Source organism: Citrobacter sp. MGH106, from assembly GCF_001037495.1.
Taxonomy (GTDB): Bacteria; Pseudomonadota; Gammaproteobacteria; order Enterobacterales; family Enterobacteriaceae; genus Citrobacter; species Citrobacter murliniae.
The window spans coordinates 3737009-3852351 of sequence record NZ_KQ089822.1 but is presented as its reverse complement, the minus strand read 5'-3'; the positions used below and the strand labels follow the sequence as shown (position 1 = coordinate 3852351).

Below are 115343 nucleotides of genomic sequence, written 5' to 3'. Positions count from 1 at the left end.
ATGACGCCGACGGTGGAATGAAATAAGAACAGCGTTTCCGTCACTGGCGTTTCCTCTGACGATGGCCAATCAGTGCTGCACCCACGGCACCGGCAAATTGTGCGTCGGGATGGGTATGAACGGGGATGCCGAGATGCCCTTCGAGCATACGCGCGAAGGCGTTGCAGTGGCTGACGCCGCCGGTAAACAACAATGGCCCTTGTGCTGAAAGCCGCCCGATAAAGTTCGCGCTGCGTCTGGCCATCGCATTGATCACGCCTGCCAGAATCGCTTCCGGCGCAATGCCTGCTGAGCGCAGGCTGATAACTTCTGACTCGGCAAACACCGTACACATGCTGCTGATAGCATGTGGTTCTACGCCTGCGGTAATGGTATCGAGTTGCTCCACACTGGCGCCAAGTGTGCGTGAGATGACTTCCAGAAACCGTCCGGTCCCGGCCGCACATTTGTCGTTCATTAAAAAATCGCTGAGGTTGCCATCATCGTCCAGCTGTATGACTTTACTGTCCTGACCGCCGATATCAATCACCATACGGGTGTCGGGCGCCAGCAAGCGCGCCCCCAGTCCATGACAGGAAATTTCAGTGACCTGCTTATCGGCATAATCCACGAGCTGACGTCCGTAACCCGTGAGGGTTAAAAACGGTCGTACATCCAGCCCGGCTTGCAGTGTTTCCCATGCCTGCGCGATCGCTTCTGCGGGGCGAAAAGGCGTAGGGCAGAGGAAGCGGCGTTTGATAATACCTCCTTCCAGCAGAATGCCTTTGGTCGCCGTGGAGCCGGAATCGATCCCTATTGAGTATGTCATCCGTGCTCCTCACAGCATTTCAATAAACGCGGCAACGCGGGTGCTCAACTGGCCGATATCTGCGCTGGAGTAGTCAGTTTCAATGGCGATATAAGGAATATTGTGTTGCTGGCGAACGTGGCGTTTAATCGCAAGTGATTCAACGGCATAGGTATGACAGGCTTGTAGGATAACATCGACAACGCCGTCGGCTTGATACTCTTCGACCATCTGGCTGAGCATTTTCAGACGCTGATCGTTAGGTGAGATACAGGAGCAACCAATAGCGAGATATTTATCGGTCAGCGCATCATAGACGTCGCCGGTTTCTTCCACGCACTGTTCTGTGGCTTTAGCACCGGTGCAGTTTTCATAGCCCACCACCCAGCCGCCGTTATCTTCAATGGCGCGGACCACTTTTTCTGCCGCACCGCCAATAGGACAACCGGTGATCAGAATGCGGGGCCGTGATTCCAGGCGTTTGCCGTCCTGCCATTCCTGACGTACGCGCTCGGCCATGCTGTTCAGCTCGTCGATAAGCGCCTCTTTATCAAAACGGAAGGTCGCGCCGTACACCACTTTCAGGATGTCACTGCCGCTGAGCGCAGGCGGGTTGAGTTGGCCAACGCGGTAGAAATTCGCCAGCGCGCGACGTTCTCTGTTTTTGAGCATAATGGCTTCACGTAGCGCAGCTTCGGTAATAGGGGTACCAAAACGGGCTTCGATACCTTGTTGCAGACGCAGGATCTCAGCTTTCCATAGCGCACGAGAGGCCGCATCGTTGGCGCTGTTGGGCAGTTGCATCACATGTACCGCTTTAAATTCGGCCATGTACTCGTACATCTTCTTCTTGCCGTCGCAGGTGGTTTCGCCCACCACCAGGTCAGAAAAGTAGAAGTAGGGGCATTTGTCGGTTTTACCAAAGCCGTAGCTGCTTTTGATCAACGGACAGAGGTTACGCGGGAGGTCCTTTTCAGCTTCTTCAATGGTTTCGTCAGAGGTGGAACACAGCGAAACGACAACAGCGCCAGCAGCCATCGCGATCTCTTGCGGCATAAAGGTGCAATAGGTCCCAACGAGCGGAATTCCCTGCTCTTTAAGATCCATTACGGTAAGGAAGCCTTTCTGACGAGCGTCGGAGAATTGGTTGAAAATGGCGGGTAAATCAGTGATAAGCGACATGGTTTTCCTTCCCCGTAACACGGGAGACAGTGAAAAGACGCCGCATTATAACCTTATAGTTATTGTGTATTTATTGATCTCCCTCGCGATGTATACATTTGTCCATCTACAGTATGCGGTCATAGAATTTTCTTCAGATCCATTTCTTCCTGGATCCGTTCGCTCCAGGCAATATGGGTGCGGATCGCCTCTTCAATTCCCGCGTTGTAGAAAGCAGATCCCAGTTTTTCGATAATAAAATCAATAAAGAACTCGGCGTCGAATTGTTCAAGCTCAAGATCAAAGTGGTCGCTACAGTACGTTTCAAGCTCGCTACGCAGACGATCACGATCCGCCGGGGCCAGAGTGATTTCAGCCATTTTTTCTCCTTAAAAATTCGGCAGTGTCAGCAGGGAAGGAATTTGCGACAACAGATATAACACCAGTCCTATAGAACCGCCAACCAGCGTGCCGTTGACGCGAATAAACTGCAAATCTTTGCCGATGTTCAGCTCGATTTGCTGTGACATATCACGCGCATCCCAGCTTTTTACCGTGTCGCTGATATGGCGTGTCAGGAAGGTAGCGAACTCCGGTGCGATCTTACGCGCGGCCTGCTCAAGATGCCCATTCAGCGAAGCGCGCAAGGCGCTGTCGGCAACCAGCGTTTCACCGAACCACTGCCCGGCACTGGCGATACGCTGTTTCACGCGGGAATCGTCGGCGTTAATGTCGGTTTTCACCCACTGGCGCAGATCCGCCCACAACTCGCCGAGATAACGGTTAAAGGCTTCATCCTCTTTCAGATAGCTTTTGAGACTTTCCGCCCGGACAGCCATCTCCGGATCGTGTTTGAGCTTATCAATCAGTTTAAACGTGGCGCGATCGAAGGCATGGCGGATCTGATGCGTCCGATCGTGGCTGATGTCATCCAGCAGGGAGTTGACCGCATCAGACACCAGCTCGGCGCTGTGCTCGCCCAGCCATTCGGTCGGCAGGAGTTTCGCTTTTAGCGGGTGTTCTGTCTCCAGCCAGCGCACGATCTGCTGCGCAATAAACGCCCGTGAGCTGTCGCGCTGTAGCAGGGTGATCAACTGCGTAATCAGAGTGTCGAGCAGCTCCTGGTGGCGATTGTTTTTGGTCATGCTTTCCAGCATTAGCGCACTGGTACCGGAAAGATCAACCTTGTCGATAGCCTTGTGCACCGCGCGCTTGATCAGCCGCTGGATGCGGGAGTCGTCGGTCAGTTCGAGAAAACCACTCATAATTTGCAGCAGGTGCTGACCAATGCGCTGGGCGTTTTCCGGCTGGCTGAACCAGTTACCAATCAGCAAGGCCGGCTCATGGCGGCGGATCAACGCCACCAGCGACTGGGTATCGAGGAATTTTTCCTGCACGAACTGACCGAGGTTCTCGCCGATTCTGTCTTTGTTACGCGGGATGATCGCCGTGTGTTGCGAGATAAATGGAATCGGTACCCGACGAAAAAGTGCCACCACGGCGAACCAGTCCGCCAGTGCGCCAACCATCGCCGCTTCGGCTATCGCCTTGATTCCGAGTACCCAGAAGTTTGGCGGCAGAAACAGGGTGATGACGAACGTCGCAGCAGCGATCAGCAGCAGAGAGAGCGCCAGTCGCTTGGCGCGTTTGAGTTCAGTAATTTTATTCATAGGCTTAAGGATAGAGCCAGACGCTGGGATCGCGCAAAAAATGTGGCGTACCTCCCATTTTTAGGTGGAGATTTTACCCAGGGATCCAGTTGTCCCATGCGGGTAATGGACCGAGTTCCGTTACCAGAAAGTCGATAAACGATCGCACCTTCGGATTACTGTACTTGCTGGGAAAATAGAGCGCGTAAAGGGCGTGGGTTTCGCAGGTGATGGTGCCATCGAGCATCAGCGGCGTTATCTCTTCTTTTTGAATATGATCGCCAATCAGATAGGTGGGTAAATACGCCACCCCTTGATCTTCTAATACCGATTTCAGCAATACCAGACTGCTGTTGGCCTGGATTGGCATGTGCAGCTTCAACTGATGCAGACGATCCTGTTCATCTGCCACTTTTAGCACCGGCGTGAGGCCGGGGTAAACCAGACAATCATGATTCACCAGATCGCTACGGTGCTGGGGCATACCTTTTTTGGCAAGGTAGCCGGGTGATGCGCAGTACGCCCAGCGGATAGGCACCAGCTTGCGCATCGCATAGTTTTGTGGCGGTGCTGTGGAGATGCGCAGGGCGATGTCGAAATCTGTTTCGTTCAGATTGACAAAGTTATCGTTGAGATCGATATACAGATTCACATCCGGGAACTGGGAGCGATATTTATCTACCAGGTTTACCAGTCGTGAATAACCAAAAGCAATCGAACAGGTTATACGTAATTCACCCTGCGGACTGTGGTAATAGCCGGAGGTCGTGTTCAGCGTTTCATCAAACTCTTTCAATAACTTATTCGCGCGGTTAAATAAATATTGCCCTGCATCGGTCAGAGTAATACTGCGGGTGGTACGTTTAATTAATGTCGTACCCAGCGTGTCCTCCATGGCAGTCAGGCTTTTACTTACCGCTGAAGGCGATACGTTGAGTTGCGCGGCGGCTTCAGATAATCCTCCGCAGTCGACGATTTTGACAAAAAACTCCAGATGCTTGAGTGAAATCGGCGTGCTCATTGTTTCCTTAAATTCACAAGTGATTTGCATAAACGGTACGAATAGGCCGTTACATTCGCGTTTTAAACATGCAACTATTGAATCACAGGAAACAACTTGCTGGCAAAATGAAAAAATAACAACTTAAGTGAGTTGCATCACAAATATAAGGAGGCGGAGCGAAAACTCATCAAAATGTGAATTTAATCTCATTTAATATTTTATAATTTTAAAGGTACCCATTATGTGGTCACGACTCGAACCCTACAAATCGTCGATTATTTTATTAATTGCTCTGGTTATTGGTGGCTTATTAGGTATTTATGCCCCGACGTTTGCAAGTAAACTCCAACCAATAGGTCAGATATTTTTAAACCTGTTATTTATGATTATTGTGCCGCTGGTGGGTATCAGCGTCATGTCCTCCATCGCCAGTATGACCGACCTGAAAAGGCTGGGACGTATTATGGCGATTATCTTTATTGTCTCGATCGCAATGGCCTTTATTCCGGCTGCTGGAATTGTGGCGCTGGCGCTATGGTATAACCCGGCGCAGGGCGTCACTATCGATCTTTCGCAGTCTGTACAGGCGGGCAGCGGCAAGATGGATTTTGTCAGTATGATCACCACCAGTGACTTTATCGGGCTGTTCTCTAAGTCCAATATTCTGGCGCTGATCGTGATGGCGATTATCGCCGGAGTGGCGATAGGACAATCTGAACAGGCGGGTAAGCGTATTGCGTCGCTGCTGGAAGATGCCAACACCGTCATCATGAAGATCGTTTCAATCATTATGAAAGTGGCGCCGATTGGTCTTGGCTGCTATTTCGCCGCCACGATGGCCAGCCAGGACTCTGGTCTACTGTTAACCTTTGCCCGCGCCATTGGTCTGTTTATGGTTGCCACGCTGGTCTACTTCGTTTTGGGTTCTATTCTCTATTCGTATATTGGCGGCGGTATTCCGGCGGTTAAAGCCTTCTGGCGTAATGCGATTGAACCGTCAGCCACGGCGTTAGGGACGTGTTCTTCACTGGGCACACTTCCTGTGACACTACGTGCGGGTAAGGCGATGGGAATTAACCCGGAAATCGTTGATGTCTCTATTCCGCTACTGGTCAACCTGAATAAAGGCGGCGTGGCGATGATTGCCGCACTGAAAATCGTCTTTATCTATTCGGTGCTGGGCATGGAGTTCACCACTGAGACATTCTTCCTGACGATGCTGATTGCCGTTCTCTCCGCCATTATTGTCGGCGGTGTACCAGGTGGGGCGTTTTTAGGCGAGATTTTTATCGTGACGACGCTGGGCTTGCCGATGGAAGCCATCCCGATGCTGGTGGTGCTGGGCACGATTACCGATGCTCCGGCCACGCTGATTAACGTGATCCATGATTTGAATGCGGCACAGATTGTTGAGCGGTTCGCTGGAAAAAAGCAGACCAATACTGAAATAAACTCTACTGCTGCGGTGGTATAGGTTTTCACACGGATTTAGAACAGGAGAAGTTATGAAAGACGCAATCAAGCTTGAAACGCAACTGGTCGTTGCTGGTCGCGACAAACGTTACACCCAGGGAGCGGTGAATCCGGTGATCCAGCGCGCCTCTTCGCTGGTGTTCGATACCGTGAAGGACAAAAAATTTGCCACCGCCAATCGTGCGAATGGCGAACTGTTCTACGGTCGTCGCGGAACTTACACACACTTCGCATTCCAGAAGGCAATGAGCGACCTGGAAGGCGGTGCGGGTTGTGCGCTGTACCCGTGCGGTGCGGCGGCGGTCACCAATGCGATTCTGGCGTTTGTCCAAAGCGGCGATCATATCCTGATGACCGGAGCGGCCTATGAACCCACTCAGGATTTCTGTAATAAGATCCTGTGTAAATTCAATGTGGAAACCACTTATTACGATCCGCTAATTGGTGCAGGCATTGTCGATCTTCTGCGCCCTGAGACGAAAGTGGTGTTCCTGGAATCCCCCAGTTCAATCACTATGGAAGTGCAGGACGTGCCGGGAATGGTGAAGGCGATCCGCGCGGTGAACCCAGAGATCGTCATCATGATCGACAACACCTGGGCGGCGGGAGTGCTGTTTAAAGCGCTGGACTTCGGCGTGGATATTTCCATTCAGGCTGGCACGAAGTACACCATTGGCCATTCGGACGGCATGCTGGGGACGGCGGTGTCGAACGCCCGCTGTTGGGATCGTTTGCGTGAAAACTCCTATCTGATGGGGCAAACGCTGGATGCCGATACGGCTTACAACGGTAGCCGCGGATTACGTACGCTGGCTGTACGTCTTAAACAGCACCAGGAGAGCAGCATCCATATTGCGCGTTGGCTGTCGGCGAGACCTGAAGTGGCGCGGGTGAATCATCCGGCGTTACCGGAATGCCCCGGTCATGAGTATTTTCAGCGTGATTTTGCCGGTAGCTCAGGCCTGTTCTCGTTTGTCCTGAAAAAGAGACTGACCGACGAACAGATGGCGAATTTTCTCGATAATTTTTCTTTGTTCCATATGGCCTATTCGTGGGGAGGATTCGAATCACTCATTCTGGCCAACCAGCCGGAAGAGCTGAACAGCATTCGCCCAGCCGGGGATGTCGATTTCAGCGGAACGCTGGTCAGGGTGCATATCGGCCTGGAAGATGTTGGCGATCTGATTGCTGATCTGGAAGCGGGGTTTGCACGAATCGCGTAACGTAAAGTGATAAATGCAGACGCTTATCCGGCCTGCTGTGGCTACACAGGCCGGATAAAGTGCTTGTTTTGCGGGGTTGCATAGAAGTTGTGGTCGACAATACCAATCAAAATACATCATTTAAAATCAAATTAGATCATTTTTTGTCAAAATTAATCTTTGTCACAATTTCCATCATCTCATACGGGTAGCATTGATCAGGATCCTCAATGTTATTATTTTACGTAAGGGATGGTTATATTATGAATCTTAATGATTTTTTTATAAGAACAGCGCCGGAACGTCGTCATTATGGTGTCGCGTTACTGGTTGGTATCGTTTCCGGGATTCTCTCTGCATTTGTTAAGTGGGGGGCTGAAGTCCCACTTCCTCCCAGAACGTTTTCTTTGGGACGTAATGAATTTAATCCGCCGTATCTTTTCCTGAGAGACTATCTGGGGATTGATCCGACGCAGACGGTTTACACTTTTTCAGAACACGTGATTAATCCGGTGATGGTAACGCACATCATTTTTTCCTTAGTCTTTGCCGTGGGTTACTGTGTCGCTGCTGAAATTTTTCCGAAAGTAAAACTTTGGCAAGGTGTATTAGCGGGGTTGATCGTGACAGTGGCTGTTCATGGTATCTTCATCCCGGCATTTCATCTTTCACCACCGTTGTCCCAACTACCATTCGATGAATATGTTTCTGAAATAGTGGGGCACATTTTTTGGTTTTGGGTGATTGAAATGATTCGCCGTGACCTGAGAAATCGGATCACGCATGAACCGGATGCTGAAGTTCCGTTACATTTAGCCAGATGATCAAAAGTAGATGCACTATTTATGGCTTCTTATGGCTTGTTATGGCTTGCCCCCGACTTGCAAACACGAATATTAGTGTTCAGGTACCGGGGGCAGCTTATAGAAGTTTAGTTTTCGGTGACTAACGCTGTTGCCTCATGCTGACGCACTCGCTTCAATAATCCGGCCAGCGTGAACACCACGGCAATACCCGCCACGACCGCCAACAGGTGAAACGAAAGCCTGCCGCCGTTAAACCACAGCCAGCGTCCGACTTCGACCGAAACTGCCATCACTGTCAGGATCACCATGTTTAGCGATGCGGAGACCGTACCCTTCGGCAAGTTGTTAGAAAACAACGTAAAACGGAATAGCGTTGGGAAGATCATCCCGATGCCAAATGCATACAGGCTGGTCCCCAGCACCGACCACAGCCACACATGCGGCCACAGCAAATTACCGCCAATCAGTACCGCCAGTCCGCTCAGTTGAATGGGCGCAGCACGCCAGATAAAGCGCGGCTTCGTTGGATCCTTCACAAAACGCACGACCACCATATTGGCGACGATCACGGCACCAAATACCGGAGCCTGCGCCCAGGCAAACTGCGATGTGGTCATGCCGCCGGCATCAATCAGGATCACTGGCGAAACCGCTACCCAGCTCATCATCGGGATATAACTCAGCGAAAGTGTGGCTGCGCCAAAGAGGAACACCCGGTTGCGAAAAACGTCGCGGAAATCACGCAGTACGCTGCGCGCACTGAACGGCACCGAGCCGCGCTGGACAGTTTCCGGCATCGCTAACGCTAACCCAATCAGGGCGATAAGCCCCATAGCGGCGATAATGGCAAACAGGATCTTCCAGTGTACAAAGTGCATCAGCGCCGCCCCGGAGAGTGGGCCGATAACCGGCGCAACCAGCACAATGGAGGTGATTATCGCCATCAGTTTAATGGCCTTAGTTTGACCAAATGCCTCCTGCACCGTGACATAACCTACCGTGGCGATAAAGCAGATGCTGGTGCCCTGAATAAAACGCGCGATCAGAAATTGCGTCATTGAGGTGGTGAACAACGTGGCCGCACAGGCAAGAGTAAAGATTAATGCTCCTGCAATCAGTACCGGTCGGCGGCCAATTCGGTCGGAAAGCGGACCTAACAGCCACTGCAGCGCCATACCTCCCGCCAGATACAGACTGACCGCAGCCGGTGCCAGGCTGACATCGGCGTTAAAATCCCGTACTACATTAATGATGCCGGGCTGGATCAGGTCCGTCGACAAATAGGCGGCGAAGTCATATAAAATCAGCGCGATGGGGAAGAATAGCGTTGTGGCGCGTTGGGCGAAAAACGCGAAAATCCGTTGCATAAAAACAGCTCCTTGTCGGGAGAATACCCTCAACGGGAATAGCGAAATTCAATACCGTCTTTTGAGACGTCAGGCTGGTGACAGAAAAAACAGACTGCAGATGTACTGAATTTCATGTAATCAAAAACGCTGTCTGCGCGAAGCACAAACAGGACATACGCATCTCTGATGAGGTCAGAAAGCGTAACGATTACAGGTAACAATCAGCACATCACACCTCGGGAAGAGAATTAAGTTGAACGGAAAATAGTCAAACCGCAGTGTAATGCGAATTGGATGATAATTAAACGAGTTTATAGGGTTAATCTGAAGAAAATCACCATGCTTAACTGAGCGTGAGGCTGTGTAAAAACCGCAGTGCGATCGCGCTGCCGAAGATGATCAACACGCCTCCAGCGATGCGCTCGATCCACAGGATCCCTCTGGTTAACCGTTTCTGGATCTGCGGCAAACCGATGAACATCACGATCAATAGATCCCAGACCAGCACTACGCTCGTCATCCAGATACCGCTAACGGTTTGTTGTAGCAACGTCACCGACGGGCCGAGCAGGGCGGTCATCAGCGCCAGATAGAACAGCGCATTTTTGGGGTTGAGCAGTGATGAACCCAGTCCCAGCAGCAGTTGTTTGCCAAATCCAGGGCGATTGAGGCGGGCATCTGCTCCAGCCACGATTTGCGGACGACTGCGGATTAGCAGGCTACCAATCCACAATAAATAGAGCGCACCCAGTAATTCAATGGCTGTAAACAGCAGAGGGATCTGTCGCAGGATCCCCCAGCCGATAATTGCCAGCAGGATATACAACCCATTGCCGATGGCGATGCCCACACACAGCCCGGCGCTACCACGCAGCCGATAACGTACAGCGTAGGCGATCAGTAAAAAGAAATCCGGCCCGGGACTGAGCAACGCCATAAAATGCGCCAGCGCCAGTGCGGGAAAAGCGGAGGGGAAGAGTGCAGAAAGCCGTTCCATAGTGACCTCAGAATATGAATCTGCGATCACCCTACGCCTGACATAACATTAATTATTGTCTGATATTGATCGTCCCAACGCGTACTGACGCGGCGTGGCTGCGGTGTAACGGACAAAGGTGCGATGGAAATGGCTCTGGTCGGCAAACCCGCTCTGGTAGCTGACATCGGCAATATCATCCCCGGCGCGCAACCGCCCGCGGGCATAGTTAATCCGCACAATATTCAGGTAGCTTCCCGGCGTCAGCCCGGTATCTTGTTTGAAAGTACGGATCAGCGTTTCTTTACGCATGCTGCATTCATTTGCCAGTTCATCCAGCGAGGGCGGTGCCAACAGGCTGGACTGCAACCGCTCACGCAGATACTGACTGGTGACGCTTAGGTTAGTTGGTTTTCTCGACAGCAACGGCAGTGAACGCAGCAGCACAATTGCTGCATCGGTTATTTGCGCCGTCCGCTGTTGGCGCATTAACGCCACAAGATGCACATAGCACTGAAATAACGGTGGGTCATGGATCACGGGTGTGGGCGAGTAAAATTGCGGGTTACAGTTCAATGCTGAAAGATGAGAGCGACACCACTGCGCATCAAGATAGAGCATATGGTAACTGCGAAACTGCCCGCTGACAGGGTTGCAGCTGTGAGGCACCAGAGGCGGGATCACGATGAGATCGCCTACGCTCAGGCGGTATTCCTTGCCATCACATATGCAGCATGTCTCTCCTTCAAGAATCGCCCCAATCGAAAGCTGGGGATGGTGGTGACGCTTATAGGCCTGCTGACTGCACCAGGTGCTGCGCAGCTCCAGCCACGGAAGCTGTTCATCACGCCAGAATGACTGTGGAATATCGCGGGTATGCGTCACATCGTGTCCTCCATGAAAGTGATGGTTTGTTATAGCACAGGCCGCATGGTGAAAAAGTGGTGTTGTGTATCGACATGGTGCTTTTACGTAATGCATTCCAGAGAAATGCGAACGTTGCAGAGAGACGAATTTATCTCTGAAAATGCCTCGCAAAGGTAAAAAGTAGGAGGTGAGGGCGTGGTTTACCGGCGCTACAGTCACGACATCTTACTTTCAGGTGACGGATTGCTATGAATAAAGCGCCAGCCTCCACACCGCATGATGCAGTTTTTAAGACGTTTTTACGTCACCCTGAGACCGCGCGGGATTTTCTGCAGATTCATCTTCCTGCTTCGCTTCGTGAAATTTGCGATCTTCAGACGCTGAATCTCGAGTCTGACAGTTTTATTGAAGAGGATTTACGTGCGTATTATTCCGATGTGTTGTGGTCTGTGAAAACGACGGAAGGGGATGGATATATTTATGTGGTGATTGAACACCAGAGCACACCGGATGCGCATATGGCGTTCAGGTTGATGCGCTATGCGATAGCAGCCATGCAGAAACATTTAGATGCCGGACATAAGCAACTGCCTTTGGTGGTGCCGATGCTGTTTTATCACGGTGCCAAAAGCCCGTATCCCTGGTCGCTGTGCTGGCTGGATGAGTTTGCTAACCCAGGGCTGGCACGCCAGCTGTATGCTGCAGCGTTTCCGCTGGTAGATATTACGGTTATCCCTGACGATGAAATTGTGCAGCATCGACGTATGGCATTGCTCGAGCTAATCCAGAAACATATCCGTCAGCGCGATCTTATGGGATTGGTTGAACAAATTGTTTCTCTGCTCGTTACCGGGTCCACTAATGACAGCCAGATTAAGACACTGTTTAATTATATTTTGTGCACCGGCGATGCTCCTCGCTTCAATGAGTTTATCCGTGAGGTTGCCGAACGTTCACCGCAACATAAGGAGAATTTGATGACGATCGCAGAAAGGCTGCATGAAGCAGGATTACAAAAAGGCAGGCTGGAAGGTCGAGAGGAAGGGCTACAAGAAGGGCTTATCGAAGGTCAACGCGCTGAAGCACGGCGTATTGCTCGCACCATGCTGGCAGACGGTATTGAGATCAGTACGGTACAAAAAATTACCCGGCTTCCCACTGATGAACTTTATAACCTGAGCCATTAGGTATTACGGGAATGGCGTACTCTCCCGCCTGGTGAACTTACGCTACCGGGCATTCAATTTATTCTATCGCCACCTTTACCGCTTCGCCGAGCTTCTGCATCACTTCCCGATGCTTCTCGTTTGGCGGTAACGCGCAGTTAATGCGTACACAGTTGCGATACTTCCCTGAGGCAGAGAACAGCGATCCCGGTGCGACCTGTATTTTCAGCCGACAGAGTTGTTTGGCGACACAGACCATATCGACCTGCAGCGGTAACTCTACCCACAGCATAAAGCCGCCTTTGGGGCGGGTGACGCAGATCTCACAGGGGAAATATTCCCGTACCCAGCAGGTGTAGATCTCCATATTACGCTGATAGATCTGGCGCATACGCCGGACATGGCGATGATAGTGGCCGTCGCGCACAAAGGTTGCCGCTGCCAACTGCGTGGCAGGAACGTTGGTGCCGATAACGGCGTATTTTTTATGCAGAAGTTTGTCATGGTAGCGGCCAGGAACAACCCAACCCACGCGCAGGCCCGGCGCTACGGATTTGGTAAACGAACTGCACAACAGTACCCGACCGTCGATATCCCAGGAGTGGATGGTGCGCGGGCGCGGGTATTCTGTTGCCAGCTCGCCATACACATCGTCTTCAAAAATAACAATATCGTGGCGCTGAGCGAGGGCGAGGACCGCCCGCTTACGCGCATCCGGCATAATAAACCCGAGCGGATTATTGCAATTAGGGACCAGAATCACCCCTTTAATGGGCCACTGATCCAGCGCCAGTTCCAACGCCTCAACACTGATGCCGGTATCCGGATCGGTTGGGATCTCAATAACCTTAATCCCTAAACCGCGCAGTAGTTGCATCGTACCGTAGTAGGCGGGCGATTCTACGGCGACGATATCTCCTGGCTGGCAGACCGTCAGTAGCGCCAGCGACATTCCGCTCTGGCTACCGTTGGTGATGATAATGTCATCTGCATTGACGACCGAGCCGCCGTCCAGCATCAGACGGGCAATCTGATTACGCAGTTCGCGGCATCCAGCCAGTTCGTCGTAGCCCAGCACCGCTCCTAAATTGTGCTGCACTACGCGGCTTAATTCGCGCCAGAGTGGTTTCAGGCTGGGTTGATTGATATCGGGGACGCCGCTACTGAAAGGAATTATCGATTTGTCTGCATGACCTGCCAACATGTCCAGCACCTGATCCCACTGGGTTATCTCCACCGGACGCTGGACCGGGCGCGACATCAGTGGTACGGGCGGCTGCGCTTTTTGCGGCGCGACAAAGTAACCGGAACGCGGCTGCGGGGTGATCAACTGCCGCTGTTCCAGCATCTGATACGCCTGCTGGACGGTACTGATACTCACCCCGTGTTCCTGGCTCAGGCTGCGCACCGACGGCAGTTTTTCACCATGGCGATACAGCCCCAGCTCAATGCGTTCGGCCAGTAGTGTGGCCAGATGTTGGTAACGGGTCATGCTGTATCCCTCATTGTTGCCATACAGATGGATAAACCAATACAGAACGATGGAAAAAACCGTATGCAGATACTGTTTTAATCAATCTGTATGTTAAATAAAAGTACTTTTTGAATCTGTATTGTCTGGCGGTAAATCCGCGAAGATAAGCCTCTGGCAAGGCGGGGAGGCAAAGTATGGAATTTCACGAGAATAAAGCAAAACAGCCGTTTATTGGTTTGGTGCAGATCTGGCAGGCGATAAAACGCTGGCATCTGCGGGCGCAAACGCGGCGTATATTGCAGCAGATGAGCGACGAGCGGCTGCGGGATGTCGGGCTGCGACGCGATCAGGTGGAATGATTTTTCTTCCGATGACAAAGGCCGGTGGTTATCGCCCTGGCCTTTTTTATATTCACGATATTTATCAATTCATGCTTCTGGTTGGTCCGTTTCTTGATACTTACCCTGATAAGTATTATTTTCTTATCAGCGATGAGAGGAAAGTAAGATGACTGAAGATGAACTGTTTGCCTGCCGACCGATGGGGATGCGCATGGCAATGGTGGTGCGCCAGTGGCGGGCCATTATTGATGCTGCCATCACCGATACTGGCCTGACGCAGTCAAGCTGGACGGTGCTGATGCAACTGCATCAGTTGGGTGACAATGTTTCAGTCAGCGAACTGGCGGAGGTGCAGGGCATTGAACTGCCGCCGCTGATGCGCACCCTCTCGCAGCTGGAAAAGCAGGGGTATCTGCTGCGTTCCACATCGCCTTATGACAAACGCATCCGCCTGCTAACGCTGACCGAGCAAGGCCGCTTAAGGCTTGAAGAACTTAACCGGGTGATTGAGACATACCAACATCGCGTCACCTGCACCATTCCTGAAGCGGAGCTTGCCTCTTTCAGCACGACCTTAAATCAACTCGCCTGCAATTTGCGGACAATCCGCGAAGAAGACAATCAACACTAAAAAACTATGATGACCCCAGAACAAAAATTTGCCCGTTGGGTAAGGGTGAGTATTGCCGCTTTCCTGGTAGTATTCGCCTGGTTTATCGTTGCCGATATCTGGATCCCGTTGACGCCGGACTCCACGGTGATGCGCGTGGTAACGCCCATTTCCTCACGCGTATCCGGATACGTCTCGCAGGTGCATGTACACAATAATAGCCAGGTGAAGAAGGGCGATTTGCTGTACGAACTGGATCCGACGCCGTTTTTCAATAAGGTCGAGGCCGCGCAAATCGCCCTTGAGCAGGCGAAGCTGAGCAACCAACAGCTGGATGCGCAGATCTCCTCTGCCCGTGCCAACCTGCGCACCGCGCAATTCAACGCCCGCAACGATAAGACCACCTTTGACCGCTATCAGCGCCTGAGTGCCATGCAGAACGTGTCGCAATCCGATCTCGACAAGGTGCGCACCGCCTGGCAAACCAGCGAGCAGTCGGTGGCGGCACTTAATGCCAGTATTCAGAACCTGCTGATTCAGCGCGGTGAGCGCGATGATAAGCGTAACGTGACGTTGCAAAAATACCGTAACGCGCTGGAAGAGGCGCAACTGAACCTCGGCTGGAGCAAAGTGTATGCAGAGACCAACGGCACGGTGAGCAATCTTCAGCTTAGCCCCGGACTTTACGCGACCGCCGCCACGCCGCTGCTGGCGCTGGTCAGCCATCAGACCGATATCGTGGCTGATTTTCGCGAGAAAAGCCTGCGCCACACCCGGGTGGATACCGATGCCGCCGTGGTGTTCGACGCCATGCCGGGCAAGGTTTTCTCTGCCCGTGTCACCAGCAGTGATGCCGGTATTCTGGCGGGTCAGGAGCAGGTTAACGGCCAGTTGTCGCAACCGGAACAGTCTACCCGTTGGGTGCGCGATGCCCAGCGTATGCGCATTCACGTAGCGCTGAACGAACCGCTCGACACGCCGTTACCGACCGGGGCGCGCGCCACGGTACAGCTGTATAACAGCGAGGGGATGTTCGCCCGCACCTTTGCCGGGGCGCAGATCCATCTCGTTAGCTGGCTGCATTATGTCTATTAACACTCTGGCCCACGTCTTTACGCCGCACGGGAACATTGTCTACACCGCCAATGATTTTCGCCAGACCCTGCGTATCTCCGTTGCCGGGACAATCGCGCTAAGTATCTCGACCTTCTACAACGTGCAGTACGGCGTGTTTTTTGTGGTTTATCCGCTGATGCTGTTGTCGCTGGTGCCGGTGTTCAACCGCCATGTGGCAAAACAGTTCGTGTTCAGCGCAGCGGTGAACTGTGTTGAAATGGTGCTAATCGTCGGCTATCTCTCACAGTGGCCGCTGATTATGACGCTGGTGGTGTTCGGCTTGTACGTGATGCGTTTTCGCTTTATGAGCAAAGGGCCGCTGTTTCTGCTCGGCTCGATGGGCGTGGTGTGTCAGAGCACGATGCTCAACTTTATGAGCTATCCCACCACCAACTGGCATACGCTGATGTTCTCCAATATGGAGGCCTGCGTAATGGCGGTGGCGCTGAGCGCGCTGCTGAATTATCTGATCCCGGATGTGGAGGCGCGCCAGCCGCCGCCGCGCATTGAGAAGGATGCCGCCCGGGTTCGCCATGAGTCGCTGCTTTCCGGTACGGTGGCGACGATGATTTTTGTGGTCTTCCAGATCTGTGATTTGAGTGATTCGCTGTCGGCACTGATGGCGGGCATTTTGATCCTGTTTCCGATGCACTACCGCGGCGCGGTGATCAGTTCTCTCTGGCGCGTGGTCGGTGTAGTGCTGGCCTGCCTGTATATTCTGCTGGTGCAGCTGCTTATCTATGATTTCAGCAACCATATGGTGTTGATGATGCCGCTGATTGGCCTCGGGCTGGCGTTCAGCGCCCGCCTGCACGTAATGGAAAAAGTCGGCGCAGGCGTGGGTTTTGCCAGTATCACCACCATCGGCATTATGTTTGGCCAGAATCTGCACCCGGATCAGGACCTGGTATTCAGCGATCTGTACCGCATCACCTCCGTCACCGTCGCGCTGGTGGCAACGCTGACGATGGTATTTCTGGTGCACCGGGTTTTGAACTGCTTTGCCGCGACGCGGTTTGTGATTACCGAGTGAGTGGGGAGTGAGTGCCGGATGGCGGCTGCGCCTTATCCGGCCTACGGGAAAGTGCTATTTGTAGGCCCGGTAAGCGTAGCGCCACCGGGCAAATCAGCAGGGAGTTACTTCTTCAACCCCGCAAACGCTGCTCTGATCTCGTCTTCCGGCAGGTTAATGCCAATAAACACCAGTGTGCTGTGCGGTTGTTCGTCGCCCCATGGGCGGTCCCAGTCGGCGCTGTACAGGCGTTGCACGCCCTGAAACAGCAGGCGGTTGGGTTCGCCGTCAATCCATAGCATGCCTTTGTAGCGCAGCAGTTTCTCGGCGGATTCCAGCAGCAGATTTTCCATCACTCGCGACACGTCGCTGATGTTCACCGGGTAATCCAGCTCGACGACGATCGAGGATATATCGTTTTGCTTGTCGGCGATAAAGTGGAAGCGCGGTTTGGCACTGACGATGTTCTCTTCCAGCATAAAACCATTGGTGTCGAACAGTTGCGCGAGGTCTATATCGCCGTGAGTCACGGTATATACCGGTGCGCGTGCATTGATGCGCGCCAGGCGCTCGCGCAATTTTTCACTGTTGCCGGCGACGTCAGTTTTAGTCAGCAGAATGCGATCCGCATAGCCTACTTGCGACTGGGCGATGGTGAACTGATTCATTTGTTCGTCGGCATGTACCGCATCAACCAGCGCAATCACGCCGTCCAGCAGGTAGCGTTCGCAAATCACTTCATGGGAGAAAAAGGTCTGAATAATCGGGCCGGGATCGGCCATGCCGGTGCACTCAATCACAAGACGGTCAAAATTGATGGCACCTTTGTCGAGGTTATCGAGCAGGTCTAACAATGCGTCTTCCAGCTCGCTCGAACGGGTGCAGCAGATACAGCCGTTGGTCAGGGTTTTGATCTGCGTGGCACGGTCGCCAATCAGTTGATCGTCCACCGAGACTTCGCCGAATTCGTTTTCGATGACGGCAATTTTGTAACCGTGCTGCTCGTTGAGAATATGGCGCAGCAGGGTCGTTTTACCTGCGCCAAGAAAACCGGTGAGTAGGGTAACTGCAATCGGGGTCATTCATTTCTCCTTCTAACAGCAACTGCTTCCGCCGCTACCGTAGCGGGCTTCCTGGCGCTCGCGGAAGAATTCTTCGTAGGTCATGTACGGCTTATCGGGGTGGTTGGTCTTCATGTGCTCGACGTAGTTGTCGTAGTCCGGAATACCAATCAACATCTTTGCCGCCTGACCGAGATATTTTTTTGCCTGACCTAAAGTACCAAACATAAACAATCCTGATAAGCGAAAAGCCCCGCCGGAGCGGGGCTGAATACATCTTAGTGGTGTGAAGAGGTCTTCACGCCGCCTTCCGGCACTGGTACATACGGCGTCTCTTTATCAGAGCGACCGTTGATGGCGCGGGCCTTCTGCCAGGTACGGAACCCGTAGAAAATGATGCTGTACACCACCACCAGGAACAGAATACTCAGGCCGGCGTTGGTGTAGTTGTTGATGACGATATGGTTCATGTTGGCAATCTGCTGTGCGGTCAGCTCACCGCCGTTGGCAATCTTCTCTTTGTACTGATTTGCCATGAAGAAGAAGCCTTCCATCTGCGGGTTGGTGCTGAACAGTTTCAGACCCAGCGCCCAGGTGGTGCAGATAAGCAGCCATACTGCCGGGATAACAGTAACCCAGATGTATTTGGTACGCTGCATTTTAACCAGAACCACGGTACCCAGAACCAGTGCCACGGCTGCCAGCATCTGGTTAGAGATACCGAACAGCGGCCACAGGCTCTTAACGCCGCCCAGCGGATCAACCACGCCCTGATACAGCAGGTAGCCCCACAGACCTACGCAGCCCGCAGTACCGACAACACCCGCAACCAGAGAGTCAGTTTTCTTCAGGAACGGTACGAAGTTACCCAGTAAATCCTGCAGCATGAAGCGGCCAGAACGGGTACCGGCATCCAGTGCGGTCAGGATGAACAGTGCTTCAAACAGAATACCGAAGTGGTACCAGAAGCCCATGTCAGCCATCGGCAGTACTTTATGGAACACGTGAGCGATACCAACAGCCAGCGTTGGTGCGCCACCAGCGCGGTTCAGTACGGACGGTTCGCCGATATCTTTCGCAGTTTGCAGGATCTGCTCAGGCGAAATCACGAAGCCCCAAGAGCTGACGGTTGCCGCTGCGTGTGCGGTAACGTCTTTCAGCTGCGCCATAATCAACGGCGCGTTCTCGCCACCCATTTCATGCAGGTTCGGCATGGTGATGCCAAGGCCCGCAGGCGGGGTGTTCATTGCGAAGTACAGACCTGGCTCGATGATGGATGCTGCAACCAGCGCCATAATCGCCACGAAGGATTCCATCAGCATCGCGCCATAACCAATGAAACGCGCGTCGGTTTCACAGGCCAGCAGTTTCGGCGTGGTACCAGAGGCGATCAGCGCATGGAAACCAGATACCGCACCACAGGCGATGGTGATAAACAGGAATGGGAACAGAGCACCTTTCCACAGCGGACCCGTACCATCAACGTACTGTGTCATCGCCGGCATTTTCAGTTCCGGGTTGAGGATAACAATCCCCACAGCCAGACCGACGATAACGCCGATTTTCAGGAAGGTAGCCAGATAGTCACGCGGAGCGAGGATCAGCCATACCGGCAGCAGCGCAGAGATAAACGCGTAGCCAATAAGCGTAAAGGTAATGGTGGTGTCTTTAAAGGTCAGTGCCGGGCCCCAGTACGGGTCGTGGGCAATCACGCCGCCGAAGTAGATGGAGGCAACCAGCAGCACAATACCAATCACCGACACTTCACCCACACGTCCTGGTCGCAGGAAGCGCATGTAGATACCCATGAACAACGCGATTGGTACGGTTGAGCAGACGGTGAATACACCCCACGGGCTCTCAGCCAGTGCTTTCACCACGATCAGCGCCAGTACCGCGAGGATGATGATCATGATTAAGAAGCAGCCGAACAGCGCAATAGTTCCCGGTACCGGGCCCATCTCTTCTTTGATCATCTCACCGAGAGACGCACCGTTACGGCGGGAAGAGATAAACAGCACCATGAAGTCCTGCACAGCACCCGCCAGCACAACGCCGGCCAGCAGCCACAGCGTACCAGGCAGATAGCCCATCTGTGCGGCCAGTACCGGCCCAACCAGCGGACCTGCACCGGCGATAGCGGCAAAGTGGTGACCGAATAATACGTTACGGTTGGTCGGTACGTAGTTCAGACCGTCATTGTTGATGACCGCCGGCGTGGCACGCGTCGGGTCAAGTTTCATCACCTTCTGGGCGATGTACAGGCTGTAGTAGCGATAAGCCACCAGATAAACAGAGACAGAGGCGACCACAATCCACAGGGCGCTGATGTGTTCACCCCGACGTAAGGCCACTACCGAGAGGCAGAAAGCACCGATGATTCCGAGAATCACCCAGGGTATGTGCTTGAATATCTTTTTCGTATCCATAGTAAAACCTGGTATTAGATTAATAATTGGCCGAAGCCGCTTGGGTTTGATCTTGTGTTTGAGGAGGTAAATTGACTGCTATGCTGCAGAGGATCTTGCCAGAGAATTACGCGCGTAAAGTAAGGTAAATAAGTGAGTGGTTGTATGTCAGCTTAAGCGGTCCCAAGTGTCAGTGAGCGGTTTTCATTCGGCGTAACAGCATGAAATTATGTGATTTTCATCACATAATTTCATGGGGCGATTATGAACTGTCGACAGTAGTCACACTGGCTTTGCAATGAGGTAGAGGTAATAGAGGGTTATGAGAATAACAACGGTATAAAATATGTACTTCTCTGCTTTATCGACTTCGTTTCTACTCAGGTGGTTAAGGAAGTCGAATACCCTCCATATCACGAGCAGCATCGCCGAAAAATAAATACCGATTCCAGCCATGCGAAATTCGCCATAGGGCAGCATTGCCAGCGTGAGACCGAGCAGTGTGCCAACAGTGGCCGCCGTGATGGATTTCCCTAGTTCATTGAATTTAAATGAAAATTTTTCATAGAAAAAAGCAGCTAATTTTTTGTCCGGATCAAACCTGCCACTGAATCTCAGTAAAATGACGGTGAGTAACGCATTCAAAATTATCAGGAACATGATGCTTTTGGGCGCGACATTCTCCAGTAAAATATCTGAAATCTCCGGAATAAATAGCTTTGGCACGACCGGGGTCATCGCCCCTAAAAAGAGTCCCAATACCATGAAGGGAAACGCGTTAGAAAGTAAGTCGAGATAATTATTTTTCACAGAAGGACTTCCTTGTTATAGCCGATGATAAAACAGACCCACTATTGGTAGCCGAAGCTTACGGCAATGAAAAGCCCTCTTAAAAGGTGGGGAAAGGAGTCATGGCGCTAGTTTGCGTTATGTATACGAGTGGTATTTACTGCTTTTTTCTGCGCCAGATGTCGCCAGAACATCTGCTTTTTGAACGATATTCGTAAAGTTTTCGCTTTCCAGGCCGAAAATTCTGACATCTGTCTAGCGGAAAGAGAAAACATGTTAAAACGAATGAAGATTGTTACCAGCCTATTGCTGGTACTGGCGCTGTTTGGCCTTTTACAGCTTGCCTCAGGGGGTTTGTTCTTTAACTCATTAAAGAATGACAAAGAGAACTTTACCGTTCTGCAAACTATTCGCCAGCAGCAGTCTGCGCTGAATGCGACCTGGGTTGAATTGCTGCAAACGCGAAATACCCTTAACCGGGCAGGCATTCGCTACATGATGGATCAGAGCAATATTGGCAGCGGTGCGACCGTTGCAGAACTGATGCAGGTAGCCAGCACCGCGCTGAAACTGACGGAAAAAAACTGGGCGATTTATGAATCGCTCCCACGCGATCCGCGTCAAAGCGAAGCCGCTTTCCAGGAGATCAACCGCACGTATGATATCTACCACGGTGCGCTGGCGGAGCTGATCCAGTTGCTGGGTGATGGGAAGATCAATGCGTTCTTTGATCAACCGACTCAAAGCTATCAGGATGGTTTTGAGAAGCAGTATATGAGCTACATGCAGCAGAACGATCGCCTGTATGACATCGCGGTTGAGGACAACAACAGTTCCTACAGCCAGGCGCTGTGGGTGCTGGTATGTGTATTGATTACCGTACTGGCAGCAATTATCGCTGTCTGGTTTGGTATTAAGCTTTCGCTTATTGCCCCGATGAATCGACTGATCGATAGCATTCGTCATATTGCCAGCGGCGATTTGGTGAAACGTATTGATGTGGAAGGTTCCAACGAGATTGGTCAACTGGCAGAAAGTTTGCGTCACATGCAGGGTGAGTTGATGAGCACCGTCGGCGATGTGCGTAACGGCGCCAACGCCATTTACAGCGGTGCCAGCGAGATTGCGATGGGCAATAACGATCTCTCTTCACGTACTGAGCAGCAGGCGGCCTCTCTGGAAGAAACCGCGGCCAGCATGGAAGAGTTGACGGCGACTGTGAAGCAGAACGCGGAAAACGCGCGCCAGGCCAGCCATCTGGCGCTGAGTGCCTCAGAAACCGCGCAAAAAGGCGGGAAAGTGGTGGATAACGTGGTGCAAACCATGCGTGACATCGCTTCCAGTTCGCAGAAAATCGCCGACATTATTAGTGTTATCGATGGTATTGCCTTCCAGACTAACATCCTGGCTCTCAACGCGGCGGTAGAAGCGGCACGTGCGGGTGAACAGGGACGTGGGTTTGCGGTAGTCGCAGGTGAAGTCCGTAACCTGGCACAGCGTAGTGCTCAGGCCGCGCGCGAGATCAAGAGTCTGATTGAAGACTCGGTCAGCCGTGTGGATGTCGGCTCAACGCTGGTTGAAAGCGCCGGTGAAACCATGGATGAGATCGTGAATGCGGTAACCCGTGTGACCGATATTATGGGTGAGATCGCCTCTGCATCTGACGAGCAGAGCCGTGGTATCGACCAGGTTGGTCTGGCCGTTGCTGAAATGGATCGCGTGACGCAACAGAACGCCTCGCTGGTGGAAGAATCCGCCGCTGCCGCTGCCGCACTGGAAGAACAGGCCAGCCGTCTGACTCAGGCTGTTGCTGTATTCCGTATCCAGCACGATCAACAGCGTGCGCGTGATGTTACTGCAGCAAAACCGGTATCAACCACCGCTCAACCGCGTAAAGCTGCGGTAACGGATGCCGGAGAGAACTGGGAAACGTTTTAACTAAAAGTAGCTGGATGTCACTTTTCCGGTTACCGGGCAGCTAACTCAGCTTCAGGCGCATGGCGCAGCGTGATTCATACACCTGACCATGCGCCACTTCCTCTTCTCTTTTCTGGTGTAGCATCGCTGGAAGGGCATTGTCGGCCAGCATCTCAAACCCCAGTCGGGCATAGAATGGTGCATTCCATGGAACATCGCGGAAGGTAGTCAGCGTTAGCGATGTATAACCTTTCTCACGCGCCTGGTTCGCGACATAGTGAATCAATCCGCTACCAATACCCTTTCCCTGCCATTCCAGATGCAGAGAGACTTCGGCAATGAAAAGCGAGGACTCTTGCGCTTCTGTCAGTAAAAATCCAACGGGGTGATTATCCGCAAGCGCCAGCCAGCTCATCTGTTGTAAGACGTATTGCCGATGTTGCTCGAGCGAAATGATGTGATCGCCTGCGATCCACGCAAGCGAGGGTATGTGTAGAAAACGCTGTCCTGCTGAGCGTTCAATGCCGGGCAGAGTTGCGATATCAGTGAGGGTGGTATCACGGAAAAGTATATTCATGCGGGAAAGTATAACAGGGGGGGATTACGATCCGGTAACGCGCTGTTACCGGATCATTGGGGTAATTACTCCTGACGTGGATCGCTAATTGGCTGGCGGACCAGGAAGATGTAAGCGAGCGCGCCTACCATGGTAACGCAACCGCAGATAATCAGCGCCAGACGGAAAGAGTTCGTTGTATCAACAATAAATCCGGTGACGATCGGCGCGAACGATGCACAAATAAAGCTGGCAAAGTTCTGGATGCTGCCCACTGAGGCGGTCATGCGTGAAGCCACCGCAACGTGGATTAGTCCCCAGCAGGATGTTCCGGCGAAGTGGATGCAGAACAGCGCCATCCCGATCAGTAAAACTGCAGCCATGGACGTTGTTGCCTGCGGCACTACGAAGGTGAATGCAGCCGAGCAGAACATTCCGGCAATGATACAAATCTTACGGCTCTTAATGGGAGCCATACCCCCTTTTACCAGCCAGTCGGTGACAAAGCCATTAATCAGCATCCCGGCTGCACCAAACAGGAATGGGATTGCCGCCATTAATCCGGTGCTTTTTAAATCAAGGTTATAAGAAGTTTGCAGGTAACCCGGCAGCCAGGCCAGATACAACCATGCCGTATAGTTAATACCGCTAAAGCCCAGCATCATGCCCCACATAGTGCGGTTACGGAACAGGCTGCGCCATTCGGCAAAACTCAGTGGATCGCGACGAGCATTGACGCTCCCCGCATTCAGATACGCTTGTTCAGTGGCGCTCAGTTCAATTTGTTCGCGGTTGCGGTAAAGCATATACCAGCCAATGGCGAGGAAAATGCCCAGCACACCGATGGTAATGAACATCCAGCGCCAGCCCATGACCAGCATCATCGCAGCCAAGATCGGCGGACTAATGGCGACACCGATCGTGGAGGCAGCGTTGAACAATCCCATCGGGCGGCCACGCTCTTTGATGTTAAACCAGTCGTTGATTACCTTCACACCGCATGGGTTCATTGGCGCTTCGCCAATCCCCATCCCGATACGTACCAGTACAAACTGGGTGAAGGTGTGTACCATACCGGACATCGCCTGAAACAGCGACCAGAAGAACATACCCAGTCCCAACATAATGCGTGGACCTTTACGATCCAGCAGCGGGCCGCAGGGAAGTTGCGCAATACCATAAGCGAGAGAGAACACGGACAACAGGATGCCGATTTGCGTTGCACTGAGTCCCAGTTCTTCACGAATAGTTAAGTTCGCTACCGACAACGAACTGCGGTCGAGATAATTAATAACCGCAGCAAAAAATAATAAAATCATTGCTGTGGTCTGAATACGTTTTATTCGACTACTGCGTTGAACCATGCCCTCAGGCGGAACATTAATATCCGCAGATGAGGGCGTGTCAAACGAAGAACTTGGGTCGAGTGTAATATTATTTTTTTCCACGCCGGACTCCTGAACCTCAATAAATTATTTGTTACACAACGTGCAGTTGCGCAGTATTGAAAAAATACCAGTGACAAATCAATTTGTTCATCACCGCTCACAAAAGTTTTTAATGCAGTCGACTTAGCGTGAGCATAGGCAAGAGGTATTTTCTGGCGTTTTTATTTTTATAGAATCGTGCTCCCGGTAATGATTTCCTGTTTTTTATCTGTTCTTAATGAGCGTTGTGGCTACTTTGGTTGATGGAGCGAATCATCGATTGTTTGGCTGAATTCAAATGGTTGCAGAGTGCCAGGGTAGCATCCAGGTCGCTGCGGCAAATCAGCGCGCTGAGGATGGTCATATGCTCATCAATGGCAATGATGTTGCGTTGCTTGAGGTCGCTTTCATCCCACTGATAGTGGAAATGGAAAATCACAGAGATAATTTCAAGTGATTGATTAAAAAATATATTATCAGCGGCGGATAGCAGCAAAGCATGGAACTCACGATCTAACTGCGAGAACATACGAAAGCTACTGCCGATGCTGTCGCGCAGTATGCGATGGCGCTCAAGCAGTGTTTTTGCCTGTAACCAACGCGGGTCATCGTCGGGCAGATTCAGGAAATGTTGCAGGGAATGTGTTTCCAGCATTTCTCGCAATTCGAACAGTTGTTCGGCGTAGGCCTGATCGAACTGCTTCATGCTCCACTGACCGCGCTTCTCATTCTTTATCAGATTGTAACGTTCGAATTTTAAAAGATATTCCCGTACAACTACCGGGCTGACGCCGGCGGCTCTGGCAAGCTGCAACTCGGAAAAACTTTCACCTGCGCGCAATTGGCGCTGGTTGATCATGGTGAAAAATGCCTGCTCAAAAATTCGATTTTGCTCGGTCATGGAGGCTGTGGTACACGAAAAACCATCCTCATGGTTGGGTTTGCGTACGATAACGTAGTGGCTTCCTACCTGCGTTAATACGCCGCATTCGCCTAAATGGCTCAGCATGTGGCGTACGGTGGTACGACTAATGTTGTACATTTCAGCCAGTGCGCTTTGCGAAGGCAGCGGGGAAGGGATATGACCGCGTGCCATATCATCGATTATCTGGTTAATCACATTGTGGCGTAAGTTCTGTGAACGGCTCATGGCATCTCCTTTTTGCCTATTAAAACCCGATTTAAAACATTTTTATGCGCTGGGATTCACAGATTATGTTTCTGGTTTCTCCTGCATTTTTAATTTCGTTGATATCTGAGGCAACAAAAAAACAGGAGAGCCGAATCATGTCTACGATGAATACTTTGATTTGCCAGGAACCCAAAAAATTAGTCTGGAAAGAGCGTGAAATACCTATTCCAGGTGAAAGTGAAGCATTAATAAAAATTAAATCTGTCGGGATCTGTGGGACTGATATTCATGCCTGGGGAGGCAACCAACCATTTTTTAGTTATCCACGCGTATTAGGTCATGAAATATGCGGGGAGATTGTTGGGCTGGGTAAGAATATACAAAACCTGAAAACGGGCCAGCAGGTGGCAGTTATTCCTTACGTCGCGTGTCAGCAGTGTCCGGCGTGCCAGAGCGGGCGTACCAACTGCTGTGAGAAGATTTCAGTGATTGGCGTACATCAGGATGGTGGATTCAGTGAGTATTTGTCCGTTCCGGTGACGAACCTGCTGGATGCGCAGGGAATTGACCCACATGCCGCTGCACTGATTGAACCGTATGCTATCAGCGCACATGCGGTGCGCCGGGCGGCGGTGATGCCGGGTGAGCAGGTTCTTGTCGTGGGGGCCGGGCCGATAGGTCTTGGGGCGGCAGCAATTGCCAAAGCCGATGGCGCACAGGTAGTGGTGGCAGATACCAGCCCCGCGCGCAGGGAACATGTTGTCTCCCGATTGGGACTTCCGGTTCTCGATCCCGCTGCCGAAGATTTCGATGCGCAGCTACGTGCCCAGTTTGGTGGTTCACTGGCGCAAAAAGTCATTGATGCGACGGGTAATCAGCATGCGATGAACAATACGGTGAATTTGATTCGCCACGGCGGCAGCATCGTCTTTGTTGGGCTGTTCAAAGGTGATTTGCAGTTCTCTGACCCTGAGTTCCATAAGAAAGAAACCACCATGATGGGCAGTCGTAACGCCACGCCGGAAGATTTCGCCAAAGTGGGGCGGCTGATGTCTGAAGGCAAACTGACCGCTGACATGATGCTCACACACCGTTACGCGTTTGCCACGCTTGCGGAAATCTACGAGCGGGATGTGATTAACAACCGCGAATTAATCAAAGGTGTGATCACGTTCTGAGAAGGGTTTTGTGATGAAGACATTGAATCGACAAGATTTCCCTGGGGCAAGGTATCCGACGCGGGTGATCCAGTTTGGTGAAGGTAACTTCCTGCGCGCGTTTGTCGACTGGCAACTGGATATCCTGAATGAGAAGACAGATCTCCGGGCCGGAGTGACAATTGTTCGTCCGATTAATACGGATTTTCCACCTTCGCTGAATACCCAGGACGGGTTATATACCACGCTCATTCGCGGATTGAATGAGCAGGGCGATGCGGTGAGTGAGGCACGGCTAATCCGCTCGGTGAATAACGAGATCAACCCGTATCTGGATTTTACGGCGTATCTGGCGTTGGCTCACAATCCGGACATCCGCTTTGTATTTTCAAACACGACGGAGGCGGGGATTAGTTATCACGCCGGTGATAGCGTCGATGATGCGCCGCCAGTGAGTTTTCCGGCCAAACTGACGCGTCTGCTGCTGGAGCGCTTTAACCATTTCGACGGGGCGGCAGATAAGGGCTGGGTGATTATTCCTTGTGAGCTTATCGACTATAACGGTGATGCGCTTAAAACCCTGGTATTGCAGTACGCGCGAGACTGGCAGCTTTCTCCGGCGTTTACTGACTGGGTGGAAACCGCGAATACCTTCTGTTCTACACTGGTGGACCGGATTGTTACAGGCTATCCACGTGAAGAAGCTGCGCCACTGGAACAAACGCTGGGTTATCACGATGCATTTCTGGATACAGCTGAGCATTTTTACCTGTTCGTCATTCAGGGGCCTTTATGGCTGGCTGAAGAGTTGAAACTGGCGGAGTGCCCGTTAAATATCCGCGTGGTGAGCGATATTAAACCGTACAAGGAACGTAAGGTTGCCATTCTTAACGGCGCTCATACCGCACTGGTGCCTGTGGCCTGGCTGTGTGGGCTGGAGACCGTTGGTGAGGCGATGCAGGATGCTGATATACGCCACTTTGTTGAGCAGGCAATTGACAGGGAGGTCATCCCTGTTTTGGATCTTCCGGCCGATGAGTTGCGTGAATTTGCTGGTGCGGTTAGTGGACGTTTTCAGAACCCTTATATTCGTCATCAGCTCCTCTCCATTGCGCTTAATGGGATGACAAAATTTCGCACACGTATTTTGCCGCAGTTGCTGGCAGGGCAGCAAGATGCACGCTGGCCGGTGCGGTTGACGTTTGCACTGGCTGCGTTAATCGCGTTTTATCGCGGGGAACGGGCGGGAGAGAATTATCCATTACAGGATGATGAGCAGTGGATCCGCCGCTATGCCGATCTCTGGCCGAGGGTTGGTAATGACCTGACGCTGCGTGAGCTGGTGATGGTTGTGCTCGGTGATGCCACTCACTGGGGGCAAGATCTTACATTGCTGCCAGGGCTTGTCGAACAGGTGACGGCAAACCTGGAGTTAATACTGGTGCAGGGAATGCGCCACGCAGTACAAAGTCTGGATTAAGGTTGCCATGCAGCGCCCGGAGTGGTGTTGGGCGCTGTTTTTTTTACCCTTGTAAATCCACAACTTTAATTTCAACCATCCCGATCCCCAGCTTACGCGGCGAGTGGCCCAGAATGTTCCCCTCGTTGGTGGCGACGGGGTCGGGCGGGACAATCACCAGCGTATTGGCATCTGCCGGGTTATCAAAATGCAGCGTGGTGGTGCTGATATCATGGCTTAGCACCAGCGTTTGCTCCTCGTTGCCCACGCGTACGGGAATAGGACGGTTGGCGTTGTCGCCGAAAGCTTTCGCGGTGATGATCAGATCAAATTTCTTCGGCAACGGAGCCTTGTATTCGATTTTTACCTCTTCGCTCAGTTGCGCATTGGACCAGCGTCCCCAGGATTCGGGGCGTGAAATCCCACTAAACTGTTTCACCTCTTCCGGCGCACCTGCCACGTTAAAGACAAAACTGTCGGCTTTGTAACGAATATCGTTATCGACAATTTTCAGCGTATCGACGTTACCTTTGTAACGCTCCATGTCGATAACTGTATCTTTAAACGCAGTCTTACCTTTCCATTTCGCTTTATCGACGTGCTGTACAATTTGCTGGCCGCCTAACTGGCCCTGCGATACGCACCAGTCGGTAGAGAGTGCCAGCTCTGGTGCCCATAACTGCGCCATTTTGTAGCAGCGGTCTACCCACACAAAGTTATCGCGTGGGGCGAAATCAGCAAGCTGGAAGCGCAGTGGGGCAGAGTATTCACTTTCCGGCAGCGGCTCAACGCGTTTGTCTGATACGCGCAGCAGCAGCGGCAGGCGGAAATGGCTCCCCGAGAAGGCGATCATGTTTTTGTCCTGATCGACGGTAAACTTTTTCATCTCTTTGGGAAATTTCCACAGACGAATGATATCGGGCTTCCACGCCAGCATTTTTTCTTTGATATTCAGGAAGACTTCCGATACGGATTCGCTCGACAAACTGCTACGTCCGAGGCCGATAAAGTTATCGCCGCCCAGAATATCCAGCACCGTTGCGCCGTTATCCATGGTGTTACGTTTCACGGCCAGCGTCTCCTGCTGAGGCTTGTCACCACGCAGAACGAAGAACAGATTGTTGCGATCTTGCTTATTCAGATACTTCCATGCGGTGTTGTTCATCGCCAGGTGATCGGAAGAGACCACGATAACGGTATCTTTAAACCACGGTGAGGCTTTGATCTTATTGATAAATTCAGCAATATTTTCCTGGCTACAACTGACTGCGCTAAAGGATTGGTTCGCCTTACCATCGATATCATAGCGTTTGCGGTTACAGGTACGGGAGATGAAACCATCCGGATGATGGGTATCTACCGTCAGTGTGAACAGTGAAAAACGTTGGCCGGAGCGGGAAAGCTCTTCGAATTTTTTCCATGCCTCATCCAGTACGGTGTCGTCGTAAAAACCCCAGTCGTTACGGTATGCCGGGTCTGCCACCACGCTTTTTAACTCTTCCGCGCCATACAGATAATCAAAACCATGGGATTTCAGAAAGACGTCTTTTCCGGCAAAGCGCAGATTTGCACCTTGTACAAAGTAGTTGTGATAGCCGGAGTTTTTCAGGATATCACCCAGGCAGATATTTTGTGGGAAGAAACTGGAGACTGATGCTGAAGCGTTACCTTCAAACGGGGCAAACAGCGGAATACCACACTGTGAGGCCACCATTCCGGCGATGGTGTAATCCGTACCCGGTAACTGCATGGTATTGCTGAAGTCCATTCCTTCGTTTTTTAATGCACCCAGCTCCGGAGTCAGGTCCGGGAACGCATCATTATTAAAATAGGTACGCTCCAGGCTTTCGCCGTAGATATAAACCAGGTTCAGCTTCGGGTTAGGGATCGTTTTTGATGGCTCTTTGTAATACGCCGTGAAGTCCGGATCGCCATCGCGAGACTGGGATTTGACCAGTTCGGTTATCTGGTGGAATGCCGGGCTGGCATCAACGGAAGCCAGTGCCAGTATCAGGGCCAGCAGACTGTAGCCAACGTGATGAGGATGATGGCGACGGCGGCGAAGTACCCAGCCCAGGGCGCCAAATACGACAGTCAGCGCCAGTGCAATCCCTACACCCGGAAGAACATATTTGCTGACGCCCGCGCCGGTCAGGCTGTTGGTCAGCGTATAGAGCACCGCATCGTTGATGCCATCTCCGGTGAAATAGTTGCTGGCATACAGTGTGATATTTAAGACAATAAAAATTCCCAGCACCGTTAACATGGCGGCAAACCACCAGGTGTTGCGACCCGCTTTCCAGGCGTAAATCAATACCGAAGCGAGAAACAGAGCGATGGAGAATAATTCAGACAACGGACGATCCTCAGTAAGCCGGGCAATTAATTGCCTGGCAGGCTAATCATTTCTGGACTGTACAATGTAATCGCGTTGTTATATTGCTGCAATTGTAGTGACATTTAATTACGTTGTTATTCAGAATTGGTTTAGATATGCGGGGCGTTGAAGGGCATTACTGATTATTTTGGGAAATGTATGCGGGAAATAGATTGATACCGCGCAGGCTGTGAAAAAACCGTACGCGGCGCTTATCACATCAGGAAATGAAGTTCATACCCTGTTTTAATACCAGATCGCAGGCCTTGGTTTTAACTTGCTTTGCCAGCGAGCTGTTACCAATCGTGTCCAGGTTAAGCTGTTGACCATCTTTGGCGTTCAGCAGGCCCTGAATACCATCCAGGTAGTTGGTATCTTTTTTCTGTTCCGTCGTTCCCAACCCCAGCTTATCCAGAACCTGGTTTTTGACGTTTTCAGTATCTGTGACCGAGGCGAGCTTCTGTTTTGCACAATATTCCAGAATACCGGCCGCGTTATTCATACTGTTCGACGTGAGCGACTGATTACTGCTCAGCAGGCTGGTCAGGGAAGAGAGTGAGGTGCTGCTCTGTGAGCCAGTGCTTTGCTTACTCAGTTCATTGGCAGCGCTGGAGAGCGAATCTTGCCAGGAGGCGGCGAAAACGCCAGTAGAGATTAGTGTGCTGGCGGCAACCGCACAGCAAAGAAGACGTTTTGTTGCTTTCATCATTACAGGTCACTCGTGTTATGCCTTTTCAGCGCAGTATAGCGCTGGATCACTTAGGAGTGTTCCCAATACTTTAATACTCTTTACCAGTAACCCGGCTACGGTAACTTTCCCAGTTAAAAATGACCCACAGGCTGTTGCCGAGTCGCATACGATCCATCACGCGCTCACCCAGCAGTTTGTTCATCTCATCCATATTGCTGTTTGTCAGCATGCCGGTCGGGCGCTTGGAGGAAGAACGACGATCGACGATCTGATTGATGATCACTTTTTCATAGCGGGATTCGGTCTGCATACCGATTTCGTCGATCACCAGCAGATCCACGTTGCTGAGATCGTTGAGCAGCTGTTCTTCGCTGGTTTCACGGTTACTGAAGGTATCCTTCATCGCTGACATAATATCAGCCACAGTAATGATCAGTACTGACTTGCCGCGCAGCAGCAGTTCGTTGCAAATAGCTGCGGCCAGATGGTTTTTTCCGGTGCCGGGTTTGCCGGAGAAGATAAAGCTGGCAATGTTGCCATCAAACTCGTCAACGTACTGGCGGGCTTTGCTCAGGGCATTCATTTGACCTTCACACTCGACCCGGTAGTTATCGAACGAGCAGTTTTGGTGCAGGGGACGGATACCGGAACGGTTGAATGTGCGCTGCATCTTCATTGCCCGGTTCTCACGAGCCAGCGCCGCAGCCCGAATTTCACCTTGCTCTTTTTGCCATGCCAGCAACTCCTCGCCCGTTTTAAACGCGGGCTTTACATTGGGTGGCATCATTTTTTGCAGACGTTTCATCAGGTCGCCAACGTTTTTCATCGTTATCCTCTAAAACCTGGTGGAATATGGCTGTCAGGTTCGCTGACACTATTTACATCACGCTTTGGCATCCCGCCATTGCTGGCCCGGCCAATCTGTATGCTACGCGCCAGTTTTTGTTGCCACTGAATGTGATGAAAGACTTTACCTTCCGCCTGCCAGTAAGCAACAAATGAAGCCAGTTCTTCGGCGGTGACTGGCTCTCTCAACGCCACGCCCCACAGGGCGGCCTGTCGCTGAAAGTCGGCGTCTGGCTGCCAGTCAGCGTACATCGCAAATTTCCCCATTGGCACGGCAACAGGAGCGGCTTGCGGCTCTTCATAAAATTGCGCGTCCAACGTTACATCGCTACCCGGACGGGACAGTTTCTCTTCAAGCGCCAATAGCTCAGCTAGCCGCGCAGGGGTAACCGCGTAAAAGGCAGGAGCGTTATTGGCGAAAACGGCCACAGCACCCCCTACTGACTTTGCCAGCACCGCGTTGTGATCGTGTAATAAGGCGTCAATGCTGATGACGTCCGGGGTCAAAATTTTGCAGGACATAATGTTTCTCAATACCGAACAACAACCGAGAAGGGGACTGCTTTTATAGTAACACAGAGAAGAGGGAGAGCAGCAGGATGAGGGAAGGTCGCCCCCATCCGTTGGATTGTAAGAAGGTTAATCAATTATACGCGCGGGCGCTTTCTATACAGCCATAATCCCGGAACTGAAAGCCCGATAGAGAGTGCGCCCACAATAGATGAAGCTTTCAGAAAGTTGGTCAGCAGGGTGATCATCAGCGCTTCGCTGTAACCAAAATGACCGATTTTTACGGCGGATATCATGGCTGTGTAGGCCGAGATCCCGGGGAACATCGGGATCACCGCCGCGACGGTGAAGACTTTCGGGTGCGCCAGATACCAGCGAGACCACTGGATCCCAATACAACCTACGAGCAATGAAGCTAAAAAGGTTGACCATTCGATATTGAGTCCTGCGGTCATTACAGCCATTCGCGAGCCGTGCCCGAGCGCACCGAGCAAGGCGCACCACGGGAGTGCCCGATGAGGCACGTTAAACACCATGGCAAACCCCAGGGCGGGAATTGCCGACAGGACCATATCCTGCAGTAGTGCAAAAATGAAATCCATCACACCCATCCTCGTAGCCCCCATATCGTCATCGACATCACTACGCCAACGCAGGTGGCCAGTGTGAGCAGACTGGCAATAGCCCAGCGAGCAAGGCCGGTATTAATGTGTCCTTTAAACATATCTGCAACGGAGTTAATCAGTGGGAAACCCGGAACCAGCAGCAGCACGCTGGCTGCCATTGCCACGGTCGGCGTGTGATTAAAGGTGGGCAGAGTCAGCATCAGGCCAGATATCGTTGTGGCAACAAAAGCGGTGATACAAAAGTTGATCTGCGGATGTAAATGCCGGGAGGCCAGAATTTGGCGAATGTACATGGCGATCATGCTGGCAAAAAAGGTGATAACGGCACCATCCCATCCGCCCTTATTGAGCTTACAAAAGCAGGCACAGGATAACCCGACCATGAAAGCAACCAGCCATCTTGGGTAGCGCAGCGGTTTAATTTGGCTAAAGCGTTTCTCAACACCTTTGTCATCCAGTAGCTTGTGTTCTGCCAAAATAACGATGTGCTGCACTTCCGTAACGACGTGCATATTAATGCCGCGATCGTGATTTTTACGGGTCGATGTCAGGCATTGTCCGTTTTTAATCGTGGTCAGGACGATTGCGTTAGATGATATGGCGCTTTCTACGCTGTCCATTCCAAGAGCCAGCCCAAGGCGGGTGGAGAGCTCGTCAACCAGTGCGCTTTCTGCCCCATGTTGCAGTAAAAAAAGCCCGCATTGTATACATAACCGTGTAACCGTTCGTTGTGACGACTGCTCTGTTTGCATAGCTCACTCTGACTGAAAAAACGCTCTCTGAATGACGAATGTCTACTTTTATCATGAAGTATAAGCCCAATGGCTCTGGCTAAGATCAATATTTGTGTTGAAAAAAAGAGACATCGTGCTTGTCTGCTGAATGTGAAGCGACATTTAGTTTTAGCGATTGAGTGAAAATTTAAGTTGTTTGAAGCATCCTCTCACCATACTGAGCCTGCTAACTTACGATCAGAAAGCGTTATTATTTTATGGGCTGAATGCTAAATAAGTTAGAATGGCTAATGTTATAGTTTAGTTATTTTAATTGTACATTTAATGTTTTATGAGTAATTATGCGACGATGGCTCTATAGCAAAGTACTATTAGGATTATAGTGCTATTATGCGGTCTGAATTATCATGAATTAAATTAAGGATAAACAATTCACAATATCTATTATTTACTCTAACCATTCCTTATTGATTATGTTACTTACCCATTAAGAATTTATAGAGTGAATGAGATAAACGGCATATGGATGTGGAGGATATATGTTGCCAGGACGCAGCAAAAACGCAGTTGTTATTAGTACGCTGCCGATTATGCAAGCGGGATTAAAGAGTGTAATTCAAACTCATTTCTCAAATTATGAGCTCACCTGTTTCCGCAGTGCAGAAGAACTCACTTTATTGCAGCTACGACGTTCCGATTTGGTGATGATTGATTTAACTGGGGACTTTAGCCAGCCGCGTTCAGTCTGTGAACAGTATTATTCTTTATTATCTCAGTACCGTGATATCCACTGGGTCTTCCTCGTTTCTCGCAAATTTTATCCGCTAGCCGTTGAATTGTTGATGTGCCCTTGTAGTTCGTTGTTGTCTGATGCGGAGCCAATCGAAAGTTTAGTGAATGTAATTCATGTGGGAAATACTCGCGCCGAGAGAATTAGCAAAATGTTGCTCTCACCGCCCGTAACGCCTGAAATCCTGGAACATAGCGTGCAGTCGATAGTGCTTACCCTGTCAGAGAGAAAAGTGTTGCGACTGCTGGGGAAAGGTTGGGGAATTAATCAGATAGCGATGTTGCTTAAGAAAAGCAATAAAACAATCAGTGCCCAAAAAAATAGTGCGATGCGTCGTTTATCAATACATAGCAATGCAGAGATGTATGCATGGATCAATAGTTCTCAAGGATCACGAGAACTGAATTTACCTTCATTGTATGGAGAAACCACGGAATGGAAAAAAGAAGTGTCAAACGAAATGTCGCGTTGGTAGAAAAGTGTGTAATGAGCAGTGTGGGTATTAATAATTTATTTAATACCATGCCAAAAAATCAATATAAACTTCATCTCTTTTCCAGCCAGTCTGACTTTAGCCAGACAATGATAAATATGCCATTTTCAGCGGTTATTTTTTCACTTCCCGCGATAAGAACTGATCGACGAGCTGGACTGGTATATCTGACTGAATTGGCGGTGAACTTCCCTCATATTCGCCGCGTGGTTATTGCCGATGATGATGCTGAAGTGCGTTTAATTGGCTCTCTGTCGCCGTTACCACTGGATGGTGTTCTTAGCAAAGCATCCTCGTTAAGCGTTTTACAGGAGGGATTATTTGCAGCCTTGAATTTTGCTAGCAGGGAAACAGAAAGCACGAAAAACCTTTGGTATATCAACCAAAGTCGTATGCTGAGTCCAACAGAGCGTGAAATTCTACGCTTTATGTCGAATGGTTATTCGATGCCGCAAATTGCTATTCAGCTTGAGCGGAATATTAAAACCATTAGGGCGCATAAATTTAATGCAATGTCTAAACTGGGCGTTAGCTCCGATGCCGGATTATTGAACGCTGCCGATATTCTGTTATATCTGCGTGCCGGGGAGTCGACACCATTTATTCATGCAGTTTCGTAACGGTGTTATTGATCAATTAGTGCCGGGGTTAGTCACCGGCACAAAGACCTGGGTTCGTTACTGACACACGTCTACCCAGGTTGCAGCAGTCAGCTCAGCCATTCTGTCAGGTGCGATGCGAACCGCGCTGTGTGTGGCTCCCGCCGCGGGGAGTACTTCAGCATAGCGTTTCAGCGATATATCACAGTACACGGAAATTGGTGTTTCCAGGCCAAACGGACAAACCCCGCCAACGGGATGACCTGTAGCATTGACCACCTCATCGCTACTCAGCATACGAGCCTTAGCACCAAATGTATTCTTCAGCTTCTTATTGTCCAGACGAGCATCCCCTTTGGCGACCACCAGGATAATGTCGTTTTTTACTTTCAGCGAAAGTGTTTTTGCGATCTGACCTGGCTCGACGTTATGGGCTTTTGCAGCCAGATCAACCGTTGCTGTGCTTTGGTCTAATTCGATGATTTCAATATCCGGGGCATGCTCCGCCAAAAACTGCCGTACTGATTGTAAACTCATTCTTTTCTCCCAATCGCCTGTAAGCAGCCCTATATAGCAAAAAACTGCATGGCGTAATTTGTCACAGGGAAAGTATCACTGTAAATATTTTATTGTAACAACGCCGCAACATCAGATTCAGTTAACAGGGAAGGAGAATAAGCAGGCAGTTAAGAATGACGAGGGGCAGTTCTTCTTTTATTTCAACGTACAGTCACCGCACTGCTGGACATCGGGTAGACGGTAGCGCTGGCAACAGGTTCTGCGAACCAGCAGTCCTTCACGCGGAACAACAGTACGCCACAAAGGATTGTCCCGGCCACAGGATAACTGTTTCTCAAAGAAGCAGGCTTGTCGCAACATTGTCAGTAATTCATCACCGAGTAACGGTTTCATCTCCGTTAAATACCAGTGAATTAAATATCCGGTGTTGCTCCAGATAAGCTTACCGTTGATCTCACCTGTCGACTCCAGCGCCTGAACAACGGGTGTCAGTGCTGAGAGAATCAGTGTTTCCATCCGTTGTTGTGGAGTGAAGGCAGTGGCGTGTTTATCCTGATGTACATCTATCCAGAAACATGCAGCACGACCCGTTTCGTGAAACTCGACGTGCATATGTTCTGGAGCGGTATCGATGGCTTCTTTTTGTGTCAGAAGGGCTAACATCAGCGGAGGCATCATCAGCCCGATATACCATTGCGCCCACAGGGAAATCAGTGGCTTATTTTCGCGTGTTAATGTGGGTTGGTTACGATATATATGGTCAGAATAAACTGCCAGCAACGAGTTTAGCGTAGCGGGCTGGGTCCATTCATGCAGCGTCATGGCATTTTGTGGCGGTGTTTCGTCAAGACGAATGAAGTCCAGTAGATGCTCGCGGGTCTGAGCGATTGTTGCTCGCACGGAATCTGCCAGCGATGCTTTCTCGGGAGGGAGAGGGGTTCGCCAGATGACATCTTCAACGATCGGTGCGGAACGGTAAGCCATGTCTATATAGAGATGTTAATCTAAATGATAATGATTGCCAATCCTATAGGCGAGGGAAAACGATGGCAAGATTTTTGTCGCGATGTTGGACAACAGCGCACAGATAGCTCAGACCGAGGGGCTGCTTACCCGTAGTTCATCACTGACCAGAGTGTTATTACGGCCCAGGTTCTTGGCTTCGTAGAGGGCTTTGTCTGCTTTAGCGATGGCTTCGTCAATCTCCTGATCTACCAATGGTGCAATGCCGATACTGACGGTCACATTGGTCGCCACGCTTTCATTAAACATGTGAGGAATTTTAAGATCGTAGACCTTCTGGCGAATTCGCTCGGCAGCAGCCTGTGCCTGCGCTGGATCGATAGCGGTCAGCAACACCATAAACTCTTCACCACCAAAACGCGCCACTACGTCCCGCGAGCGCACTGAGTCGCGAATAGCGGCAGAAACACGAATCAGCGCCTGATCGCCCATCATATGGCCGTAATGATCGTTGTAGGCTTTGAAATGGTCGATATCCAGCAACAGGACATAGTGCCTGGAATTACTGAGGGCCAGCAGCGTATCAAGCCGGTTTTGCAGGCCCCGGCGATTATACAGACCCGTTAATGGGTCGAGCATACTAAGTCCGTTTAGTGTTTCACGCTCTTCCAGCAGCTTGTACATCAACTGCTGGGCAAAACCGTCATAGCGCTTTTGTATCACGTGTTGAATAGCGATCCCGGCCATGGGCAGCGCCATAAAATAGATAATTCGCAGACCGTGCTCGCTACCGTTAAGCCACAGACACACGGCGACTGAAGGTAATGAATGGAGGGTAAACGCAATGATATTATTGGCAAAAGCAATCGAGCCAATAAACAGCACGCTGAGAAGCGCTATCAATAGAAAATAATAATCATTATGACCTAATACAGAAGATTTCAGAACAATATGTGTCGCCCATAACAAGCCAAAAATGATTGAAATAAGGGGGAGATTAATTCTTTTATCGACATATTTCTCATGCCAGACCAACAACAGCGTACTCGCGGCGCAGATGAGTACTGCTGGTGCGGATAATGCCTTGACGGCAAAAAGCGGGAAGAAAAGCGTAAACAACGAGGAGACTGCGTTGAGAAGCAGAAACAAACGTAAAGAGAGTTGGTATTTTTTAGTGCGCAGAGCTCGCCAGGATTGTACTGTCATAGGTAAATATTGTTATTTATCTGCAAGATACGAAGATGTGTTTGTCAGGGAAAAAATAACGAGTGAAAAATCATTCACATAGGTATTTATAGTTTTTTGTTGAAAAGCTAACCGCCGTGCAATTTATCACCTTCAATTATTCATGTCATCAATCGTTAAGTAAAACTCATATAATTGATAGTCTTTCCAGGCTGACAAATGAGAAAATATATCATATGATATTGGTTATCATTATCAATGTCGTAGGTGAAACCATGTTGCAACGTGCGCTGGGCAGTGGATGGGGAGTGCTACTGCCGGGAATATTAATTGCCGGGCTGGCATTTACTGACCTGTCAGTTTACGCATGGAAAGCGGTGGTTGTATTAGGGTTACTACTGACTTCACTCATGCTGTATCACAAGCGATTACGGCATTTTGTTTTGCTACCTTCATGCGCAGCGCTAATTGGTGGCGTTGTTCTGATGATGATGAATTGGAATCAGGGGTGAGGTGAAACAGAAAAAACAGAAGGGAAAATAAGATAATTGGTGCGAGGGGGGGGACTTGAACCCCCACGTCCGTAAGGACACTAACACCTGAAGCTAGCGCGTCTACCAATTCCGCCACCTTCGCACAGTCATCTTACTTTTTGATATCGCCTCGTTGGTGCGAGGGGGGGGACTTGAACCCCCACGTCCGTAAGAACACTAACACCTGAAGCTAGCGCGTCTACCAATTCCGCCACCTTCGCCCAGAGCGAGCAATATCAACGTGGATTATGGTGCGAGGGGGGGGACTTGAACCCCCACGTCCGTAAGGACACTAACACCTGAAGCTAGCGCGTCTACCAATTCCGCCACCTTCGCATACCATCGATACTCAAAAAGTATCGTTACCACGGAGGCGCATTCTAGTGGTTTTCAGCTTTTCGTCAATAGTTAATTGTGCAGTCTGGGTTGATTGGTGCAAAAACGGCCATGTAAATGGCCGTTACATATTCCAGTTATGCTTTCTTCGCCTGACGCGTCATCACGGTACGGTACACTTTAAAACGTCCGGTCTGGGCGATGACTTCATGGAAGCCAAACATTTCATCCAGCACTTTCGGGTAAGGCAGGAATGCGTTGGCCACAATACGCAATTCACCGCCGCTGTTCAGATGACGAACCGCCCCGCGAATTAACGTTTGTGCGGCATCAAGACTGGTCTGCATACCGTCGTGGAATGGCGGGTTAGAGATGATCATATCAAAGCGCCCGGTCACATCGGAAAAGACGTTACTGGCGAGAACATCACCTTCAATACCATTTGCGGCCAGCGTTGCGCGGCTGGCTTCAACCGCAGATGCGCTGACATCGCACAGCGTTAAACGAACTTTCGGTGAATGGCTGGCTAATGCGACGGAGAGTACGCCTGCGCCACAGCCAACATCCAGAACTTTACCTTTGGTGTGCGGTGTCAACGTTGACAGCAGCAACTGGCTGCCCACATCCAGGCCATCACGGCTGAACACACCAGGTAGCGTTTTGATGGTCAAATTGTCAACGTTGTACTCATCCCAGTATTTTTCGGCGTCAAAGACTGGCTGTTTTTCCAGACGACCGTGATAGAGGCCACAGCGGCGCGCACTGTCGACTTTATTCAGCGGTGCGTATTCGGCCAGCATTTGTTCTGCGCTGCGTACGCCACTGCGGTTCTCACCGACGACAAAAATATCGCTGCCCACCGGCAGTAGCGACAGAATATTCATCAGCTGAAATTGGGCTTCCGGCTTATTTTTGGGCCAGTAGTAAATTAACGTATCGCTATCTGCGATGTCTTCGGCCTGTGCGACGAGGCTAAAGCGAACGTTGTCACCCATCTGACGGTTTAATACCTGCCAGTGGTGGAGTTGTTGGGTATGCGCCCGGCTGGCGGCGCTTTCGAAGTGGGCTGGCAGGTCATCTTGCAAATCACCGGCAAACAGAATACGGCTTTGTTCGAAATCATCACTGTGGCGCAGCAAGACTTCACTTGCCGGGGTAAAAGCAGACATGGAGTGCTCCTCAATTTATACAGGTTGCGATTATATACACAAAATCATTCAAGCTGTATCAAGGCGGCCTGCGGGATGACGTGTATCGTTGTTTGTTGGCGCTGATTCGACAGATTTGCTATATTTGCGCCCCTGATAGACAGGAGTGTTTCGCTATGACATCCCGACGAGACTGGCAGTTACAGCAACTGGGCATTACGCAGTGGTCGCTGCGTCGTCCTGGCGCACTGCAGGGCGAGATCGCGGTTTCAATTCCTGCGCATGTCCGTCTGGTAATGGTTGCCGCGGAGTTACCCGCGCTAACCGAACCGTTGATGAGCGATATTTTACACGCATTGACCGTCAGTCCGGATCAGGTTTTACAACTGACGCCTGACCGTGTCGCCATGCTACCACAAGGCAGTCGCTGTAATAGCTGGCGGCTGGGTACCGAAGAGCCTTTGCAGTTGGATGGCGCTCAGGTCGCCAGCCCGGCGTTTAATGAATTACGGGAAAACCCAGCGGCACGTGCCGCTTTATGGCAACAAATCTGCGCATATGAACACGATTTCTTCCCTCGGTCCGACTGATTTACCCACAGCATTTCAGATTGAAAAACGCGCCCATGCATTTCCATGGAGTGAAAAAACATTTGCCAGCAACCAGGGCGATCGTTACCTCAATTTTCAGCTCACAGTTGACGGAACGATGGCCGCCTTTGCAATTACGCAGGTGGTGCTGGATGAAGCTACGCTGTTCAATATTGCCGTCGACCCTAATTTTCAGCGTCGAGGTTTAGGACGCGAACTACTGGATCATTTGATCGATGAACTGGAAAAGCGGGGGATTCGGACGCTGTGGCTCGAGGTGCGCGCTTCGAATGCTGCGGCTATCGCGCTATATGAAAGCTTAGGCTTTAACGAAGCGACGATTCGTCGTAATTACTATCCGACAGCCGACGGTCACGAAGACGCCATTATAATGGCATTGCCAATCAGCATGTAAGACAAGGTGTAATGATGATGAAGTGGGACTGGATTTTCTTTGATGCCGATGAAACGTTGTTCACATTTGATGCGTTTACCGGCCTACAGCGGATGTTTCTCGACTATAGCATTACCTTTACCGCTGAAGATTTTCAGGACTATCAGGCCGTGAATAAGCCACTGTGGGTGGACTATCAAAACGGTGCGATAACGTCATTACAACTGCAGCATGCTCGTTTCCAGAGCTGGGCTGAGCGCCTGAACGTGCCGCCTGGCTCTCTGAACGACGCTTTTATTAATGCGATGGCGGAGATTTGCTCCCCGCTACCGGGCGCTGTTTCGCTCTTGAATGCGATTCGTGGCAAAACGAAAATTGGCATTATTACCAACGGCTTTACCGCATTGCAGCAAATCCGCCTTGAGCGTACGGGTCTGCGAGACTTTTTCGATCTGCTGGTCATTTCTGAACAGGTTGGTGTGGCAAAACCCGATCCGCGTATTTTTGATCATGCACTGACGCTGGCGGGCAATCCTGATCGCTCTCGAGTACTTATGGTGGGTGATACTGCGGAGTCAGATATTCTTGGCGGTATCAATTCCGGACTGTCCACCTGCTGGCTAAATGCACACCATCGTGAGCAGCCTGTGGGCATTCAGCCGACCTGGACGGTTGCGTCATTAAGCGAACTGGAGCAACTCCTGTGTAAACACTGATTGCCTCCCCCCTGTTGATGGGTAAAATAGCCGCAATTTTTCGTATTCAACATGCCCGGCCTGATGCCGTGCTTACCTAAGAAGATTTGACTATGACGTTGTCTCCTTATTTGCAGGAGGTGGCTAAACGCCGCACTTTTGCCATTATTTCTCACCCGGATGCCGGTAAAACGACTATCACCGAAAAGGTGCTGTTATTCGGACAGGCTATCCAGACCGCCGGTACGGTAAAAGGCCGTGGCTCCAGCCAGCATGCGAAATCTGACTGGATGGAGATGGAAAAGCAGCGTGGTATCTCCATTACTACCTCGGTAATGCAGTTTCCGTATCATGACTGTCTGGTGAACCTGCTGGACACCCCTGGGCACGAAGACTTCTCTGAGGATACTTACCGTACGCTGACGGCGGTGGACTGCTGCCTGATGGTCATCGACGCCGCAAAAGGTGTTGAAGACAGGACCCGTAAGTTGATGGAAGTTACGCGTCTGCGTGATACCCCGATCCTGACCTTTATGAACAAACTTGACCGTGATATCCGCGATCCGATGGAACTGCTGGATGAAGTGGAAAACGAGCTGAAAATCGGCTGTGCGCCGATTACGTGGCCGATTGGCTGCGGTAAATTGTTCAAAGGCGTGTATCACCTTTATAAAGATGAGACCTACCTGTACCAGACCGGTAAAGGCCATACCATCCAGGAAGTTCGTATTGTCAAAGGTCTGAATAACCCGGATCTCGACGCGGCAGTGGGTGAAGATCTGGCTCAGCAGTTGCGTGATGAGCTGGAGCTGGTTCAGGGGGCTTCTAACGAGTTTGACCATGAGCTGTTCCTGGCGGGTGAAATAACACCGGTTTTCTTCGGGACCGCACTGGGTAACTTCGGTGTAGACCATATGCTGGACGGTCTGGTGGAGTGGGCGCCAGCGCCAATGCCACGTAAAACCGATACCCGCGTAGTTGAAGCCTCAGAAGAGAAGTTCACTGGTTTCGTCTTTAAAATTCAGGCCAATATGGACCCGAAACATCGCGACCGCGTGGCGTTTATGCGTGTTGTTTCCGGAAAATATGAGAAAGGCATGAAAATGCGTCAGGTGCGCATTGGTAAAGATGTGGTTATTTCAGATGCGCTGACCTTTATGGCTGGAGATCGTTCTCACGTGGAAGAAGCGTATCCAGGCGATATCCTCGGTCTGCACAACCACGGCACCATTCAGATTGGTGATACCTTTACTCAGGGCGAAATGATGAAGTTCACCGGTATCCCGAACTTCGCACCGGAGCTGTTCCGTCGTATTCGCCTGAAAGATCCGTTGAAGCAAAAACAGCTGTTGAAAGGTCTGGTTCAGCTTTCTGAAGAAGGTGCGGTGCAGGTCTTCCGTCCGATTGCCAATAACGATCTGATCGTTGGTGCGGTCGGTGTGCTGCAGTTTGATGTGGTCGTTTCACGCCTGAAAAGCGAGTACAACGTTGAAGCGATTTATGAGTCGGTCAACGTGGCAACTGCGCGCTGGGTAGAATGTACAGACGTGAAAAAATTCGAAGAATTTAAGCGTAAAAACGAAGTTCAGCTGGCGCTGGATGGTGGTGATAATCTTACCTATATTGCCCCTACCATGGTTAACCTGAACCTCACCCAGGAACGTTATCCTGACGTTACGTTCCGTAAAACGCGCGAACACTAATCGACCTTCCAGGGTGCGGCTTCTGCCGTACCCTGCGACTTTCCCTGCCTTTTTAATCCCTTACGGAATGTTCTTAAATCCCGCATTTTATCTTCGTTTTGTCTGTTTTTTAATCTGTTTGGTCAGCGACTTCGAAATTGTGATCTATATTTAACAAAGTGATGACATAAGTGTCGGCTTTAAATGCCATGCAAATATATGTTTATGGTTGTTAGAACTGATATTTATTTTTATCACGATATTAATAACTGGTTCGGGTTGTCGTCGTGCAGAACATCAATGTGAGTACTGTTGATTGTGATGGCGACCATTGACTTCTGAATTGAGTGATTTTCGCCACATTCAGCAATGCAGCACATGTGCTGCCAATGCTCGAATTATGAGCAAAAAAACAGGATTAAATCGATGACAATGACAAGACTGAAGATTTCTAAAACGCTGCTGGCCGTGATGCTGACTTCTGCTGTTGCAACGGGTTCTGCTTTTGCAGAAAACGCGACAATGGACAAAGCGCAATCCGGTCTTGAAAGCGCGGGGCAGAAAGTCGATAGCTCTATGAACAAAGTCGGTAATTTCATGGATGACAGCTCCATCACTGCAAAAGTAAAAGCCGCGCTGGTGGATCACGAAAGTATTAAGAGCACCGATATCTCCGTCAAAACAGACCAAAAAGTGGTTACGTTAAGTGGGTTTGTTGAAAGCCAGGCCCAGGCTGAAGAAGCGGTGAAGGTAGCGAAAGGCGTTGAAGGGGTGACCTCCGTTAGCGACAAACTGCACGTTCGGGATAGCAAAAGTACGACTGTAAAAGGCTATGCGGGCGATACGGCAACCACCAGCGAAGTGAAAGCGAAACTGCTGGCTGATGACATAGTCCCTTCCCGTAAAGTGAAAGTAGAGACTACCGATGGTGTAGTTCAGCTTTCCGGAACCGTCGATTCACAGGCTCAAAGCGATCGTGCTGAGAGCATCGCCAAAGCCGTTGATGGCGTGAAAAGCGTCAAAAACGATCTCAAAACTCAGTAATTCGACTTAATTCGCCTTCCCGATGTTTGTCGGAAGGCGTGTTGTGCACCACACTAAAAAATATCGCAAAAGGGCGGCCTGAGCGTCCATATCAAGCGGTTGACATTAACTATGGTAAAGGAGAAGCGTATGTTTCGTTGGGGCATCATATTTCTGGTTATCGCGTTAATTGCCGCCGCTCTGGGATTTGGTGGACTTGCGGGTACCGCTGCAGGTGCGGCAAAAATAGTCTTCGTGGTCGGGATTATCCTGTTTCTGGTTAGCCTGTTTACCGGTCGTAAACGACCCTAGCGCGTAAACCGTAAAGAAAAATTGCTACCAAGCCAGTCCAGTGGACTGGCTTTTACGGTTTTAGCGATGAGCAAATTGCGTTACTTTGTCGTTCTATCACAAAAAATACAGGAAGGCAGAGGTGGGGCAGAGAATACCCGTCACGCTCGGTAATATTGCGCCGTTATCGTTACGTCCGTTTCAACCTGGCAGTATGGCGCTGGTGTGCGAAGGCGGAGGACAAAGGGGGATCTTTACTGCAGGCGTACTGGATGAGTTCATGCGTGCGCAATTCAATCCCTTTGATTTCTACTACGGGACTTCCGCTGGCGCGCAAAATCTTTCGGCCTATCTTTGTAATCAGCCCGGTTACGGACGCAAAGTTATTATGCGTTACACCACAAAGCGTGAGTTCTTTGACCCGGTGCGATTTGTGCGCGGGGGAAATCTTATCGATCTCGACTGGCTGGTGGATTCAACATCGACGCAGATGCCGCTGGCGATTGATAACGCAGAGCGCCTGTTTGCAGCGGGAAAAGCTTTTTACATGTGCGCCTGTCGGGGAGATGACTATAGCCCGGGCTACTTTTCACCTACCCGACAGAATTGGCTCGACCTTATCCGCGCCTCCAGTGCTATTCCGGGATTCTATCGTTCGGGAGTGTTGCTTGACGGTGTCAACTATCTGGATGGGGGAATTAGCGATGCTATCCCCGTGCAGGAGGCGGCAAAGCAGGGGGCAAAAACGTTGGTGGTGATCCGCACCGTGCCCTCGCAAATGTACTATACGCCACAGTGGTTCAAGCGGATGGAGCGCTGGCTGGGGGAAAGCAGCTTGCAACCGTTGGTGAATTTAGTTCAGCATCATGAAACCAGCTATCGTGCTATTCAGAATTTTATTGAAAAACCGCCCGGTAAGCTGCGTATCTTTGAGATCTATCCGCCAAAACCGCTGCACAGTATGGCGTTAGGTAGCCGTATTCCGGCACTGAGAGAAGACTACAAAACAGGACGCCTTTGCGGTCGTTACTTTTTGGCTACCGTGGGTAAGTTGTTGACGAAAAATACGCCGTTGCCGCGCCAGACTCCGAAGATTGTGGTGCCGGGGCCGGTGGTGGTCCCTCCTGCACCGGTTGCCAATGATGCCCATGCCCCGCTGGTTACCCACGCACCCCAGGCCAACGATACGACATTCAATAATGAGGATCTGGCGTGAGTTATCGTTTTATCGATACGCATTGTCATTTTGATTTTCCGCCCTTTGTCGGTGATGAACCTGCCAGTATCCAGCGTGCCGCTGAGGCCGGGGTGAACAGCATCATTGTCCCGGCCACTGAGGCGGTGAATTTTTTCCGCGTGCTGGTGTTAGCACAAACCTATCCATCGTTGTTTGCCGCATTGGGTCTGCACCCCATTGTTATTGAACATCACGACGGCGACTGTCTGGATAGACTGCAACAGGAACTGGAAAAACGACCGCAGAAAGTAGTTGCCGTCGGAGAGATCGGACTGGATCTGTGGCGCGACGATCCGCACTTCGACAAGCAGGAATGGGTACTGGAGGCGCAGCTTAAGCTGGCGAAACGCTACGATATGCCGGTGATCCTGCATTCGCGCCGCACCCATGACAAGCTGGCGATGCATCTTAAACGCCACGCCCTCCCGCGAACCGGTGTAGTACACGGTTTTGCAGGAAGCATGCAGCAGGCGGAGCGCTTTGTTCAATTGGGCTATAAAATTGGCGTGGGCGGGACCATTACCTATCCACGCGCCAGTAAAACGCGTGAGGTGGTGGCGCAGTTACCGCTGGAAGCATTGCTGCTGGAAACCGACGCGCCGGATATGCCGTTAAACGGTTTTCAGGGCCAGCCTAACCGCCCGGAACAGGTGGTCCGGGTGTTTGATGTTTTATGTGAATTGCGTCCAGAGCCAGCGGACGTGATTGCTGATGTGCTGTATCGCAATACGACCGCGTTGTTTACCCTCTGATGGCCGGATAAGGCGTAGGCGCTATCCGGCAATTCACAAATATAACGCTGGATAAATCAGATTATCCACCCCGCGCTTGCGTAATTCTTTCGCCAATTGCTCCACATCCTCCGGCGTTGCGTTCGCCCACGCTTTGGCTTCGCCATATACGCCATGCGCATGGAATGCATTAAGCCGCACCGGTACGCGTCCCAGTTGGGTAATAAACGCCGCCAGTGGTTCGATATGATGCAGATAATCCACCTGACCGGGAATGACCAGCAGGCGCAATTCCGCAAGTTTTCCCCGCTTAGCCAGAAAGAGAATACTGCGCTTGATCGTCGCATTATCGCGCCCGGTAAGCTGCATATGGTATGCGCTGTCCCAGGCTTTGAAATCCAGCATTACACCGTCGCAAACCGGTAACAGCTTCTGCCAGCCGGTTTCGCCAAGCCAGCCGTTGCTGTCCACCATGCAGGTCAGGTGCTGTAACTGCGGATCGGCTTTGATCGCTGAGAATAGCGCAATCACAAAGGGGAGTTGAGTTGTGGCTTCCCCACCGCTGACGGTGATCCCCTCAATAAACAATGATGCCTTACGGATGTGGCGTAGAACCTCATTGACGCTCATGGTCTGCGCCATCGGTGTCGCCTGCTGTGGGCACATTTGCAGGCAGGTATCACATTGCTGGCAAATATCAGAATGCCACACCACTTTACTCATATTCAGGCTTAGCGCCTGATGTGGACACTGCGGAACACATTCCCCGCAATCGTTGCAGCGTCCCATCGTCCACGGGTTGTGGCAATTTTTACAGCGCAAATTACACCCCTGTAAAAAGAGGGTCAGACGACTGCCTGGCCCGTCCACGCAGGAGAAAGGGATGATCTTACTGACCGAAGCGCATCTGCTGTTCATGGCTTACCACACGAGGTTGTCGATCCAGAATACGCGTATTGCGGGCGGCTTCTTCACCCAGCCAGGTGGTATTGGTGCGAGAGCCTTCGGCGCGATATTTTTCCAGATCGGACAGGCGCACCATATAACCGGTCACGCGTACCAAATCGTTACCACTCACGTTGGCCGTAAACTCACGCATACCAGCTTTAAACGCCCCGAGGCAAAGTTGTACCAACGCCTGAGGATTGCGTTTGATGGTTTCATCCAGCGTTAAAATATCGCTGATCCCGGCGTGATAATACGCGTGGTGTGGTGCAACGGTTTGCAGATGGGTGATAGGATCCGGCTCATCGCCATAAGGCAGACGCGCACCCGGCGTGGTGCCAATATCAGAACTGATACCCGACTGCGCATGCAGCATCGCGCGCTGCTTCCAGCCATATTTTACTGGTGTGTTTTCCACAAAGTCAGCAAGCTGGGCGCTGATACGATAGCCCATCTCATTAGCACTCTCATCCTTCCCGTAGCGGGCGCTCAGGCCGGCCTTTTCACAAAGCAGGTTTACCGCTTCCGCCAGACCGTACATCCCAAACATTGGTACAAAACGTTTGGGATCAATCAACCCTTCCTGCACCAGGAAGCTATTCTCAAAGAAATGTGATTTCTCGTAGAGGAATTCACATCGTGAATCAATGATGGCGATTTGCTGCTGACAGTAGTGCGGTAGAGTGCGCGTAAAGAAGTCATCGACAGACGTGCTGCGCTCTGCGATGGCTTTCAGATTGAGTCTGACCAGCGTACTTCCTCCCCCAGCGAGAGGCAGGGAGTTGTAACAGCTGACCACGCCATAGTGGCCTTTTGTGAAAATTTTATCATTTTCAGGGCCGTTGGAAATGTGTGGTTTGCTGCATTCGCAAATATTTTTCGCTACGTTCAACAGAAGATCGTCAGGAGTAATTTGCGGATCATAAATAAATGTCAGATTAGGGGAAACCTGCTTTAACTCTGCATCTGCACGTAAAATTGCTCGCGTAACTGGTGTGTCAGCAGGACCGATGTTGGCATGCATAAACGCATCTGGCAGCGTTCTGTCGAGATAACGCCAGAAACGTTTTATTCGAATGTCGATCTCTTCTTGTGTTAGAATTCTAACATACGGTTGCAGCAAAGCGTCGATCTGCCCGAGGTAGACCGGCATCGAGGTTACTGACGGAACATGGTGGTACAGGATGGTCAGCAAGGATAATGCGTCATCAAGATCCTTTGCGCCTTCCAGTTCCAGCCATGATGAACCGTTGGCCAGAAAACGAGCGTAATCGGGTAAAACATAGCGCGGCTTGAACGGGGCATGACCTTCATACATATCGCAGATAACCCCGTCATCCAGCGCCTGGCGGGCCTCAACAGGCAAATGGGGATAAGGTAGAGCGTTCTCTGCCTCCAGCGCCAGAAAATGGCGTTTCTGTTCAGGGCTGAGCACCGGACTGGTCACGATTTGTTGGCAACGCTGTTGCAGCGCGAGTTCAGGGGACGTGGGCATCGTTGGTTCCTTTATGTGCCGAATAGGAGCTGAAGGTTAAGTGTCATTGTAGGAAGCTGTACAACATCAACCTTTGATCCGGATGTGGCTGAAGCCATCACATCCTGCCGGTAAAGGTTATTTATTTGAAGTAGATCTCATTAGAGTAATGCAAATCTGTATGTGGTTTTCATTAACTGTGATGTATATCGAAGTGTAATAGCGAGTGGATGTTAGAATACTAACAAACTCGCAAGGTGAAATTTTATACGGCGATGCCGTTGGAGAATGTTATGACCGATTTAACAGCAAGCAGCCTGCGTGCACTGAAACTGATGGATCTGACTACCCTGAATGACGACGACACGAATGAAAAAGTGATCGCGCTGTGTCATCAGGCTAAAACCCCGGTTGGTAACACGGCAGCAATCTGTATTTATCCGCGTTTCATCCCTATTGCTCGTAAAACTCTGAAAGAGCAGGGCACGCCGGACATCCGCATTGCCACAGTGACAAACTTCCCGCACGGCAACGACGACATCGAGATTGCGCTGGCAGAAACCCGCGCCGCTATCGCTTACGGTGCGGACGAAGTTGACGTGGTATTCCCGTACCGTGCGCTGATTGCTGGTAACGAGCAGATTGGTTTCGATCTGGTTAAAGCCTGTAAAGACGCATGTGCTGCGGCAAATGTGCTGCTGAAAGTGATTATCGAAACAGGCGAACTGAAAGAAGAAGCCTTGATTCGTAAAGCCTCTGAAATCTCCATCAAAGCCGGTGCTGATTTCATCAAAACCTCTACCGGTAAAGTACCAGTAAATGCGACGCCGGAAAGCGCACGCATCATGATGGAAGTGATCCGCGATATGGGTGTGGAAAAAACGGTTGGCTTCAAACCGGCTGGCGGCGTACGTACTGCGGAAGACGCACAGCAGTTCCTGGCTATTGCGGACGAACTGTTTGGTGCTGATTGGGCTGATTCCCGCCACTACCGCTTCGGTGCATCCAGCCTGCTGGCTAGCTTGTTGAAAGCGCTGGGTCACGGTGATGGTAAGAGCGCAAGCAGCTACTAAGTTTCAATTGCCCATCGTAGGCCGGACAAGGTGTTAGTCACCCTCCGGCATCAATACGACTTGCCGGGTGGCATCTTGCTTACCCGGCCCATAATCGGGAGGTTACCTTGTTTCTCGCACAAGAAATTATTCGTAAAAAACGTGATGGTCATGCGCTGAGCGATGAAGAAATTCGTTTCTTTATCAATGGTATTCGCGATAACACCATCTCTGAAGGGCAAATCGCCGCCCTGGCGATGACTATTTTCTTCCACGATATGACAATGCCAGAGCGTGTTTCGCTGACCATGGCAATGCGTGATTCAGGAACCGTGCTGGACTGGAAGAGTCTGCAACTGAACGGCCCGATTGTGGATAAACACTCTACCGGTGGCGTGGGTGACGTAACGTCACTGATGTTAGGCCCGATGGTCGCTGCATGCGGTGGTTATATTCCGATGATCTCCGGGCGTGGTCTGGGCCATACCGGTGGTACGCTTGATAAACTGGAAGCCATTCCGGGATTTGACATCTTCCCGGATGACGCTCGATTCCGTGAAATTATTAAAGACGTGGGTGTTGCGATTATTGGTCAAACCAGCTCGCTTGCACCGGCGGATAAACGTTTTTATGCCACCCGCGACATTACCGCGACCGTGGACTCCATCCCACTGATTACTGGCTCTATTCTGGCGAAAAAATTGGCGGAAGGGCTGGATGCATTGGTGATGGACGTGAAAGTAGGCAGCGGTGCCTTTATGCCGACCTATGAACTTTCGGCTGCCCTTGCCGAAGCGATTGTTGGTGTGGCGAATGGTGCGGGTGTGCGTACTACCGCACTGTTAACCGATATGAATCAGGTGCTGGCCTCCAGCGCCGGTAACGCGGTAGAAGTTCGCGAAGCTGTACAGTTCCTGACGGGTGAATACCGTAACCCGCGTCTGTTTGACGTCACCATGGCGCTGTGCGTGGAGATGCTGATCTCCGGCAAACTTGCGAAAGACGATGCTGAAGCCCGCGCCAGGTTGCAGGCGGTACTGGATAACGGTAAAGCGGCGGAAATTTTTGGTCGCATGGTTGCGGCGCAGAAGGGACCGACCGATTTTGTCGAAAACTACGCGAAGTACCTCCCGACGGCAATGCTCAGCAAAGCGGTATATGCTGATACCGAAGGTTTCGTTAGCGCGATGGATACCCGTGCACTGGGTATGGCGGTAGTTTCCATGGGCGGCGGTCGCCGTCAGGCATCTGACACGATTGATTACAGCGTCGGCTTTACTGATATGGCGCGTTTGGGTGACAGCGTAGATGGACAACGTCCGCTGGCAGTGATCCACGCCAAAGATGAAGCCAGCTGGCAGGAAGCGGCGAAAGCCGTCAAAGCGGCAATCAGCCTTGACGACAAAGCGCCAGAAATTACACCGACAGTCTATCGTCGTATTACCGAATAACTGTATACTGATCTGATCGCTTTTTTGCGGCGCAGATGTATGGAGAACAAGATGAAACGTGCATTTATTATGGTGCTGGACTCCTTTGGTATTGGTGCGACTGAAGATGCGGATCGCTTTGGCGACGTAGGTTCAGACACTATGGGACATATTGCAGAAGCCTGTGCGAAGGGCGAAGCTGACAATGGTCGCAAAGGTCCGCTGAATCTGCCTAACCTGACCCGTCTGGGCCTGGTGAAAGCTCACGAAGGTTCTACCGGTAAAATTGCGGCCGGTATGGACGGCAATGCGGAAGTCATTGGTGCTTACGCATGGGCGCATGAACTCTCTTCCGGGAAAGACACTCCGTCTGGTCACTGGGAAATCGCTGGTGTTCCGGTTCTGTTTGACTGGGGCTATTTCTCCGATCATGAAAACAGCTTCCCACAAGAGCTACTGGATAAACTGGTAAAACGTGCCAACCTGCCGGGCTATCTCGGTAATTGCCACTCTTCCGGTACGGTGATTCTGGACCAACTGGGCGAAGAACATATGAAAACCGGCAAGCCGATTTTCTACACTTCGGCTGACTCCGTATTCCAGATTGCCTGCCATGAAGAGACCTATGGCCTGGATAAACTCTACGAGCTGTGCGAAATCGCACGCGAAGAGCTGACCGAAGGTGGTTACAACATTGGCCGCGTTATCGCGCGTCCGTTTATCGGCGATAAGGCCGGTAACTTCCAGCGTACCGGTAACCGTCACGACCTGGCCGTCGAACCGCCAGCACCGACGGTACTGCAGAAACTGGTTGACGAGAAAAAAGGCCATGTCGTATCTGTTGGTAAAATTGCGGACATTTACGCGAACTGCGGTATCACTAAAAAAGTGAAAGCGACGGGTCTGGACGCACTGTTCGACGCAACGATTAAAGAGATGAAAGAAGCGGGTGATGAGACCATCGTCTTCACTAACTTTGTCGACTTTGACTCCTCCTGGGGACACCGCCGCGACATCGCCGGCTATGCTGCAGGTCTGGAGCTGTTCGACCGCCGTCTGCCTGAGCTGATGGAGCTGGTGGGGGAAGATGACATTCTGATCCTGACCGCTGACCACGGTTGCGATCCGAGCTGGACTGGTACCGATCACACCCGTGAACACATTCCGGTGCTGATCTATGGCCCGAAAGTAAAACCTGGTTCTTTAGGTCACCGTGAAACATTCGCGGATATTGGTCAGACGCTGGCAAGCTACTTCGGTACGTCGCCAATGGACTACGGTAAAAACATGCTGTAATACCCGTTGTCTTTCGCGCCGTAGGCTCGTTGACTTCATTCGTTCACCCCGGTCACATAGTGAATCTATGCTCCTGTGGTGAACGAAATAGCCGCCTTCCTACAACGTGAAATCCTTAGGGTATTTCCACTATTTAATTAAGGATAATTTATGGCAACTCCACATATTAATGCAGAAATGGGTGATTTCGCTGACGTCGTATTGATGCCTGGCGACCCGCTGCGTGCTAAGCACATTGCTGAAACTTTCCTCGAAGATGTCCGCGAAGTAAACAACGTTCGTGGCATGTTAGGTTTCACCGGTACTTACAAAGGCCGTAAGATCTCAGTTATGGGTCATGGCATGGGTATCCCATCCTGCTCTATCTATACCAAAGAACTGATCACCGATTTCGGCGTGAAGAAAATCATTCGCGTGGGTTCCTGTGGTGCGGTGCGTATGGATGTCAAACTGCGTGACGTGGTAATTGGTATGGGTGCATGCACCGATTCCAAAGTTAACCGTATCCGCTTTAAAGATCATGATTTTGCCGCTATTGCTGATTTCGACATGGTGCGTAACGCTGTTGATGCTGCAAAAGCTCTGGGTGTAGATGCGCGTGTTGGCAACCTGTTCTCCGCCGATCTGTTCTACTCCCCGGACGGCGAAATGTTCGACGTAATGGAAAAATACGGCGTGCTGGGTGTGGAAATGGAAGCTGCGGGTATCTACGGCGTTGCGGCTGAGTTTGGTGCGAAAGCGCTTACCATTTGCACCGTATCTGACCATATCCGTACTCATGAGCAGACTACTGCTGCTGAGCGTCAGACGACCTTCAACGACATGATCAAAATCGCGCTGGAATCTGTTCTGCTGGGCGATAAAGAATAAGTTCGGTTTGTGCCCGGTGACGCTTTGCTTACCGGGTCTATAATACTGCCGGATAAGGCGTAGCCTCCATCCGGCAGTTATCTCAATTGCTTAACGCACTGCTCTGGCAATCCATGCCGAAAGCTCCCGGAGTTCTTCTTTCTGGTCCGGGAAGTCGACCAACAATGCCTCGCACTCATGCTGCAACATATCAGCGCGGTACAGACATCCTTGCAGACGATTCGCCAACGCTTCTAACGGGGCGGGGTTGAGGCTGTCAGTGAAGGCCTGCGCGCGGGTAATATGCCCTTTTTCAACGTCGAAATGCAGTTCTACGCCGCCCCAGGTGAAGCGCTCATCCAGCAGATGCGAAAAAGCAGGAGCCTGGCCAAAATTCCACTCCCAACTGCTCTGGCGAGCGAAAGTTTCGGCAAAATTCGGCAGATCCGGTGTTTTGTCGGGAGAGATAATCTCTGCTTCTACACGTTCACCGTAGTGGGCAAAAAAGGCATCGGTTACTGCCTTGCACACCTGTTCATGGGTGACGCCCGGCAGCAATTCAGTAAGATTCGCAACGCGTGAGCGTACGGAGGTAATCCCTTTGGCGGCGAGTTTCTTTTTATCCGGATTTAGATAGTTAGCCAAACGGCTGAGATCGGCATTTAACAGCAGTGTGCCGTGGTGGAAGCCACGGTCTTTGGTTTCCCGATAGGCAGAGCCAGAGACTTTGCGATCGCCCTCGGCTGTTTTGACGACCAGATCGTTGCGCCCGGATGCATCAGCATCGACTCCAAGAGAAGCTAATGCATTGAGTACGATAGTGGTGGATATGGTTTTGTCGTATTCTGGTTTGCCTGCCATAAAGGTAAAGCAAGTATTACCCAGATCGTGAAACACCGCGCCGCCGCCGCTGCTGCGACGTGCAAGCCGGACGTTGTCTTCTTCCATGCGCCGGGTATTGCACTCTTTCCACGGATTTTGCGCCCGGCCAATGACTACCGTATCAGCGTTGCGCCATAAAAACAGAACGCGCTGCGTAGCGGGCATTTGACGAAAAATGCACTCTTCAACGGCCAGGTTAAACCATGGATCGTAAGAGTCAGAGATGAGCAGGCGTAATGTTGTCATGGTCGATTTCCTTTCTGGTAAATTACTCTTTTTTCTCAGTGTCTTCTTCCTGTACCGGTTTGTTGGCGGTAAGCAGGAACGGGGATTGTTGCCAACGGGTACGCTTGCCTTGAAGTAGTGTTCGGGTTAACACTACACCAATAGCCAGTGACAGAAGCAGCATCAGGCGTAGAATGTTGGTGGTGTTATCCACCTGCTTCGCCTCAGTGGCGAGTGTGTGGGTATCAAGCGTCAGGCGTAGATAGCCCAGCGGGCCGTTTTTCCCCTGAATGGGTTCGACAATCTGCTGATTAAAATAGCCACCGGCTTTTTTACCGTCCAGCGCCAGCCGATCACGTACATCCACGCTCTCACCGGCATGTGTAATGAGATCGCCCTGTTCATCATAGACTCCCGCATCCAGAATACGGCTCTCTTCGGTGAGCTGATGTAGTACGAAAGCAATACGTTTCTCATCCGGTGTTTCGGTTCGCATCAGTGGTGCGACGTTTAACGCGACCTGGCGAGCCAGCGTGCGAGCCAATTCTTCCAGCTGTGGGTTACGCTGCTGTTGATGGCTTTGACTAAACCATGATGCGCCTTGCATGAGTGCGACGAGTAGCGCGAGGCAGGACAATACAATCACTGCACGATGAAGTCGGAATTTCAGTTTTGCGCGAGCCATATTCCACCTACTGAAAATTTGAGGCTTAATGTTGCCAGAAGCGCTGGTTACAAGGTAGCCTCATGCGTTATTTTCCCTGGATGATTCCGACCCGAACGATTTTACAGGAGCTTTAATGCCTAACATTACCTGGTGCGATCTACCTGAAGATGTCTCTCTGTGGCCAGGTCTGCCCCTCTCTTTAAGTGGCGATGAAGTGATGCCGCTGGATTACCACGCGGGCCGGAGTGGCTGGCTGCTGTATGGTCGTGGGCTGGATAAACAACGCTTAACGCAATACCAAAGCAAGCTGGGAGCGGCGATGGTTATTGTGGCAGCCTGGTGCGTCGAAGATTATCAGGTCATTCGCCTGGCAGGGTCGTTAACACCGCGTGCGACAAAACTGGCGCATGATGCCAAACTGGATGTTGCGCCACTGGGCAAAATCCCGCATTTGCGCACGCCTGGTCTGCTGGTGATGGACATGGACTCAACCGCTATCCAGATCGAGTGTATAGATGAGATCGCTAAACTGGCGGGAACCGGTGAGATGGTTGCGGAAGTGACGGAGCGTGCGATGCGTGGTGAGCTGGACTTCACCGCCAGCCTTCGTAGCCGTGTCGCGACCCTCAAGGGCGCTGACGCAAACATTCTGCATCAGGTGCGTGAAACTCTGCCCCTGATGCCCGGCCTGACGCAACTGGTGCTGAAGCTGGAAACTCTCGGATGGAAAGTGGCTATCGCCTCTGGGGGGTTTACCTTCTTTGCGGAATACCTGCGTCAAAAACTGCGGCTGACTGCAGCGGTGGCGAATGAGCTGGAAATCATGGACGGTAAATTTACCGGCAACGTGACTGGCGATATCGTCGATGCCCAGTACAAAGCTAATACCCTGACTCGACTGGCACTAGAGCATGAAATCCCTATAGCGCAAACGGTCGCGATTGGCGATGGTGCGAACGATCTGCCGATGATCAAAACGGCAGGGTTGGGTATCGCTTACCATGCTAAACCGAAAGTGAATGAAAAGACGGAAATCACTATCCGTCATGCCGATCTGATGGGGGTGTTCTGCATTCTCTCCGGCAGTATGAATCAGAAATAACGAGGTAAAACGTGGCAAAAGCTCCTAAGCGCGCCTTTGTTTGTAACGAATGTGGGGCCGATTATCCGCGCTGGCAGGGGCAATGTAGCGCCTGTCAGGCCTGGAATACCATTACCGAGGTACGCCTTGCTGCATCACCAACAGTGGCGCGCAACGAGCGACTCAGCGGTTACGCTGGCAATGCAGGCGTCGCAAAGGTTCAGAAACTGTCGGAAATCAGTCTTGAGGAACTGCCGCGTTTTTCTACCGGTTTTAAAGAGTTTGACCGCGTGCTGGGTGGTGGCGTGGTGCCTGGCAGCGCTATTTTGATCGGCGGTAACCCTGGTGCAGGGAAATCAACGCTACTGCTGCAAACGCTGTGTAAGCTCAGCGAGCAGATGAAAACCCTGTACGTCACGGGGGAAGAATCCTTGCAACAGGTGGCAATGCGTGCGCATCGACTTGGACTACCGACTGCGAATATGAATATGCTGTCGGAAACCAGTATTGAACAGATTTGCCTGATCGCCGAAGAAGAACAGCCGAAACTGATGGTTATCGACTCCATTCAGGTAATGCACATGGCTGATATCCAGTCTTCGCCAGGTAGCGTGGCACAGGTTCGGGAAACGGCTGCTTACCTGACACGCTTTGCGAAAACGCGGGGCGTGGCGATTGTTATGGTTGGGCATGTCACCAAAGACGGTTCGCTGGCCGGGCCGAAAGTTCTGGAACACTGTATTGACTGCTCAGTGTTGCTTGACGGCGATGCTGACTCCCGTTTTCGTACTTTGCGTAGCCATAAAAACCGTTTTGGTGCAGTGAATGAGCTTGGTGTCTTTGCGATGACCGAGCAAGGTCTACGTGAAGTCAGTAATCCTTCAGCCATTTTCTTAAGTCGCGGTGATGAGGTCACTCCCGGTAGCTCCGTGATGGTTGTCTGGGAAGGAACACGTCCGCTGTTGGTGGAGATCCAGGCGCTGGTTGATCACTCAATGATGGCGAACCCGCGCCGTGTTGCGGTAGGGCTGGAGCAAAACCGTTTGGCCATTTTGCTGGCTGTGCTGCATCGTCACGGTGGGTTGCAAATGGCGGATCAGGATGTGTTTGTCAACGTGGTGGGTGGTGTAAAAGTCACTGAAACCAGCGCAGACTTGGCTCTGCTGCTGGCAATGGTTTCCAGCCTTCGCGACCGGCCGTTGCCGCAGGATTTAGTCGTCTTCGGTGAAGTGGGGCTGGCGGGTGAAATTCGTCCGGTTCCCAGTGGTCAAGAGCGGATTTCGGAAGCAGCGAAGCATGGATTCCGTCGGGCGATTGTACCTGCCGCGAATGTGCCGAAAAAACCGCCAGAAGGCATGCAAGTTTTTGGCGTTAAAAAACTCACGGATGCGCTCAGCGTTTTTGACGACTTATAATTAAATACCCGTCGTCTTTCCGGCGACAGGTGTGTTGGTCGTGTTCGCTGCCCCGAATCATATCGGGATTTGTTTGCGCCTTCCTGCCACCAGAGATCCATGGGTATTACGTTAATTTATAGCAAGCAGGAGGCTCTTGTGTCATTTGATTATCTGAAAACTGCCATTAAGCAAAAGGGCTGTACTCTGCAACAGGTGGCGGATGCCAGTGGCATGACCAAGGGGTATTTAAGCCAACTCCTGAACGCCAAGATAAAAAGCCCCAGTGCGCAAAAATTGGAGGCATTGCACCGTTTTCTGGGACTGGAGTTCCCCCGCCAGCAGAAAAACATTGGTGTGGTCTTTGGTAAGTTTTATCCATTGCATACTGGTCATATCTATCTGATTCAGCGTGCCTGTAGCCAGGTCGATGAATTACATATCATCATGGGCTATGACGATACGCGCGATCGGGGCCTGTTTGAAGACAGCGCTATGTCACAACAACCCACGGTTTCCGACCGTTTACGCTGGTTGCTGCAAACGTTTAAGTATCAGAAAAATATCCGTATTCATGCCTTTAATGAGGAAGGTATGGAGCCATATCCGCACGGCTGGGATGTCTGGAGCAACGGGATTAAAACGTTTATGCAAGAGAAGGGGATCCAGCCTAACTGGATCTACACTTCTGAAGAAGCTGACGCCCCGCAATATCTGGAACATCTGGGTATTGAAACTGTGTTGGTCGATCCAAAACGGACCTTTATGAGCATCAGCGGGGCGCAAATCCGTGAAAATCCATTCCGCTATTGGGAATACATTCCGACGGAAGTGAAACCCTTCTTTGTGCGTACCGTGGCGATCCTCGGCGGTGAGTCGAGTGGAAAATCGACACTGGTGAATAAGCTTGCCAATATCTTCAATACGACCAGCGCATGGGAATACGGGCGCGATTACGTCTTTTCCCATTTGGGCGGCGATGAGATGGCGCTGCAGTATTCTGATTACGACAAGATCGCGCTAGGACAAGCGCAATACATTGATTTTGCAGTTAAGTATGCTAATAAAGTGGCGTTTATCGACACAGACTTTGTCACCACTCAGGCGTTCTGCAAAAAGTATGAAGGGCGTGAGCACCCGTTTGTGCAGGCATTGATTGACGAGTATCGCTTTGACCTGGTGATCCTGCTGGAAAACAACACGCCATGGGTTGCGGATGGATTACGAAGCTTGGGGAGTTCGGTGGATCGCAAAGAGTTTCAGACGCTATTGGTATCGATGTTGGAGAAGAACAACATCAAATTTGTGCACGTTGAGGAGGCTGATTATGACTCGCGGTTTTTGCGCTGTGTGGAGCTGGTAAAAGGGCTGATGGGCGAGAGGGTATAGAGTTTATGGGTAGTATACGTTATATACTACCCATAATGTATAATATAAGTATTATGCATGATATTAATTGTGAATATTATCACTTCCTAAAGACATTAGATTAATTATATTCATGTTTTATATGAATAATATCTTAAAAAATATTTAGTCTCTTTCTATTTCAATATTATATTGTAAGATATCCCTTACTGGTTTAAAGGTATTACATATAATGTCTATCAGGGGCGTTATTTTGTATGTGGATTTCAACTCTCCTGCGTATCATTAACAATTTCGCGTGATACTTTTCTACTAAATAAAATATATATAAGCCTGTGGCAGCTTAAGCTAAGGGCGGTAGCATGTCGAATATAATGGAATGGCCATGGCGAGAAATTGCATTGAAATCCAAATTTCAGTAATTAAGGCATTATTTTTACGGGAAGCTAAAACACGATTTGGAAAATATCGTCTTGGATACCTTTGGGCTATATTAGAACCTGCTGCTCATCTTATGGTAATGTTAGTTATCTTTGGATATATAATGCATCGCACAATGCCTGATATATCTTTCCCGGTTTTTTTGATTAATGGTATTATTCCCTATTTCATTTTTAGTGACATATCCATTCGGTCAATTAAAGCAATTGAAGCTAATCAGGGACTATTTAATTACAGACCAGTAAAACCAGTAGATACAGTAATTGCAAGGACTTTGCTGGAAATGGTTATTTATATCCTTGTCTATCTGGTTCTGATGGGGATTCTTAGTTTGTGCGGTGAGATTTTTTCACTTGCTCGTGTATTACTCTTATTTAGTACATGGTTTTTGCTCATTGTATTTTCATGCGGTGTGGGACTGATCTTTATGGTGATAGGAAGCTCGCACCCAGAAACAGAAAAGTTTCTTCCTATCGTTATCAAGCCACTTTACTTTATTTCATGCATTATGTTTCCACTTCAGGCAATTCCTAAGCAGTATCAGTCCTATGTCCTTTGGAATCCCATCGTTCATGTTGTCGAACTTAGCAGAGAGGCAGTTGTTGCTAACTATACTAGCGATGGAGTGAGTTTTGGCTATCTGGCTATTTGTGCGCTAGGGATCTTTTTTCTTGGTTTAGCCAGTTATTGGTTCCGGCGGAGAGCAATGCTAACTTCATCATGATCAAAGTCGAAAATTTAACGAAATCATATATCACGTCGAAAGGGCGTCACTACGTATTCAAGGATTTAAACTTTGAGTTACCAACAGGTAAGAGTGTTGCGCTGATTGGGCGTAACGGTGCAGGTAAATCTACATTACTTCGTATGATTGGAGGTATCGATCATCCAGATAGTGGAATGATAACAACCGATCAAACTATTTCATGGCCAGTAGGATTGGCAGGAGGGTTTCAGGGGAGCTTAACTGGTCGGGAGAATGTGAAATTTGTAGCCAGGCTTTATGCTGCAAAAAATGATTTCAGAGAAGTTATTGCTTTTGTGGAGGAGTTCTCTGAACTAGGAAAATACTTTGACATGCCGATTAAAACGTATTCTTCGGGGATGCGATCGAGGTTAGGTTTTGGATTAAGTATGGCATTTAAATTTGATTATTATTTAGTTGATGAAATTACTGCTGTTGGTGATTCGCGATTTAAAAGAAAATGTGACTTGATATTTTCTGAAAGATCAAAAGAAATGTCATTACTAATGGTGTCACATAGTGATGAATTATTGAAGAAATATTGTAATATGGCTATTGTTATAAATAATGATAATGAAGTGTTTATATATGATGATGTTGTGGAAGCGTTAACTATATATCATGAATCCGTTCTTAAATAAACACACTAAAAAATAAGTATAAATGACGATTGCTTGTTAATTACAAAATCTATGGATGGGTGCTTTTATATGAGGAATTCGGTAAAGAATCGCGAAGATCTTCTTGTTCTAATAAGTGAAAAAGGTGGTGAGCAAGCGAGAGATAATGGATTTTCTTATTTTGCACATAGAATTAATGAGGGGTTTAAAAATACTTATTATGTTTGTGGGCGTAACAATATAGATAGCGATAAGCTAAAGCCATATTCGAAAAACGTTATAATAAAAGATAGTTTAAAACATCGATGGTTATTCTATAAAGCAGATTACCTTGTACTTAATGATGGCTATATGGATGTGTTCCCTTCTTTCAAAAAAAAGCCTCTCAGCAGAGGGTGGTCTCCTATTATATATTTACAGCACGGAATTATATCATATAAAAAAGTACATTTTTATAAAGGGCATTATAATGGAAGGATTAGATATTTCCACACATCTCTAAGCTCGGAATATAAAATTGTAAAAGATGTTCTTCAACCTCAGAAAGACATAAAACAAACATATAACATTATTCTTAAACATAAGATATTTTATTTGCGAAGTTATTTTGATAGGAATGATTTGCGTGGCTTTTATAGATATATATTAAGTAATTATTACAATGATAGAAGATCAGTGGACTCCTCTGATCTTCAGATTCTTAAACGGTTAATAACAAATATTGGCTTCTTATCATGCCGATTAGTCAATAGTGGTCTTTCTAGACATGAAAATCTTCAATACATAAGAAAAACCAATCAGAATATGTTGTTCTTTTTTACCTGGAGAGATGATTGGACTATTAAGGGAAAAGAAAATACGTTTCTTTCACTTGTGAAAAAAATAAAAGATAGTACAAGAATCATGGAGTATGCTGATAACCACAAATTGAAGGTAGTTTTTTATCTGCATGAGAAAATTTTATACTTACAGCGTGAGGTTGAAGAAATTTTTGAAGGAAATATAGGGTTTGTTGGTCAAAATGATTTCAATGTTGTCCTTAAAGATACAGCATTATGCATTACTGATTATTCTTCCGTGTCTTTTGAGTTTAACCTGTTAAATATACCTGTTATTTTTCTTCAGTTTGATTACGATTTTTACAAACATGAACGTGGGCATTTTATGAACTCGCCTAATGATTTTTTGGGAGTAACGGTCAGAACAATAGATGAATTGGAAAATATATTTTCTTTTGAAAACTTTGATAAGGCATTGACATTAAAGGCCAGACGTAATCGTGCCATCGTAAGACAGGACTATCCTAATTTTGGTAAATCAAATTATCTTATAGATAAGTTGCTCGAAAAAAAACAAAATCATATCGTATATTTTTGTTATAACTTATATGGTGTCGGAGGAACAGTTCAGACTGTAATTAATCAAGCGAATTACTTAGTATCAATTGGTTATATGGTCACTGTGATATCATTACGTAGAACAGAAGCGATACCCAAACTCAATTTAGACCCGAGTGTAAGATTAGAGTATCTTAATGACGCAAGAAGCAAAGGTAAGTTTCGAAATAAATATGAAAACTTGCTATCAAAATTTAAATCAAGGTTATTTAAGAAAACTGAAGATTTATATTCTGGATTGTCTATTTTAACCGATTTAAAACTAATTCTTATTCTACGAACACTGAGAAATTGTACTCTCGTTGGTACTTTTCCCGGATTATGTGTCAATATCATAAAATATAGTCATAATTCCAATGTTGTTATGGCTCAGGAGCATAAAGAATTTAGTTCACATAGTGATGAAATCCAACAGTCGATACTGAGGACTTACCGGAAAGCACACAAAGTGATCGCATTAACAAGATTCCAAAAGGAGGAGTATATTAATAATGGTATATTTAATGTAACAAATATACCTAATGGAATCGAAGATAAACTTTCTATGATTAAAGGGTGTAGCAATATACTCTCTCCTAAGAGAATAGTATCATTTGGTCGACTAGTTGAAATAAAACAATTTAATTTATTGATAGAGTCTTTTGCTTTAATTGCTAAAAAATATCCAGACTGGAATCTTGATATATATGGTGATGGTGATAAGAAAGAATCATTATTAAAAATGATTGCAGATTATGATTTATCAGAACAAGTAAGGATTTGTGAACCAACATCTTTGGTTTATGAGGAGATTTATGCTAGTTCATTCTGTGCTCTTACTGCGTTCAAAGAACCTTTTGGTATGGTTTATATTGAAAGTTTTAGCATGGGTAAACCGGTTATTAGTTATGACATTGGTTATGGGCCAAAAGAATTTTTGAAAGATGGCTATAACTCTCTTATATCACCTTGCTTTGATACCGTAGATTTTTCCAGAAAAATGGAAATGCTAATGAATGATGAAACGTTACTAAAAAAACTTGGTGAGGGGGCACGAAGAACGTATATAGATCACTATGAAATTTCAAAAGTTATGAAGAGTTTTATTAACGAGTGCTCTAAATGACAAAATTAACCAAACTACTAACTAAGCCACGTTTGTTCTTCAGTGATGCGTTAGTAAAAAGAACTAATAGTCTAATAGTAAATGGACATAAAGCTATGAAACAAGAGAATGGGAATGCTCAACATCTTTTAGCAGTAAACAATGGAACGGTTAGAGTCAATTTAGTTATTATTGATAATATTGATAATTTAAATAAAAATAAAAGTAATGTATTAAAATATCAATGTAGGACATTAGAGAAATATACATATTTCGATAGAGTGTCATATATATCGGATTCTATTGAAAGTTCTAATGCTAATTATGCAGTGTATAAAAGCTATAATGATTTCTATGAGAAAGTTATATCCAGAAGCTCACTTCGACTTGAGTATTTTGTTTTTGTTGGACTGAACTTTTTCTTCTTACGCGAGGCTGGCTTTGATTATTTTGTTAATGAAGAAATGTCAGGTATTACTTATATAAAAAAACAAATATCAAAAAATAATACATTGCAGGATTTATTTTCTAGCATTTATGGCAGTTTTGAGTACAAATTTAATCCTGTGGAGAATTATTGTTGCGTTAATAATTTAATTTTAAATCAGTATCATCAAGTTTTATTTAAAATAAATGATTTGGATTCTTACTTTTTTAAATTTCTGCCGGTTGTAAATGCTGTAAATTGTTACGGAAGAAATTGCTCGGAAACTAAAATACAATTTGCCAATCTTAATGGAGGTCATCATGAGAAACTAACATGGTTGCAAACTGTTCATGGTTCTGGTAGGTGTCCATTAGCAATTACATTTAATAAGATGAGGAAGGAAGTTGATGATGAATACTCTACTTTTCTCGACTCTATAGTGCCACATACTTCTAAACTCGAAAATGAAATTATTATTAGTATTCCAAAAAACAAACTAAACTTAGAATAAATAAATTCGAGTATACTAACTTTTTGAATGAATACTGGCCATTATTGTTATAGATGCTCACGATCAAAGGTCTCTAATGGAGATAATATCTTATTAGAGATCTGATTGTTTATTTTAAAATTCGTAGCGTTGATTAGGTTTTGAAATGGATTTATATCAAAAGATTTTATATGCTAACGGTATATTTATTGAGTGTATTAAGATGATGTGAACGTCAATATATAAGTACACTTCTAAATTAAATATCTTTCTGATAATCGTATAGTTTGTTGTACTCTGGATATACTTCAAATTTTATATTTGTTGATGCTGAGGTAAATTAATGTTTCGGAAAATAAGAAAACTTTTCAATCGACCTAATATTTTTTTTAGAGATGCCTTGTTAAATAAATATCCTCTTCATCTCACCCAGGGAGTAACTCATTTTGGTGGGGAAAATAGCATCATTGATGCTTGTGAAAATATTGATAATCAATTCATTCCTGATTTTGACATAGATGTGGTTTATACTTGGGTTTCGGATCTGGACCTGCAATGGAAAAATAAAAGAGACACTTATTCTCATCTGTGGGACGGTCATACGACACCTCATGCACTAGAAAAATCTAGGTTTGATGATCATAATGAAATTTACTATTCGCTATTAAGCTTGGAAATGTATATGCCCTGGGTTCGTAATATCTATATTATTACGGATTCTCAAATTCCTCCGACTCCTATAGGTATTAGAGAAAAAGTACATATTGTAGACCATCGTGATATAATTCCTGAAAAATATTTACCAACTTTTAACTCTCATGTGATCGAAGCATGTCTTCACAATATTAATGATCTGTCCGAGCATTTTATCTATTTTAATGATGATTTTTTTGTGGCACGTGAAATCAGCGCAGCTCATTTTTTTCACTCAAATGAAATTGCAAGTATATTTATTGGGAATAAAAATATAAATTTCGAACATGATAAACTTACATCTACATCAATAGCTTGTAAAAATAGCAATGATCTTTTTTTGGAGATGTTTGATATAACTTTTAATCATAATCTTGTTCACACTTATGTGCCGCTACGTAAAAGTTATTATATATTAGCGTATGATATCTTTGGGGAGCGTATTTTGAATTTCTTAACTAATAAATTTAGGTCTACAACAGATATAAATATGGCTACTTTTTTTGTACCCTATCTACAGTATATTTATGGCGTGTCAACGCCTAAAATTGATATAAGCTACTATTTTAATATCCGCTCACCAACTGCGTCATTCTACTATGATCGATTACTAGATGCGAAAGCTGGCAATAATTTACCCCATTCTTTTTGTGCAAATGATTTTAGTTCTTGTGAATTTCCATCTGCAAATTGTCATGATGAGTTTAATAAGTTCGCGCAAAAATTTTACGATTATTTTAATTGATTAATTAAGTTTTGTGAAAATATCCAATAAATGATGCGAGCAGATAGGGATTATTATGGCATTTCATGAGAAAAAATTCGATCATATGAATGGAACAACTATAACATATATTGAAGATCCATATCCTATTGAAAATTATCGAGGAGAGCGAAAATTAATAATTATTTTTCAATCTCTTGGTGATGAAAAATCAAGTGATGATGATAAACGATATCCTTATACTCTTTTAGCCGGTCTAAAACACTTTAACGTCAGGAAGATATATATTAAAGATGATCATGGGATGGTTGGCGATTATTATCTTGGTATTAATGGAACTCTTAATACTAAAGATGCAGTAATTTACTTTATAAATGAGAAAATTAAAGAATATAAACTCCTTAAGGAAGATGTCATAATGTTAGGTTTTTCAAAGGGAGGATACGCTGCATTGCTTTTTTCTCATGAAATTGGGGTAGGTGCTGCTATCTGTGCAATACCTCAGTTTGATTTAGTTAAATGGATTGATAAATTTAAGTCCCATCTTTCGTATATATACCCTAAGGAAGCGAGTGACTCTGATAAAGAGTTTTACTCTGAGCATTTAGGTGAAGTTATTAGGAGAACATTGACTCCTCCAGGGAGGATATATCTAGTTACATCACGAAATGATGAAACATATTCTGATCATATACCTCATTTAATAGATGCTATTAATTATATGAAAAGAAGTAAACTTATTGTTTTTCACAATGATGAAATGTTTGTCACTCGCCACAACAATGTTGTTAAAAATTCATTAAATGAAATTATGTTTTTCATAAGTAGTGAGTTGGTTTCATCTCGATTAAAAAATAATATGTGATTTATATCAACCCCGTGTATTGAAAATTTAAAACGTGAAAGTAATTTGGAGTTTTATATTGTCAAAAATGGCTTGAGGTATGGTGAATATTATACGGCGATTAAATATCAGCGGTGAGTAGGGAGATGGATTGTTATCCATGTTTCATTGGACGGGATATGATGAAAAATATAGAGCAAAAGACAAATGGTTTTATAAGTATTATGGATTTAGGTTTCTAGGATTAATTAAATGTAAGTATTTTGAAGTCACTGTAAGAACCACTTCCCTTCAGTAATATTCTTTTTATGAGTCACCTGATATTGCACCATTTCAGGTGATTTCTTTCCATAAAACACTGCATTAATTTGAGTGTTTACACGTAAATATTTGCTGAATTTCTTGAATAACCTCGTGTCAGGCTTAAAGTGAGCACCCCAGTATTGATTTAAATGTCCTTGGTAAGTCAACCCTTTAATATCATATAGAGCTTGCCCTAATACCTTAAGTGGCTTATTGTGAATAAGCGCAGATATCCCAGCAGTGCTATTGATAGTTATGACGGCTTTCGTATGGGTCAGCAAACGTGGCATTGGCAGATCGTGCACATAAATCACCCTATTACTTACACCATATAGTTTGCCTAATTTTTTAATTAACTGTGCATACAGGCGGTGTCCGCGATCCATCGGATGGTGTTTGAACACCAAAAAATCTGCTGGTGAAGCTTTTTTAGAAAATGAGTACATAACATCATTAATATAATTACGCACATCCTTATACGGGCTATGATTTCGAATCTGGCTGTCGTTGTATACTTGTAGAATGGCCAAAAAGTAGCGTTTATCCAATGTTGTTTTCAGCAACGTCATCACGTGTCGTTCTTTGTAGCGATACCACTGTTTACGCCAGCCAGCACGGATCCAACATTTGGCTTCATACCAGGGGGAAAAGACTTTATGGTGTCTGTATTGAGGAAATTGGGTCCGATATATCCAACTGATCAGGTAATACCACATAGCATGCCAGATACGCAGGTTAGTTGAAGGCTTTAAACTCTGAACCTCCAGCTCCGGTTGTGGGGGTAAATTGCGGTAAAACTCTGGCTCTCTAGGAATTGAGGAATAAGCATTAACGCCGCCTTTCTCGAGAGTAATGAAGTGCGGTCGTAAGTACCCCTCTTCAAAGGCCAGAAAACGTACCCCTTTGGCCTGCGCCCAGCGTTTTGCTGCCTGATGTAATTGGCGGCAATCACCAAAGCACAGAATGGTATCAAATGGATTTTCTTGCCATGTCTCTTTTAACCAATGTGGAAACTCCCTCGGTGTCTTCGTGTAGGCCAGATATTGCCGCTTCCGGCAATAAAAACGGTCGCCGGCATTAAAAACAACATTAGTGGCTTTACGTCCCTGCGATTCCAGCCATTCCGCCATCTCATTGAAAAACGGTCCCATTGGTCCTTGTAGTAGCAAGTAACTCTTACCAGAGAGAAGTGTATTGATCGTATTGCTGTTCATAGAGATCCTTCTCGTTATCTTGTTTTCATGGCGTTATAAAGCATTTGCAATTTTCGACTTTGCCGTTGCAGATACTGGCTTGCTCTGTGTTGGTTGAGACTTAAGTTCTGGCGCTTTTGAGCCAGCAACCAGTCAATGGCCATTTCAGGTGTAATGCACAGTTTCAGCTCCGGGTGAATGTAGATGGGGTAGCTAATCAGCGTTTGGTACAGCAAGTCGTTGAGTGAGATGCAGTTCTGTCGGCGCTCACAGGTGTGTTCATCAGTGGTTAACCCCCAGCCAGCATAGAAGGGAATGCCGTAGCAAAAGACTTTTTTACCATGTATGAGGGCTTCAAATCCTGATAGCGACGTCATAGTATGTACTTCATCAACCTGCTGAATACACTCGATAATATCGGCATCAAGTGCCACGCAATCAGCCAGTTGTTGCATATCTTTTTCTGCTATATGTCCAGGACGATTACCCACCAGAACGTCCGGGTGGGGTTTATAGATGATGAAGGCATTGGGGTAACGAGCACGAACGGTCTGCAATAATGCCAAATTAGTGTTGGTGGACCGTGTTCCGCGAGCCATGGAGGCATCGTTTTCAACCTGACCGGTAACCAGTAATTTTCGTTTCCCCGCAGTTACGCATGGAATTACCCATTGTTCACCAAGGTTATATTTGCTGAGTTTGGTGGCTATCAACTTTTGCCTCAGCGCTTCGGCACGTTGCTGCTGTTCTTTTGTCAGATGTGAATTGTTTAGTAAATTTTCCAGATCGCTTTGCCGCGTGGCATCGTAATAGATACCTGTTTTGTCGAGAACCAGGGATAGAGGAGGCTGTAGATCTGAACCCAAACCGGAAGATCGCAAGAAACCGTCTTCCATTCGCCAAACGGGAATCTCGCGCTGTGATGCTGCCACATGCCAGCGTTGCTCTCCTTTGATCCCCCATACCACGCAGATGTTGGCCCCCCGTCCACTGCGTGAGAAATTGACATGGTTTGTAGGTGTAGCCAGAAAAGGTTTTACTATGCTGCTTTTCCAAAGCGTCATACCCGGAGCCCAGAGATTTCCGTGGCGAGTCAGAAGGTATGTGCGTTGTAAATGGAGATATTCCAGCACATTTAATAGCGTACCAGGGTTACCTGTATACGGGTCGATATAGCGGCTATATTGCAGCCAGGCAGCCGCTACCAGAGCGGTAAGTGGGGCGCTTCCTCGGCGTGCGGCAAGTCTATCTGCGAATTGATGCCGATCATCGGTCAGGCCCCATCCTGCGTACCAGGGCAAACCGAAACAAATGACCTTTTTACCTGCCATCAGCGCCTCAATACCATATTGTGATGTTACGGTATAAACGGTAGATACATGCCGTAGCAGTGATTGTGGGCTGAAATCTTCAGTTATAAGTCGAATACTTGGATCCTGGGCCAGGTTGTCAAAATATCCTTTCTTCTTACCTGTCAAAACATCAGGATGTGTTTTAACCCAAATTTCGCCTTCAGGCTGCTCCCGTTTGGCACAGGACAACATCTCTGCGAATTGTCTCTCACTGGCACCGCCCAGAGTGATGGATACATCCCCGTAGGTTTGATCAATGACCAATGTCACGCCAGCATGGTGCTCTTCATTAAAGGGAAGTGAGTGGTTGTATTTTGAGAGATCGTTCTCAACCATGAAGGCCATCGCCCGCAGAGCATCGTGTTGTAAATGTGGCTCTTTAGCTTCCTTCTGAATGAGTACTTCCAGGCGGCTGGGACGGCTGGCATCGTAGTAAATGCTTAAATCATCAACGACCATGCCTAAAGGTGGCGCTCCATTGATGCCCAACCCTAATGAACGGGTAAAACCGTCTTCCAACCGCAGTATTGGCAGCCCGGCCTTTTTAGCCTGTTCTATTGGACGCTGAGAGACGGCTCGCTCTCCCCAGACGGCGATCGCGTCGACTGAATTTGGGGCCGAAAAATGTGACAGTTTATGGCACGCTTCACCTAAAAAATTCTGAAGGTGCGGGATCTGCCAGATACCTGAAGAGTAGATGCCTATCATCCTGAATGGCTTCCATGTTAGTGTTTTTTTGGTGGCGGAATCTCTCCGCCACCCTCTTTGTCTTACAGGTCCAGAATGACTTTTGCTGCTACAGCCAACTGATAAAGAATGGTGGAAATACCCCGTGTGACTTCCAGATTTTTAGTTTCATACATCGGCAGTACCATTATTTCATCGCCAGGTAGAACGTCGTCTACGTCGTCGGCATCCACCGCCGAACCATCCTGGTGAATAACGATGATTTTCGACTGACCGGACTTTTGAGTCAGACCGCCGCACTTCTCAATGTAATCATCCACATCCAGCTTCTCGTTCCAGGATATTGCGTTGGGAAAAAGAACCGAACCATGGATCATAACTAATGAGGTTTTCTCCGGGATCGTAATAACGTCGCCATCTTCCAGGATGACGTTATCAAGATTACTTCCGTTAAGGACGACCTGACCTTTAGGCACCACGTTACGTGCTTTTGCTACGAAACGACTGACGAGTTGGGCTTCCTGCACACGCAGTCGAGCTTCTTCCTGCGTAGCGGATTGAGAGGACAAAGAAGCCTCTTCCAGTTTTTGCAAAGAGGTATTCAGCATTTCTTTCTGACGGGTCGCCACTGAGTGGCGGTAAAGCTGAATACTACTGAGTTGCGACATGTTGTTAGGTTTAATCTGCGCCAGCACCTGTTTCATTGTGGAGCCGTATGGCAATACGACAGCATGTTCACCAGAGTGAGCGCCTTCAATGCGAATCTGTATGGTGCCAGCGTAGCGGTCGGAGCTGATGATAAGTTTATCGCCATCCTGCAGGATTTTGCCTGGTGAACTGTTTAGTGGGTGATACTCCGTCCGCTTCATTGCCCCCTGCTGGCGGATAATAGTGAAATGCGTTGCTCCCGGTTTGGGACGCGACCATGCCAGCGCTTCTGAAACGGGAATGGTGCTATTGTGGAACTCGAAGTCATAGCTGTTATAAACATCACCTTCTACGCTAAAGGTGTATTGTCGAGGGCCGACGATAATTGTATCCCCATCGGAAAACTGAGAAAGATTCAGTGAACCATTGAGCAGAAAATCATAAAGATTGACGTGTGCACGTACACTCTTACCACGTTTCACAGTGATATCCACGTAGCTTCCTCGCTCACTATCCACTCCGCCCGCTTTACTCAGATAAGAGAGCAGCGAATCGGAGGCGACGCCGCCATATAGCCCGGGATTTCTGACGTACCCTGTGACGAATACTTTTACCGGTTGCGCCTGAAGAAGCGAAGCATAGACGTTGACATTCGACTGATAGACTTCTTTCACTTTGGTCGTCACTCGACTGTTTAACTGGCTGTTATTTATGCCGTTAACGTTCAGTGGGCCGATGTTGGGGACAAAAATGTTTCCTTTGGGATCGACGGGGAGGGCTCCGTCAAAATTAAATGCTCCCCACAATCTAATCTGAATGGTATCGCCAAGTCCGATAATGTAATTGGGATTAAAGCCGATACTGGCACCGCTATCAGCGGTGGTACCGGTAAACAGCTGAGCACCGAACATACGGCTTAACACCGGTGCAGGCGTTGGCATCGGTGTGTTATCAAAGCCGCTGTTGTCCGTGGTCTGTGTTTTGGCTACGAGTGCTTCAGGGAGTGCTGCAGCACCGGTTAGCTGCTGATCCGCAGTAATTCCGACAGCCAAAACCTGGCAGGATAGTAAGATGCTCAATACAAGAATCGATTTAACTAATTTCATAATAGACTCTGTCATTTATATCGGTGGCGGATATCATTCTTTGTGATCTTCAATAATGGCGATCAATAATTTGGTCGTACCAAAAAGCAGACAACACACTAATAACCAGCTCGCTAAGAGATAGGGGATGTTCGGAAAGCGAGATTCTTGCGGTAATTGTGGTGAGCTAATTATGGATAGCGTTTTTAGCTTACGTGCGCTTTCCATTCTGGTTTTCTCGATGGCTTTCAGCGCTAAGGCGTATATATCGGTATCAAATTTCACCGTGTTTTTGAGTTCTTCAAAATCAGCGGCCATGCTGTTAAGTTTTTTGCCATCAGGTGCGGTAATTTTGTTTTGCTCAACTTCAATCTGGGCTTGTAATGACTTAATGGCATTTTGGGTACTGACCACCTGAGGAGCATCTTCACGTAAATAGGTCAGCAGATTGCGTAGATCTGCCTCCATCTCTATTTTTTTACTCATCAGTGTATTGACCAGCGTACTGGCTGCTTCGGCTGAAGCTGCTGGGTCGAGTACATTATTATTATTTTGATACGCCAGAAGATGACTCTTACTGTTGTTCAGGCGATCTTTCGCCTGCTGTAGTTCATCCTCAGCAAACTGCATCTGCTCGCGTATGATTTTATGCGAGAGCTCATTAATAAAACGCTCTGACTCCTTAAGTATGGCTTGGTTAAATTGTTGAGCAAACTCAGGCGTGAAGCCTTGCGTCTGAATTGACAGTAAACCTGATTTTTCGTCGTAATCAACGCTCAGACGGGAGCGGTAGTATTCAAGGTAGCGTTCTGTGGTGATATCTATGGGAAGATGGTAAAGAAAGTCCCAGCCGCTTTGGCTGAAGGCTCGATGGAAATTGAGCTTCTTATCCAGGCTTTGTAGCATATCCGGAGAGTTAATGTACTCTTTCAGATACAGCGAGTCTTCCGCAGAAGAGGGGGTCGATGCGCCCAATATCAAGCCAACATTCAGACTGCTATTGTCGAGTTCGTTTTGACGTTTGACCGCGACTTTAGCTTCGCTGACGTAGCGAGGTTGACAGAAAATCACCAGATAGACAATTAGCAGGCACATCGGGGCCGCGATCATCGTTTTCCACAAATGATGCTGGATATCAATTTGGCGACATTTTTTGAAAATTGAACAGATCAGTCTTTTTTTTCTGGCAATAGAGTGATCGGGTAAAGTGTTTTTTATTTCCATGAGTTATTCGATGAGCTTAATTAATCGGTTGGGATGATAGAATATTCTTGGCGTGAGATATTCATCTATCCCATTGATTGCATTCTTTTTGCCGATACAACTCAAAATAAATAATGTGATGAAACATATCATTCCTTTGTATGTTATCAAATGAGTTTTAATATTGCTGGGGTCTATTTATATATAAACTATATAAGTTAATGTTTAATTGATGACGTATCTGTTTTTTTAGCACAGTTGTTAAAACACTACAACTGTGATTGTCTATTACTGGTTTTTCTTAGGTGGTATGTATTGAGAGTATTTATATTTTTTGATGGATATAGGAGAGGTGGCAATAAAATTACCATTTTTTTATTCTCAAATGAATGATTATATTCTAACTTAAAATCGTATTAAGTTTTATTAAAGCGGATGGCAGAGCCATCCGCTAGAGTAGTATTACTTCGCAATACGCTTGTACTTGATACGCTTCGGTTCCAGCGCATCTGCACCCAGGGTACGTTTCTTGTACTCTTCGTATTCGGTAAAGTTACCTTCGAAGAACTCGACTTTGCCTTCATCCTGGTAATCCAGAATGTGGGTGGCGATACGGTCGAGGAACCAACGGTCGTGCGAGATAACCATGGCGCAGCCCGGGAACTCCAGCAAGGCGTTTTCCAGCGCGCGCAGGGTTTCGATATCCAGGTCGTTTGTCGGTTCATCGAGCAGCAGCATGTTGCCGCCAACCTGCAGCAGCTTCGCGAGGTGCAGACGACCACGCTCACCACCGGACAGTTCGCCTACACGTTTACCCTGATCAACACCTTTGAAGTTGAAGCGGCCTACGTAGGCGCGGCTTGGCATTTCAGTGTTGCCGATACGCATAATATCCAGCCCACCGGATACTTCTTCCCACACGGTTTTGCTGTTATCCATAGCGTCACGGAACTGGTCGACGGAGGCCAGCTTGACGGTTTCACCCAGTTCGATGGTGCCGCTGTCAGGTTGTTCCTGACCGGACAGCATACGGAACAGAGTCGATTTACCCGCGCCGTTCGGACCAATAATGCCGACGATAGCCCCTTTCGGTACGGAGAAGCTTAGGTCGTCGATCAGCACACGATCGCCGTAGGATTTACGCAGGTTGCTGACCTCAACGACTTTATCGCCCAGACGTGGTCCTGGTGGAATAAACAGTTCGTTGGTTTCGTTACGTTTCTGGTACTCGGTGTTGTTGAGCTCTTCAAAGCGAGCCAGACGGGCTTTGCCCTTAGACTGACGGCCTTTGGCACCCTGACGCACCCATTCCAGTTCTTTCTCAATGGATTTGCGGCGGGCCGCTTCCTGAGAGGCTTCCTGTGCCAGACGCTGATCTTTCTGCTCCAGCCAGGAAGAGTAGTTACCTTCCCAAGGAATACCTTCGCCGCGGTCCAGCTCCAGAATCCATCCGGCAACGTTATCGAGGAAGTAACGGTCGTGGGTAATCGCCACCACAGTGCCTTCGAAGTCGTGCAGGAAGCGTTCCAGCCACGCAACAGATTCGGCATCCAGGTGGTTGGTTGGTTCGTCGAGCAGCAGCATGTCTGGCTTTTCCAGCAGCAGGCGGCACAGCGCGACACGGCGGCGTTCACCACCGGAGAGCTTCTCAATTTTTGCATCCCAGTCTGGCAGACGCAATGCGTCAGCGGCACGTTCGAGCTGCACGTTGAGATTATGACCGTCGTGCGCCTGAATAATCTCTTCAAACTTGCCCTGTTGTGCGGCGAGCTTGTCGAAATCAGCATCGGGTTCAGCGTACTTCGCGTACACTTCATCCAGGCCTTTCAGGGCGTTAACGACTTCGGCAACAGCTTCTTCAACTGATTCACGAACGGTATGTTCCGGGTTCAGTTTCGGTTCCTGCGGTAGGTAACCGATCTTGATACCTGGCTGTGGACGTGCTTCGCCCTCGATGTCGGTGTCAATGCCGGCCATGATGCGCAGCAGGGTAGATTTACCCGCGCCGTTCAGACCGAGCACGCCGATTTTGGCGCCAGGGAAGAAACTCAGAGAGATGTTTTTAAGAATATGACGTTTCGGCGGAACCACTTTGCCGACACGATGCATGGTATAAACGAATTGAGCCACGTTGGACTTCGCCTCTTTTATAGTGATGAATAGTTATCAAAGGCGAAGTGTAGCCTTTTTCACGGTCTAATCCCAGCCAGCAGATCTCACGCGCAACAAAAGTAAAAAAGTGTCCGGAACGTGGCACATTCTGTAATGTCTGGTTAGCATAAATCTATTAAGCGGCATGATGCTGCACAGACGTAACACGACAAGAGGAAGAGCTTGTGGACAAAGCCAAAAAATTTACCTGGCGCCTACTGGCTGCCAGCGTATGTCTGCTGACGGTAAGTCAAATGGCGCGGGCCGATTCTCTGGATGAGCAGCGTAACCGCTATGCGCAAATTAAGCAGGCCTGGGATAACCGACAGATGGATGTTGTAGAGCAGATGATGCCTGGCCTGAAGAGCTATCCTCTGTATCCCTATCTTGAATATCGTCAGATAACTGACGATCTCATGAATCAACCCACCATTACTGTAACGAATTTTGTGCGTGCCAATCCTACGTTGCCTCCAGCCCGCACATTGCAATCGCGTTTTGTGAACGAGCTGGCTCGTCGGGAAGACTGGCGCGGATTGTTAGCGTTTAGCCCGGATAAACCCGGTACTACCGAAGCGCAATGTAACTACTATTATGCGAAATGGAGCACCGGGCAAGCAGAGGAAGCCTGGCAGGGGGCGAAAGAGCTTTGGCTTAGCGGAAAAAGTCAGCCCAATGCCTGTGACAAATTATTCGGCGTTTGGCGGGCATCGGGCACTCAGGATCCGCTGGCTTATCTGGAACGTATTCGCCTGGCGATGAAAGCAGGTAATACGGGGCTGGTGACTGCGCTGGCAGGACAGATGCCAGCTGAGTATCAGACCATAGCTTCGGCGATCATCGCGCTGGCAAATGATCCTAATTCCGTTATGACATTTGCCCGCACGACTGGAGCAACGGATTTCACTCGCCAGATGGCGGCGGTGGCGTTTGCCAGTGTTGCGCGTCAGGATGTGGAAAATGCACGTTTGATGATCCCGTCACTGGCGCAGGCGCAGCAGCTTAATGACGATCAAACTCAGGAGCTGCGTGATATCGTCGCCTGGCGCCTGATGGGCAATGATGTTACCGACGAGCAGGCGAAATGGCGTGATGACGCTATTATGCGATCGCAATCCACCACGCTTGTGGAACGTCGCGTGCGGATGGCGCTGGGAACTGGCGATCGGCGTGGTCTGAATACCTGGCTGGCGCGCTTGCCGATGGAAGCCAAAGAGAAGGATGAATGGCGTTACTGGCAGGCGGATCTGTTGCTGGAGCGGGGGCGTGATGCCGAAGCGAAAGAGATCCTGCATTCTTTGATGCAGCAGCGCGGTTTCTATCCAATGGTAGCGGCGCAAAAGTTGGGTGAAGAGTATGAGTTGAAGGTCGACAAAGCACCTACAGATGTCAACTCTGCCCTGACTCAGGGACCTGAAATGGCACGCGTACGTGAGTTAATGTACTGGAACATGGATAATACTGCGCGCAGTGAATGGGCGAATCTGGTCACCAGCCGCACGAAGTCTGAACAGGCGCAACTGGCGCGTTACGCATTCAACAACCACTGGTGGGATCTGAGCGTGCAGGCAACGATCGCCGGCAAACTCTGGGATCATCTGGAAGAGCGTTTCCCTCTGGCCTACAAAGATCTGTTTTCTCGCTACACCAGCGGGAAGGATATTCAGCAAAGCTACGCGATGGCAATTGCGCGTCAGGAAAGCGCATGGAACCCGAAAGTAAAATCACCGGTTGGAGCCAGTGGGTTGATGCAGATTATGCCGGGCACCGCGACGCATACGGTGAAAATGTTCTCGATTCCAGGTTACAGCAGCTCCAGTCAGTTGCTGGATCCTGAAACTAATATCAACATCGGTACCAGCTATTTGCAGTATGTATATCAGCAATTTGGCAACAACCGCATTTTTGCTTCTGCGGCCTATAACGCCGGGCCGGGACGCGTTCGCACCTGGCTTGGTAATAGCGCTGGGCGAATTGACGCAGTGGCATTTGTTGAAAGTATTCCTTTCTCTGAGACAAGAGGGTATGTGAAAAACGTTCTGGCTTATGACGCCTATTATCGCTATTTCCTGGGGGATAAACCGGAGTTGATGAGCAACGCAGAATGGCAACGTCGTTACTGATCGAGTCGAGTGTGTTATGCTATCGTACTCGTTAAAGAGTACAAAAGGGGGAAGCAAGCGCGCTTCCCCCATAACGATGGCGACACTTTATGACTCAGCAATCACCCTATTCAGCAGCGATGGCAGAACAGCGTCACCAGGAGTGGTTACGTTTTGTCGACCTGCTTAAACACGCCTACGATCAGGATTTACACCAACCACTGCTTAATTTGATGTTAACGCCAGATGAGCGCGAAGCGCTGGGTACGCGCGTGCGCATCATTGAAGAACTTCTGCGCGGTGAGATGAGTCAGCGTGAGTTAAAAAATGAGCTCGGGGCCGGGATCGCCACAATTACACGTGGTTCTAACAGCCTCAAGTCGGCGCCAGTAGAGCTGCGTCAGTGGCTGGAGCAGGTACTGCTCGGAAAAAATTGAATTTCCTGATGGCGATGCTGCCGCATTTTATCAGGCCTACAAATGACGCTGAGCCGTATGCCGGATAAGGCGAAGCCGCCATCCGGCACAACGCTACCAATACACCGCGTTATGAAACGGGCTAAGCGCCAGAATTACTGCCTGGTGGTAAACGCTGGAGCGCGTCAGTTTTCCTGCAGTAAAGACACCAATTGCTCCCTCTTTACGGCCGATCTCATCAATACCCGTATACTGTGACATCACCGGACCGAGTGCTTCCCCCTGACGGACCTTTTCGAGAATAACCGCAGGCAGCGGTAACGTTGCTGAACGCGCTTCGCCTCGCTGCGCGCCATTATCAATCACCACCCAACTGAACGTGGCGTCATCATCAATTCCTGCTTCGATGGCTACCCAGAAATCGGCCTGCGGATGCAGACGGCGCGCGTTTTCAACCCGATTTCGTGCGCCAGTACGCGTTTCCTGACTTCCAAGAGGTTGTTCTGGCACACCACTCTCGACGGCAGCGGGTTCGATATGGCAGGATCCTTCACCGAAAATCTCTTCAAATGCCTGTAGAATTGCCTGAATTTTGGCAGGATTGGTGGTAGCAGAGATAACCTTGTGCATAATTAAGCTCGGTTTGAAAAATTCATCGCAGTCTATTCTATATAATTTGAGTGACAGGAAGGCGGCAAGCGAGAAACCCCCCCTGGTGCATAGATAACTATGTGGCTGGGGGAGCGACTAATCTGTCAGGAACAGATTTGAACGCCGCAAAGCGGCGGCCCGTAAGGGCGAGGCTCATGGATGAGCCGAGTAACTCGTAGCCAACGCATCTGCCACTCAAAGTATGACGAGTATATAACGGAAAAAACGCATGTTACAGGTATACCTTGTTCGCCATGGTGAGACGCAGTGGAACGCCGAGCGACGTATTCAAGGCCAGTCAGATAGCCCACTGACCGCTAAAGGTGAGCAGCAAGCCATGCAGGTCGGCGAACGCGCCCGCTCGCTTGGCATTACTCATGTCATCAGTAGCGATTTAGGTCGTACACGACGCACCGCAGAAATCATTGCCCAGGCTTGTGGCTGTGATATTACCTTTGATGCCCGACTGCGCGAGTTGAATATGGGGGTGCTGGAAAAGCGCCATATTGATTCTCTGACGCAAGAGGAAGAGGGTTGGCGTCGCCAGTTGGTGAATGGAACGGTTGATGGCCGCATCCCGGAGGGAGAATCGATGCAGGAGTTGGGGGAACGTGTTAACGCCGCCCTGGCATCCTGTCTGGATCTTCCACAGGGAAGTCGTCCACTGCTGGTGAGTCACGGTATTGCTCTGGGTTGTCTGGTGAGCACGATTCTGGGATTGCCAGCATGGGCGGAACGCCGGTTGCGTCTGCGTAACTGCTCAATTTCCCGCGTCGATTATCAGGAAAGTTTGTGGCTGGCGCCGGGATGGGTTGTCGAAACGGCAGGGGACATATCGCATCTGGATGCCCCTGCGTTGGATGAACTACAGCGTTAGCGGCGAATAGGGATAAGGAATTCGCAGCGCAGATTAATAGGGCGATCGCCTGCTTTGGCATCTTCTGCCGGATAGTATCGCTCTATATCCTGACCTTTACGGCGAGTGAGGTTTAGCATCGGCATACAGGTGCCGTAAACCGTCAGGATAAATTCCTGCACGCCTGTCCCCAAGCCTTCATACGTAAACATCACGTATTCGCCACCCTGCAACAGGATCGGTTGTGCTGATTGCACATATCCATTGGCCTGTTCTGGCGTTAATGCAGTTGTATAGAACACTTCCTGCTCGTCATCTTTTTCAAAGCTTGGACGCGTTTCGTTTAGTCCGTATAGAACAGGCGGGATCGCCGGAGCCTGGCTGAGGAAGTCGCGCCAGAACTGAATACGCATTTCATGACGGAAATCTGAGATCTGTTCCAGTGAGCAGGAGTAACTTTGCGTGGTGCCGAGCAGTTGCGTATCTTCCAGGGTCACGAACTGATGCGGTGGCATAGCAAATTCCCCGAGTCTCATCGGCGGACGAATACCAAAAGCGCTCCATTCTGGCGAGCGGCGATACAGCGCAGGCGTCTGCGCAAATTGCTTTTTGAACGCGCGAGTAAACGTTTGTTGAGAGTCGAAACGGTATTGCAGGGCAATATCAAGAATGGGGCGAGCAGTCAGACGAAGCGCCACTGCAGACTTCGATAAACGACGGGCGCGGATATAGGCGCCAATAGCATGGCCCGTCACGTCCTTAAACATTCTCTGCAGGTGCCACTTGGAATAGCCCGCTTTTGCCGCCACATTGTCAAGCGACAGGGGCTGATCCAGATGACCTTCCAGCCAGACTAATAGGTCGCGAATAATGCCAGCCTGATCCATAAAATATCCTCATCCTTTCAACAACGAGTACCTGACGTCAGGTATGTGGATAATAGCATTTTTTGCTGTTTTAGCATTCAGTGTTTTTTTTGCTCATAAATGCTTTTTTCGGGCATACGAAAGCGTGATTATTGTAATCCTGTGATCTGTATACGTTTTATCTTAGAATGTCGAATAATTACACAGAGTAACTTTTAAAAATGGTAACAATATGAAATATAAGAGCTTAGTCATTTCCTCAATTTTGCTGATGCTGGCGCAGGTTGCCCATGCCGAGCAAATTGGTTCTGTCGATACGGTATTCAAAATGTTTGGACCAGATCATAAAATTGTGGTCGAAGCTTTTGACGATCCGGATGTTACCAATGTGACCTGCTACGTTAGCCGAGCGAAAACCGGCGGCATCAAGGGCGGGTTAGGACTGGCTGAAGATACTTCCGATGCCGCGATCTCTTGTCAGCAGGTGGGGCCGATTGAACTGAGCGACCGAATCAAGAATGGCAAAGCTGAGGGTGAGGTTGTCTTTAAGAAACGTACATCGTTGGTGTTTAAGTCCTTACAGGTAGTACGTTTTTATGATGCGAAACGTAATACGCTGGCATATCTGGCCTATTCAGATAAGGTTGTTGACGGGTCGCCTAAAAATGCCATCAGTGCAGTACCCATCATGCCGTGGCGACAATAACAAGGAAGCAAGATGCAACAGCCGTTGATCTGGTTGGTTGAGGATGAGCAGGGAATTGCTGACACGCTTATCTACATGCTGCAACAGGAAGGTTTTAGTGTCGAAGCGTTTGAGCGCGGGTTGCCGGTGCTGGAAAAAGCGCGACAGCACTGCCCTGATGCGATAATCCTCGATGTTGGTTTACCTGATATCAGCGGCTTTGAGCTATGCCGGCGCTTGTTGGAACATCACCCGGCTTTACCCATTCTCTTTCTGACCGCACGCAGCGATGAAGTGGATCGTCTTCTGGGGCTGGAAATTGGCGCGGATGACTATGTTGCGAAACCTTTCTCGCCGCGTGAGGTCTGTGCCCGTGTACGCTCGCTGCTCCGACGGGTGAAAAAATTTTCCGCTCCATCATCGTCGACGCGTTTTGGTGATTTTGAACTTAATGAACCTGCCGCGCAGATCGCCTGGTTTGGCATACCGCTAAGCCTGACGCGCTATGAATTCCTGCTGCTGAAAACATTGCTGATGTCGCCGGGACGTATCTATTCTCGCCAACAGTTGATGGATTTAGTCTGGGCCGATGCTCAGGATACCTTTGACAGGACTGTCGATACGCATATTAAAACGTTGCGTGCCAAACTGCGGGCGATTAATCCCGAACTCTCGCCGATTAACACTCATCGCGGTATGGGGTATAGCCTGAGGAGCGTCTGATGCGCATCGGCATGCGTTTGCTGCTGGGCTACTTTCTGATCGTGGCCGTTGCTGCCTGGTTCGTTTTGTCTATCTTTGTGCAGGAGATTAAGCCTGGCGTTCGCCGTGCTACAGAAGGCACCCTGATTGATACAGCTACGTTATTAGCCGCGCTGGCTCGTGATGATCTTCTTTCAGGCGACCCTGCTAACGGCAAGTTGGCGCAGGCATTTTCGCAACTGCACGATCGTCCTTTTCGCGCCAATATCAGCGGTATTAACAAAGTTCGAAATGAGTACCATGTCTACATGACGGACGCACAGGGTAGGGTGTTGTTTGACTCTGCCAACAAAGCCGTCGGTGAAGATTATTCCCGCTGGAACGACGTTTGGTTAACGCTGCGCGGGCAGTATGGCGCACGTAGTACGCCACAAAATTCAGACGATCCGGAAAGCTCAGTCATGTACGTTGCCGCACCGATTATAGATGGCGGGCGTATTATCGGCGTTCTTAGCGTCGGCAAACCGAATGCGGCAATGGCACCGGTTATTAAGCGTAGTGAACGGCGGATGCTATGGGCGAGTGCGGTGTTGCTGGGTATTGCATTGGTGATTGGCGCAGGGATGGTGTGGTGGATAAACCGATCTATTGCCAGACTGGCGCGCTATGCTGATTCCGTAACGGAGAATCGACCCGTTGCCTTACCTGATTTAGGCAGCAGTGAGCTACGTAAACTGGCGCAGGCGCTGGAAAGTATGCGTCTGAAGCTGGAGGGTAAGAATTACATTGAGCAGTACGTCTACGCGTTAACGCATGAACTGAAAAGTCCACTGGCAGCTATTCGCGGTGCGGCGGAGATTTTGCGTGAAGGCCCGCCGCCTAATGTGGTTGCGCGCTTTACCGAAAATATTCTGACGCAAAATGCGCGCATGCAGGTGCTGGTTGAAACCCTGCTACGGCAGGCGCGACTGGAAAACCGGCAGGATATTTCATTCATCCCCGTGGCGGTAGATGCGCTATTTGTTCAGTTGCGTGACGCGCGTAGCGTCCAGTTAGCGGCTAAGAACATCACGCTTACTATTGTGCCTTCATCACTGATTGTCGCGGCTGATCCTGCGTTACTGGAGCAGGCAGTAGGTAATTTACTTGATAACGCCATCGACTTCACACCGGAGAAGGGAAACATTATCCTTAGTGCATATCAGCAGGATGAGAGAGTCACATTGCAGATTACGGACAGCGGAAGCGGTATCCCTGACTTTGCGCTGCCACGTATTTTTGAACGTTTTTACTCGCTCCCCCGTGAGAATGGGCAGAAGAGCAGTGGTTTAGGTCTGGCATTTGTGAGCGAAGTCGCGCGACTGCTTAACGGTGAAGTGGTACTGCATAACCGTTCCGAAGGTGGGGTGCAGGCTTCGTTGACGCTTCACCGTCACTTCACATAACTTCAAACTCCCCGCACATAGCTGTTTTACCTTGCTGGCATTGCAAAGGAGAACGCTATGTTGAAATCCCCCCTGTTTTGGAAAATAGTCACCTTAAGTGGTGCAATGCTGCTGTTATTAATTCCTCTGACAATGGTCAGACAAATTATCGTTGAGCGATCGGATTACCGCAGTGCAGTAGAAGATGCCATCCGACAGAGTACCAGTGGGCCGCAGAAGATGGTTGGTCCACTGATCGCTATTCCCGTGACAGAAGTTTATACCGAGCTGGAAGATGACAAAAAGGTCCTGCGTAAGCGCAGCTTTATCCATTTCTGGCTGCCAGAGTCGTTAATGGTAGAGGCAAATCAGGACGTCGAAGCACGAAGGATCGGTATTTACGAGGGACAGGTCTGGCATAACGGTATGTCAGTGCGGGCAGAGTTTAATGCTGAGCGTCTGAGTGAATTGAATCATCCGAATGTGACTGTGGGAAAACCGTTTATTGTGGTTGGTGTAGGTGATGCCCGAGGTATTGGCGTAGTCAATGCACCGCAGGTCAACGGAGTTTCACTAACGGTTGAGCCCGGAACGGGGTTGAATGGGCGTGCTCAGGGGATCCATATTCCGCTACCGGATGCCGACTGGGTGGAGAAGGATCTCAGTCTGGCATTGTCACTCAATCTGAGTGGAACCGGAGATTTCTCTGTCGTTCCGGTGGGGCGTAGCAGCGAAATGACCTTAACCAGCAACTGGCCTCATCCCAACTTTCTGGGGGACTTTCTTCCGGCAAAGCGCGAAGTCAGCGAGTCAGGGTTTAAGGCCCAATGGCAAAGCAGTTGGTTTGCCAATAACCTGGGCGAACGCTTTGAGGGGGAGAAAATTGGCTGGCAGGGAATGCCTGCATTTAGCGTAGCTGTGGCCACGCCTGCGGATCAGTATCAATTGACGGACAGAGCAACAAAGTATGCCAGCTTGTTAATAGTACTGACCTTTATGTCTTTCTTTGTACTCGAGTGTATGAGCAATCTTCGTCTGCATCCTATGCAGTATCTGCTGGTGGGGTTATCGCTGGTGATGTTTTATCTGTTGCTGTTGGCGCTGTCAGAACATATTGGCTTTACGGCGGCGTGGATCATTGCCAGCATGGTTGGTGCGTTGATGAACGGCGTTTATTTACAGGCGATATTGCAGGGATGGCGTAACAGTATTTTGTTCACAGTGGCGCTGCTGTCTCTGGATGGGGTGATGTGGGTGCTGTTGCGTTCGCAGGACAGCGCTTTATTGCTGGGAACCGGTGTGCTGTTGTTTGCGCTATGCGGGATCATGTTCCTGACGCGTCATCTTGACTGGCACTCGCTTGCTCAACCAAAGCCAAAAGACGTTCAAACCGCTGAGAATGACGGGCTGCGTTTGTGGAAATAGGGCAATGATGAAATGAAAAACGGCGCATAAAGCGCCGTTTTTATACCAGTCAGAATCGAATTAATCCTGCAGGTCGCCGCAGAAGCGGTAACCTTCACCGTGAATGGTCGCGATGATTTCTGGTGTATCCGGCGTGGATTCGAAATGTTTACGAATGCGGCGGATTGTTACATCAACGGTACGGTCATGCGGTTTCAGTTCGCGACCGGTCATTTTTTTCAACAGTTCTGCGCGAGACTGGATTTTGCCCGGATTCTCACAGAAGTGAAGCATGGCACGGAATTCACTGCGTGGCAGTTTATACTGCTCGCCGTCAGGACCGATTAGAGAACGGCTGTTAATATCCAGTTCCCAACCATTGAACTTGTAGCTTTCGACGCTACGACGCTCTTCGCTGACCGTGCCCAGATTCATGGTACGGGACAGCAGGTTACGAGCACGGATAGTCAGTTCACGTGGGTTAAACGGCTTGGTGATGTAATCGTCAGCGCCGATTTCGAGGCCGAGAATTTTGTCGACTTCGTTATCACGGCCCGTCAGGAACATCAGCGCAACGTTAGCTTGTTCACGTAGTTCACGCGCTAACAGAAGACCGTTTTTGCCTGGCAGATTGATATCCATAATCACAAGGTTGATGTCATATTCAGAGAGGATCTGATGCATTTCCGCGCCATCTGTCGCCTCGAATACATCATAGCCTTCCGCTTCGAAAATGCTTTTCAACGTGTTGCGTGTTACTAACTCGTCTTCAACGATAAGAATGTGCGGGGTCTGCATGTTTGCTACCTAAATTGCCAACTAAATCGAAACAGGAAGTACAAAAGTCCCTGACCTGCCTGATGCATGTCGTAAATTAACATGATCGGCGTAACATGACTAAAGTACGTAATTGCGTTCTTGATGCACTTTCCATCAACGTCAACAACATCATTAGCTTGGTCGTGGGCACTTTCCCTCTGGACCCGACAGTGTCAAAAACGGCTGTCATCCTAACCATTTTAACAGCAACATAACAGGCTAAGACGTACCGGACACCCAATAAAACTACGCTTCGTTGACATATATCAAGTTCAATTGTAGCACGTTAACAGTTTGATGAAATCATCGTATCCAAATGTTAGCTTTCATCACAAAAATGCAATAATACAACTAGTTGCACTCGCAAACTAATAAATGTAATGAATCCAATGAATGAGATCCATTTTCAATTAAATTATCATGGATAAACAGAAGGATATACAACTTCTGTTAACAAAAAAAGTAATAGTAAATCCACGAAATAGTTTAGCATTTTTTACTGAATGTGGAATGCATTTTCAGTGATTTCTGTTAAAAATATGTAAATTCGCGCTGCGTAATATGTTGATGGGCATCACATTATTATCTGCAGACTGGCCAAAAAGAGTATCGAAATGCGTTTAACTATTATTCTGGTAGCCCCTGCCAGAGCAGAAAATATTGGTGCGGCTGCCCGTGCTATGAAAACCATGGGTTTTGCCGAGTTGCGGATCGTTGACAGCCTGGCTCACCTGGAGCCTGCGACGCGATGGGTTGCGCATGGCTCAGGTGATATTATTGATAATATTAACGTTTTTTCAACGCTGGCTGAAGCGCTTCATGATGTTGATTTTACCGTCGCCACCACGGCGCGCAGCCGCGCGAAGTTCCATTATTACGCCACTCCTGTCGAGCTGGTCCCCTTGTTGGAAGAAAAATCTGCATGGATGGAACACGCCGCGCTGGTTTTTGGTCGTGAAGATTCAGGCCTGACAAACGATGAATTAGCTCTGGCCGATGTACTGACCGGTGTCCCCATGGTTGCCGACTATCCTTCACTCAATCTGGGGCAGGCGGTGATGGTGTATTGCTATCAATTAGCAGGTTTAATACAACAGCCCACAAAAACCATTGAGCCGACAGATGAGCTTCAGTTACAGGCATTACGCGCACGTGTTTTACGTTTATTAACCACGCTGGACGTTGCTGATGACATCAAACTAACGGATTGGCTGCAACAGCGAATGGGCCTGTTAGGGCAGCGAGACACGGCAATGTTGCACCGTTTTCTACATGATATTGAAAAAAACATCACAAAATAAAATTTCACATTTTTTGTTTTTTATGGTGTTTGACTCTGACTTCAAGTGGGCATGGCACGCTGTATTGGTTGAAAGTAAAAGAGTAGGCAGTCGCTCGTGAACAAGTTTCGGAGTGTGATCAATTTAAAAATTTATTGACTTAGGTCATAAGATACTTTAACCCTAAAAGAATACAGCACAGAATAATTACAGAGCACACAACATCATGAAACGCATCAGCACCACTATTACCACAACCATCACCATTACCACAGGTAACGGTGCGGGCTGACGCGTACAGGAAACACAGAAAAAAGCCCGCACCTAAACAGTGCGGGCTTTTTTTTCGACCAAAGGTAACGAGGTAAACCATGCGAGTGTTGAAGTTCGGCGGTACATCAGTGGCAAATGCAGAGCGCTTTCTGCGAGTGGCCGATATTCTGGAAAGCAATGCCAGGCAGGGGCAGGTCGCGACCGTTCTGTCTGCCCCCGCAAAAATTACTAACCATCTGGTGGCGATGATTGAGAAGACCATCGGTGGTCAGGACGCTTTACCAAATATCAGTGACGCCGAACGTATTTTCTCTGAGCTTTTGGTCGGTCTTGCTGCTGCGCAGCCGGATTTCCCGCTGGCTCAACTCAAAACTTTTGTTGAACAAGAATTTGCCCAGATTAAGCATGTCCTGCACGGCATCAGCCTGTTGGGACAGTGTCCGGACAGCATCAATGCTGCGCTTATCTGCCGTGGTGAAAAAATGTCGATCGCCATCATGGCAGGTTTGCTTGAAGCGCGCGGACATAACGTTACTGTTATCGACCCGGTTGAAAAACTGCTGGCGGTTGGTCATTACCTCGAATCTACCGTTGATATCACTGAATCTACTCGTCGCATTGCTGCCAGCCGTATTCCTGCTGATCATATGATACTGATGGCGGGCTTTACTGCCGGGAATGAAAAAGGCGAATTAGTGGTATTGGGACGCAACGGATCTGACTACTCTGCTGCCGTGCTGGCTGCCTGTTTACGTGCAGACTGTTGTGAAATCTGGACTGATGTTGACGGTGTTTATACCTGTGATCCACGTCAGGTTCCTGATGCCAGGCTACTTAAATCGATGTCTTATCAGGAAGCGATGGAGCTTTCTTACTTCGGTGCCAAAGTTCTTCATCCGCGTACCATCACTCCGATTGCCCAGTTCCAGATCCCCTGCCTGATTAAAAACACCGGTAACCCGCAAGCGCCGGGTACGCTGATTGGCGCCAGCTGCGATGAAGACGACTTGCCGGTAAAAGGCATTTCTAACCTGAACAATATGGCGATGTTTAGCGTTTCGGGGCCAGGAATGAAAGGGATGGTGGGAATGGCAGCACGCGTTTTTGCTGCGATGTCTCGTGCGGGTATCTCCGTGGTGCTGATCACTCAATCCTCCTCTGAATACAGCATCAGTTTCTGCGTACCGCAGGGCGACTGCGTGCGTGCTCAGCGTGCTATGCAGGATGAATTCTACCTGGAACTGAAAGAAGGGCTGCTGGAGCCTCTGGCAGTGACAGAGCGTCTGGCGATCATCTCGGTGGTTGGTGACGGTATGCGCACGCTGCGTGGCATCTCCGCCAAGTTCTTTGCGGCACTGGCGCGTGCCAACATCAATATTGTTGCCATCGCACAGGGTTCGTCTGAACGTTCTATTTCGGTAGTGGTAAACAATGATGACGCTACAACTGGTGTACGCGTTACGCATCAGATGTTGTTCAATACCGATCAGGTGATCGAAGTCTTTGTTATCGGTGTTGGCGGTGTGGGGACAGCACTGCTTGAACAGTTAAAACGCCAGCAGAGCTGGCTGAAGAGTAAGCATATTGATTTACGTGTTTGCGGCGTGGCGAACTCAAAGGCTTTACTCACAAATGTTCACGGTCTGAACCTGGAAAACTGGCAGGCGGGGCTGGCTCAAGCAAAGGAACCTTTCAACCTCGGTCGCTTAATTCGCCTGGTGAAAGAATATCATCTGCTCAATCCGGTGATTGTTGACTGTACTTCAAGTCAGGCTGTGGCAGATCAGTATGCTGACTTCCTGCGTGAAGGCTTCCATGTAGTAACCCCGAACAAAAAAGCCAACACTTCATCGATGGATTATTACCATCAGTTGCGCTTTGCCGCGGCAAAATCGCGGCGTAAATTCCTCTACGACACCAACGTGGGGGCGGGTTTACCGGTTATCGAAAACCTACAAAACCTGCTCAGTGCAGGCGATGAACTGCAGCGATTTTCCGGAATTCTGTCTGGTTCACTGTCGTTTATTTTCGGCAAACTGGATGAAGGAATGAGCTTCTCGCAGGCCACTATTATGGCGCGTGAAATGGGCTACACCGAACCTGATCCGCGTGACGATCTTTCCGGGATGGATGTCGCGCGTAAGTTGCTGATCCTCGCCCGCGAAACCGGACGCGAACTGGAGCTCTCTGATATCGTTATTGAACCGGTGTTGCCGCAAGGTTTTGACGATTCAGGCGACGTTACAACATTTATGGCCAATCTGTCGCGGCTGGACCAGGCCTTTGCCGCTCGTGTGGCGAAAGCCCGTGATGAGGGCAAAGTATTGCGCTATGTTGGCAATATTGAAGAAGATGGCGTTTGCTGCGTGAAAATAGCTGAAGTGGACGGCAACGATCCGTTGTTCAAAGTGAAAAACGGTGAAAATGCGCTGGCCTTCTATAGCCACTACTATCAGCCATTGCCGCTGGTGCTACGCGGATATGGTGCGGGTAACGATGTGACTGCGGCGGGTGTCTTTGCCGACCTGCTACGTACCCTTTCATGGAAGTTAGGAGTCTAAAATGGTTAGAGTTTATGCCCCGGCTTCCAGTGCCAATATGAGCGTCGGGTTTGATGTGCTCGGGGCGGCGGTAACACCCGTTGATGGTTCTCTGTTGGGGGATGTTGTCAGCGTCGAAGCGGCTGATAGCTTCAGCCTGAACAACCTCGGACGCTTTGCCAACAAGTTGCCGTCAGAGCCGCGGGAAAATATCGTTTATCAGTGCTGGGAGCGGTTCTGCCAGGAACTGGGTAAACATATTCCGGTGAGCATGACGCTGGAAAAAAATATGCCGATTGGCTCCGGGTTAGGCTCCAGCGCCTGCTCTGTCGTTGCTGCTCTGGTCGCGATGAATGAGTACTGCGGGAAGCCGCTTAACGATATGCGCTTGCTGGCGATTATGGGCGAGCTGGAAGGGCGTATCTCCGGCAGTATCCATTACGACAATGTCGCCCCGTGCTTTTTGGGCGGCATGCAGTTAATGATTGAAGAAAACGGCATCATTAGCCAGCAGGTGCCAGGATTTGATGAATGGCTGTGGGTGCTGGCGTATCCGGGTATTAAAGTGTCTACGGCGGAAGCGCGGGCGATTTTACCTGCGCAGTATCGCCGCCAGGACTGTATTGCCCATGGGCGTCATCTGGCTGGATTTATCCATGCCTGCTATTCCCGCCAGCCTCAACTGGCCGCGAAGTTGATGAAGGATGTGATTGCGGAACCGTATCGCACCCGCTTACTGCCCGGCTTTAGCCAGGCACGTCAGGCGGTGGCGGAAATTGGCGCGTTGGCCAGTGGGATCTCCGGGTCAGGACCGACGCTGTTTGCCTTGTGCGATAAGCCGGATACGGCACAGCGTGTAGCAGACTGGCTGGATAAAAATTACTTACAAAATCAGGAAGGCTTTGTTCATATTTGCCGGCTGGACACGGCGGGCGCACGGGTACTGGGATAATAAATGAAACTCTACAATCTTAAAGATCATAACGAGCAGGTCAGTTTCGCGCAGGCCGTCACGCAAGGGTTAGGTAAAAAGCAGGGGCTATTTTTCCCGCACGATCTGCCGGAATTTAGTCTGACTGAAATTGATGACATGCTGAAGCAAGACTTTGTCAGCCGTAGTACCAGGATCCTCTCCTCATTTATTGGTGATGAAATCCCTCAGGAGATCCTTGCCGAGCGTGTGGGCGCAGCGTTTGCTTTCCCGGCGCCGGTCGCTCAGGTTGAAGGTGATGTCGGCTGTCTTGAGCTGTTCCACGGCCCAACACTGGCATTTAAAGATTTCGGTGGCCGCTTTATGGCGCAAATGCTGACACATATCAGCGGCGATAAGCCGGTTACTATCCTGACGGCGACCTCCGGAGATACCGGTGCTGCAGTCGCACATGCTTTTTATGGTTTGAAAAATGTGCGCGTGGTGATCCTCTATCCGAACGGTAAGATCAGTCCATTACAGGAAAAATTGTTCTGTACGTTGGGTGGGAATATCGAAACCGTTGCCATCGATGGTGATTTTGATGCCTGTCAGGCTCTGGTTAAACAGGCGTTTGATGACGAGGAACTGAAAGTGGCTCTGGGGCTAAATTCGGCTAACTCGATCAACATCAGTCGTCTACTGGCACAAATTTGTTACTACTTTGAAGCCGTTGCCCAACTGCCACAAGAGGCGCGGAATCAACTGGTGATTTCCGTTCCCAGCGGTAACTTTGGCGATCTGACGGCCGGCCTGCTGGCGAAATCCCTTGGTCTGCCAGTGAAGCGCTTTATCGCAGCAACTAACGTCAATGATACGGTTCCGCGTTTCCTGCAAGGTGGTGAATGGACACCGAAAGCAACGCAGGCAACCTTATCGAATGCAATGGATGTCAGCCAGCCGAACAACTGGCCGCGAGTGGAAGAACTGTTCCGCCGTAAAATCTGGCGTCTGAGTGAGCTGGGTTATGCGGCCGTTGATGATGCAACCACTCAGGAAACCATGCGTGAACTACAGGCGGTTGGATACACCTCTGAGCCGCATGCAGCCGTCGCTTACCGCGCTTTACGTGACCAGTTAAATCCGGGCGAGTATGGTTTGTTCCTCGGTACTGCGCATCCGGCGAAGTTTAAAGAAAGCGTTGAAGAGATTCTTGATGTGACGCTGGATCTGCCAAAAGAGCTGGCGGAGCGTGCGGACTTACCTCTGCTCTCCCATCACTTACCCGCCGATTTTGCCGCGCTGCGTCAGTTGATGATGACCCGCAGCTAACTATAGTGCCCGGTAGCGCATGCGCTTACCGGGCCTACAAAATCTGTTGGTTAATCTCTATTGCTAAACAAATCACTGTTCGTGACGTTTAAACACCAGTTCACCGTTCCCTGACGCTTCTTCATCAAAGAAATAGCCGTCACTGTTAAACGCCTCAAGCTGTTCTGGCTTTGTTAAACGGTTTTCAATGATGTAGCGGCTCATCAGGCCACGTGCCTTTTTGGCATAGAAACTGATGACTTTGAATTTGCCATTTTTCTCATCGAGGAAAACGGGTTTGATCAGCTCCGCGTTTAGCTTTTTCGGCTTCACGGATTTGAAATATTCATCAGAGGCGAGGTTAACCACCACGTTGTCGCCTTGTGCTTCCAGCGCTTCATTTAGTTTGTCTGTGATGATATCTCCCCAGAACTGGTAGAGATCTTTCCCCTTCGTATTGGCAAGACGGATGCCCATTTCCAGACGATAAGGCTGCATCAGGTCCAGTGGGCGTAAAACGCCATACAGTCCGGATAGCATGCGCAAATGCTGCTGAGCGAAATCAAAATCCGCCTCACTGAAGGTTTCTGCCTGCAATCCGGTGTAGACATCGCCCTTAAACGCCAGAATCGCCTGACGCGCATTCTCAGGTGTGAAATCAGGCTGCCAGTCATGAAAGCGGGTGGCATTCAGGTCCGCCAGCTTGTCGCTAATCCCCATCAGCTTGCCAATCTGCGGTGCAGAGAGCTGGCGTGCGGTATGAATAAGCTGCTGGGAGTGATCCAGCAGCTCGGGCAGCGTATGGCGAGTGGTGGCCAGCGGACTTTGGTAGTCGAGTGTTTTTGCAGGTGAAATCAGAATCAGCATATCCAGTCCTTGCAGGAAATTTACTGCGACTTTAGCAAAAAAAACGACAGAATTGATCGATGGTTGCAATTGCCTGGCTAGTTGTGGGGCGGTTCATGCCATGTTTCCGGTGCAAGCTGTTGTCTGATATCAGGATAACGGTGTGGATCAAATTCTGGTCGCACGCCGAGTTTTCGCTGACGCAGGTAATCGCTGGCAAGAGTGTGGACAACCGGGGACAGCAGTAAAATTGCCGTCAGATTAGTGATGGCCATACAGGCCATGATAATGTCGGCTAACTGCCACACCAGCGGAAACTGGAGTAATGTTCCTGCAATTACAGTGCAGACTGTCGTGATACGTAAAAGCCAGATGACCCGGATATTGTCCAGATTCAAAAAGACCAGGTTGTTTTCCGCATAGATGTAGTTGGCGACGATCGAACTGAAAGCAAAAAGGATAACAATCAGAGCGACGAATCCCGCGCCCCATTCACCTGTTAGCGATACCATGGCTTTCTGAACCAACTGGATACCTTCCATTGGGACATATGTAGTTCCATTCCCTGCCAGAAGAATAATCATTGCGCTGGCTGTACAGATAATCAGTGTATCACCCAGCACGCCAATCATTTGCACAATACCTTGTGCGGCAGGATGCGGAGGCCATGAGGCGGCTGAAGCCGCAGCGTTAGGGGTTGAACCCATTCCGGCCTCATTCGAAAACATACCGCGTTGAAAGCCACTGGCAATGGCCTGGCTTAGCGTATACCCGGCTGCACCGGCGGCGGCTTCCTGCCAGCCAAATGCACTCTTCACAATGGTGACGATGATCTCTGGGATCTGGCCGATATGCCACAGACAAATGGCAATGCTACAGCCAACCCACAACAAAGCCATTAACGGAACGAACCATTGCATCAAGCGGGCAACACCTTTAATTCCGCCGATTATAGCCAGTAAAGACAGCAATGCCAGCGAGATACCGGATGCAAGAGGAGGGATGTCGAAAGCAAATTCCAGCGCACGAGAGACAGAGTTTGCCTGGACGCTGTTAAAAATCAGGCCATAAGCAATGAGTAAGAAGATAGCAAAGAGGACGCCCATCCAGCGCATGCCCAGTCCGCGAGCCATATACCACGCAGGCCCGCCGCGAAACTGCCCCTTACTGTCGCGCTCTTTATACAGTTGTGCGAGTGAGCACTCGGCAAACGAGGTCGCCATACCAATCAGGGCAGAGACCCACATCCAGAAGACAGCACCAGCGCCACCTGCAGCAATAGCCAGTGCAACGCCAGCCAGGTTTCCGCTTCCGATACGAGCCGCAAGGCTGGTACACAGTGCCTGAAATGATGTTAAACCGCCCGGCTGTGGGCTGAGACTATTTTTAAGACTTTTGCCAAACTGGCGAACGTAGCGAAACTGGACAAATCCCGTACGGTAAGTGAACCAACACCCTGCGCCTAGCAGGAGGTAGATCATCACCGATCCCCAGAGTACTTCATTAATAAATGAGAAAAAATCAGGCATTAACATCCCTCTTGTTGATGCCGGCAAGCGCGAATAATCCCGTGTAAGCGCTACCAATTAGCGAACAGTATATACCTTGTCATGAGATTGATAGCGGGAGTTTATCATACATCAGGTCTCCCCCTTAATTGCGCATGGCTGGTCTGGAGATGCGTAATCAGAGCTGAACGGCAGGTCGGGCAATCCCGGCGGTTGCGCTGAGAGTGCGTCGTGCTATCATCAGGGAAGATCGGTTACATCCCCCTAACAAGCTGTTTAAAGAGAAACGCTATCATGACGGACAAATTGACCTCCCTTCGTCAGTTCACCACTGTAGTGGCCGACACCGGAGACATCGCGGCAATGAAGCTGTATCAGCCTCAGGATGCCACAACTAACCCTTCTCTCATTCTTAACGCAGCGCAGATCCCGGAATACCGTAAGCTGATTGATGATGCTGTCGCCTGGGCTAAGCAGCAGAGTAACGACCGCGCACAGCAGATCGTCGATGCAACTGACAAACTGGCGGTGAACATTGGTCTGGAGATCCTGAAGCTGGTCCCGGGTCGCATCTCCACCGAAGTTGACGCTCGTCTGTCCTACGACACTGACGCATCTATCGCGAAAGCAAAACGCCTGATCAAACTGTACAACGATGCTGGCATCAGCAACGATCGTATTCTGATCAAACTGGCTTCTACCTGGCAGGGTATCCGTGCCGCGGAGCAGCTGGAAAAAGAAGGCATTAACTGTAACTTGACCCTGCTGTTCTCCTTCGCGCAGGCGCGCGCATGTGCAGAAGCTGGCGTATACCTGATCTCTCCGTTCGTTGGCCGTATTCTTGACTGGTACAAAGCGAATACCGACAAGAAAGAGTATGCACCGGCAGAAGATCCAGGTGTGGTTTCCGTTACGGAAATCTACGAGTATTACAAACAACACGGTTATGAAACTGTGGTTATGGGCGCGAGCTTCCGTAACATCGGCGAAATCATTGAGCTGGCAGGCTGCGATCGTCTGACGATTGCTCCGGCACTGCTGAAAGAGCTGGCGGAAAGCGAAGGTGCTATCGAGCGTAAACTGTCCTTCTCCGGTGAAGTGAAGGCGCGTCCGGCACGCATCACTGAAGCTGAGTTCCTGTGGCAGCACAACCAGGATCCGATGGCTGTAGACAAACTGGCGGATGGTATCCGTAAGTTTGCTGTAGACCAGGGTAAACTGGAAAAAATGATCGGCGATCTGCTGTAATCATTTAAGCGTGACCGGGCTTCCGGTCACGCTCTCGTTCTATACCTCTTCTGAAACCTGTCTGTCGCTTCCTCCGCAGTGTATCATTCTGTTTAACGAGACTGTTTAAACGGAATAATCATGAACACTTTACGCATTGGCCTAGTTTCCATTTCTGACCGAGCCTCCAGTGGCGTTTACCAGGATAAGGGGATCCCTGCTCTCGAAGAGTGGCTGGCATCGGCCCTGACGACCCCTTTTGAGCTACAAACGCGGCTAATCCCGGATGAGCAGGCGATCATCGAACAAACGTTGTGCGAACTGGTTGATGAAATGAGTTGTCATCTGGTGTTGACCACCGGAGGCACCGGTCCGGCACGTCGCGATGTGACACCGGATGCGACGCTGGCTGTTGCCGACCGCCAAATGCCTGGTTTTGGTGAGCAAATGCGCCAGATTAGTCTGCACTTTGTCCCTACGGCGATCCTCTCCCGCCAGGTCGGGGTGATTCGTAAGCAGGCGTTGATCCTGAACCTGCCTGGGCAACCTAAATCGATCAAAGAGACGCTGGAAGGCGTGAAAGGTGCCGACGGTAAGGTTATTGTACCGGGTATTTTTGCAAGTGTACCGTATTGTATACAGTTGCTGGATGGACCATACGTGGAAACCGCACCGGCAGTGGTAGCATCTTTTCGACCAAAAAGCGCAATACGCGATACAAACGCCTGAAAGTAGCCTATTTGTGATATAAATGACAATGATGGTGGAGTGTTGAATTGTTTACGATATAGTAATTTTTAATTTACACGTATCGACAAAACGTTCAATGACTCCACTGACTCATGGTTTGCTATGTCACAACACTCTCGACCGCTGAATCGCCAGGATTCTAAAACCCTTTCGCTTGCTGCCCTCGGCGGGGCGCTGGAGTTTTATGATTTCATTATTTTTGTCTTCTTTGCCTCAGTCGTTGGCGAATTATTTTTCCCCGCAGACATCCCGGAATGGCTACGTCAGGTCCAAACCTTTGGTATTTTTGCCGCAGGATATCTGGCGCGTCCGTTGGGTGGCATCATCATGGCGCATTTTGGCGATCTGGTGGGGCGTAAGAAAATGTTCACTTTGAGCATTTTGCTGATGGCGATACCGACGCTGGCGATTGGCCTGTTACCGACTTACACCTCGATGGGGATTCTGGCACCGCTGTTGTTGCTGCTGATGCGTATTTTGCAGGGCGCTGCCATTGGTGGAGAAGTTCCGGGGGCGTGGGTGTTTGTGGCAGAACATGTCCCGGAACGCCGTATTGGTATTGCCTGCGGAACACTGACCGCCGGATTGACAGTCGGTATTCTGTTGGGGTCAGTGGTTGCAACGCTGGTCAATACAAGCCTGACACCGCAGGCCGTACATGAGTACGGCTGGCGTATTCCTTTCCTCTTAGGGGGGGCGTTTGGGCTGGTGGCGATGTACCTGCGCCGTTGGTTGCAGGAAACACCGATCTTCCTTGAAATGCAGGCGCGTAAAGCGCTGGCGGAAGAACTGCCGGTTAAATCGGTTGTCAGCAAGCATAAAAAAGCGGTGGTAATTTCGATGCTACTGACCTGGCTGCTTTCGGCCGGTATTGTGGTGGTGATCCTGATGTCGCCTGTCTGGCTGCAAAAACAGTATGGCTTTGCGCCCGCTCTGACGCTACAAGCCAACAGCGTCGCCACCATTATGCTGTGTGTGGGATGTCTGCTGGCCGGCTTTATTGTCGACAGAGTTGGTGCCAGCAAAACCTTTATTATCGGTAGCCTGCTGCTGGCCTGTTCCAGCTGGTTTTTCTATCACCTTGCCGGTATTTATCCTGAACACCTGTTTCTTTTATATGGCCTGGTCGGTTTATGTGTCGGCGTGGTCGGAGCCGTACCTTACGTGATGGTGCGGGCGTTTCCAGCGGAAGTTCGCTTTACCGGCATCTCTTTTTCCTACAATGTCTCGTATGCCATTTTTGGCGGTCTGACGCCGATTGCAGTGACAATGTTGATGAGTGTGTCGCCAATGGCTCCAGCCTGGTACGTGCTGGCGTTATCACTGGTAGGGTTAGGACTGGGAATTTGGCTGCGACAGGATATTTATCATCGCGATACGGACGTACAGGGAGAGTTGCAGCGCCTGTAAGAAATATCCCCCCGCAAGGGGGGGATAACGGAATAGATTAGTGCATTTCACCAATCGGCAGGATAGTACGGCCAAACTGTTCGTTCAGCACTTCACCCATTGCCAGGTAAATGGCGCTTGCGCCACACACTAAACCAACCCAGCCAGCGAAATGGATAACTCCTTCGTTACCTGCAATGTTGCCAACAGCCAGCAGGGCGAACAGCACCGTCAGGCTCAGGAAGACAAACTGCAAAGCACGGTTAGCTTTCAGCGTGCCGAAGAACATGAACAGTGTGAACACGCCCCACAGACCCAGATACATGCCCAGGAACTGACCATTTGTTGCATCCGCCAGGCCCATTTTCGGCATGATCAGGATGGCAACCAGCGTCAGCCAGAAAGAGCCGTAGGAGGTAAAGGCGGTTAAACCGAAGGTGTTGCCTTTTTTATATTCCAGCAGGCCGGCAAAAATTTGCGCGATACCGCCGTAGAAAATTCCCATCGCCAGAATAATAACGTCAAAGGCGAAGAAACCCGCGTTGTGCAGGTTAAGCAGAATGGTGGTCATGCCAAAGCCCATCAGGCCCAGCGGTGCCGGATTAGCCAACTTAGTGTTGCCCATAATTCCTCAAAATCATCATTGATTGAATGGTGAAATAGTTTCCCCGAATAACGATCACTGTCTTCGGGGCGCGGCATAATAATCAGGTGAGAGTGGGCTGTCTATGATCTAATAAGGGGAAAATGAATTATTTTCCCCTGTGACAGGCATCACGCTTGTGGGGGGAACATTTGGCGCAGGTAAAGGAGAGGGTTTAGTCGTCGCCAATCACTTTTAACGTCGCCATGTCAGAAGAATTGACCGACTGGCCTGAGAAGGTAATTTTCGACACACAACGTTTATTGTTGTTGTCGCTATTGATATTGATCCATTTGGTGGTTTGCCCCTCTTTGATTGACGAAGGGACATTCAGGCTCTGGCTGGACATGCGTGATGCTTTAAAATAAACGGAGGCTCCATTCAGATGAATATCGCCACGATCTGCCGTCAATTGGATGCGCTTCACAACGCGACAAACGGGGATTTTTAACGTGAGGCTGTCGGTTTGATTTCTGGGCATCGCAATCATACCGAGGACTTTATGATCGTTAGCATGTGCTGTGCTGCTCAGAAGAAGACCGAAAAGCATGCTGACAGACAGCGTTAAAACGGATTTCATGGGATTTCTCTTTGACGGGTTCAAAAGTGGCAATCTGCCACCATATTACCGCTGTCAGAAAAACGATTCATTCTTGTAATATTTTCTTTTTATTACAATTTTTTCGTGAATGGCTTATTTTGTTTTATTCGATTTATGAATAAATTTGGATTGGTAACTATTTCTCATGTTGCTTTTCAGCTCCATTTATCTCGTTTTCTGGTCTCAGGGCTAAAAAAAATTTGCATGCCCCCCTTGATGACGTGGGTTACGACCCCATCTTGTAGACAACCGCAGTGGTGAGTCTGAAAAAAAACGATTCAGGGTAGTTGAAACCGCACGTTTCGCCCTTATTACAGATTCACAACCACATGATGACCGAATTTTTAGTGGAGACGTTTAGATGGGTAAAATTATTGGTATCGACCTGGGTACTACCAACTCTTGTGTAGCGATTATGGATGGCACTACTGCACGTGTGCTGGAGAACGCCGAGGGCGATCGCACCACGCCTTCTATCATTGCTTATACCCAGGATGGTGAAACTCTGGTTGGTCAGCCGGCTAAACGTCAGGCAGTGACAAACCCGCAAAACACCCTGTTTGCGATTAAACGCCTGATTGGCCGCCGCTTCCAGGATGAAGAAGTGCAGCGTGATGAAGCTATCATGCCGTACAAAATCATCGGTGCTGACAACGGTGATGCATGGATTGATGTAAAAGGTCAGAAAATGGCACCGCCGCAGATTTCTGCAGAAGTGCTGAAAAAAATGAAGAAAACCGCTGAGGATTACCTGGGCGAACCGGTAACTGAAGCCGTTATCACCGTACCTGCATACTTTAACGATGCTCAGCGTCAGGCAACCAAAGACGCAGGCCGTATCGCAGGTCTGGAAGTCAAACGTATCATCAACGAACCGACTGCTGCCGCGCTGGCTTACGGTCTGGATAAAGAAGTCGGCAACCGTACTATCGCGGTATATGACCTCGGTGGTGGTACCTTCGATATCTCTATTATTGAAATCGACGAAGTTGACGGCGAAAAAACCTTCGAAGTTCTGGCAACCAACGGTGATACCCACCTGGGTGGTGAAGACTTCGATAGCCGTATGATCAACTACCTGGTTGACGAATTTAAGAAAGATCAGGGCATTGACCTGCGTAACGACCCGCTGGCAATGCAGCGCCTGAAAGAAGCCGCAGAAAAAGCGAAAATTGAGCTGTCTTCTGCGCAGCAGACCGACGTTAACCTGCCGTACATCACTGCAGATGCGTCTGGTCCGAAACACATGAACATCAAAGTGACCCGTGCGAAACTGGAAAGCCTGGTAGAAGATCTGGTGAACCGTTCCATCGAGCCGCTGAAAGTTGCTCTGCAGGATGCTGGTCTGTCTGTTTCCGACGTTCAGGATGTAATCCTGGTTGGTGGTCAGACTCGTATGCCGATGGTGCAGAAGAAAGTTGCTGAGTTCTTTGGTAAAGAACCGCGTAAAGACGTTAACCCGGACGAAGCTGTAGCAATTGGTGCTGCCGTTCAGGGTGGTGTATTGACCGGTGATGTGAAAGACGTACTGCTGCTGGACGTTACCCCGCTGTCTCTGGGTATCGAAACCATGGGCGGCGTGATGACTCCGCTGATCGCCAAAAATACCACCATCCCGACCAAGCACAGCCAGGTGTTCTCTACCGCTGAAGACAACCAGTCTGCGGTAACCATCCATGTGCTGCAGGGTGAACGTAAACGTGCTGCTGATAACAAAGATCTGGGTCAGTTTAACCTGGATGGCATCAGCCCGGCACCGCGCGGCATGCCGCAGATCGAAGTCACCTTCGATATCGATGCTGACGGTATCCTGCACGTTTCCGCGAAAGACAAAAACAGCGGTAAAGAGCAGAAGATCACCATCAAGGCATCTTCTGGTCTGAACGAAGAAGAAATTCAGAAAATGGTTCGTGAAGCAGAAGCGAACGCGGAATCTGACCGTAAGTTCGAAGAGCTGGTTCAGACCCGTAACCAGGGCGACCATCTGCTGCACAGCACTCGCAAGCAGGTTGAAGAAGCAGGCGACAAACTGCCAGCTGATGACAAAACTGCCATCGAGTCTGCACTGACCGCGCTGGAAACTTCTCTGAAAGGTGAAGACAAAGCGGATATCGAAGCGAAAATGCAGGCGCTGGCACAGGTTTCCCAGAAACTGATGGAAATCGCTCAGCAGCAGCACGCGCAGCAGCAGGCTGGTGCAGCAGGCGCTGATGCTTCTGCAAACAACGCGAAAGATGACGATGTTGTCGACGCTGAGTTTGAAGAAGTGAAAGACAAAAAATAATCGCCCTTTGAACGGGTAATTACTGGCACGGGCGAAGAGGTTTCCTCTCCGCCCGTGCATGCATGTTAGGGGCAGATAAAAAAAGATGGCTAAGCAAGACTATTACGAGATTTTAGGCGTTTCCAAAACAGCGGAAGAGCGTGAAATCAAAAAGGCCTACAAGCGCCTGGCCATGAAATTCCACCCGGACCGTAACCAGGGTGATAAAGAGGCCGAAGCTAAATTCAAAGAGATCAAAGAAGCCTACGAGATCCTGACCGATGCGCAAAAGCGTGCGGCTTACGATCAGTACGGCCATGCAGCATTTGAGCAAGGCGGTATGGGCGGCGGCGGCGGTTTTGGCGGCGGTGCTGACTTCAGCGATATCTTTGGTGACGTGTTTGGCGATATCTTTGGCGGTGGTCGTGGCCGTCAGCGCGCCTCACGTGGTGCTGATTTACGTTACAACATGGATCTCACTCTGGAAGAAGCCGTGCGTGGCGTCACCAAAGAGATCCGTATTCCTACACTGGAAGAGTGTGACGTCTGCCACGGCAGCGGCGCGAAATCCGGTACTCAGCCGCAGACCTGTCCAACCTGTCACGGTTCAGGTCAGGTGCAGATGCGTCAGGGCTTTTTTGCCGTACAGCAGACCTGTCCACACTGCCAGGGGCGCGGTACGCTGATCAAAGATCCATGCAATAAATGCCATGGTCATGGTCGCGTAGAGAAGAGTAAAACGCTGTCCGTTAAAATACCTGCTGGGGTGGATACCGGCGATCGTATTCGCTTGTCTGGTGAAGGCGAAGCAGGCGAGCATGGCGCACCGGCAGGCGATCTGTACGTTCAGGTGCAGGTGAAACAGCACCCGATTTTTGAACGAGAAGGCAATAACCTCTACTGTGAAGTACCGATTAACTTTGCGATGGCAGCTCTGGGCGGTGAAATTGAAGTACCGACGCTGGATGGCCGCGTGAAGTTAAAAATACCTGGTGAAACGCAAACCGGTAAACTTTTCCGTATGCGTGGCAAAGGTGTTAAATCGGTTCGCGGTGGTGCTCAGGGCGATCTGTTGTGCCGTGTTGTCGTTGAAACCCCAGTGGGTCTGAACGACAAACAAAAACAGTTGCTGAAAGATCTTCAGGACAGCTTTGGCGGTCCGACGGGTGAGCAAAACAGCCCGCGCTCAAAAAGCTTCTTCGACGGCGTGAAGAAATTCTTCGATGATCTGACGCGCTAATAAACAAGCCTAACATTTGATGAAAAGCCTGAGACTGAAGAGCCTCAGGCTTTTTTTATTTCTGCGATCCGTCCTGATCAAATTGTCATCCACCTTTGTTTTTAGTTCGTAAATACCGAGTTATTCATCATAAATAAACTAATATTAACGATGAGTTATGCGGAGTAAGATAGTAATTACGAAGTATTCACCCAATAGAGAGAATAAAAAGTGAAACATCTGCATCGTTTTTTTAGTAGCGACGCCTCGGGAGGCATTATTCTGATCATCGCTGCAGTGGTAGCTATGTTGATGGCCAATATCGGCGTAACCAGTGGATGGTACCACGCCTTTCTGGAAACCCCCGTCCAACTGCGGGTTGGCGCGCTTGAGATCAACAAAAATATGCTGCTGTGGATCAACGACGCCTTGATGGCGGTGTTTTTCCTGCTAATTGGTCTGGAAGTGAAGCGTGAGCTGATGCAAGGGTCGCTGGCCAGCCTGCGTCAGGCTGCTTTTCCAATCATTGCGGCAATTGGCGGCATGATTGTTCCGGCGTTGCTCTATCTCGCATTCAACTATGCCGATCCTATCACCCGTGAAGGGTGGGCGATCCCGGCGGCAACGGATATAGCTTTTGCATTGGGCGTGCTGGCACTGCTGGGGAGTCGTGTCCCGCTGGCGCTGAAAATATTCCTGATGGCGCTGGCGATTATCGATGATCTTGGCGCTATCGTGATTATCGCGCTGTTCTATACCAGCGACCTGTCACTGCTTTCGCTGGGGGTTGCCGCATTCGCTATTTTGATTCTGGCGGCGTTGAATTTGTGCGGGGTAAGACGTACCGGCATTTATATTCTGGTTGGCGTAGTGCTGTGGACTGCGGTACTGAAGTCCGGCGTGCACGCGACCCTGGCTGGCGTAATTGTTGGTTTCTTCATTCCGTTGAAGGAAAAGCATGGCCGGTCACCAGCGAAGCGTCTGGAGCACGTCCTGCATCCGTGGGTGGCATATTTGATTCTACCGCTGTTTGCCTTTGCCAATGCGGGAGTTTCATTGCAGGGCGTTACGATGGATGGGCTAACCTCCATACTGCCTCTGGGCATTATTGCCGGCCTGCTTATTGGTAAGCCGTTGGGAATCAGCCTGTTCTGCTGGCTGGCGCTGCGTCTGAAGTTGGCACAGTTGCCGGAGGGGACGAATTTCCAGCAAATTATGGCGGTGGGTATTCTGTGCGGTATTGGCTTCACAATGTCGATTTTTATCGCCAGCCTTGCGTTTGGTAACGTTGATCCTGAGTTAATTAACTGGGCGAAACTGGGGATCCTGATCGGTTCCTTGCTGTCGGCGGTTATCGGTTATAGCTGGCTGCGCACGCGTTTGAATGCGCCAGCCTGATCGGTTAATCCGTTTATGACAATTTTCAGGGAGAGAGTATGTCTCATATAAATTACAACCACCTGTATTACTTCTGGCATGTGTACAAAGAAGGTTCGGTGGTGGGGGCTGCAGAAGCGCTTTATCTGACGCCACAAACTATTACCGGGCAGATCAAAGCGCTTGAGGAACGTTTACAGGGAAAGTTGTTTAAGCGTAAGGGACGTGGGCTGGAGCCGAGTGAGCTGGGCGAATTAGTTTTTCGATATGCGGACAAGATGTTCACCTTAAGCCAGGAGATGCTGGATATCGTGAACTATCGCAAAGAGTCTAATTTACTGTTCGACGTTGGCGTGGCGGATGCGTTGTCTAAACAGCTGGTCAGCAGCGTGCTGGATGCTGCTGTGGTTAAAGATGAACAGATCCACCTGCGCTGCTTTGAATCAACGCATGAGATGCTGCTGGAGCAGCTCAGCCAGCACAAGCTGGACATGATTATCTCAGACTGCCCGATCGACTCCACGCAACAGGAAGGGCTGTTCTCGGTGAAAATTGGCGAGTGTTGTGTAAGCTTCTGGTGCACAAATCCGTTACCAGAAAAGCCGTTTCCGGCATGTCTCGAGGAACGGCGATTATTGATACCAGGACGTCGTTCAATGCTCGGGCGTAAGTTGCTGAACTGGATTAACTCTCAGGGGCTGAACGTAGAAATCCTCGGGGAGTTTGACGATGCTGCATTGATGAAAGCTTTTGGTGCAACACACAATGCCATTTTTGTTGCACCTACGCTCTATTCGAACAATTTCTATGCAGATGACTCAATTATTGAGATTGGACGCGTGGAGAATGTGATGGAGGAATATCATGCCATTTTTGCCGAGAGGATGATCCAGCATCCGGCGGTGCAGCGTATTTGTAATGCGGATTATTCCGCGCTATTTACGCCAGCGAACAAATAAGCAGACATAAAAAAACCCGCTTGCGCGGGTTTTTTCACAAAGCGACAACAAGCAAGCGATTAAGCCAGTTTGTTGATCTGCGCAGTCAGGTTTGCTTTATGACGTGCAGCTTTGTTTTTGTGGATCAGACCTTTAGCAGCCTGACGATCCACGATTGGTTGCATTTCGTTAAATGCTTTCAGTGCAGTAGCTTTGTCGCCAGCTTCAATAGCTGCGTATACTTTCTTGATGAAAGTACGCATCATAGAGCGACGGCTAGCGTTGTGCTTGCGGGCCTTTTCAGACTGAACGGCGCGCTTCTTAGCTGATTTGATATTAGCCAAGGTCCAACTCCCAAATGTGTTCTATATGGACAATTCAAAGGCCGAGGAATATGCCCTTTTAGCCTTCTTTTGTCAATGGATTTGTGCAAATAAGCGCCGTTTAAATTGCGGCACTCGTTGCGTAGTGATGGCGCAGGATTCTACCAGCTTGCGTGCTGTGAATACAGCTTTTCCACGAGAAAAGTTGAATTGGCTTGCCCGTGAAGGACATCAATTTGTTTCATAACAATGAAAACAATCTTCTTTCTGTTTCGTGGTACCAATCGCCGGTTAACCTTGACCGCGGTACAGGGTATACTTTCACGATTTTCACTGTTTTGAGCCAGACATGAAGCTGATACGAGGCATACATAATCTCAGTCAGGCCCCGCATGGGTGTGTGCTGACTATTGGTAATTTCGATGGCGTGCATCGTGGCCACCGCGCGTTGCTGCAGGGTTTGCAGGAAGAAGGACGCAAGCGGGGCTTGCCGGTAATGGTGATGATTTTTGAGCCACAGCCGCTTGAACTGTTTGCGACTGAAAAGTCACCTGCACGACTGACTCGTTTGCGGGAAAAGCTGCGTTATCTGGCGGAATGCGGCGTTGATTACGTGCTCTGTATACGTTTTGACAGACGCTTTGCCGCATTAACGGCACAGAATTTTATCGGTGACCTGTTGGTTAAGCGGCTGGGTGTACAATTTCTTGCCGTTGGTGATGATTTCCGCTTCGGCGCTGGTCGCGAGGGCGATTTCTTGTTATTACAGGAAGCGGGTGCGGAGTATGGCTTCGATATCACCAGTACCCAGACCTTCTGTGAAGGTGGAGTGCGAATCAGCAGTACCGCAGTGCGCCAGGCGCTGGCTGAAGATAATCTGTTGCTGGCTGAAAGCTTGCTGGGTCATCCCTTTACCATTTCGGGACGGGTTGTACACGGCGACGAGTTAGGACGTACCATCGGCTTTCCGACGGCAAATTTACCGCTCCGTCGCCAGGTCTCTCCTGTAAAAGGGGTGTATGCGGTTGAGGTGATGGGGCTTGGCGAAAAACCTATTCCCGGTGTCGCTAACATCGGTACTCGCCCAACGGTGGCAGGCGTACGCCAGCAGTTAGAAGTGCATTTGCTGGACGTTGTAATGGACCTCTACGGTCGCCATATAGATGTAGTACTGCGTAAAAAAATACGCAACGAACAGCGATTTGCCTCGCTGGATGAACTAAAAGCGCAGATTGCGCGTGATGAGTTAACTGCCCGCGATTTTTTTGGGCTATCAAAACCGGCTTAACGCCTATACGAGTTTTAAATACGGAACCGAGAATCTGATGAGTGACTATAAATCAACCCTGAATTTGCCGGAAACAGGGTTCCCGATGCGCGGCGATCTCGCCAAGCGTGAACCGGGAATGCTGGCGCGTTGGACTGATGATGACCTGTACGGCATCATTCGTGCGGCTAAAAAAGGCAAAAAAACCTTCATTCTGCATGATGGCCCTCCTTATGCGAATGGCAGCATTCATATTGGTCACTCTGTAAACAAGATTCTGAAAGACATTATCGTGAAGTCCAAAGGACTCACGGGATATGACTCGCCTTACGTTCCGGGCTGGGACTGCCACGGTCTGCCTATCGAGCTGAAAGTAGAGCAGGAATTTGGTAAGCCGGGAGAGAAGTTCACTGCCGCAGAGTTCCGTGCCAAATGCCGTGAATATGCCGCAACGCAGGTTGACGGCCAGCGTAAAGACTTTATCCGTCTTGGCGTGCTGGGCGACTGGTCACATCCGTACCTGACGATGGACTTCAAAACCGAAGCCAACATCATTCGCGCGCTGGGTAAAATCATCGGCAACGGTCACCTGCACAAAGGTGCGAAACCGGTGCATTGGTGCGTAGACTGCCGTTCTGCACTGGCGGAAGCGGAAGTTGAATATTACGACAAAACGTCCCCGTCTATCGACGTGGCGTTCCACGCTGCCGACCCTGACGCGGTGAAAGCGAAGTTTGGCGTTTCTGATGTCAACGGCCCGATCTCTCTGGTCATCTGGACTACCACTCCGTGGACGCTGCCGGCTAACCGCGCTATCTCTCTGGCACCTGATTTTGATTATGCGCTGGTGCAGATTGACGGTCAGGCCCTGATTCTGGCAAAAGACCTGGTTGAAAGTGTAATGCAGCGTATTGGCGCCGCTGAGTACAGCATCCTTGGTACAGTAAAAGGCGCTGAGCTGGAACTGCTGCGTTTTACCCATCCGTTTATGGGCTTTGATGTTCCGGCAATCCTTGGCGATCACGTGACGCTGGATGCGGGTACCGGTGCGGTGCATACCGCGCCAGGCCATGGTCCTGACGACTATGTCATTGGTCAGAAATATGGACTGGAAGTGGCTAACCCGGTTGGTCCGGACGGCACTTATCTGCCAGGTACTTATCCAACGCTGGATGGCGTTAACGTATTCAAAGCCAACGATATCGTCGTTGCATTGCTGACTGAAAAAGGCGCACTGCTGCACGTTGAGAAGATGCAACACAGCTATCCTTGCTGCTGGCGTCACAAGTCTCCGATCATCTTCCGTGCAACACCACAGTGGTTCGTCAGCATGGATCAGAAAGGCTTGCGCGCGCAGTCGCTGAAAGAGATCAAAGGTGTACAGTGGATCCCGGACTGGGGTCAGGCGCGTATCGAATCAATGGTTGCCAACCGTCCTGACTGGTGTATCTCCCGTCAGCGTACGTGGGGTGTGCCGATGTCTCTGTTTGTTCACAAAGACACAGAAGAACTGCATCCGCGTGCCATCGAACTGATGGAAGAAGTTGCCAAACGCGTTGAAGTCGACGGCATCCAGGCATGGTGGGATCTCGATCCAAAAGATATCCTCGGTGACGAAGCTGACCAGTATGTCAAAGTACCGGATACGCTGGACGTATGGTTCGATTCCGGGTCAACCCATTCATCCGTGGTTGATGTGCGCCCTGAGTTTTCTGGTCACGCGGCAGATATGTATCTGGAAGGCTCTGACCAGCATCGCGGTTGGTTCATGTCTTCGCTGATGATTTCCACCGCAATGAAGGGCAAAGCGCCATACCGTCAGGTACTGACCCACGGTTTCACCGTTGATGGTCAGGGACGCAAGATGTCCAAGTCCATCGGTAACACCGTTAGCCCACAGGATGTGATGAACAAACTGGGTGCGGATATTCTGCGTCTGTGGGTGGCATCTACTGACTACACCGGCGAAATGGCGGTTTCAGACGAAATCCTGAAACGTGCTGCTGACAGCTATCGTCGTATCCGTAACACCGCTCGCTTCCTGCTGGCGAACCTGAACGGGTTTGATCCGCTAAAAGACATGGTGAAACCGGAAGAGATGGTCGTGCTGGATCGCTGGGCTGTGGGCTGTGCACAAGCGGCACAGGACGAGATCCTGAAAGCCTACGAAGCCTATGACTTCCACGAAGTCGTGCAGCGCCTGATGCGCTTCTGCTCCGTTGAAATGGGTTCGTTCTATCTCGACATCATCAAAGACCGCCAGTACACCGCGAAAGCGGACAGCGTGGCGCGTCGTAGTTGCCAGACTGCGCTGTTCCATATCGCAGAAGCACTGGTCCGTTGGATGGCACCAATCATGTCCTTTACCGCCGATGAAATCTGGGGTTACCTGCCAGGCGATCGCGAGAAGTATGTTTTCACCGGTGAGTGGTACCAAGGTCTGTTTGGTCTGGCCGATACTGAAGCGATGAACGACGCATTCTGGGACGAACTGCTGAAAGTGCGTGGCGAAGTGAACAAGGTTATCGAGCAGGCGCGTACGGATAAGAAAGTGGGCGGTTCTCTGGAAGCGGCAGTCACCCTGTATGCTGAGCCAGAACTGGCTGCGAAGCTGACCGCACTGGGCGAAGAGTTACGCTTTGTTCTGTTGACCTCTGGCGCGATTGTTGCGGATTATGCAGAAGCACCTGCTGATGCTCAGCAGAGCGAACTGCTCAAAGGTCTGAAAATCGTACTGAGCAAAGCCGAAGGTGAGAAGTGCCCGCGTTGCTGGCATTACACCACCGACGTCGGTCAGGTGGCGGAACACGCAGAAATCTGCGGACGCTGTGTCAGCAACATCGCCGGTGATGGCGAAAAACGTAAGTTTGCCTGATGAGTAAGCCTCTTTGTTCAACTGGGCTACGCTGGCTATGGCTGGTGGTAGTCGTGCTGATTATCGATTTGGGCAGCAAATACCTGATCCTCCAGAACTTTGCTCTGGGGGATACGGTGTCGCTATTCCCGTCGCTTAATCTGCACTATGCGCGTAATTATGGCGCTGCGTTTAGCTTCTTAGCCGACAGCGGTGGCTGGCAGCGCTGGTTCTTCGCCGGTATCGCGATTGGTATTTGTGTCATTCTGGCGGTGATGATGTATCGCTCGAAGGCGACGCAGAAGCTGAACAACATTGCCTATGCGCTAATCATTGGTGGCGCGCTGGGGAACCTGTTCGATCGACTGTGGCATGGTTTCGTGGTCGATATGATCGACTTTTACGTTGGTGACTGGCATTTCGCGACATTCAATCTTGCTGATACGGCGATTTGTATTGGCGCTGCGTTGATTGTCCTGGAAGGCTTCTTACCTTCGAAAGAGAAAAAAGCCGCATAAAAAAATGCCGGATAACGCTATGCTTATCCGGCGTGTAATATATCGCGATCCTTGTTTGCCCGGCTTGCTTAGCGCTACCGGGCAAACAGGCGGCAGCAATTTTAAAGAGCAATCTGCATGTCTAAATCAGTACAGAGTAACAGTGCGGTGCTGGTGCACTTCACCTTAAAGCTCGACGATGGCTCCACCGCAGAGTCAACCCGCAATAACGGTAAGCCTGCGCTGTTCCGCCTGGGCGATGGTTCTCTGTCTGAAGGACTGGAACAACATCTTCTGGGGTTAAAAGAGGGTGATAAAACCACTTTTTCTCTGGAGCCGGACGCCGCCTTTGGTGTGGCAAGCCCGGACTTAATTCAGTATTTCTCGCGTCGGGAATTTATGGACGCAGGTGAGCCAGAAATTGGCGCTATCATGCTCTTTACCGCAATGGACGGCAGTGAGATGCCGGGTGTGATCCGCGAAATCAATGGTGATTCAATCACGGTTGACTTCAACCATCCGCTGGCCGGGCATACCGTTCATTTTGATATTGAAGTGCTGGAAGTCGAACCGGCACTGGAGGCGTAAAATGCAGATCCTGTTGGCCAACCCGCGCGGTTTTTGCGCTGGCGTAGACCGCGCTATCAGCATTGTAGAAAACGCGCTGGCCATTTACGGCGCGCCGATTTATGTCCGCCATGAAGTGGTGCATAACCGCTATGTGGTGGATAGTCTGCGCGAGCGCGGCGCTATTTTTATAGAACAAATCAGCGAAGTGCCAGATGGCGCGATCCTGATTTTCTCAGCTCACGGAGTGTCTCAGGCAGTACGTAATGAGGCGAAGGGTCGCGACCTCACGGTGTTTGATGCAACCTGTCCGCTGGTGACGAAAGTGCATATGGAAGTCGCGCGAGCCAGCCGTCGCGGTGAAGAGTCGATCCTGATCGGCCACGCCGGGCACCCGGAAGTCGAAGGCACAATGGGGCAGTACAGCAACCCGCAAGGGGGAATGTATCTGGTTGAATCACCAGATGATGTGTGGACGCTGGACGTTAAAAACGAAGCGAAGCTGTCGTTTATGACGCAAACCACGCTCTCAGTGGACGACACATCTGATGTGATTGACGCGCTACGTAACCGTTTCCCGAAAATTGTCGGACCGCGTAAAGACGATATCTGCTATGCCACCACTAACCGACAGGAAGCGGTTCGTGCGCTGGCGGAACAAGCGGATGTGGTACTGGTGGTCGGTTCAAAAAACTCCTCTAACTCCAACCGCCTGGCCGAGCTGGCGCAGCGTATGGGCAAAGCGGCATACCTGATCGACGATGCGACCGATATCCAGGAATTGTGGGTGAAAGAGGCGAAGTGCGTGGGTGTCACCGCCGGAGCTTCTGCACCGGATATCCTGGTGCAGAACGTGATTACTCGCCTACAGGAGTTTGGCGGCGGGGAACCTGTTCCGCTGGAAGGACGTGAAGAGAACATTGTTTTCGAAGTGCCTAAAGAGCTGCGTGTGGATGTTCGTGAAGTAGAGTAAAACTTTCACTTATCTATTATGAGAAGATGCCAGACTTAACGTCTGGCATTTTTTTTGGAGAAACCATGCGCTTACCGATCATTCTTGATACCGACCCCGGCATTGATGATGCCGCTGCTATAGCCGCCGCGCTGTTTGCCCCTGAGCTGGATCTGCAACTGATGACCACGGTGGCAGGTAACGTTTCTGTGGAAAAAACCACTCGTAACGCGCTACAACTGCTACATTTCTGGAATGCGGATATCCCGCTGGCACAAGGGGCATCAATGCCGTTGCTGCGACCGCTACGCGACGCGGCTTCTGTACACGGTGAGTCCGGTATGGAAGGATATGAGTTTGTCGAACATAACCGTCAGCCGCTAGTAAAACCCGCCTTTCAGGTGATCCGTGATGCATTGATGAGCTCTCCTGAACCCCTCACCCTGGTTGCTATTGGTCCGTTAACTAATATTGCATTGCTGCTGATGCACTATCCGGAATGTGCGTTCAATATTCGTCGTCTGGTGATCATGGGCGGTTCCGCGGGTAGGGGAAACTTTACGCCAAATGCGGAGTTTAATATTGCTATCGATCCTGAAGCGGCAGCAAAAGTATTCCAGAGTGGGCTGGAGATTGTGATGTGCGGGCTGGATGTTACTAATCAGGCAGTACTCGCACCAGATTATCTGGCGACATTGCCTGAGTTGAACCAGACCGGGAAAATGCTGCATGCGCTGTTCAGTCATTACCGCAGTAGTAGCATGAATACAGGGCTGCGTATGCACGATCTCTGCGCCATTGCCTGGCTGGTGCATCCGGATCTGTTCACAATGAAGCCGTGCTTTGTGGCAGTAGAAACGCAGGGTGAATACACGTCGGGTACGACGGTGGTGGATATTGAAGGACGACTTGGTCAACCGGCAAATGCACAGGTGGCGCTGGATCTGAACGTTGAAGGTTTTCAACAGTGGGTTGCTCACGTGTTGGCGCTGGCCCCCTGATTTCTGCACGATATGACGCTGCTTTTTCCGTAGTGTCATGTCTTTTACTGATATCTCTCCCTGTTTATCATTAAATTCTAATTATCGACGTTTTCGGCTGGCGGCGCAGCGATGCGCTGGTTAATCTGAAAATGATTTACGTGAAATTAACAAAAGAGAATAGCTATGCATGATGCACAAATCCGCGTTGCCATCGCGGGAGCCGGGGGGCGCATGGGGCGTCAGTTGATTCAGGCCACCCTCGGCATGGATGGCGTACAGCTGGGCGCGGCGCTGGAGCGTGAAGGCTCATCCTTGCTGAGTAGCGATGCCGGAGAGTTGGCAGGAGCCGGGAAAACGGGCGTTACTGTGCAGAGTAGCCTTGAGGCGATCAAAGATGATTTCGATATTTTTATCGATTTTACTCGCCCGGAAGGCACTTTGACGCATCTGGCATTTTGTCGCCAGCATGGAAAAGGGATGGTTATTGGGACGACTGGCTTTGATGATGCAGGCAAACAAGCTATTCATGATGCTGCTCAGGAGATTGGCATTGTATTCGCCGCTAACTTTAGCGTGGGTGTCAATGTCATGCTGAAGCTTCTGGAAAAAGCGGCGAAAGTGATGGGTGATTACACCGACATTGAAATCATCGAAGCCCACCACCGTCATAAAGTAGATGCGCCGTCAGGCACAGCGCTGGCGATGGGAGAAGCGATTGCCGGGGCACTGGATAAAGATCTCAAAGATTGCGCTGTCTATAGCCGTGAAGGTTACACCGGTGAACGTGTACCTGGCACCATTGGTTTTGCCACAGTGCGTGCAGGGGACATCGTCGGGGAACATACCGCGATGTTCGCTGATATTGGCGAACGTATCGAGATTACGCACAAGGCTTCCAGCCGTATGACGTTTGCTAATGGAGCGGTGAGATCGGCCATCTGGCTTAAATCTAAGTCAAATGGTCTTTTTGACATGCGTGATGTGCTTGATTTACGCAGTTTATAGGCATTATTTATCCTTCGTGATGTGGTTATTGTAATCATAATTAGTTGATTACATGGGGCAATATTTTATTGCCCTTTTATTTTTGATTGTTTTTGTGTGTTTTTGTCCTGAGTTGATTAATTTGAAACATTTACCTACAGTATTTTGTAGATTAAATGTAAATTTTGACCAAATGGTCTACTTTTTTTCATGTGTAAGCTATTTTTCACGCTCGATAAGTTCCGCAAGCGTTTTCCACCCCCACTTAGCTGATCTTTTTGCCTGTTAAATCGCATGTTTCATTCCAGTTGCGTAAAATAATAATAAAAATTGCCCTTTTGGGTAGACTTTTAGCTGGGCTGTCTCTAGAATGCCGCCGTTTGCCAGAAATCCATAGGTAAGCAAATTTGCATTGATTCATTCTGTCTTAATGAATTAATATGCAAATAAAGTGAGTGAATATTCTCTGGAGGGTGTTTTGATTAAGTCAGCGCTATTGGTTCTGGAAGACGGAACCCAGTTTCACGGTCGGGCCATAGGGGCAACAGGTTCGGCGGTTGGGGAAGTCGTTTTCAATACTTCAATGACCGGTTATCAAGAAATCCTCACTGATCCTTCCTATTCCCGCCAAATCGTCACTCTTACTTATCCCCATATCGGCAATGTCGGCACCAATGAAGCCGATGCAGAATCTTCTCAGGTACATGCGCAAGGTCTGGTCATCCGCGACCTGCCACTGATTGCCAGCAACTTCCGCGATACTGAAGACCTCTCTTCTTACCTGAAGCGTCACAACATTGTGGCGATTGCCGATATTGATACCCGTAAGCTGACTCGTCTGCTGCGTGAAAAAGGCGCACAGAATGGCTGCATCATTGCAGGGGATAACCCGGATGCAGCTCTGGCGCTGGAAAAAGCGAAAGCCTTCCCAGGCCTGAACGGAATGGACCTGGCGAAAGAAGTCACCACTGCGGAGCCTTACAACTGGACGCAGGGGAGCTGGACGCTGGCAGGTGACCTGCCAGAAGCGAAATCTGCAGATGAACTCCCGTTCCATGTTGTGGCTTATGATTTTGGTGCTAAACGCAATATTCTGCGCATGTTAGTGGATCGCGGCTGTCGCCTGACGGTGGTGCCGGCGAAGACCTCCGCAGAGGAAGTACTGAAGATGAATCCGGACGGTATTTTCCTGTCCAACGGTCCTGGTGACCCGGCTCCGTGCGACTACGCTATCGACGCGATTGGAAAATTCCTCGAAACCGATATTCCGGTATT

At 49.5% G+C, this 115343-nt stretch carries 107 protein-coding genes, 3 tRNA genes, 1 pseudogene and 1 other annotated feature (2 of these 112 running past the window's edge); of the genes and pseudogenes, 64 read left to right on the top strand and 47 right to left on the bottom strand.

Features of this window, described 5'->3' with window-relative positions; genetic code table 11:
* The 6 genes from SK36_RS17965 to SK36_RS17940 form a co-directional block, all read right to left on the bottom strand.
* Positions 1-44: the start of a putative Se/S carrier protein gene (locus SK36_RS17965; RefSeq protein ID WP_045439354.1), read on the bottom strand. 208 nt of this gene lie to the left of the window's left edge; the window shows 44 of its 252 coding nt (coding positions 1-44); the start codon lies at positions 42-44; its stop codon lies beyond the left edge, outside the window.
* Positions 41-808 carry a putative 2-hydroxyacyl-CoA dehydratase activator YjiL gene (gene yjiL, locus SK36_RS17960; protein WP_045439357.1) on the bottom strand — a complete coding sequence of 256 codons (768 nt, stop codon included), beginning with the start codon at positions 806-808 and terminating at the stop codon, positions 41-43. Before yjiL ends, SK36_RS17965 begins: the two co-directional genes overlap by 4 nt.
* 9 nt (positions 809-817) lie before the next feature.
* Positions 818-1969, bottom strand: coding sequence for a double-cubane-cluster-containing anaerobic reductase (locus SK36_RS17955; RefSeq protein WP_045439359.1), 1152 nt, complete (start codon positions 1967-1969; stop codon positions 818-820).
* A 119-nt stretch (positions 1970-2088) separates the two neighbouring features.
* Complete coding sequence (locus tag SK36_RS17950; protein WP_045439361.1) at positions 2089-2328, bottom strand: DUF2164 domain-containing protein; 240 nt, start codon at positions 2326-2328, stop codon at positions 2089-2091.
* A gap of 9 nt (positions 2329-2337) precedes the next feature.
* On the bottom strand, positions 2338-3618 hold the full coding sequence (locus SK36_RS17945) for a DUF445 domain-containing protein (RefSeq protein ID WP_045439364.1): 1281 nt from the start codon (positions 3616-3618) through the stop codon (positions 2338-2340).
* Positions 3619-3691: 73 nt separating this feature from the next.
* Complete coding sequence (locus tag SK36_RS17940) at positions 3692-4618, bottom strand: LysR family transcriptional regulator (protein ID WP_045439367.1); 927 nt, start codon at positions 4616-4618, stop codon at positions 3692-3694.
* 223 nt (positions 4619-4841) lie between these two features.
* Between SK36_RS17940 and SK36_RS17935 the strand changes: the two genes are divergently transcribed.
* The 3 genes from SK36_RS17935 (at position 4842) to SK36_RS17925 (ending at position 8099) form a co-directional block, all read left to right on the top strand.
* Positions 4842-6074, top strand: a complete 1233-nt coding sequence (locus SK36_RS17935) for a dicarboxylate/amino acid:cation symporter (RefSeq protein WP_045439370.1) — start codon at positions 4842-4844, stop codon at positions 6072-6074.
* Between the two features lie 31 nt (positions 6075-6105).
* Positions 6106-7296: a cystathionine beta-lyase gene (metC, locus tag SK36_RS17930; RefSeq protein WP_048222159.1), complete on the top strand. Its 1191-nt coding sequence runs from the start codon at positions 6106-6108 to the stop codon at positions 7294-7296.
* Between the two features lie 242 nt (positions 7297-7538).
* Positions 7539-8099: a YagU family protein gene (locus SK36_RS17925; protein ID WP_045449427.1), complete on the top strand. Its 561-nt coding sequence runs from the start codon at positions 7539-7541 to the stop codon at positions 8097-8099.
* Between the two features lie 107 nt (positions 8100-8206).
* Here SK36_RS17925 and mdtM read toward each other — a convergent pair whose 3' ends face one another.
* The 3 genes from mdtM to SK36_RS17910 form a co-directional block, all read right to left on the bottom strand.
* Positions 8207-9448 (bottom strand): multidrug efflux MFS transporter MdtM, encoded by a 1242-nt coding sequence (mdtM, locus tag SK36_RS17920; RefSeq protein ID WP_045439381.1) that lies wholly within the window; start codon positions 9446-9448, stop codon positions 8207-8209.
* A 325-nt stretch (positions 9449-9773) separates the two neighbouring features.
* A complete protein-coding gene (locus tag SK36_RS17915; protein ID WP_045439384.1) occupies positions 9774-10427 on the bottom strand; it encodes a LysE family translocator in 654 nt (217 codons plus the stop codon).
* Positions 10428-10475: 48 nt separating this feature from the next.
* A complete protein-coding gene (locus tag SK36_RS17910; protein WP_048222157.1) occupies positions 10476-11291 on the bottom strand; it encodes a helix-turn-helix transcriptional regulator in 816 nt (271 codons plus the stop codon).
* A gap of 230 nt (positions 11292-11521) precedes the next feature.
* On the opposite strand from SK36_RS17910, the gene SK36_RS17905 reads away from it, so the two are divergent.
* Positions 11522-12460, top strand: a complete 939-nt coding sequence (locus SK36_RS17905; protein ID WP_048222155.1) for an Rpn family recombination-promoting nuclease/putative transposase — start codon at positions 11522-11524, stop codon at positions 12458-12460.
* A gap of 58 nt (positions 12461-12518) precedes the next feature.
* Here SK36_RS17905 and SK36_RS17900 read toward each other — a convergent pair whose 3' ends face one another.
* Positions 12519-13931 (bottom strand): aminotransferase-like domain-containing protein, encoded by a 1413-nt coding sequence (locus tag SK36_RS17900; RefSeq protein ID WP_048222154.1) that lies wholly within the window; start codon positions 13929-13931, stop codon positions 12519-12521.
* Positions 13932-14107: 176 nt separating this feature from the next.
* Between SK36_RS17900 and SK36_RS23975 the strand changes: the two genes are divergently transcribed.
* The 4 genes from SK36_RS23975 to SK36_RS17885 all read left to right on the top strand — a co-directional run bounded on the left by SK36_RS23975 (position 14108) and on the right by SK36_RS17885 (position 17013).
* A complete protein-coding gene (locus tag SK36_RS23975; RefSeq protein WP_071828888.1) occupies positions 14108-14272 on the top strand; it encodes a DUF1127 domain-containing protein in 165 nt (54 codons plus the stop codon).
* Between the two features lie 148 nt (positions 14273-14420).
* Entirely contained in the window at positions 14421-14885 is a 465-nt protein-coding gene (locus SK36_RS17895; RefSeq protein ID WP_045439395.1) for a MarR family winged helix-turn-helix transcriptional regulator, read from the top strand.
* A gap of 6 nt (positions 14886-14891) precedes the next feature.
* Positions 14892-15959: an HlyD family secretion protein gene (locus SK36_RS17890; RefSeq protein ID WP_048222152.1), complete on the top strand. Its 1068-nt coding sequence runs from the start codon at positions 14892-14894 to the stop codon at positions 15957-15959.
* A complete protein-coding gene (locus SK36_RS17885; RefSeq protein ID WP_048222150.1) occupies positions 15949-17013 on the top strand; it encodes a DUF2955 domain-containing protein in 1065 nt (354 codons plus the stop codon). Before SK36_RS17890 ends, SK36_RS17885 begins: the two co-directional genes overlap by 11 nt.
* 104 nt (positions 17014-17117) lie before the next feature.
* Here SK36_RS17885 and yjiA read toward each other — a convergent pair whose 3' ends face one another.
* From yjiA to SK36_RS17865, 4 genes are all read right to left on the bottom strand, one after another.
* On the bottom strand, positions 17118-18074 hold the full coding sequence (gene yjiA / locus SK36_RS17880; RefSeq protein WP_045439401.1) for a GTPase: 957 nt from the start codon (positions 18072-18074) through the stop codon (positions 17118-17120).
* A gap of 12 nt (positions 18075-18086) precedes the next feature.
* Positions 18087-18281, bottom strand: a complete 195-nt coding sequence (locus tag SK36_RS17875; RefSeq protein ID WP_003830038.1) for a YbdD/YjiX family protein — start codon at positions 18279-18281, stop codon at positions 18087-18089.
* Between the two features lie 50 nt (positions 18282-18331).
* Complete coding sequence (gene btsT / locus SK36_RS17870; RefSeq protein WP_048222148.1) at positions 18332-20482, bottom strand: pyruvate/proton symporter BtsT; 2151 nt, start codon at positions 20480-20482, stop codon at positions 18332-18334.
* A 261-nt stretch (positions 20483-20743) separates the two neighbouring features.
* The gene (locus SK36_RS17865; protein WP_048222146.1) at positions 20744-21271 is read right to left on the bottom strand and encodes a hypothetical protein; all 528 of its coding nucleotides are present in this window, start codon (positions 21269-21271) and stop codon (positions 20744-20746) included.
* A 252-nt stretch (positions 21272-21523) separates the two neighbouring features.
* On the opposite strand from SK36_RS17865, the gene tsr reads away from it, so the two are divergent.
* Positions 21524-23188 carry a methyl-accepting chemotaxis protein gene (gene tsr, locus SK36_RS17860; RefSeq protein ID WP_048222802.1) on the top strand — a complete coding sequence of 555 codons (1665 nt, stop codon included), beginning with the start codon at positions 21524-21526 and terminating at the stop codon, positions 23186-23188.
* Between the two features lie 40 nt (positions 23189-23228).
* Here the strand turns inward: tsr and SK36_RS17855 are convergent, their stop codons facing one another.
* The 3 genes from SK36_RS17855 to SK36_RS17845 all read right to left on the bottom strand — a co-directional run bounded on the left by SK36_RS17855 (position 23229) and on the right by SK36_RS17845 (position 26300).
* Positions 23229-23744, bottom strand: coding sequence for a GNAT family N-acetyltransferase (locus SK36_RS17855; protein WP_048222144.1), 516 nt, complete (start codon positions 23742-23744; stop codon positions 23229-23231).
* Between the two features lie 65 nt (positions 23745-23809).
* Positions 23810-25171, bottom strand: coding sequence for an MFS transporter (locus SK36_RS17850; protein WP_045439413.1), 1362 nt, complete (start codon positions 25169-25171; stop codon positions 23810-23812).
* Between the two features lie 214 nt (positions 25172-25385).
* A complete protein-coding gene (locus tag SK36_RS17845) occupies positions 25386-26300 on the bottom strand; it encodes a GntR family transcriptional regulator (protein ID WP_045439416.1) in 915 nt (304 codons plus the stop codon).
* Between the two features lie 137 nt (positions 26301-26437).
* Between SK36_RS17845 and SK36_RS17840 the strand changes: the two genes are divergently transcribed.
* Positions 26438-27460, top strand: a complete 1023-nt coding sequence (locus SK36_RS17840) for a zinc-binding alcohol dehydrogenase family protein (protein ID WP_045439419.1) — start codon at positions 26438-26440, stop codon at positions 27458-27460.
* A gap of 13 nt (positions 27461-27473) precedes the next feature.
* Positions 27474-28919 carry a tagaturonate reductase gene (locus SK36_RS17835; protein WP_048222142.1) on the top strand — a complete coding sequence of 482 codons (1446 nt, stop codon included), beginning with the start codon at positions 27474-27476 and terminating at the stop codon, positions 28917-28919.
* Positions 28920-28962: 43 nt separating this feature from the next.
* Here SK36_RS17835 and opgB read toward each other — a convergent pair whose 3' ends face one another.
* The 6 genes from opgB to SK36_RS17805 all read right to left on the bottom strand — a co-directional run bounded on the left by opgB (position 28963) and on the right by SK36_RS17805 (position 34700).
* Complete coding sequence (gene opgB / locus SK36_RS17830) at positions 28963-31254, bottom strand: phosphatidylglycerol--membrane-oligosaccharide glycerophosphotransferase (protein WP_048222140.1); 2292 nt, start codon at positions 31252-31254, stop codon at positions 28963-28965.
* A 241-nt stretch (positions 31255-31495) separates the two neighbouring features.
* The gene (locus SK36_RS17825; protein ID WP_048222139.1) at positions 31496-31984 is read right to left on the bottom strand and encodes a YjjA family protein; all 489 of its coding nucleotides are present in this window, start codon (positions 31982-31984) and stop codon (positions 31496-31498) included.
* A gap of 70 nt (positions 31985-32054) precedes the next feature.
* Positions 32055-32792 carry a replicative helicase loader DnaC gene (gene dnaC, locus SK36_RS17820; RefSeq protein ID WP_045439430.1) on the bottom strand — a complete coding sequence of 246 codons (738 nt, stop codon included), beginning with the start codon at positions 32790-32792 and terminating at the stop codon, positions 32055-32057.
* A 2-nt stretch (positions 32793-32794) separates the two neighbouring features.
* Entirely contained in the window at positions 32795-33334 is a 540-nt protein-coding gene (gene dnaT, locus SK36_RS17815; RefSeq protein WP_048222137.1) for a primosomal protein DnaT, read from the bottom strand.
* A 125-nt stretch (positions 33335-33459) separates the two neighbouring features.
* Positions 33460-33933 (bottom strand): threonine/serine exporter, encoded by a 474-nt coding sequence (locus SK36_RS17810; RefSeq protein ID WP_045439436.1) that lies wholly within the window; start codon positions 33931-33933, stop codon positions 33460-33462.
* Positions 33924-34700 carry a threonine/serine exporter family protein gene (locus SK36_RS17805; protein WP_048222135.1) on the bottom strand — a complete coding sequence of 259 codons (777 nt, stop codon included), beginning with the start codon at positions 34698-34700 and terminating at the stop codon, positions 33924-33926. Before SK36_RS17805 ends, SK36_RS17810 begins: the two co-directional genes overlap by 10 nt.
* 521 nt (positions 34701-35221) lie before the next feature.
* Here SK36_RS17805 and SK36_RS17800 point away from each other — a divergent pair.
* Positions 35222-35947: a response regulator transcription factor gene (locus tag SK36_RS17800; protein ID WP_048222133.1), complete on the top strand. Its 726-nt coding sequence runs from the start codon at positions 35222-35224 to the stop codon at positions 35945-35947.
* A complete protein-coding gene (gene bglJ / locus SK36_RS17795; protein ID WP_045439444.1) occupies positions 35908-36585 on the top strand; it encodes a DNA-binding transcriptional activator BglJ in 678 nt (225 codons plus the stop codon). Before SK36_RS17800 ends, bglJ begins: the two co-directional genes overlap by 40 nt.
* Before the next feature lie 57 nt (positions 36586-36642).
* On the opposite strand, the gene SK36_RS17790 is transcribed toward bglJ, so the two are convergent.
* The 3 genes from SK36_RS17790 to SK36_RS17780 all read right to left on the bottom strand — a co-directional run bounded on the left by SK36_RS17790 (position 36643) and on the right by SK36_RS17780 (position 39252).
* The gene (locus SK36_RS17790) at positions 36643-37101 is read right to left on the bottom strand and encodes a YbaK/EbsC family protein (RefSeq protein WP_045439446.1); all 459 of its coding nucleotides are present in this window, start codon (positions 37099-37101) and stop codon (positions 36643-36645) included.
* A gap of 177 nt (positions 37102-37278) precedes the next feature.
* A complete protein-coding gene (fhuF, locus tag SK36_RS17785; protein WP_045439449.1) occupies positions 37279-38067 on the bottom strand; it encodes a siderophore-iron reductase FhuF in 789 nt (262 codons plus the stop codon).
* A gap of 108 nt (positions 38068-38175) precedes the next feature.
* Positions 38176-39252 carry a GGDEF domain-containing protein gene (locus tag SK36_RS17780; RefSeq protein ID WP_048222131.1) on the bottom strand — a complete coding sequence of 359 codons (1077 nt, stop codon included), beginning with the start codon at positions 39250-39252 and terminating at the stop codon, positions 38176-38178.
* Positions 39253-39467: 215 nt separating this feature from the next.
* On the opposite strand from SK36_RS17780, the gene SK36_RS17775 reads away from it, so the two are divergent.
* A complete protein-coding gene (locus SK36_RS17775; protein ID WP_048222130.1) occupies positions 39468-39743 on the top strand; it encodes a DUF1435 domain-containing protein in 276 nt (91 codons plus the stop codon).
* Between the two features lie 37 nt (positions 39744-39780).
* Here SK36_RS17775 and SK36_RS17770 read toward each other — a convergent pair.
* From SK36_RS17770 to rsmC, 4 genes are all read right to left on the bottom strand, one after another.
* A tRNA-Leu gene (locus SK36_RS17770) sits at positions 39781-39867 on the bottom strand.
* A gap of 31 nt (positions 39868-39898) precedes the next feature.
* Positions 39899-39985 (bottom strand) — tRNA-Leu (locus SK36_RS17765).
* 28 nt (positions 39986-40013) lie between these two features.
* Positions 40014-40100, bottom strand: a tRNA-Leu gene (locus SK36_RS17760).
* Between the two features lie 137 nt (positions 40101-40237).
* Complete coding sequence (gene rsmC / locus SK36_RS17755; RefSeq protein ID WP_048222128.1) at positions 40238-41269, bottom strand: 16S rRNA (guanine(1207)-N(2))-methyltransferase RsmC; 1032 nt, start codon at positions 41267-41269, stop codon at positions 40238-40240.
* A gap of 155 nt (positions 41270-41424) precedes the next feature.
* Here rsmC and holD point away from each other — a divergent pair, with 155 nt between their 5' ends.
* The 8 genes from holD (at position 41425) to SK36_RS17720 (ending at position 47912) form a co-directional block, all read left to right on the top strand.
* A complete protein-coding gene (gene holD, locus SK36_RS17750) occupies positions 41425-41838 on the top strand; it encodes a DNA polymerase III subunit psi (protein WP_045439461.1) in 414 nt (137 codons plus the stop codon).
* Entirely contained in the window at positions 41807-42253 is a 447-nt protein-coding gene (rimI, locus tag SK36_RS17745) for a ribosomal protein S18-alanine N-acetyltransferase (RefSeq protein ID WP_048222126.1), read from the top strand. Before holD ends, rimI begins: the two co-directional genes overlap by 32 nt.
* A 17-nt stretch (positions 42254-42270) precedes the next feature.
* On the top strand, positions 42271-42948 hold the full coding sequence (gene yjjG / locus SK36_RS17740; RefSeq protein ID WP_045449431.1) for a pyrimidine 5'-nucleotidase: 678 nt from the start codon (positions 42271-42273) through the stop codon (positions 42946-42948).
* A gap of 92 nt (positions 42949-43040) precedes the next feature.
* Positions 43041-44630: a peptide chain release factor 3 gene (prfC, locus tag SK36_RS17735; protein WP_045439466.1), complete on the top strand. Its 1590-nt coding sequence runs from the start codon at positions 43041-43043 to the stop codon at positions 44628-44630.
* A gap of 405 nt (positions 44631-45035) precedes the next feature.
* Positions 45036-45653, top strand: coding sequence for a molecular chaperone OsmY (gene osmY, locus SK36_RS17730; protein WP_045439469.1), 618 nt, complete (start codon positions 45036-45038; stop codon positions 45651-45653).
* 129 nt (positions 45654-45782) lie between these two features.
* Positions 45783-45944, top strand: coding sequence for a DUF1328 domain-containing protein (locus SK36_RS23970; protein WP_003019081.1), 162 nt, complete (start codon positions 45783-45785; stop codon positions 45942-45944).
* A gap of 121 nt (positions 45945-46065) precedes the next feature.
* Positions 46066-47139 (top strand): patatin-like phospholipase family protein, encoded by a 1074-nt coding sequence (locus SK36_RS17725; protein ID WP_048222123.1) that lies wholly within the window; start codon positions 46066-46068, stop codon positions 47137-47139.
* Positions 47136-47912, top strand: a complete 777-nt coding sequence (locus tag SK36_RS17720) for a metal-dependent hydrolase (RefSeq protein WP_048222121.1) — start codon at positions 47136-47138, stop codon at positions 47910-47912. Before SK36_RS17725 ends, SK36_RS17720 begins: the two co-directional genes overlap by 4 nt.
* A 33-nt stretch (positions 47913-47945) precedes the next feature.
* Here SK36_RS17720 and SK36_RS17715 read toward each other — a convergent pair whose 3' ends face one another.
* Positions 47946-48809 (bottom strand): YjjW family glycine radical enzyme activase, encoded by an 864-nt coding sequence (locus tag SK36_RS17715; protein ID WP_048222119.1) that lies wholly within the window; start codon positions 48807-48809, stop codon positions 47946-47948.
* A complete protein-coding gene (locus SK36_RS17710; protein ID WP_048222118.1) occupies positions 48781-50331 on the bottom strand; it encodes a YjjI family glycine radical enzyme in 1551 nt (516 codons plus the stop codon). Before SK36_RS17710 ends, SK36_RS17715 begins: the two co-directional genes overlap by 29 nt.
* Positions 50332-50603: 272 nt before the next feature.
* On the opposite strand from SK36_RS17710, the gene deoC reads away from it, so the two are divergent.
* The 4 genes from deoC (at position 50604) to deoD (ending at position 54958) form a co-directional block, all read left to right on the top strand.
* Positions 50604-51383, top strand: a complete 780-nt coding sequence (deoC, locus tag SK36_RS17705) for a deoxyribose-phosphate aldolase (protein WP_197086132.1) — start codon at positions 50604-50606, stop codon at positions 51381-51383.
* Between the two features lie 107 nt (positions 51384-51490).
* Positions 51491-52813, top strand: a complete 1323-nt coding sequence (deoA, locus tag SK36_RS17700; protein ID WP_045439487.1) for a thymidine phosphorylase — start codon at positions 51491-51493, stop codon at positions 52811-52813.
* A 51-nt stretch (positions 52814-52864) separates the two neighbouring features.
* A complete protein-coding gene (deoB, locus tag SK36_RS17695) occupies positions 52865-54088 on the top strand; it encodes a phosphopentomutase (RefSeq protein ID WP_045439490.1) in 1224 nt (407 codons plus the stop codon).
* 150 nt (positions 54089-54238) lie between these two features.
* Complete coding sequence (gene deoD, locus SK36_RS17690) at positions 54239-54958, top strand: purine-nucleoside phosphorylase (protein WP_000224864.1); 720 nt, start codon at positions 54239-54241, stop codon at positions 54956-54958.
* A 90-nt stretch (positions 54959-55048) separates the two neighbouring features.
* Here deoD and lplA read toward each other — a convergent pair whose 3' ends face one another.
* Positions 55049-56065, bottom strand: coding sequence for a lipoate--protein ligase (lplA, locus tag SK36_RS17685; RefSeq protein WP_048222115.1), 1017 nt, complete (start codon positions 56063-56065; stop codon positions 55049-55051).
* A gap of 22 nt (positions 56066-56087) precedes the next feature.
* Positions 56088-56729: a YtjB family periplasmic protein gene (locus SK36_RS17680; RefSeq protein WP_045439500.1), complete on the bottom strand. Its 642-nt coding sequence runs from the start codon at positions 56727-56729 to the stop codon at positions 56088-56090.
* Positions 56730-56844: 115 nt separating this feature from the next.
* Between SK36_RS17680 and serB the strand changes: the two genes are divergently transcribed.
* The 9 genes from serB to SK36_RS17635 all read left to right on the top strand — a co-directional run bounded on the left by serB (position 56845) and on the right by SK36_RS17635 (position 68040).
* A complete protein-coding gene (gene serB, locus SK36_RS17675; protein ID WP_045439503.1) occupies positions 56845-57813 on the top strand; it encodes a phosphoserine phosphatase in 969 nt (322 codons plus the stop codon).
* 11 nt (positions 57814-57824) lie between these two features.
* Positions 57825-59207 (top strand): DNA repair protein RadA, encoded by a 1383-nt coding sequence (radA, locus tag SK36_RS17670; protein WP_045439506.1) that lies wholly within the window; start codon positions 57825-57827, stop codon positions 59205-59207.
* 138 nt (positions 59208-59345) lie between these two features.
* Positions 59346-60575 (top strand): multifunctional transcriptional regulator/nicotinamide-nucleotide adenylyltransferase/ribosylnicotinamide kinase NadR, encoded by a 1230-nt coding sequence (nadR, locus tag SK36_RS17665; RefSeq protein ID WP_370637015.1) that lies wholly within the window; start codon positions 59346-59348, stop codon positions 60573-60575.
* A gap of 364 nt (positions 60576-60939) precedes the next feature.
* Entirely contained in the window at positions 60940-61719 is a 780-nt protein-coding gene (locus tag SK36_RS17660; RefSeq protein WP_048222113.1) for an ABC transporter permease, read from the top strand.
* Positions 61716-62381: an ABC transporter ATP-binding protein gene (locus SK36_RS17655; RefSeq protein ID WP_048222111.1), complete on the top strand. Its 666-nt coding sequence runs from the start codon at positions 61716-61718 to the stop codon at positions 62379-62381. Before SK36_RS17660 ends, SK36_RS17655 begins: the two co-directional genes overlap by 4 nt.
* 69 nt (positions 62382-62450) lie before the next feature.
* Positions 62451-64862 (top strand): glycosyltransferase, encoded by a 2412-nt coding sequence (locus SK36_RS17650; protein ID WP_048222109.1) that lies wholly within the window; start codon positions 62451-62453, stop codon positions 64860-64862.
* The gene (locus tag SK36_RS17645; RefSeq protein ID WP_048222108.1) at positions 64859-65779 is read left to right on the top strand and encodes a hypothetical protein; all 921 of its coding nucleotides are present in this window, start codon (positions 64859-64861) and stop codon (positions 65777-65779) included. Before SK36_RS17650 ends, SK36_RS17645 begins: the two co-directional genes overlap by 4 nt.
* A 322-nt stretch (positions 65780-66101) precedes the next feature.
* Positions 66102-67196, top strand: coding sequence for a hypothetical protein (locus SK36_RS17640; RefSeq protein WP_048222106.1), 1095 nt, complete (start codon positions 66102-66104; stop codon positions 67194-67196).
* A gap of 55 nt (positions 67197-67251) precedes the next feature.
* Entirely contained in the window at positions 67252-68040 is a 789-nt protein-coding gene (locus SK36_RS17635) for a hypothetical protein (RefSeq protein ID WP_048222104.1), read from the top strand.
* A 248-nt stretch (positions 68041-68288) separates the two neighbouring features.
* On the opposite strand, the gene SK36_RS17630 is transcribed toward SK36_RS17635, so the two are convergent.
* The 5 genes from SK36_RS17630 to ettA all read right to left on the bottom strand — a co-directional run bounded on the left by SK36_RS17630 (position 68289) and on the right by ettA (position 76620).
* Positions 68289-69536, bottom strand: a complete 1248-nt coding sequence (locus tag SK36_RS17630) for a capsule biosynthesis protein (RefSeq protein ID WP_048222102.1) — start codon at positions 69534-69536, stop codon at positions 68289-68291.
* Between the two features lie 14 nt (positions 69537-69550).
* Complete coding sequence (locus SK36_RS17625) at positions 69551-71575, bottom strand: capsular polysaccharide biosynthesis protein (protein ID WP_048222100.1); 2025 nt, start codon at positions 71573-71575, stop codon at positions 69551-69553.
* A 62-nt stretch (positions 71576-71637) separates the two neighbouring features.
* Positions 71638-73308 carry a polysaccharide biosynthesis/export family protein gene (locus SK36_RS17620; RefSeq protein ID WP_048222098.1) on the bottom strand — a complete coding sequence of 557 codons (1671 nt, stop codon included), beginning with the start codon at positions 73306-73308 and terminating at the stop codon, positions 71638-71640.
* 33 nt (positions 73309-73341) lie between these two features.
* Positions 73342-74397, bottom strand: coding sequence for a capsule biosynthesis protein (locus tag SK36_RS17615; protein ID WP_190284572.1), 1056 nt, complete (start codon positions 74395-74397; stop codon positions 73342-73344).
* A 555-nt stretch (positions 74398-74952) separates the two neighbouring features.
* Positions 74953-76620 carry an energy-dependent translational throttle protein EttA gene (gene ettA / locus SK36_RS17610; RefSeq protein ID WP_045439535.1) on the bottom strand — a complete coding sequence of 556 codons (1668 nt, stop codon included), beginning with the start codon at positions 76618-76620 and terminating at the stop codon, positions 74953-74955.
* A gap of 206 nt (positions 76621-76826) precedes the next feature.
* Here ettA and sltY point away from each other — a divergent pair, with 206 nt between their 5' ends.
* Both sltY and trpR read left to right on the top strand, forming a co-directional pair.
* Positions 76827-78764: a murein transglycosylase gene (sltY, locus tag SK36_RS17605; RefSeq protein ID WP_048222096.1), complete on the top strand. Its 1938-nt coding sequence runs from the start codon at positions 76827-76829 to the stop codon at positions 78762-78764.
* Between the two features lie 89 nt (positions 78765-78853).
* Positions 78854-79180 carry a trp operon repressor gene (trpR, locus tag SK36_RS17600; protein ID WP_045439539.1) on the top strand — a complete coding sequence of 109 codons (327 nt, stop codon included), beginning with the start codon at positions 78854-78856 and terminating at the stop codon, positions 79178-79180.
* Positions 79181-79273: 93 nt separating this feature from the next.
* Here trpR and yjjX read toward each other — a convergent pair whose 3' ends face one another.
* Positions 79274-79789: an inosine/xanthosine triphosphatase gene (gene yjjX / locus SK36_RS17595; protein ID WP_045439542.1), complete on the bottom strand. Its 516-nt coding sequence runs from the start codon at positions 79787-79789 to the stop codon at positions 79274-79276.
* Positions 79790-80039: 250 nt separating this feature from the next.
* On the opposite strand from yjjX, the gene gpmB reads away from it, so the two are divergent.
* Positions 80040-80687, top strand: coding sequence for a 2,3-diphosphoglycerate-dependent phosphoglycerate mutase GpmB (gene gpmB, locus SK36_RS17590; protein ID WP_045439544.1), 648 nt, complete (start codon positions 80040-80042; stop codon positions 80685-80687).
* On the opposite strand, the gene robA is transcribed toward gpmB, so the two are convergent.
* Entirely contained in the window at positions 80684-81553 is an 870-nt protein-coding gene (robA, locus tag SK36_RS17585) for an MDR efflux pump AcrAB transcriptional activator RobA (protein WP_045439547.1), read from the bottom strand. The genes gpmB and robA overlap by 4 nt on opposite strands.
* Positions 81554-81764: 211 nt before the next feature.
* Between robA and creA the strand changes: the two genes are divergently transcribed.
* Genes creA through creD form a run of 4 tightly spaced genes read left to right on the top strand, consistent with a single transcriptional unit; the run spans position 81765 to position 85768 of the window.
* Entirely contained in the window at positions 81765-82238 is a 474-nt protein-coding gene (gene creA, locus SK36_RS17580; protein ID WP_045439549.1) for a protein CreA, read from the top strand.
* A 12-nt stretch (positions 82239-82250) separates the two neighbouring features.
* Positions 82251-82940, top strand: coding sequence for a two-component system response regulator CreB (gene creB / locus SK36_RS17575; RefSeq protein ID WP_045439551.1), 690 nt, complete (start codon positions 82251-82253; stop codon positions 82938-82940).
* Positions 82940-84364, top strand: a complete 1425-nt coding sequence (gene creC, locus SK36_RS17570; RefSeq protein ID WP_048222093.1) for a two-component system sensor histidine kinase CreC — start codon at positions 82940-82942, stop codon at positions 84362-84364. The genes creB and creC overlap by 1 nt, the downstream gene beginning before the upstream one ends.
* A 57-nt stretch (positions 84365-84421) precedes the next feature.
* Positions 84422-85768 carry a cell envelope integrity protein CreD gene (gene creD / locus SK36_RS17565; protein WP_048222091.1) on the top strand — a complete coding sequence of 449 codons (1347 nt, stop codon included), beginning with the start codon at positions 84422-84424 and terminating at the stop codon, positions 85766-85768.
* 60 nt (positions 85769-85828) lie between these two features.
* Here creD and arcA read toward each other — a convergent pair whose 3' ends face one another.
* Positions 85829-86545, bottom strand: coding sequence for a two-component system response regulator ArcA (arcA, locus tag SK36_RS17560; protein ID WP_001194359.1), 717 nt, complete (start codon positions 86543-86545; stop codon positions 85829-85831).
* Positions 86546-86640: 95 nt separating this feature from the next.
* On the opposite strand from arcA, the gene yjjY reads away from it, so the two are divergent.
* From yjjY to thrC, 6 genes are all read left to right on the top strand, one after another.
* On the top strand, positions 86641-86781 hold the full coding sequence (yjjY, locus tag SK36_RS24760; RefSeq protein ID WP_001541509.1) for a YjjY family protein: 141 nt from the start codon (positions 86641-86643) through the stop codon (positions 86779-86781).
* 399 nt (positions 86782-87180) lie between these two features.
* Positions 87181-87867 (top strand): tRNA/rRNA methyltransferase, encoded by a 687-nt coding sequence (locus tag SK36_RS17555; protein WP_048222090.1) that lies wholly within the window; start codon positions 87181-87183, stop codon positions 87865-87867.
* Between the two features lie 200 nt (positions 87868-88067).
* Positions 88068-88194: a sequence feature (Thr leader region), on the top strand.
* Complete coding sequence (gene thrL, locus SK36_RS23950; protein WP_001386572.1) at positions 88073-88138, top strand: thr operon leader peptide; 66 nt, start codon at positions 88073-88075, stop codon at positions 88136-88138. It overlaps the preceding feature by 66 nt.
* 23 nt (positions 88195-88217) lie before the next feature.
* Positions 88218-90680, top strand: coding sequence for a bifunctional aspartate kinase/homoserine dehydrogenase I (gene thrA, locus SK36_RS17550; protein WP_048222088.1), 2463 nt, complete (start codon positions 88218-88220; stop codon positions 90678-90680).
* Between the two features lies 1 nt (position 90681).
* Positions 90682-91611 carry a homoserine kinase gene (gene thrB, locus SK36_RS17545; protein WP_045439573.1) on the top strand — a complete coding sequence of 310 codons (930 nt, stop codon included), beginning with the start codon at positions 90682-90684 and terminating at the stop codon, positions 91609-91611.
* A gap of 3 nt (positions 91612-91614) precedes the next feature.
* Positions 91615-92901 carry a threonine synthase gene (gene thrC, locus SK36_RS17540; RefSeq protein WP_048222087.1) on the top strand — a complete coding sequence of 429 codons (1287 nt, stop codon included), beginning with the start codon at positions 91615-91617 and terminating at the stop codon, positions 92899-92901.
* A 72-nt stretch (positions 92902-92973) separates the two neighbouring features.
* Here thrC and yaaA read toward each other — a convergent pair whose 3' ends face one another.
* Entirely contained in the window at positions 92974-93747 is a 774-nt protein-coding gene (gene yaaA / locus SK36_RS17535; RefSeq protein ID WP_048222086.1) for a peroxide stress protein YaaA, read from the bottom strand.
* Positions 93748-93824: 77 nt separating this feature from the next.
* Complete coding sequence (locus tag SK36_RS17530; protein WP_048222085.1) at positions 93825-95255, bottom strand: alanine/glycine:cation symporter family protein; 1431 nt, start codon at positions 95253-95255, stop codon at positions 93825-93827.
* Positions 95256-95528: 273 nt separating this feature from the next.
* Here SK36_RS17530 and tal point away from each other — a divergent pair, with 273 nt between their 5' ends.
* The 3 genes from tal (at position 95529) to SK36_RS17515 (ending at position 98621) form a co-directional block, all read left to right on the top strand.
* Complete coding sequence (tal, locus tag SK36_RS17525) at positions 95529-96482, top strand: transaldolase (protein WP_045439585.1); 954 nt, start codon at positions 95529-95531, stop codon at positions 96480-96482.
* Between the two features lie 120 nt (positions 96483-96602).
* Positions 96603-97190 (top strand): molybdopterin adenylyltransferase, encoded by a 588-nt coding sequence (gene mog / locus SK36_RS17520; RefSeq protein ID WP_045439588.1) that lies wholly within the window; start codon positions 96603-96605, stop codon positions 97188-97190.
* Between the two features lie 123 nt (positions 97191-97313).
* Entirely contained in the window at positions 97314-98621 is a 1308-nt protein-coding gene (locus SK36_RS17515; protein WP_048222084.1) for an MFS transporter, read from the top strand.
* Between the two features lie 37 nt (positions 98622-98658).
* Here SK36_RS17515 and satP read toward each other — a convergent pair whose 3' ends face one another.
* Positions 98659-99225: an acetate uptake transporter gene (gene satP / locus SK36_RS17510; RefSeq protein ID WP_048222083.1), complete on the bottom strand. Its 567-nt coding sequence runs from the start codon at positions 99223-99225 to the stop codon at positions 98659-98661.
* Between the two features lie 193 nt (positions 99226-99418).
* Positions 99419-99823, bottom strand: a complete 405-nt coding sequence (locus SK36_RS17505) for a DUF2541 family protein (RefSeq protein WP_048222082.1) — start codon at positions 99821-99823, stop codon at positions 99419-99421.
* Positions 99824-100205: 382 nt separating this feature from the next.
* Here SK36_RS17505 and dnaK point away from each other — a divergent pair, with 382 nt between their 5' ends.
* The 4 genes from dnaK to nhaR all read left to right on the top strand — a co-directional run bounded on the left by dnaK (position 100206) and on the right by nhaR (position 105662).
* Positions 100206-102128: a molecular chaperone DnaK gene (gene dnaK, locus SK36_RS17500; protein ID WP_045439604.1), complete on the top strand. Its 1923-nt coding sequence runs from the start codon at positions 100206-100208 to the stop codon at positions 102126-102128.
* Positions 102129-102213: 85 nt separating this feature from the next.
* Positions 102214-103347: a molecular chaperone DnaJ gene (gene dnaJ, locus SK36_RS17495; protein ID WP_045439607.1), complete on the top strand. Its 1134-nt coding sequence runs from the start codon at positions 102214-102216 to the stop codon at positions 103345-103347.
* Positions 103348-103557: 210 nt separating this feature from the next.
* Positions 103558-104724: a Na+/H+ antiporter NhaA gene (gene nhaA / locus SK36_RS17490; RefSeq protein ID WP_048222081.1), complete on the top strand. Its 1167-nt coding sequence runs from the start codon at positions 103558-103560 to the stop codon at positions 104722-104724.
* A gap of 38 nt (positions 104725-104762) precedes the next feature.
* Positions 104763-105662 carry a transcriptional activator NhaR gene (gene nhaR / locus SK36_RS17485; RefSeq protein ID WP_045439611.1) on the top strand — a complete coding sequence of 300 codons (900 nt, stop codon included), beginning with the start codon at positions 104763-104765 and terminating at the stop codon, positions 105660-105662.
* Between the two features lie 59 nt (positions 105663-105721).
* Here nhaR and rpsT read toward each other — a convergent pair whose 3' ends face one another.
* A complete protein-coding gene (gene rpsT, locus SK36_RS17480; RefSeq protein WP_003018940.1) occupies positions 105722-105985 on the bottom strand; it encodes a 30S ribosomal protein S20 in 264 nt (87 codons plus the stop codon).
* 105 nt (positions 105986-106090) lie between these two features.
* Between rpsT and SK36_RS25080 the strand changes: the two are divergent.
* The 9 genes and pseudogenes from SK36_RS25080 to carA form a co-directional block, all read left to right on the top strand.
* Positions 106091-106306: pseudogene (locus tag SK36_RS25080) on the top strand (DUF2575 domain-containing protein).
* Between the two features lie 7 nt (positions 106307-106313).
* Positions 106314-107252: a bifunctional riboflavin kinase/FAD synthetase gene (gene ribF / locus SK36_RS17475; protein ID WP_045439613.1), complete on the top strand. Its 939-nt coding sequence runs from the start codon at positions 106314-106316 to the stop codon at positions 107250-107252.
* 37 nt (positions 107253-107289) lie between these two features.
* On the top strand, positions 107290-110106 hold the full coding sequence (gene ileS, locus SK36_RS17470; protein ID WP_048222080.1) for an isoleucine--tRNA ligase: 2817 nt from the start codon (positions 107290-107292) through the stop codon (positions 110104-110106).
* Positions 110106-110603, top strand: coding sequence for a signal peptidase II (gene lspA / locus SK36_RS17465; protein WP_045439619.1), 498 nt, complete (start codon positions 110106-110108; stop codon positions 110601-110603). Before ileS ends, lspA begins: the two co-directional genes overlap by 1 nt.
* Before the next feature lie 117 nt (positions 110604-110720).
* The gene (gene fkpB / locus SK36_RS17460) at positions 110721-111170 is read left to right on the top strand and encodes an FKBP-type peptidyl-prolyl cis-trans isomerase (RefSeq protein ID WP_045439628.1); all 450 of its coding nucleotides are present in this window, start codon (positions 110721-110723) and stop codon (positions 111168-111170) included.
* Between the two features lies 1 nt (position 111171).
* Complete coding sequence (gene ispH / locus SK36_RS17455) at positions 111172-112122, top strand: 4-hydroxy-3-methylbut-2-enyl diphosphate reductase (RefSeq protein WP_045439631.1); 951 nt, start codon at positions 111172-111174, stop codon at positions 112120-112122.
* 65 nt (positions 112123-112187) lie between these two features.
* A complete protein-coding gene (rihC, locus tag SK36_RS17450) occupies positions 112188-113102 on the top strand; it encodes a ribonucleoside hydrolase RihC (protein ID WP_048222799.1) in 915 nt (304 codons plus the stop codon).
* 165 nt (positions 113103-113267) lie between these two features.
* Entirely contained in the window at positions 113268-114089 is an 822-nt protein-coding gene (gene dapB, locus SK36_RS17445) for a 4-hydroxy-tetrahydrodipicolinate reductase (protein ID WP_048222079.1), read from the top strand.
* A gap of 457 nt (positions 114090-114546) precedes the next feature.
* Positions 114547-115343 carry the 5' portion of a glutamine-hydrolyzing carbamoyl-phosphate synthase small subunit gene (carA, locus tag SK36_RS17440; RefSeq protein WP_045439637.1) on the top strand. Its footprint extends 352 nt past the window's final position, so 797 of the gene's 1149 nt are visible here — the first part of the coding sequence; it begins with the start codon at positions 114547-114549; its stop codon lies beyond the right edge, outside the window.

What these genes read in the sequence shown, in the direction of transcription:
- dnaT (WP_048222137.1), bottom strand. Translation starts at nt 33,334, where the DNA reads ATGTCCTGCAAAATTTTGACCCCGGACGTCATCAGCATTGACGCCTTA.
- SK36_RS17875 (WP_003830038.1), bottom strand. Translation starts at nt 18,281, where the DNA reads ATGTTTGGTACTTTAGGTCAGGCAAAAAAATATCTCGGTCAGGCGGCA.
- SK36_RS17940 (WP_045439367.1), bottom strand. Translation starts at nt 4,618, where the DNA reads ATGAGCACGCCGATTTCACTCAAGCATCTGGAGTTTTTTGTCAAAATC.
- SK36_RS17825 (WP_048222139.1), bottom strand. Translation starts at nt 31,984, where the DNA reads ATGATGAAAGCAACAAAACGTCTTCTTTGCTGTGCGGTTGCCGCCAGC.
- SK36_RS17615 (WP_190284572.1), bottom strand. Translation starts at nt 74,397, where the DNA reads ATGATCGCGGCCCCGATGTGCCTGCTAATTGTCTATCTGGTGATTTTC.
- yjjX (WP_045439542.1), bottom strand. Translation starts at nt 79,789, where the DNA reads ATGCACAAGGTTATCTCTGCTACCACCAATCCTGCCAAAATTCAGGCA.
- ispH (WP_045439631.1), top strand. Translation starts at nt 111,172, where the DNA reads ATGCAGATCCTGTTGGCCAACCCGCGCGGTTTTTGCGCTGGCGTAGAC.
- SK36_RS17680 (WP_045439500.1), bottom strand. Translation starts at nt 56,729, where the DNA reads ATGGCTCGCGCAAAACTGAAATTCCGACTTCATCGTGCAGTGATTGTA.
- SK36_RS17530 (WP_048222085.1), bottom strand. Translation starts at nt 95,255, where the DNA reads ATGCCTGATTTTTTCTCATTTATTAATGAAGTACTCTGGGGATCGGTG.
- SK36_RS17715 (WP_048222119.1), bottom strand. Translation starts at nt 48,809, where the DNA reads ATGAACAGCAGATGCGCTTCGGTCAGTAAGATCATCCCTTTCTCCTGC.
- robA (WP_045439547.1), bottom strand. Translation starts at nt 81,553, where the DNA reads ATGGATCAGGCTGGCATTATTCGCGACCTATTAGTCTGGCTGGAAGGT.
- SK36_RS17710 (WP_048222118.1), bottom strand. Translation starts at nt 50,331, where the DNA reads ATGCCCACGTCCCCTGAACTCGCGCTGCAACAGCGTTGCCAACAAATC.
- SK36_RS17935 (WP_045439370.1), top strand. Translation starts at nt 4,842, where the DNA reads ATGTGGTCACGACTCGAACCCTACAAATCGTCGATTATTTTATTAATT.
- SK36_RS17835 (WP_048222142.1), top strand. Translation starts at nt 27,474, where the DNA reads ATGAAGACATTGAATCGACAAGATTTCCCTGGGGCAAGGTATCCGACG.
- SK36_RS17780 (WP_048222131.1), bottom strand. Translation starts at nt 39,252, where the DNA reads ATGACAGTACAATCCTGGCGAGCTCTGCGCACTAAAAAATACCAACTC.
- rsmC (WP_048222128.1), bottom strand. Translation starts at nt 41,269, where the DNA reads ATGTCTGCTTTTACCCCGGCAAGTGAAGTCTTGCTGCGCCACAGTGAT.
- arcA (WP_001194359.1), bottom strand. Translation starts at nt 86,545, where the DNA reads ATGCAGACCCCGCACATTCTTATCGTTGAAGACGAGTTAGTAACACGC.
- mdtM (WP_045439381.1), bottom strand. Translation starts at nt 9,448, where the DNA reads ATGCAACGGATTTTCGCGTTTTTCGCCCAACGCGCCACAACGCTATTC.
- lspA (WP_045439619.1), top strand. Translation starts at nt 110,106, where the DNA reads ATGAGTAAGCCTCTTTGTTCAACTGGGCTACGCTGGCTATGGCTGGTG.
- SK36_RS17790 (WP_045439446.1), bottom strand. Translation starts at nt 37,101, where the DNA reads ATGAGTTTACAATCAGTACGGCAGTTTTTGGCGGAGCATGCCCCGGAT.
- SK36_RS17905 (WP_048222155.1), top strand. Translation starts at nt 11,522, where the DNA reads ATGAATAAAGCGCCAGCCTCCACACCGCATGATGCAGTTTTTAAGACG.
- btsT (WP_048222148.1), bottom strand. Translation starts at nt 20,482, where the DNA reads ATGGATACGAAAAAGATATTCAAGCACATACCCTGGGTGATTCTCGGA.
- SK36_RS17810 (WP_045439436.1), bottom strand. Translation starts at nt 33,933, where the DNA reads ATGGGTGTGATGGATTTCATTTTTGCACTACTGCAGGATATGGTCCTG.
- SK36_RS17950 (WP_045439361.1), bottom strand. Translation starts at nt 2,328, where the DNA reads ATGGCTGAAATCACTCTGGCCCCGGCGGATCGTGATCGTCTGCGTAGC.
- deoB (WP_045439490.1), top strand. Translation starts at nt 52,865, where the DNA reads ATGAAACGTGCATTTATTATGGTGCTGGACTCCTTTGGTATTGGTGCG.
- rimI (WP_048222126.1), top strand. Translation starts at nt 41,807, where the DNA reads ATGAACACGATTTCTTCCCTCGGTCCGACTGATTTACCCACAGCATTT.
- dnaJ (WP_045439607.1), top strand. Translation starts at nt 102,214, where the DNA reads ATGGCTAAGCAAGACTATTACGAGATTTTAGGCGTTTCCAAAACAGCG.
- deoC (WP_197086132.1), top strand. Translation starts at nt 50,604, where the DNA reads ATGACCGATTTAACAGCAAGCAGCCTGCGTGCACTGAAACTGATGGAT.
- satP (WP_048222083.1), bottom strand. Translation starts at nt 99,225, where the DNA reads ATGGGCAACACTAAGTTGGCTAATCCGGCACCGCTGGGCCTGATGGGC.
- SK36_RS17640 (WP_048222106.1), top strand. Translation starts at nt 66,102, where the DNA reads ATGTTTCGGAAAATAAGAAAACTTTTCAATCGACCTAATATTTTTTTT.
- bglJ (WP_045439444.1), top strand. Translation starts at nt 35,908, where the DNA reads ATGGAAAAAAGAAGTGTCAAACGAAATGTCGCGTTGGTAGAAAAGTGT.
- tsr (WP_048222802.1), top strand. Translation starts at nt 21,524, where the DNA reads ATGTTAAAACGAATGAAGATTGTTACCAGCCTATTGCTGGTACTGGCG.
- mog (WP_045439588.1), top strand. Translation starts at nt 96,603, where the DNA reads ATGAACACTTTACGCATTGGCCTAGTTTCCATTTCTGACCGAGCCTCC.
- thrC (WP_048222087.1), top strand. Translation starts at nt 91,615, where the DNA reads ATGAAACTCTACAATCTTAAAGATCATAACGAGCAGGTCAGTTTCGCG.
- SK36_RS17645 (WP_048222108.1), top strand. Translation starts at nt 64,859, where the DNA reads ATGACAAAATTAACCAAACTACTAACTAAGCCACGTTTGTTCTTCAGT.
- SK36_RS17630 (WP_048222102.1), bottom strand. Translation starts at nt 69,536, where the DNA reads ATGAACAGCAATACGATCAATACACTTCTCTCTGGTAAGAGTTACTTG.
- dnaK (WP_045439604.1), top strand. Translation starts at nt 100,206, where the DNA reads ATGGGTAAAATTATTGGTATCGACCTGGGTACTACCAACTCTTGTGTA.
- SK36_RS17945 (WP_045439364.1), bottom strand. Translation starts at nt 3,618, where the DNA reads ATGAATAAAATTACTGAACTCAAACGCGCCAAGCGACTGGCGCTCTCT.
- SK36_RS23970 (WP_003019081.1), top strand. Translation starts at nt 45,783, where the DNA reads ATGTTTCGTTGGGGCATCATATTTCTGGTTATCGCGTTAATTGCCGCC.
- SK36_RS17900 (WP_048222154.1), bottom strand. Translation starts at nt 13,931, where the DNA reads ATGACCCGTTACCAACATCTGGCCACACTACTGGCCGAACGCATTGAG.
- yaaA (WP_048222086.1), bottom strand. Translation starts at nt 93,747, where the DNA reads ATGCTGATTCTGATTTCACCTGCAAAAACACTCGACTACCAAAGTCCG.
- SK36_RS17555 (WP_048222090.1), top strand. Translation starts at nt 87,181, where the DNA reads ATGCGTTTAACTATTATTCTGGTAGCCCCTGCCAGAGCAGAAAATATT.
- thrA (WP_048222088.1), top strand. Translation starts at nt 88,218, where the DNA reads ATGCGAGTGTTGAAGTTCGGCGGTACATCAGTGGCAAATGCAGAGCGC.
- nhaR (WP_045439611.1), top strand. Translation starts at nt 104,763, where the DNA reads ATGTCTCATATAAATTACAACCACCTGTATTACTTCTGGCATGTGTAC.
- osmY (WP_045439469.1), top strand. Translation starts at nt 45,036, where the DNA reads ATGACAATGACAAGACTGAAGATTTCTAAAACGCTGCTGGCCGTGATG.
- creC (WP_048222093.1), top strand. Translation starts at nt 82,940, where the DNA reads ATGCGCATCGGCATGCGTTTGCTGCTGGGCTACTTTCTGATCGTGGCC.
- deoD (WP_000224864.1), top strand. Translation starts at nt 54,239, where the DNA reads ATGGCAACTCCACATATTAATGCAGAAATGGGTGATTTCGCTGACGTC.
- rihC (WP_048222799.1), top strand. Translation starts at nt 112,188, where the DNA reads ATGCGCTTACCGATCATTCTTGATACCGACCCCGGCATTGATGATGCC.
- SK36_RS17855 (WP_048222144.1), bottom strand. Translation starts at nt 23,744, where the DNA reads ATGAATATACTTTTCCGTGATACCACCCTCACTGATATCGCAACTCTG.
- ribF (WP_045439613.1), top strand. Translation starts at nt 106,314, where the DNA reads ATGAAGCTGATACGAGGCATACATAATCTCAGTCAGGCCCCGCATGGG.
- yjjY (WP_001541509.1), top strand. Translation starts at nt 86,641, where the DNA reads ATGACTAAAGTACGTAATTGCGTTCTTGATGCACTTTCCATCAACGTC.
- gpmB (WP_045439544.1), top strand. Translation starts at nt 80,040, where the DNA reads ATGTTACAGGTATACCTTGTTCGCCATGGTGAGACGCAGTGGAACGCC.
- dnaC (WP_045439430.1), bottom strand. Translation starts at nt 32,792, where the DNA reads ATGAAAAACGTTGGCGACCTGATGAAACGTCTGCAAAAAATGATGCCA.
- SK36_RS17635 (WP_048222104.1), top strand. Translation starts at nt 67,252, where the DNA reads ATGGCATTTCATGAGAAAAAATTCGATCATATGAATGGAACAACTATA.
- yjiA (WP_045439401.1), bottom strand. Translation starts at nt 18,074, where the DNA reads ATGACCCCGATTGCAGTTACCCTACTCACCGGTTTTCTTGGCGCAGGT.
- thrB (WP_045439573.1), top strand. Translation starts at nt 90,682, where the DNA reads ATGGTTAGAGTTTATGCCCCGGCTTCCAGTGCCAATATGAGCGTCGGG.
- SK36_RS17620 (WP_048222098.1), bottom strand. Translation starts at nt 73,308, where the DNA reads ATGAAATTAGTTAAATCGATTCTTGTATTGAGCATCTTACTATCCTGC.
- SK36_RS17955 (WP_045439359.1), bottom strand. Translation starts at nt 1,969, where the DNA reads ATGTCGCTTATCACTGATTTACCCGCCATTTTCAACCAATTCTCCGAC.
- SK36_RS23975 (WP_071828888.1), top strand. Translation starts at nt 14,108, where the DNA reads ATGGAATTTCACGAGAATAAAGCAAAACAGCCGTTTATTGGTTTGGTG.
- SK36_RS17915 (WP_045439384.1), bottom strand. Translation starts at nt 10,427, where the DNA reads ATGGAACGGCTTTCTGCACTCTTCCCCTCCGCTTTTCCCGCACTGGCG.
- SK36_RS17800 (WP_048222133.1), top strand. Translation starts at nt 35,222, where the DNA reads ATGTTGCCAGGACGCAGCAAAAACGCAGTTGTTATTAGTACGCTGCCG.
- SK36_RS17625 (WP_048222100.1), bottom strand. Translation starts at nt 71,575, where the DNA reads ATGATAGGCATCTACTCTTCAGGTATCTGGCAGATCCCGCACCTTCAG.
- SK36_RS17895 (WP_045439395.1), top strand. Translation starts at nt 14,421, where the DNA reads ATGACTGAAGATGAACTGTTTGCCTGCCGACCGATGGGGATGCGCATG.
- dapB (WP_048222079.1), top strand. Translation starts at nt 113,268, where the DNA reads ATGCATGATGCACAAATCCGCGTTGCCATCGCGGGAGCCGGGGGGCGC.
- tal (WP_045439585.1), top strand. Translation starts at nt 95,529, where the DNA reads ATGACGGACAAATTGACCTCCCTTCGTCAGTTCACCACTGTAGTGGCC.
- lplA (WP_048222115.1), bottom strand. Translation starts at nt 56,065, where the DNA reads ATGACAACATTACGCCTGCTCATCTCTGACTCTTACGATCCATGGTTT.
- fhuF (WP_045439449.1), bottom strand. Translation starts at nt 38,067, where the DNA reads ATGGCTTACCGTTCCGCACCGATCGTTGAAGATGTCATCTGGCGAACC.
- SK36_RS17660 (WP_048222113.1), top strand. Translation starts at nt 60,940, where the DNA reads ATGGCGAGAAATTGCATTGAAATCCAAATTTCAGTAATTAAGGCATTA.
- creB (WP_045439551.1), top strand. Translation starts at nt 82,251, where the DNA reads ATGCAACAGCCGTTGATCTGGTTGGTTGAGGATGAGCAGGGAATTGCT.
- yjiL (WP_045439357.1), bottom strand. Translation starts at nt 808, where the DNA reads ATGACATACTCAATAGGGATCGATTCCGGCTCCACGGCGACCAAAGGC.
- yjjG (WP_045449431.1), top strand. Translation starts at nt 42,271, where the DNA reads ATGAAGTGGGACTGGATTTTCTTTGATGCCGATGAAACGTTGTTCACA.
- creD (WP_048222091.1), top strand. Translation starts at nt 84,422, where the DNA reads ATGTTGAAATCCCCCCTGTTTTGGAAAATAGTCACCTTAAGTGGTGCA.
- holD (WP_045439461.1), top strand. Translation starts at nt 41,425, where the DNA reads ATGACATCCCGACGAGACTGGCAGTTACAGCAACTGGGCATTACGCAG.
- SK36_RS17515 (WP_048222084.1), top strand. Translation starts at nt 97,314, where the DNA reads ATGTCACAACACTCTCGACCGCTGAATCGCCAGGATTCTAAAACCCTT.
- fkpB (WP_045439628.1), top strand. Translation starts at nt 110,721, where the DNA reads ATGTCTAAATCAGTACAGAGTAACAGTGCGGTGCTGGTGCACTTCACC.
- SK36_RS17885 (WP_048222150.1), top strand. Translation starts at nt 15,949, where the DNA reads ATGTCTATTAACACTCTGGCCCACGTCTTTACGCCGCACGGGAACATT.
- trpR (WP_045439539.1), top strand. Translation starts at nt 78,854, where the DNA reads ATGACTCAGCAATCACCCTATTCAGCAGCGATGGCAGAACAGCGTCAC.
- metC (WP_048222159.1), top strand. Translation starts at nt 6,106, where the DNA reads ATGAAAGACGCAATCAAGCTTGAAACGCAACTGGTCGTTGCTGGTCGC.
- SK36_RS17655 (WP_048222111.1), top strand. Translation starts at nt 61,716, where the DNA reads ATGATCAAAGTCGAAAATTTAACGAAATCATATATCACGTCGAAAGGG.
- SK36_RS17890 (WP_048222152.1), top strand. Translation starts at nt 14,892, where the DNA reads ATGATGACCCCAGAACAAAAATTTGCCCGTTGGGTAAGGGTGAGTATT.
- SK36_RS17775 (WP_048222130.1), top strand. Translation starts at nt 39,468, where the DNA reads ATGATATTGGTTATCATTATCAATGTCGTAGGTGAAACCATGTTGCAA.
- SK36_RS17925 (WP_045449427.1), top strand. Translation starts at nt 7,539, where the DNA reads ATGAATCTTAATGATTTTTTTATAAGAACAGCGCCGGAACGTCGTCAT.
- SK36_RS17840 (WP_045439419.1), top strand. Translation starts at nt 26,438, where the DNA reads ATGTCTACGATGAATACTTTGATTTGCCAGGAACCCAAAAAATTAGTC.
- SK36_RS17505 (WP_048222082.1), bottom strand. Translation starts at nt 99,823, where the DNA reads ATGAAATCCGTTTTAACGCTGTCTGTCAGCATGCTTTTCGGTCTTCTT.
- creA (WP_045439549.1), top strand. Translation starts at nt 81,765, where the DNA reads ATGAAATATAAGAGCTTAGTCATTTCCTCAATTTTGCTGATGCTGGCG.
- serB (WP_045439503.1), top strand. Translation starts at nt 56,845, where the DNA reads ATGCCTAACATTACCTGGTGCGATCTACCTGAAGATGTCTCTCTGTGG.
- ileS (WP_048222080.1), top strand. Translation starts at nt 107,290, where the DNA reads ATGAGTGACTATAAATCAACCCTGAATTTGCCGGAAACAGGGTTCCCG.
- SK36_RS17845 (WP_045439416.1), bottom strand. Translation starts at nt 26,300, where the DNA reads ATGAGCCGTTCACAGAACTTACGCCACAATGTGATTAACCAGATAATC.
- SK36_RS17650 (WP_048222109.1), top strand. Translation starts at nt 62,451, where the DNA reads ATGAGGAATTCGGTAAAGAATCGCGAAGATCTTCTTGTTCTAATAAGT.
- prfC (WP_045439466.1), top strand. Translation starts at nt 43,041, where the DNA reads ATGACGTTGTCTCCTTATTTGCAGGAGGTGGCTAAACGCCGCACTTTT.
- SK36_RS17805 (WP_048222135.1), bottom strand. Translation starts at nt 34,700, where the DNA reads ATGCAAACAGAGCAGTCGTCACAACGAACGGTTACACGGTTATGTATA.